This is a genomic window from Knoellia locipacati (assembly GCF_007992835.1).
In the GTDB taxonomy this organism is placed as follows: Bacteria; Actinomycetota; Actinomycetes; order Actinomycetales; family Dermatophilaceae; genus Knoellia; species Knoellia locipacati.
Genome location: NZ_BKBA01000008.1, coordinates 168,090 through 281,306 on the forward strand (window position 1 = coordinate 168,090; position 113,217 = coordinate 281,306).

Annotated in this window: 118 protein-coding genes and 1 tRNA gene (2 of these 119 running past the window's edge); 77 read left to right on the forward strand and 42 right to left on the reverse strand. The window is 71.7% G+C overall.

The features are described from left to right. Together KLO01_RS08935 and KLO01_RS08940 are read left to right on the forward strand one after the other, a co-directional pair. Positions 1-277, forward strand: the final stretch of a protein-coding gene (locus tag KLO01_RS08935; protein WP_147064276.1) for a helix-turn-helix domain-containing protein. The gene continues 791 nt to the left of window position 1, outside the view; only the last 277 of its 1,068 coding nucleotides appear in the window; the start codon falls outside the window, past its left edge; it ends in the stop codon at positions 275-277. Positions 278-404: 127 nt separating this feature from the next. Then, positions 405-1,010, forward strand: coding sequence for a peptidoglycan DD-metalloendopeptidase family protein (locus tag KLO01_RS08940; RefSeq protein WP_147064278.1), 606 nt, complete (start codon positions 405-407; stop codon positions 1,008-1,010). Positions 1,011-1,122: 112 nt separating this feature from the next. Here KLO01_RS08940 and KLO01_RS08945 read toward each other — a convergent pair whose 3' ends face one another. After that, the gene (locus tag KLO01_RS08945; RefSeq protein ID WP_147064279.1) at positions 1,123-1,899 is read right to left on the reverse strand and encodes a hypothetical protein; all 777 of its coding nucleotides are present in this window, start codon (positions 1,897-1,899) and stop codon (positions 1,123-1,125) included. Between the two features lie 83 nt (positions 1,900-1,982). Next, positions 1,983-2,594, reverse strand: coding sequence for a DUF6318 family protein (locus KLO01_RS08950; protein WP_147064281.1), 612 nt, complete (start codon positions 2,592-2,594; stop codon positions 1,983-1,985). 256 nt (positions 2,595-2,850) lie between these two features. Between KLO01_RS08950 and KLO01_RS08955 the strand changes: the two genes are divergently transcribed. Beyond that, entirely contained in the window at positions 2,851-3,768 is a 918-nt protein-coding gene (locus KLO01_RS08955) for a phenylalanine 4-monooxygenase (protein ID WP_147064283.1), read from the forward strand. A gap of 99 nt (positions 3,769-3,867) precedes the next feature. Here KLO01_RS08955 and KLO01_RS08960 read toward each other — a convergent pair whose 3' ends face one another. From KLO01_RS08960 to KLO01_RS08970, 3 genes are all read right to left on the reverse strand, one after another. Beyond that, positions 3,868-4,404, reverse strand: coding sequence for an AMIN-like domain-containing (lipo)protein (locus tag KLO01_RS08960; RefSeq protein WP_186827980.1), 537 nt, complete (start codon positions 4,402-4,404; stop codon positions 3,868-3,870). 201 nt (positions 4,405-4,605) lie between these two features. Further along, entirely contained in the window at positions 4,606-6,267 is a 1,662-nt protein-coding gene (locus KLO01_RS08965; RefSeq protein ID WP_147064285.1) for a monocarboxylic acid transporter, read from the reverse strand. Positions 6,268-6,270: 3 nt separating this feature from the next. Next, positions 6,271-6,612, reverse strand: a complete 342-nt coding sequence (locus KLO01_RS08970; protein WP_246136127.1) for a DUF485 domain-containing protein — start codon at positions 6,610-6,612, stop codon at positions 6,271-6,273. Positions 6,613-6,876: 264 nt separating this feature from the next. On the opposite strand from KLO01_RS08970, the gene KLO01_RS08975 reads away from it, so the two are divergent. Then, positions 6,877-7,443, forward strand: coding sequence for a GNAT family N-acetyltransferase (locus KLO01_RS08975; RefSeq protein ID WP_222611959.1), 567 nt, complete (start codon positions 6,877-6,879; stop codon positions 7,441-7,443). Here KLO01_RS08975 and KLO01_RS08980 read toward each other — a convergent pair. Together KLO01_RS08980 and KLO01_RS08985 are read right to left on the reverse strand one after the other, a co-directional pair. After that, positions 7,427-7,951 carry a TetR/AcrR family transcriptional regulator gene (locus tag KLO01_RS08980; protein ID WP_147064287.1) on the reverse strand — a complete coding sequence of 175 codons (525 nt, stop codon included), beginning with the start codon at positions 7,949-7,951 and terminating at the stop codon, positions 7,427-7,429. The genes KLO01_RS08975 and KLO01_RS08980 overlap by 17 nt on opposite strands. Then, positions 7,948-8,394: an SRPBCC domain-containing protein gene (locus KLO01_RS08985; protein ID WP_147064289.1), complete on the reverse strand. Its 447-nt coding sequence runs from the start codon at positions 8,392-8,394 to the stop codon at positions 7,948-7,950. The genes KLO01_RS08980 and KLO01_RS08985 overlap by 4 nt, the downstream gene beginning before the upstream one ends. A 112-nt stretch (positions 8,395-8,506) precedes the next feature. Here KLO01_RS08985 and tdh point away from each other — a divergent pair, with 112 nt between their 5' ends. Both tdh and KLO01_RS08995 read left to right on the forward strand, forming a co-directional pair. Next, the gene (gene tdh / locus KLO01_RS08990; protein WP_147064290.1) at positions 8,507-9,547 is read left to right on the forward strand and encodes an L-threonine 3-dehydrogenase; all 1,041 of its coding nucleotides are present in this window, start codon (positions 8,507-8,509) and stop codon (positions 9,545-9,547) included. Between the two features lie 307 nt (positions 9,548-9,854). Continuing rightward, positions 9,855-10,697: a peptidoglycan-binding domain-containing protein gene (locus tag KLO01_RS08995; RefSeq protein ID WP_222611960.1), complete on the forward strand. Its 843-nt coding sequence runs from the start codon at positions 9,855-9,857 to the stop codon at positions 10,695-10,697. Here KLO01_RS08995 and KLO01_RS09000 read toward each other — a convergent pair. Beyond that, positions 10,675-12,270: an ABC-F family ATP-binding cassette domain-containing protein gene (locus KLO01_RS09000; RefSeq protein WP_147064294.1), complete on the reverse strand. Its 1,596-nt coding sequence runs from the start codon at positions 12,268-12,270 to the stop codon at positions 10,675-10,677. The two genes, KLO01_RS08995 and KLO01_RS09000, sit on opposite strands and share 23 nt — an antisense overlap. 147 nt (positions 12,271-12,417) lie before the next feature. Next, on the reverse strand, positions 12,418-12,855 hold the full coding sequence (locus KLO01_RS09005; protein ID WP_147064296.1) for a DUF732 domain-containing protein: 438 nt from the start codon (positions 12,853-12,855) through the stop codon (positions 12,418-12,420). A gap of 101 nt (positions 12,856-12,956) precedes the next feature. Here KLO01_RS09005 and KLO01_RS09010 point away from each other — a divergent pair, with 101 nt between their 5' ends. Beyond that, the gene (locus tag KLO01_RS09010) at positions 12,957-14,150 is read left to right on the forward strand and encodes a glycine C-acetyltransferase (RefSeq protein WP_147064298.1); all 1,194 of its coding nucleotides are present in this window, start codon (positions 12,957-12,959) and stop codon (positions 14,148-14,150) included. 813 nt (positions 14,151-14,963) lie between these two features. Here the strand turns inward: KLO01_RS09010 and KLO01_RS09015 are convergent. The 3 genes from KLO01_RS09015 to KLO01_RS17500 form a co-directional block, all read right to left on the reverse strand. Beyond that, positions 14,964-15,320 carry a cupin domain-containing protein gene (locus KLO01_RS09015; protein ID WP_147064300.1) on the reverse strand — a complete coding sequence of 119 codons (357 nt, stop codon included), beginning with the start codon at positions 15,318-15,320 and terminating at the stop codon, positions 14,964-14,966. A 373-nt stretch (positions 15,321-15,693) separates the two neighbouring features. After that, positions 15,694-15,849 carry a PGPGW domain-containing protein gene (locus KLO01_RS09020; protein ID WP_246136128.1) on the reverse strand — a complete coding sequence of 52 codons (156 nt, stop codon included), beginning with the start codon at positions 15,847-15,849 and terminating at the stop codon, positions 15,694-15,696. Between the two features lie 263 nt (positions 15,850-16,112). Further along, entirely contained in the window at positions 16,113-17,057 is a 945-nt protein-coding gene (locus KLO01_RS17500) for a cold-shock protein (RefSeq protein WP_147064302.1), read from the reverse strand. A 205-nt stretch (positions 17,058-17,262) separates the two neighbouring features. On the opposite strand from KLO01_RS17500, the gene KLO01_RS09035 reads away from it, so the two are divergent. Next, positions 17,263-17,676 (forward strand): hypothetical protein, encoded by a 414-nt coding sequence (locus tag KLO01_RS09035; RefSeq protein WP_147064304.1) that lies wholly within the window; start codon positions 17,263-17,265, stop codon positions 17,674-17,676. 636 nt (positions 17,677-18,312) lie between these two features. Here the strand turns inward: KLO01_RS09035 and KLO01_RS09040 are convergent. From KLO01_RS09040 to KLO01_RS09065, 6 genes are all read right to left on the reverse strand, one after another. After that, complete coding sequence (locus KLO01_RS09040; protein WP_147064306.1) at positions 18,313-19,095, reverse strand: alpha/beta fold hydrolase; 783 nt, start codon at positions 19,093-19,095, stop codon at positions 18,313-18,315. Between the two features lie 268 nt (positions 19,096-19,363). Then, positions 19,364-20,896, reverse strand: a complete 1,533-nt coding sequence (locus tag KLO01_RS09045; protein ID WP_147064308.1) for a sodium/solute symporter — start codon at positions 20,894-20,896, stop codon at positions 19,364-19,366. Continuing rightward, entirely contained in the window at positions 20,889-21,281 is a 393-nt protein-coding gene (locus KLO01_RS09050) for a DUF485 domain-containing protein (protein WP_147064310.1), read from the reverse strand. The genes KLO01_RS09045 and KLO01_RS09050 overlap by 8 nt, the downstream gene beginning before the upstream one ends. Next, positions 21,281-22,108, reverse strand: coding sequence for a LytR/AlgR family response regulator transcription factor (locus KLO01_RS09055; protein WP_147064313.1), 828 nt, complete (start codon positions 22,106-22,108; stop codon positions 21,281-21,283). The genes KLO01_RS09050 and KLO01_RS09055 overlap by 1 nt, the downstream gene beginning before the upstream one ends. A gap of 37 nt (positions 22,109-22,145) precedes the next feature. Beyond that, entirely contained in the window at positions 22,146-23,339 is a 1,194-nt protein-coding gene (locus KLO01_RS09060) for a sensor histidine kinase (RefSeq protein WP_147064315.1), read from the reverse strand. 99 nt (positions 23,340-23,438) lie between these two features. Then, on the reverse strand, positions 23,439-23,855 hold the full coding sequence (locus KLO01_RS09065) for a hypothetical protein (protein ID WP_147064317.1): 417 nt from the start codon (positions 23,853-23,855) through the stop codon (positions 23,439-23,441). Positions 23,856-24,003: 148 nt separating this feature from the next. On the opposite strand from KLO01_RS09065, the gene KLO01_RS17165 reads away from it, so the two are divergent. The 11 genes from KLO01_RS17165 (at position 24,004) to KLO01_RS09120 (ending at position 31,749) form a co-directional block, all read left to right on the forward strand. Next, positions 24,004-24,294, forward strand: a complete 291-nt coding sequence (locus tag KLO01_RS17165) for a hypothetical protein (RefSeq protein WP_186827981.1) — start codon at positions 24,004-24,006, stop codon at positions 24,292-24,294. Positions 24,295-24,332: 38 nt separating this feature from the next. Beyond that, on the forward strand, positions 24,333-24,851 hold the full coding sequence (locus KLO01_RS09075; RefSeq protein ID WP_147064321.1) for a hypothetical protein: 519 nt from the start codon (positions 24,333-24,335) through the stop codon (positions 24,849-24,851). A gap of 82 nt (positions 24,852-24,933) precedes the next feature. Further along, complete coding sequence (locus KLO01_RS09080; RefSeq protein WP_147064323.1) at positions 24,934-25,809, forward strand: thioesterase family protein; 876 nt, start codon at positions 24,934-24,936, stop codon at positions 25,807-25,809. A 10-nt stretch (positions 25,810-25,819) separates the two neighbouring features. After that, complete coding sequence (locus KLO01_RS09085) at positions 25,820-26,704, forward strand: Fic family protein (RefSeq protein WP_246136129.1); 885 nt, start codon at positions 25,820-25,822, stop codon at positions 26,702-26,704. 533 nt (positions 26,705-27,237) lie between these two features. Next, positions 27,238-27,960, forward strand: a complete 723-nt coding sequence (locus KLO01_RS09090; RefSeq protein ID WP_147064325.1) for a CpaE-like family protein — start codon at positions 27,238-27,240, stop codon at positions 27,958-27,960. 5 nt (positions 27,961-27,965) lie between these two features. Continuing rightward, entirely contained in the window at positions 27,966-29,288 is a 1,323-nt protein-coding gene (locus KLO01_RS09095; RefSeq protein ID WP_246136130.1) for a TadA family conjugal transfer-associated ATPase, read from the forward strand. Next, on the forward strand, positions 29,285-30,025 hold the full coding sequence (locus KLO01_RS09100) for a type II secretion system F family protein (protein ID WP_147064327.1): 741 nt from the start codon (positions 29,285-29,287) through the stop codon (positions 30,023-30,025). The genes KLO01_RS09095 and KLO01_RS09100 overlap by 4 nt, the downstream gene beginning before the upstream one ends. Then, entirely contained in the window at positions 30,025-30,663 is a 639-nt protein-coding gene (locus KLO01_RS09105) for a type II secretion system F family protein (protein WP_147064329.1), read from the forward strand. The genes KLO01_RS09100 and KLO01_RS09105 overlap by 1 nt, the downstream gene beginning before the upstream one ends. A gap of 164 nt (positions 30,664-30,827) precedes the next feature. Then, entirely contained in the window at positions 30,828-31,022 is a 195-nt protein-coding gene (locus tag KLO01_RS09110; RefSeq protein WP_147064331.1) for a DUF4244 domain-containing protein, read from the forward strand. Next, complete coding sequence (locus tag KLO01_RS09115) at positions 31,019-31,378, forward strand: TadE family type IV pilus minor pilin (protein ID WP_222611961.1); 360 nt, start codon at positions 31,019-31,021, stop codon at positions 31,376-31,378. The genes KLO01_RS09110 and KLO01_RS09115 overlap by 4 nt, the downstream gene beginning before the upstream one ends. Then, positions 31,375-31,749 (forward strand): Rv3654c family TadE-like protein, encoded by a 375-nt coding sequence (locus KLO01_RS09120; protein WP_147064333.1) that lies wholly within the window; start codon positions 31,375-31,377, stop codon positions 31,747-31,749. Before KLO01_RS09115 ends, KLO01_RS09120 begins: the two co-directional genes overlap by 4 nt. A gap of 192 nt (positions 31,750-31,941) precedes the next feature. Here KLO01_RS09120 and KLO01_RS09125 read toward each other — a convergent pair whose 3' ends face one another. Together KLO01_RS09125 and KLO01_RS09130 are read right to left on the reverse strand one after the other, a co-directional pair. Beyond that, the gene (locus tag KLO01_RS09125) at positions 31,942-32,493 is read right to left on the reverse strand and encodes a caldesmon family protein (RefSeq protein WP_186827982.1); all 552 of its coding nucleotides are present in this window, start codon (positions 32,491-32,493) and stop codon (positions 31,942-31,944) included. A 122-nt stretch (positions 32,494-32,615) separates the two neighbouring features. Beyond that, positions 32,616-34,907, reverse strand: coding sequence for a DEAD/DEAH box helicase (locus tag KLO01_RS09130; protein WP_147064334.1), 2,292 nt, complete (start codon positions 34,905-34,907; stop codon positions 32,616-32,618). 111 nt (positions 34,908-35,018) lie between these two features. Between KLO01_RS09130 and KLO01_RS09135 the strand changes: the two genes are divergently transcribed. From KLO01_RS09135 to KLO01_RS09170, 8 genes are all read left to right on the forward strand, one after another. Beyond that, positions 35,019-35,387 carry an STAS domain-containing protein gene (locus KLO01_RS09135; protein WP_147064336.1) on the forward strand — a complete coding sequence of 123 codons (369 nt, stop codon included), beginning with the start codon at positions 35,019-35,021 and terminating at the stop codon, positions 35,385-35,387. A 159-nt stretch (positions 35,388-35,546) separates the two neighbouring features. After that, positions 35,547-38,000 carry a sodium-translocating pyrophosphatase gene (locus KLO01_RS09140; RefSeq protein ID WP_147064338.1) on the forward strand — a complete coding sequence of 818 codons (2,454 nt, stop codon included), beginning with the start codon at positions 35,547-35,549 and terminating at the stop codon, positions 37,998-38,000. 219 nt (positions 38,001-38,219) lie between these two features. After that, positions 38,220-39,185 carry a type IV toxin-antitoxin system AbiEi family antitoxin gene (locus KLO01_RS09145; RefSeq protein WP_147064340.1) on the forward strand — a complete coding sequence of 322 codons (966 nt, stop codon included), beginning with the start codon at positions 38,220-38,222 and terminating at the stop codon, positions 39,183-39,185. A 124-nt stretch (positions 39,186-39,309) separates the two neighbouring features. Then, positions 39,310-40,821, forward strand: a complete 1,512-nt coding sequence (locus KLO01_RS09150) for a DUF7059 domain-containing protein (RefSeq protein WP_147064342.1) — start codon at positions 39,310-39,312, stop codon at positions 40,819-40,821. Between the two features lie 57 nt (positions 40,822-40,878). Further along, positions 40,879-41,073, forward strand: coding sequence for a hypothetical protein (locus KLO01_RS09155; protein WP_147064344.1), 195 nt, complete (start codon positions 40,879-40,881; stop codon positions 41,071-41,073). Between the two features lie 111 nt (positions 41,074-41,184). Continuing rightward, the gene (locus KLO01_RS09160) at positions 41,185-41,889 is read left to right on the forward strand and encodes a TetR/AcrR family transcriptional regulator (RefSeq protein ID WP_147064346.1); all 705 of its coding nucleotides are present in this window, start codon (positions 41,185-41,187) and stop codon (positions 41,887-41,889) included. Next, complete coding sequence (locus KLO01_RS09165; protein ID WP_147064349.1) at positions 41,889-43,625, forward strand: ABC transporter ATP-binding protein; 1,737 nt, start codon at positions 41,889-41,891, stop codon at positions 43,623-43,625. Before KLO01_RS09160 ends, KLO01_RS09165 begins: the two co-directional genes overlap by 1 nt. Further along, the gene (locus KLO01_RS09170; RefSeq protein WP_147064351.1) at positions 43,622-45,619 is read left to right on the forward strand and encodes an ABC transporter ATP-binding protein; all 1,998 of its coding nucleotides are present in this window, start codon (positions 43,622-43,624) and stop codon (positions 45,617-45,619) included. The genes KLO01_RS09165 and KLO01_RS09170 overlap by 4 nt, the downstream gene beginning before the upstream one ends. Positions 45,620-45,764: 145 nt before the next feature. Here KLO01_RS09170 and KLO01_RS09175 read toward each other — a convergent pair whose 3' ends face one another. Beyond that, entirely contained in the window at positions 45,765-46,340 is a 576-nt protein-coding gene (locus KLO01_RS09175; RefSeq protein WP_147064353.1) for an NADPH-dependent F420 reductase, read from the reverse strand. A gap of 141 nt (positions 46,341-46,481) precedes the next feature. Here KLO01_RS09175 and KLO01_RS09180 point away from each other — a divergent pair, with 141 nt between their 5' ends. From KLO01_RS09180 to KLO01_RS09200, 5 genes are all read left to right on the forward strand, one after another. After that, positions 46,482-46,940, forward strand: coding sequence for a MarR family winged helix-turn-helix transcriptional regulator (locus KLO01_RS09180; protein WP_147065208.1), 459 nt, complete (start codon positions 46,482-46,484; stop codon positions 46,938-46,940). A gap of 126 nt (positions 46,941-47,066) precedes the next feature. Continuing rightward, positions 47,067-47,576 (forward strand): VOC family protein, encoded by a 510-nt coding sequence (locus KLO01_RS09185; RefSeq protein ID WP_147064355.1) that lies wholly within the window; start codon positions 47,067-47,069, stop codon positions 47,574-47,576. Further along, positions 47,573-48,223, forward strand: coding sequence for an alpha/beta hydrolase (locus KLO01_RS09190; RefSeq protein ID WP_246136132.1), 651 nt, complete (start codon positions 47,573-47,575; stop codon positions 48,221-48,223). The genes KLO01_RS09185 and KLO01_RS09190 overlap by 4 nt, the downstream gene beginning before the upstream one ends. Positions 48,224-48,338: 115 nt before the next feature. Further along, a complete protein-coding gene (locus KLO01_RS09195; protein ID WP_147064357.1) occupies positions 48,339-50,102 on the forward strand; it encodes a sodium:solute symporter family protein in 1,764 nt (587 codons plus the stop codon). 12 nt (positions 50,103-50,114) lie between these two features. Continuing rightward, positions 50,115-50,414, forward strand: coding sequence for a hypothetical protein (locus tag KLO01_RS09200; protein WP_147064360.1), 300 nt, complete (start codon positions 50,115-50,117; stop codon positions 50,412-50,414). Between the two features lie 73 nt (positions 50,415-50,487). Here the strand turns inward: KLO01_RS09200 and KLO01_RS09205 are convergent, their stop codons facing one another. From KLO01_RS09205 to KLO01_RS09230, 6 genes are all read right to left on the reverse strand, one after another. Next, positions 50,488-51,276 (reverse strand): dioxygenase family protein, encoded by a 789-nt coding sequence (locus KLO01_RS09205; protein WP_147064362.1) that lies wholly within the window; start codon positions 51,274-51,276, stop codon positions 50,488-50,490. A 50-nt stretch (positions 51,277-51,326) separates the two neighbouring features. Next, positions 51,327-52,316 carry an NHL repeat-containing protein gene (locus KLO01_RS09210; RefSeq protein WP_147064364.1) on the reverse strand — a complete coding sequence of 330 codons (990 nt, stop codon included), beginning with the start codon at positions 52,314-52,316 and terminating at the stop codon, positions 51,327-51,329. Positions 52,317-52,371: 55 nt separating this feature from the next. Further along, entirely contained in the window at positions 52,372-52,821 is a 450-nt protein-coding gene (locus tag KLO01_RS09215; protein WP_147064366.1) for a hypothetical protein, read from the reverse strand. A gap of 75 nt (positions 52,822-52,896) precedes the next feature. Continuing rightward, positions 52,897-54,912: a diacylglycerol kinase family protein gene (locus KLO01_RS09220; RefSeq protein WP_186827983.1), complete on the reverse strand. Its 2,016-nt coding sequence runs from the start codon at positions 54,910-54,912 to the stop codon at positions 52,897-52,899. Positions 54,913-54,982: 70 nt separating this feature from the next. Further along, the gene (locus tag KLO01_RS09225) at positions 54,983-55,651 is read right to left on the reverse strand and encodes a response regulator transcription factor (RefSeq protein ID WP_147064370.1); all 669 of its coding nucleotides are present in this window, start codon (positions 55,649-55,651) and stop codon (positions 54,983-54,985) included. Continuing rightward, positions 55,648-56,829 carry a sensor histidine kinase gene (locus KLO01_RS09230; RefSeq protein WP_147064371.1) on the reverse strand — a complete coding sequence of 394 codons (1,182 nt, stop codon included), beginning with the start codon at positions 56,827-56,829 and terminating at the stop codon, positions 55,648-55,650. The genes KLO01_RS09225 and KLO01_RS09230 overlap by 4 nt, the downstream gene beginning before the upstream one ends. Positions 56,830-56,971: 142 nt before the next feature. Between KLO01_RS09230 and KLO01_RS09235 the strand changes: the two genes are divergently transcribed. Beyond that, a complete protein-coding gene (locus KLO01_RS09235; protein ID WP_186827984.1) occupies positions 56,972-57,868 on the forward strand; it encodes an ABC transporter ATP-binding protein in 897 nt (298 codons plus the stop codon). Beyond that, positions 57,865-58,695 (forward strand): ABC transporter permease, encoded by an 831-nt coding sequence (locus KLO01_RS09240; protein ID WP_147064375.1) that lies wholly within the window; start codon positions 57,865-57,867, stop codon positions 58,693-58,695. The genes KLO01_RS09235 and KLO01_RS09240 overlap by 4 nt, the downstream gene beginning before the upstream one ends. A 141-nt stretch (positions 58,696-58,836) precedes the next feature. Here the strand turns inward: KLO01_RS09240 and KLO01_RS09245 are convergent, their stop codons facing one another. The 4 genes from KLO01_RS09245 to aroE all read right to left on the reverse strand — a co-directional run bounded on the left by KLO01_RS09245 (position 58,837) and on the right by aroE (position 64,836). Beyond that, on the reverse strand, positions 58,837-60,414 hold the full coding sequence (locus KLO01_RS09245) for an AMP-binding protein (RefSeq protein WP_222611962.1): 1,578 nt from the start codon (positions 60,412-60,414) through the stop codon (positions 58,837-58,839). Positions 60,415-60,417: 3 nt separating this feature from the next. After that, positions 60,418-60,870, reverse strand: a complete 453-nt coding sequence (locus KLO01_RS09250; RefSeq protein ID WP_147064377.1) for an SCP2 sterol-binding domain-containing protein — start codon at positions 60,868-60,870, stop codon at positions 60,418-60,420. 190 nt (positions 60,871-61,060) lie between these two features. Further along, entirely contained in the window at positions 61,061-63,895 is a 2,835-nt protein-coding gene (gene topA, locus KLO01_RS09255) for a type I DNA topoisomerase (RefSeq protein ID WP_147064379.1), read from the reverse strand. An 86-nt stretch (positions 63,896-63,981) separates the two neighbouring features. Next, complete coding sequence (gene aroE, locus KLO01_RS09260) at positions 63,982-64,836, reverse strand: shikimate dehydrogenase (RefSeq protein ID WP_147064380.1); 855 nt, start codon at positions 64,834-64,836, stop codon at positions 63,982-63,984. Positions 64,837-64,955: 119 nt separating this feature from the next. Between aroE and KLO01_RS09265 the strand changes: the two genes are divergently transcribed. The 5 genes from KLO01_RS09265 to KLO01_RS09285 all read left to right on the forward strand — a co-directional run bounded on the left by KLO01_RS09265 (position 64,956) and on the right by KLO01_RS09285 (position 69,348). Further along, on the forward strand, positions 64,956-65,744 hold the full coding sequence (locus tag KLO01_RS09265) for a MerR family transcriptional regulator (RefSeq protein WP_147064382.1): 789 nt from the start codon (positions 64,956-64,958) through the stop codon (positions 65,742-65,744). 66 nt (positions 65,745-65,810) lie between these two features. After that, entirely contained in the window at positions 65,811-66,443 is a 633-nt protein-coding gene (gene tmk / locus KLO01_RS09270) for a dTMP kinase (protein WP_147064384.1), read from the forward strand. Further along, the gene (locus KLO01_RS09275) at positions 66,440-67,579 is read left to right on the forward strand and encodes a DNA polymerase III subunit delta' (protein ID WP_147064386.1); all 1,140 of its coding nucleotides are present in this window, start codon (positions 66,440-66,442) and stop codon (positions 67,577-67,579) included. Before tmk ends, KLO01_RS09275 begins: the two co-directional genes overlap by 4 nt. Before the next feature lie 59 nt (positions 67,580-67,638). Continuing rightward, positions 67,639-69,183 (forward strand): alpha/beta hydrolase, encoded by a 1,545-nt coding sequence (locus KLO01_RS09280; RefSeq protein ID WP_147064387.1) that lies wholly within the window; start codon positions 67,639-67,641, stop codon positions 69,181-69,183. Positions 69,184-69,274: 91 nt separating this feature from the next. Next, positions 69,275-69,348 (forward strand) — tRNA-Thr (locus KLO01_RS09285). 257 nt (positions 69,349-69,605) lie between these two features. Here the strand turns inward: KLO01_RS09285 and KLO01_RS09290 are convergent. From KLO01_RS09290 to KLO01_RS09300, 3 genes are all read right to left on the reverse strand, one after another. Further along, positions 69,606-70,268 (reverse strand): lysophospholipid acyltransferase family protein, encoded by a 663-nt coding sequence (locus KLO01_RS09290; RefSeq protein ID WP_147064389.1) that lies wholly within the window; start codon positions 70,266-70,268, stop codon positions 69,606-69,608. Then, positions 70,268-70,645, reverse strand: coding sequence for a thioesterase family protein (locus KLO01_RS09295; RefSeq protein ID WP_147064391.1), 378 nt, complete (start codon positions 70,643-70,645; stop codon positions 70,268-70,270). The genes KLO01_RS09290 and KLO01_RS09295 overlap by 1 nt, the downstream gene beginning before the upstream one ends. A gap of 64 nt (positions 70,646-70,709) precedes the next feature. After that, positions 70,710-71,921 carry a glycoside hydrolase family 15 protein gene (locus KLO01_RS09300; RefSeq protein ID WP_147064393.1) on the reverse strand — a complete coding sequence of 404 codons (1,212 nt, stop codon included), beginning with the start codon at positions 71,919-71,921 and terminating at the stop codon, positions 70,710-70,712. 146 nt (positions 71,922-72,067) lie between these two features. Between KLO01_RS09300 and KLO01_RS09305 the strand changes: the two genes are divergently transcribed. Then, positions 72,068-72,814: a GNAT family N-acetyltransferase gene (locus tag KLO01_RS09305; RefSeq protein ID WP_147064395.1), complete on the forward strand. Its 747-nt coding sequence runs from the start codon at positions 72,068-72,070 to the stop codon at positions 72,812-72,814. Here the strand turns inward: KLO01_RS09305 and KLO01_RS09310 are convergent. Next, positions 72,792-73,433, reverse strand: coding sequence for an inorganic diphosphatase (locus tag KLO01_RS09310; protein ID WP_147064397.1), 642 nt, complete (start codon positions 73,431-73,433; stop codon positions 72,792-72,794). The two genes, KLO01_RS09305 and KLO01_RS09310, sit on opposite strands and share 23 nt — an antisense overlap. Positions 73,434-73,524: 91 nt before the next feature. Between KLO01_RS09310 and KLO01_RS09315 the strand changes: the two genes are divergently transcribed. The 3 genes from KLO01_RS09315 to tilS are packed head-to-tail and all read left to right on the forward strand — an operon-like array spanning position 73,525 to position 77,013. After that, positions 73,525-74,973 carry a D-alanyl-D-alanine carboxypeptidase/D-alanyl-D-alanine-endopeptidase gene (locus KLO01_RS09315; RefSeq protein WP_186827985.1) on the forward strand — a complete coding sequence of 483 codons (1,449 nt, stop codon included), beginning with the start codon at positions 73,525-73,527 and terminating at the stop codon, positions 74,971-74,973. Between the two features lie 8 nt (positions 74,974-74,981). Beyond that, entirely contained in the window at positions 74,982-76,034 is a 1,053-nt protein-coding gene (locus KLO01_RS09320; RefSeq protein ID WP_147064401.1) for an Rv3626c family coenzyme F420 biosynthesis-associated protein, read from the forward strand. 13 nt (positions 76,035-76,047) lie between these two features. Next, a complete protein-coding gene (tilS, locus tag KLO01_RS09325; RefSeq protein WP_147064403.1) occupies positions 76,048-77,013 on the forward strand; it encodes a tRNA lysidine(34) synthetase TilS in 966 nt (321 codons plus the stop codon). Positions 77,014-77,016: 3 nt separating this feature from the next. On the opposite strand, the gene KLO01_RS09330 is transcribed toward tilS, so the two are convergent. Further along, positions 77,017-77,427 carry a hypothetical protein gene (locus KLO01_RS09330; RefSeq protein WP_147064404.1) on the reverse strand — a complete coding sequence of 137 codons (411 nt, stop codon included), beginning with the start codon at positions 77,425-77,427 and terminating at the stop codon, positions 77,017-77,019. Further along, positions 77,424-78,128, reverse strand: coding sequence for an SDR family NAD(P)-dependent oxidoreductase (locus tag KLO01_RS09335; protein WP_186827986.1), 705 nt, complete (start codon positions 78,126-78,128; stop codon positions 77,424-77,426). The genes KLO01_RS09330 and KLO01_RS09335 overlap by 4 nt, the downstream gene beginning before the upstream one ends. Before the next feature lie 113 nt (positions 78,129-78,241). On the opposite strand from KLO01_RS09335, the gene hpt reads away from it, so the two are divergent. The 6 genes from hpt (at position 78,242) to KLO01_RS09365 (ending at position 83,947) form a co-directional block, all read left to right on the forward strand. Beyond that, on the forward strand, positions 78,242-78,793 hold the full coding sequence (gene hpt, locus KLO01_RS09340) for a hypoxanthine phosphoribosyltransferase (protein ID WP_147064406.1): 552 nt from the start codon (positions 78,242-78,244) through the stop codon (positions 78,791-78,793). Between the two features lie 192 nt (positions 78,794-78,985). Beyond that, on the forward strand, positions 78,986-81,109 hold the full coding sequence (gene ftsH / locus KLO01_RS09345; RefSeq protein ID WP_147064408.1) for an ATP-dependent zinc metalloprotease FtsH: 2,124 nt from the start codon (positions 78,986-78,988) through the stop codon (positions 81,107-81,109). A 13-nt stretch (positions 81,110-81,122) separates the two neighbouring features. Next, positions 81,123-81,734 carry a GTP cyclohydrolase I FolE gene (folE, locus tag KLO01_RS09350; protein ID WP_147064410.1) on the forward strand — a complete coding sequence of 204 codons (612 nt, stop codon included), beginning with the start codon at positions 81,123-81,125 and terminating at the stop codon, positions 81,732-81,734. Between the two features lie 10 nt (positions 81,735-81,744). Further along, the gene (gene folP / locus KLO01_RS09355) at positions 81,745-82,611 is read left to right on the forward strand and encodes a dihydropteroate synthase (protein ID WP_246136133.1); all 867 of its coding nucleotides are present in this window, start codon (positions 81,745-81,747) and stop codon (positions 82,609-82,611) included. Next, positions 82,608-83,492: a 2-amino-4-hydroxy-6-hydroxymethyldihydropteridine diphosphokinase gene (gene folK / locus KLO01_RS09360; protein ID WP_147064412.1), complete on the forward strand. Its 885-nt coding sequence runs from the start codon at positions 82,608-82,610 to the stop codon at positions 83,490-83,492. The genes folP and folK overlap by 4 nt, the downstream gene beginning before the upstream one ends. Continuing rightward, complete coding sequence (locus KLO01_RS09365; protein ID WP_186827987.1) at positions 83,489-83,947, forward strand: DUF3180 domain-containing protein; 459 nt, start codon at positions 83,489-83,491, stop codon at positions 83,945-83,947. The genes folK and KLO01_RS09365 overlap by 4 nt, the downstream gene beginning before the upstream one ends. Positions 83,948-84,091: 144 nt before the next feature. Here KLO01_RS09365 and KLO01_RS09370 read toward each other — a convergent pair whose 3' ends face one another. Both KLO01_RS09370 and KLO01_RS09375 read right to left on the reverse strand, forming a co-directional pair. Further along, on the reverse strand, positions 84,092-85,270 hold the full coding sequence (locus tag KLO01_RS09370) for an NADH-quinone oxidoreductase subunit D (RefSeq protein WP_147064416.1): 1,179 nt from the start codon (positions 85,268-85,270) through the stop codon (positions 84,092-84,094). Further along, positions 85,263-86,213 carry an SAM-dependent methyltransferase gene (locus tag KLO01_RS09375; RefSeq protein ID WP_147064418.1) on the reverse strand — a complete coding sequence of 317 codons (951 nt, stop codon included), beginning with the start codon at positions 86,211-86,213 and terminating at the stop codon, positions 85,263-85,265. Before KLO01_RS09375 ends, KLO01_RS09370 begins: the two co-directional genes overlap by 8 nt. 63 nt (positions 86,214-86,276) lie before the next feature. On the opposite strand from KLO01_RS09375, the gene KLO01_RS09380 reads away from it, so the two are divergent. The 6 genes from KLO01_RS09380 to nadC are packed head-to-tail and all read left to right on the forward strand — an operon-like array spanning position 86,277 to position 91,689. Next, positions 86,277-86,777 carry an FBP domain-containing protein gene (locus KLO01_RS09380; protein WP_147064420.1) on the forward strand — a complete coding sequence of 167 codons (501 nt, stop codon included), beginning with the start codon at positions 86,277-86,279 and terminating at the stop codon, positions 86,775-86,777. A 17-nt stretch (positions 86,778-86,794) separates the two neighbouring features. Next, positions 86,795-87,691, forward strand: a complete 897-nt coding sequence (locus KLO01_RS09385) for a Rossmann-like and DUF2520 domain-containing protein (RefSeq protein ID WP_147064423.1) — start codon at positions 86,795-86,797, stop codon at positions 87,689-87,691. Next, entirely contained in the window at positions 87,688-88,647 is a 960-nt protein-coding gene (gene panC, locus KLO01_RS09390; RefSeq protein WP_147064425.1) for a pantoate--beta-alanine ligase, read from the forward strand. Before KLO01_RS09385 ends, panC begins: the two co-directional genes overlap by 4 nt. 29 nt (positions 88,648-88,676) lie before the next feature. Next, entirely contained in the window at positions 88,677-89,102 is a 426-nt protein-coding gene (gene panD, locus KLO01_RS09395) for an aspartate 1-decarboxylase (protein WP_147064427.1), read from the forward strand. After that, complete coding sequence (locus KLO01_RS09400; protein WP_147064429.1) at positions 89,099-90,799, forward strand: L-aspartate oxidase; 1,701 nt, start codon at positions 89,099-89,101, stop codon at positions 90,797-90,799. Before panD ends, KLO01_RS09400 begins: the two co-directional genes overlap by 4 nt. Beyond that, entirely contained in the window at positions 90,796-91,689 is an 894-nt protein-coding gene (nadC, locus tag KLO01_RS09405; protein WP_147064431.1) for a carboxylating nicotinate-nucleotide diphosphorylase, read from the forward strand. The genes KLO01_RS09400 and nadC overlap by 4 nt, the downstream gene beginning before the upstream one ends. Before the next feature lie 92 nt (positions 91,690-91,781). Here the strand turns inward: nadC and KLO01_RS09410 are convergent, their stop codons facing one another. Next, positions 91,782-92,597: a DUF3109 family protein gene (locus KLO01_RS09410; RefSeq protein ID WP_147064432.1), complete on the reverse strand. Its 816-nt coding sequence runs from the start codon at positions 92,595-92,597 to the stop codon at positions 91,782-91,784. Positions 92,598-92,638: 41 nt separating this feature from the next. Here KLO01_RS09410 and KLO01_RS09415 point away from each other — a divergent pair, with 41 nt between their 5' ends. From KLO01_RS09415 to KLO01_RS09455, 9 genes are all read left to right on the forward strand, one after another. Continuing rightward, positions 92,639-93,565, forward strand: a complete 927-nt coding sequence (locus tag KLO01_RS09415) for a Ppx/GppA family phosphatase (RefSeq protein WP_147064433.1) — start codon at positions 92,639-92,641, stop codon at positions 93,563-93,565. Then, entirely contained in the window at positions 93,565-94,392 is an 828-nt protein-coding gene (locus tag KLO01_RS09420) for a sugar phosphate isomerase/epimerase family protein (protein ID WP_147064434.1), read from the forward strand. Before KLO01_RS09415 ends, KLO01_RS09420 begins: the two co-directional genes overlap by 1 nt. Further along, positions 94,389-95,006, forward strand: a complete 618-nt coding sequence (locus KLO01_RS09425) for a TetR/AcrR family transcriptional regulator (protein ID WP_147064435.1) — start codon at positions 94,389-94,391, stop codon at positions 95,004-95,006. The genes KLO01_RS09420 and KLO01_RS09425 overlap by 4 nt, the downstream gene beginning before the upstream one ends. 184 nt (positions 95,007-95,190) lie before the next feature. Then, positions 95,191-95,994 carry an ABC transporter ATP-binding protein gene (locus KLO01_RS09430; protein WP_371860266.1) on the forward strand — a complete coding sequence of 268 codons (804 nt, stop codon included), beginning with the start codon at positions 95,191-95,193 and terminating at the stop codon, positions 95,992-95,994. After that, entirely contained in the window at positions 95,991-96,725 is a 735-nt protein-coding gene (locus KLO01_RS09435) for an ABC transporter permease (RefSeq protein ID WP_147064438.1), read from the forward strand. Before KLO01_RS09430 ends, KLO01_RS09435 begins: the two co-directional genes overlap by 4 nt. A 92-nt stretch (positions 96,726-96,817) precedes the next feature. Then, positions 96,818-97,768 carry a proline dehydrogenase family protein gene (locus tag KLO01_RS09440; RefSeq protein ID WP_222611963.1) on the forward strand — a complete coding sequence of 317 codons (951 nt, stop codon included), beginning with the start codon at positions 96,818-96,820 and terminating at the stop codon, positions 97,766-97,768. 187 nt (positions 97,769-97,955) lie between these two features. Then, positions 97,956-98,756, forward strand: a complete 801-nt coding sequence (gene proC, locus KLO01_RS09445; RefSeq protein WP_147064440.1) for a pyrroline-5-carboxylate reductase — start codon at positions 97,956-97,958, stop codon at positions 98,754-98,756. Beyond that, a complete protein-coding gene (locus KLO01_RS09450) occupies positions 98,749-99,291 on the forward strand; it encodes a GNAT family N-acetyltransferase (protein WP_147064442.1) in 543 nt (180 codons plus the stop codon). The genes proC and KLO01_RS09450 overlap by 8 nt, the downstream gene beginning before the upstream one ends. Then, a complete protein-coding gene (locus KLO01_RS09455) occupies positions 99,288-99,809 on the forward strand; it encodes a GNAT family N-acetyltransferase (RefSeq protein WP_147064443.1) in 522 nt (173 codons plus the stop codon). Before KLO01_RS09450 ends, KLO01_RS09455 begins: the two co-directional genes overlap by 4 nt. A 30-nt stretch (positions 99,810-99,839) precedes the next feature. Here the strand turns inward: KLO01_RS09455 and KLO01_RS09460 are convergent, their stop codons facing one another. Further along, positions 99,840-100,505, reverse strand: coding sequence for a potassium channel family protein (locus tag KLO01_RS09460; protein WP_147064445.1), 666 nt, complete (start codon positions 100,503-100,505; stop codon positions 99,840-99,842). A 105-nt stretch (positions 100,506-100,610) separates the two neighbouring features. Between KLO01_RS09460 and KLO01_RS09465 the strand changes: the two genes are divergently transcribed. The 11 genes from KLO01_RS09465 (at position 100,611) to hemB (ending at position 111,311) form a co-directional block, all read left to right on the forward strand. After that, positions 100,611-101,801, forward strand: a complete 1,191-nt coding sequence (locus tag KLO01_RS09465; protein ID WP_147064448.1) for an acetoin utilization protein AcuC — start codon at positions 100,611-100,613, stop codon at positions 101,799-101,801. Between the two features lie 167 nt (positions 101,802-101,968). Then, complete coding sequence (locus KLO01_RS09470; RefSeq protein WP_035913729.1) at positions 101,969-102,166, forward strand: helix-turn-helix domain-containing protein; 198 nt, start codon at positions 101,969-101,971, stop codon at positions 102,164-102,166. A 188-nt stretch (positions 102,167-102,354) separates the two neighbouring features. Continuing rightward, positions 102,355-102,453: a 30S ribosomal protein bS22 gene (locus tag KLO01_RS09475; RefSeq protein WP_003792170.1), complete on the forward strand. Its 99-nt coding sequence runs from the start codon at positions 102,355-102,357 to the stop codon at positions 102,451-102,453. Positions 102,454-102,684: 231 nt separating this feature from the next. Continuing rightward, positions 102,685-103,710, forward strand: coding sequence for an NAD-dependent epimerase/dehydratase family protein (locus KLO01_RS09480; protein ID WP_246136134.1), 1,026 nt, complete (start codon positions 102,685-102,687; stop codon positions 103,708-103,710). Further along, positions 103,710-105,248, forward strand: a complete 1,539-nt coding sequence (locus tag KLO01_RS09485) for a lysophospholipid acyltransferase family protein (protein WP_246136135.1) — start codon at positions 103,710-103,712, stop codon at positions 105,246-105,248. Before KLO01_RS09480 ends, KLO01_RS09485 begins: the two co-directional genes overlap by 1 nt. 14 nt (positions 105,249-105,262) lie before the next feature. Next, a complete protein-coding gene (locus KLO01_RS09490; RefSeq protein ID WP_147064450.1) occupies positions 105,263-105,541 on the forward strand; it encodes a glutaredoxin family protein in 279 nt (92 codons plus the stop codon). Positions 105,542-105,716: 175 nt separating this feature from the next. Further along, complete coding sequence (locus tag KLO01_RS09495; protein ID WP_147064452.1) at positions 105,717-106,418, forward strand: redox-sensing transcriptional repressor Rex; 702 nt, start codon at positions 105,717-105,719, stop codon at positions 106,416-106,418. Beyond that, positions 106,415-107,740, forward strand: a complete 1,326-nt coding sequence (locus KLO01_RS09500) for a glutamyl-tRNA reductase (protein WP_147064454.1) — start codon at positions 106,415-106,417, stop codon at positions 107,738-107,740. Before KLO01_RS09495 ends, KLO01_RS09500 begins: the two co-directional genes overlap by 4 nt. After that, complete coding sequence (gene hemC, locus KLO01_RS09505; RefSeq protein ID WP_147064456.1) at positions 107,737-108,690, forward strand: hydroxymethylbilane synthase; 954 nt, start codon at positions 107,737-107,739, stop codon at positions 108,688-108,690. Before KLO01_RS09500 ends, hemC begins: the two co-directional genes overlap by 4 nt. 3 nt (positions 108,691-108,693) lie before the next feature. Beyond that, positions 108,694-110,319, forward strand: coding sequence for a bifunctional uroporphyrinogen-III C-methyltransferase/uroporphyrinogen-III synthase (locus KLO01_RS09510; protein WP_147064458.1), 1,626 nt, complete (start codon positions 108,694-108,696; stop codon positions 110,317-110,319). Beyond that, a complete protein-coding gene (gene hemB, locus KLO01_RS09515) occupies positions 110,316-111,311 on the forward strand; it encodes a porphobilinogen synthase (protein ID WP_246136136.1) in 996 nt (331 codons plus the stop codon). The genes KLO01_RS09510 and hemB overlap by 4 nt, the downstream gene beginning before the upstream one ends. 82 nt (positions 111,312-111,393) lie before the next feature. On the opposite strand, the gene KLO01_RS09520 is transcribed toward hemB, so the two are convergent. After that, the gene (locus KLO01_RS09520; RefSeq protein WP_147064460.1) at positions 111,394-111,936 is read right to left on the reverse strand and encodes a YceI family protein; all 543 of its coding nucleotides are present in this window, start codon (positions 111,934-111,936) and stop codon (positions 111,394-111,396) included. 166 nt (positions 111,937-112,102) lie between these two features. On the opposite strand from KLO01_RS09520, the gene KLO01_RS09525 reads away from it, so the two are divergent. Further along, a complete protein-coding gene (locus KLO01_RS09525) occupies positions 112,103-112,597 on the forward strand; it encodes a MarR family winged helix-turn-helix transcriptional regulator (RefSeq protein WP_147064462.1) in 495 nt (164 codons plus the stop codon). Positions 112,598-112,612: 15 nt separating this feature from the next. Beyond that, positions 112,613-113,217, forward strand: the start of a protein-coding gene (hemL, locus tag KLO01_RS09530; protein ID WP_147064464.1) for a glutamate-1-semialdehyde 2,1-aminomutase. 730 nt of this gene lie beyond the right edge of the window; 605 of the gene's 1,335 nt are visible here — the first part of the coding sequence; its start codon is at positions 112,613-112,615; its stop codon lies beyond the right edge, outside the window.

Below are 113,217 nucleotides of genomic sequence, written 5' to 3' on the forward strand. Positions count from 1 at the left end.
GGCCGAGGACGAGGACCGGGTGGCGGGGCAGTTCAGCGAGGCCAAGCTCCGGCAGGTGGCCGTCCTCCTCTTCAAGGGGCACAAGGACGAGGCCATCGCTCGTCGGCTCGGCGTGTCGATCCGGACCATGCGCCGGCTCATCTCCGCGACGTTCGACGAGCTCCAGGCGAACGGCAGGTTCCAGGCGGGGGCGCGTGCGGTCGAGCGTGGATGGGTCGGGTCGGACTCCGAGGTCGAGCCTCCGGGCAGTGGTTCGGTGACGGCACCGACGAGCTGACGATCGGGGCACATCGCGGCCATGGCATGTCCGCGCCCCACGAATCCCTTCCACCGCAACGGTTTCCGAGTCGACAGTTGCGTCAGGCCACACACCGTGGATCTGACCGCAACGGAGGAGACCCCCAATGAGCACTGCACAGACGAAGTCCCGCAGGAACATCCGCACGGCCCTCGGCTCGGCCGCCGCCGTGGCCGCCCTCGCCGCCGGCGTCGTCCTGTCGGCGGGTGGCGCGCAGGCGCACGTCATCAACGAGCTCGCCCCGTCGGGCGCCTCGCCCTGGCTCTACAGCGAGTCGTGGAAGCTCACCGGCTACGGCTACAACACCGCCCCCACCCACGTCGACGTCTACCAGGGCAACCACATCTCCGACCAGTACGCCCTCGACATGACGCCGTACGGCCTCAGCGCGGAGGGGCGCAACGTCTACCCGATGTGGGACGGCATGACCGTCTACGCGATCTCCTCGGGCACCGGCGGCATGTACCTGCGCAAGACGATCAACGGCGCCGTCTACGAGCAGAAGGTCCTGCACATGAAGAACCTGCGCTACGGCGTCGGTGCCACGGTCGGGACCATGAACGTCATCGGCTCGACGTCCAGCACCGGCACGAGCTCACCGCACCTGCACTTGGCGATCCACAAGATCGTCAACGGCACCCGGTATGCCGTGCGGCCGGTGGTCTGCGGGAAGGAGATCACCTCCCGCACCCTGACCTACAAGGGCTGCTGACGCGGTCGGCGCCGCGTCGCCACCTTGTGGAGGGGCGTGCCGGGTCACTCGTCCGACAGGACAGGTGGCCCGGCACGTCCGTGTGCTCGCGGGGTCGGGCCAAGCCGGGCGTTCACTCGTAGAGACGGGCCTTGGCCTCGCGGACGGTGAGGGTGACGGGCGTGCCCTGGACGGTCACCGTGTCGGGGATCGTCATCCACGCACCTCCCTGGAGGCGGAACCTCGCGCCGTAGGTCGTGTCGAGGCGGGTCGCCATGGCGCCGGCCCGGGTGTAGGTCCAGCGGATGGCGCCGTCGGGATGGGGGCCGCCGAGCGACTCGGTGGGTCCACTGCTGTTGCCGTCGCCGTAGACGTAGGTGAGGGAACGCACGATCGGCTGGATCTCGAGCCGGTAGCCGAGCAGCGCGCTCGCATCGATCTCGTCCGGCCCCACCCCGGCCTCGGGCCAGCTGGCCTGGAAGAAGGTCGGGAGGTTGACCAGGGTGACGTTGCCGACCGGCTGGATGCTCAGCCCGCCCTTGGCGAAGTCGATCTCGCGGAAGGCCTGCTGGACCATGGCCAGCGTCGGCAGGTTGCTGCCGGGCAGCTCGTTCGGGAAGCAGGTCACGCCCCATGTGGTCCAGATGCCCTGCGGGCCCGCGACGACCGAGCCGTCCGCGTTGACGAGCCGGCGCAGGACGACGGCCTGGAACTGACCGTTGGTGCAGGCCGCGGCTGCGGTCGCGCAGCCCGAGCCGGTCGTGTCGCCGGCGGAGCAGTTGAGGCGGGTCCGGTACTGCCAGCGCGGCCCGGGCTTGCCCACAGCCGCGGCCGCGTCCGCCTTGGCCTTCCGGATGTCGTCCAGCGTGAGGATGACGCGTGTTCCACCGCCCGAGTTCTGTCCCAACACCCCCGGTTTTGGATCGGCATGGGCCTGCGGGACATTCGCTAGCGCTAAGACGAGCAGTACGACCGCAGCTTTCGCCATGGAGGTCACAGTTCCTCCAAGTCATACATCTGCCACCCACCGCTAATCCAACGCAGCGCTGCAGCGTTCTTGGTCGTACCGGCTTGGAGCTTTCCTTGCGACGCCCCACTCTTGTAGTAGTCCACCGGTCGCTGCACGAAGGTGAAGTTGATGATGACGCGTTCTTCGGTGGCAGCGTTGGCCAGGGCGGCGCCACTGATCTCGACGGGGCCTTGCTTCACGGACCACCCATTGTCGACGAACTCCTGAAGGCTGGTTTGCAGCTTCTTGCACGCAATGCAGTCCTTGTCGCTCAGCGTGAAGAGATCGACGCTGCCAGGCGCCGTTTGGCCACGGTTCACCTCGTCATAGAAGAAGGTCAGGAAGGCGATCGCGCCAACTTCGGTGCGGGCTCGTGCGGCGGCGGGGACGTCAGCCGCCGCCGTCGACGACGGCGTGGCCGTCGCACTCGGGCTCGTCGAGCCCGAACCCGAGCTCGACGGCGACGCAGGTGCCGAGGACGAAGCCGAACCCGACGGTGTCGGAGTCGCGGTGGGCTCGTCGTCGCCACCACAGCCGGACAGCATCAACGCGCCGACGGTGAGCACGGCCGCAGCGCGGCCCCAGGTCTTGTTCACGGAAGTTCCCCACCCCGTTCGTGTGTCAAGGACTGGATTCGAGTCTAGGGACATTGGCCGGAAGCGCGACTCGAGTTGTCCACAGGGGTGGGCGGACGGCATACCCCGACGCCCAGCGAACTGGGCAAAGTGTCAGGTATCCCGGTCCGCACACTGGTCGGAACGTGCACTCTGTGCCCAGCGTCTTCGACAACGGTTCCGCTCTGCCCAGCAGTCTGCTTCCCTGTGGTCAACACGAACCACAAGGAGGTGGGCCATGTTCGAGGAGGGCCAGCTGTACTCGCCGGTCACCCAGCACGACGACGGAACCGTCGAGGTGCACCTGAGCGACAACCACCCCGGGCGCAACGACCCGGCCTACGTCGCACGCCGCAGCGAGATTGCCGGCGCCGCCATGGCCTGGACCCGTGGCGAGCCGATCCCGCACATCGACTACACCGACGCCGAGCACGAGATCTGGCGCACCGTGAGCCACGAGCTCACGCCGAAGCACGAGAAGTACGCGCACAGCGAGTACCTCGCCGCCAAGCACGCGCTGCGCCTGCCGACCGAGCACGTGCCGCAGCTGCACGAGGTGAGCGAGCTGCTCGAGCCGATCACCGGCTGGACCTACGTCGCCGCACCCGGTCTCGTGCCGTTGCGCGACTTCTACGGCGACCTCGGTGCGCGGACGTTCAACTCGACCCAGTACCTCCGGCACGGCAGCCAGCCGCTCTACACGCCCGAGCCGGACATCATCCACGAGGTCATCGGCCACGGGAACCAGCTCGCCTCACCGCGGTTCGCCCGGATCACCGAGGCCGCGGGCCAGGCATCGCTGCGTCTCGAGACCGAGGAGGCGATGAAGTTCGTCGCCGACGTGTTCTGGTTCTCGATGGAGTTCGGCATCATGCGCGAGCACGGTGAGGTCAAGGCCTACGGCGCCGGCATCCTAAGCAGCTACGGCGAGATGGACGAGTACGCGCACATGGAGCACCGCGACCTCGACCTCGTCGACATGGGCACGCTCAACTACGACATCACGGCCTACCAGCCCGTGCTGTTCTGTGCCGACAGCCTCGACCAGCTCGAGGGCGTCGTCGGCGAGTTCTTCGAGACGGTCGACGACGACCTGGCGGCACGGCTGCGCGCCGAGGCCGTCGAGCGTGGTCTCGTGAGCGCACCCGACGCCTGAGACCAGCTTCACCCGACAACGTCGCGCTCGACCCGAGGTGCCAACTCGGGTCGAGCGCAGCATTATCGGGTCACCCGATAATGCTGGCCGCGCTGGGCGTCACCACCGGTGGGCGACGTCGATGACGAGCCGGTTCGTGCCGGTCGCGGTGTCGTTGATCGTGAAGACGCGGAACGGCAGTCGTGCCCGCACGCCCAGCCCGATCTGGCTCTGACCCTCGAACGAGCCGGCCCACTTGACCTGGCGGAACGTCGTGAAGCCGGTGACGTTCGGCATGGCCGGGGGAGCGGTGTCACGCCGTCCGAGGGTGATGATCTGGAGCTTCGCGCCGCCGGCCAGCGGGATGAGGTAGCCCACCGGGTCGTGGTAGATCTGCGGGACGTAGCGCACGTAGTAGCCGGAGGCGCGACCCCGCTGGTCGATGACGAGGCGGTCATAGCAGGCGTGGCGACCGGCGCGCACTCCCGTGACGGAGGGGTCGGTGCTCACCGTCGACGACTTGGCGAGCGATCCCCAGGTGATGCCGCAGTAGGGAGCGGCGGTGGCACTCGAGGCGCCGACGGCGGCGGGTGCGGTGGCGGCGACGAGGCCCAGGGTGAGGGCGGCGGCGCTGCGGCGGAACAGTCTGCGGTGCATGGTGTCCTCCTCGATGTGTGGTGCTACCGGGAAGACGCGTATGCCGTCCTGTCCGGTTGACCTGTCAGGAGGGCGACCTGCCCCGGCAGATACACGTGGAGGCGCTCGGACGGCATACACGCGGCTGCGTCCGCAACCCTGGCCGGGAAGCCGACCGGGGTTGCGGACGCAGCGGGGACCGCGGGGTGGGGTGTCAGGTGCTCAGTGGTCGAGCGCCTTCGCGACCCCGTGGCCGGTGAGGGAGCGGACCTCCATCTCGGCGTACTTCTGCGCGTTGTGCTCCGCACTCGTCACCGTGCCCAGCCAGCCGAGGAAGAACGCCAGCGGGATGGTGACCAGGCCCGGGTTGTCGAGCGGGAACCACGAGAAGTCGATGTCCGGGTTGGTGATCATCGACGGGCTCACCGTCGTGCCGGGCAGCGGCGCCTTGCCGGAGACGACCGGGCTGAAGATGATCAGGACGATCGTCGAGACGAGACCGCCGTAGATCGACCACAGCGCACCGCGGGTGTTGAACCGCTTCCAGAACAGCGAGTAGAGGATCGTCGGCAGGTTCGCCGAGGCCGCCACCGCGAAGGCCAGGGCCACGAGGAACGCGATGTTCTGGCTCTTGGCGAACATGCCACCGAGGATGGCGATGACGCCGATCGCGACCGCCGACATGCGGGCGACGCGCACCTCGTTGTCGGAGGTGGTCTGGCCCTTCTTGATGACCTCCTTGTAGATGTCGTGCGCGAACGTCGCGCTCGCCGTGATCGTCAGTCCGGCGACGACCGCGAGGATCGTCGCGAAGGCGATGCCCGAGACGATGCCGAGGAACGGGCTGCCACCGAGGTGGAACGCGAGCAGCGGTGCGGCCGAGTTGGCCTTGCCCGGTGCGGCGTTGATCTCGGCGGGGCCGACGAGGGCGCCCGCGCCGTAGCCGACGACGAGGGTGAGCAGGTAGAAGCCGCCGATGAGCCAGATGGCCCACTCGACCGACTTGCGCGCCTGCTTGCTCGTCGGGACGGTGTAGAAGCGCTGGAGGACGTGCGGCAGACCGGCGGTGCCGAGGACGAGCGCGAGCGACAGCGAGATGAAGTCGATCTTGGTCGTCGTGTTGACGCCGTACTTCACGCCCGGCTCGAGCAGCTTCTCGCCGACCTTGGGGTTGTTGTCGACCGCGGCCTGGAACAGCCCCGAGAGGTTGAAGCCGTACTTGCCGAGGACCCAGACGGTCATGATCGCCGTGGCCGCGATGAGGAGGACGGCCTTGATGATCTGGACCCAGGTCGTGCCACGCATGCCCCCGATGAGGACGTAGGCGATCATGACGATCCCGACGACGGCGATGACGATGTTCTGCGCGCCCTCACCCTTGACGCCGAGCAGCAGCGACACGAGGCCACCGGCGCCGGCCATCTGGGCGAGCAGGTAGAAGAACGACACGGCGAGCACCGAGGTCGCCGTCGCGATGCGGACCGGCCGCTGCTTGAGGCGGTAGGACAGCACGTCGGCCATGGTCATCCGGCCGGTGTTGCGCATGAGCTCGGCGACGAGCAGCAGCGCGACGAGCCAGGCGACGAGGAACCCGATCGAGTAGAGGAAGCCGTCGTAGCCCTGGAGCGCGATGGCTCCGGCGATGCCGAGGAAGCTCGCGGCGGAGAGGTAGTCGCCGGCGATGGCGACGCCGTTCTGCCGACCGGAGAAGCCGCCGCTGGCGGTGTAGAACTCGCCGGCGCTCTTCTTGCCGCTCGCGAGCTTGACGATGACGACGAGCGTGACGATGACGAAGCCCGCGAAGATCGCGATGTTGAGCGTCGGGGAGCCGACACTGGTCGCGGCCTCGGTGGGCAGGGCCGGGAGTGAGGTCAGGTGGGCCATCGGTCAGTGCTCCTTCACGCCGTCGAGCCGCGCGCCGATGGCGTCCGCCAGCGGGTCGAGCTCACGGTTGGCCCAGCGGGCATAGATGAACGTGATCGCGAACGTCGTGACGAACTGGCCCAGTCCGAACAGGAGGCCGATGTTGATGTTGCCGAAGACCTTGGTCCCCATGAAGCCGGGGGCGAAGGTCGACAGCAGGACGTAGACGAAGTACCAGACGAGGAAGAAGGCCGTCATCGGGAAGACGAAGCCGCGGAACTTCTTGCGCAGCGCCTGGAACTCGTCGGTGGTCTGCATGGCGACGTAGGGGTCCTCGTCACCACGGATGCGAGCGTCGTTGCTCACGTGCACCTCCAGTGGTCGGTCCCGGGCAGCTCAAGGATCCGCCGGGTTCGCCTCACACTGTCGGGGAGCCGGTATGCCGTCCGCGAGCCTGCCGCGCCCGCCTCTCGGCAGGCGGGTGCCGGGCCTCGTTCGGTGGCGCAGGTCACGTTGCGCGGCTGCGCCGAGCGGCAGGTGAGGTGCGGCGAACGGTCAGGGTGCGGGTCCGACCACGTCGGCGGGACGGCATACGTGCAGGTCGTCCCGCGGGTGGGGTTGGATGTGCGGGTGGAGACGCAGGGGCCGGGGCCGGAGCAGGAGATGGTGCACGAGCACGAGCACGGGCCGGAGCTGGTGCTCGTCGAGGTGCCCTTCGCGGACGAGCGGGTGCAGCGGCTCGTCGACGAGGTCCAGGCGCACTACGTCGCGATCTACGGCGGGCCGGACGAGTCGCCGGTGGACCCGCTGCAGTTCAGCGCGCCGCGGGGGCTGTTCGTCCTCGGGCTGGCCGGGGACGCGCCCGTGGCCATGGGCGGCTGGCGCTGGCGGCCCGAGCTCGACGACCGTTTCGACGGGGACCGGGTCGCCGAGGTGAAGCGGATGTACGTGTCGACGACCGTGCGCGGGCGCGGCTTCGCACGTCGGCTCCTGGCCCACCTCGAGTCGACGGGCGCCGCGGCGGGGGTGCAGCGGCTGGTCCTCGAGACGGGGACCATGCAGCCGGACGCGATCGCGCTCTACGAGTCGTCCGGCTACGAGCCGGTGGAGCCGTTCGGGCACTACGCGAGCTCCCCCTACGTGAAGTGCTTCGGCAAGCACCTCGGGAGCGTCGGCGACCTCAGCCGAAGTGGGTGACGAGCTCGTCCCACGTCGCCTCGGGTGCGCTCCCGGTCGGGAAGCGACCGTCGAGCTCGAGGATGACCATGCCGTGGGCGGCGGCCCAGAGCGCCTGGGCCCGGTGGGGGTCGCCCGTCGCCTCGAGGAACGGGCTGCCCGACCAGTCCTCGAGCCCCGGCGGCAGGGCATCGCGGTCCAGCGAGCCGCTCGTCGCGAGCCGGTAGAGCTGCGGGTGGGCGGCGGCGACGTCGCGGTAGGCCCGGACGAGCGCGGCGACGCCTGACACCGGGCGAACTCCCTCGCCGAACTCCTTGAGGGCGAGGGCGATGAGTTGGGTCCGCAGCGCGTCCTTGCTCGCGAAGTGCTTGTAGAGCGAGGGGGCCGCGATGCCGAGCTCGTCGGCGAGGCTGCGCATCGTCAGCGTGTCCCACCCGTCGCGCTCGAGGACGACGCGGGCGGCGGCGAGGACCTCGCGGGCCCGCGGGGTGAGGAGGCGCACAGGGTCGAGCTCCTCGGGGCAGGTCATCGGGTGATGCTATCCGCGGCCTCGGCCCGCGCCCCGAGGGCGTCGTTCATCGCGGCGAAGTCGTCGCCGACGTCGAGTGCCCGGCCCACGAACGGCACGAGCACGCCGGTGAAGCGCTCGGCCTGGGTGAGGCGGGTGCCGCCGGCGAAAGGCTCGAGGGTGAACGAGTGCTCGCCGTCGAGCAGCCCCGGCACGAGCACCCGCCCGAGCCAGCGCAGCTCGCGCCCGGGCTCGGCGACGAGCACCCGCGGCCGGAAGGACATCGGCTTGCCTGCGGCCGGCGAGATCGTCACGGCGAGCCGCCGTCCGGTCTCGAGCGTCCCGCTCGCCTCGCGGATGAAGGGGTTCCAGTCGCCGTATGCCGTGAGGTCGGCGAGGACGGCCCAGACCTGGTCGGGGGTGGCGGCGATGTCGAGCGATCGGCGGATCTCGTGGGTGAACACGTGCGGTCTCCTTCGGTGGTGGTGCCGCTGTGTGGCGGCTCCCGGGGGCTAATGTTGTTAGCCACCGTAGGCTAACAACGTTAGCCGCGCAAGGGGCGGCATGATGGGCGCCGTGCGCGCACTCGTGAAGACCACCGCCGGTCCCGGACTCGAGCTCATCGACGTCCCCGAGCCCGAGTGCGGTGACGCCGACGTCAAGATCCGCGTCCTGCGGGCCGGGCTGTGCGGGACCGACCTCCACCTCGAGCAGTGGGACGACTGGGCGGCGTCGGTCGTCAACGCGCCGATGACCATCGGGCACGAGTTCTACGGCGAGGTCGTCGAGGTCGGTTCGCTCGTCGACCACGTCTCGGTCGGTGACCGGGTGTCCGGCGAGGGCCACCTCATCTGTGGCAACTGCCGCAACTGCCGGGCCGGTCGCCGCCACCTCTGCATCAAGACCGTCGGAGTCGGCGTCAACCGCGACGGGGCCTTCGCGGACTACGTCGTCATCCCCGCGATGAACGCGTGGGTCCAGCCCGCCGACCTCGACCCCGACCTCGGTGCGATCTTCGACCCGCTCGGCAACGCGACCCACACGACCCTGCAGTGGCCGGTCGTGGGCGAGGACGTCGTCGTCACGGGCGCCGGGCCGATCGGTGTCATGGCGGTGGCCATCGCCCGCCATGCAGGGGCGCGCCGGATCGCCGTGACCGACATGAGCTCCTCCCGCCTCGACCTCGCGCGCGGTGCGGGCGCGGACCTCTGCGTCAACGTGTCCGAGGGGCAGGACCTCGCGTGGGCGCAGCAGCAGCTCGGGATGCTCGAGGGCTTCGACATCGGGCTCGAGATGTCCGGTGCGCCGCGCGCCGTCGAGGACATGCTCGCCAACCTCAACCACGGCGCCCGCGTCGCGATGCTCGGCCTGCCCAAGGACCCGTACCCGATCGACTGGGGCCGGGTCATCACGCACATGATCACGATCCGCGGCATCTACGGCCGCGAGATGTTCGAGACCTGGTACCTCATGGGCTCGATGCTCGCCACGAGCCCGGAGCTGCGACAGGCCGTGCAGTCCGTCATCACCCACCGGTTCCCAGCCGAGGAGTGGGCGAAGGGGTTCGAGATCGCGCGCTCGGGCGAGTGCGGCAAGGTCGTCCTCGACTGGAGCTGAACCAGCGCTGTCTGCCGCTGGGCAGGAGGTGCTCATCCGGCGCTGTGCACTGCTGCGCTGGTCCGCAGCAATGCACAGCACCGGACGGCCCGGTTGTGGGCACTGTGCACTGCTGCGCCAGGGAGCAGCAGTGCACAGCGGTCGCCGGCACGTCAGCCGCGCCGCAGTCCTGACACCTCAGGTGCCGCGCCGTCCTGCGTCCAGGGCAGTAGTCCAGTGCCGAACGCGATGTATCTGGGAGCCGCCGGTGGGACTCTTGAGATGCGGAGACCTCCAGCCGTGGAGGTCGGCGACGCAGGAGGCTCGCATGAACACCAAGCCCTGGAGAACGGCCGCGTCGGGCGCGGCATCGCCGGCCGTGAAGGGGATCCAGCTCCTCCTTCGCGCCCACGGCCGCACGGTCACCCCGGACGGCTCGTTCGGTCCCGCGACGAGGGCCGCCGTCATGGCCTTCCAGTCCGGCTCCGGCCTCACCGCCGACGGCGTCGTCGGACCCGCCACGTGGGCGCGGCTCGTCATCACGACCCGGTCCGGGTCCTCGGGCGACGCGGTCCGGGCCGTGCAACAGTTCGGGCTCGTGTCCTCACCCGGGCTGGACCCGCTCGTCGTCGACGGGACCTACGGGCCTGCGACGACGGAGCGGGTCACCGAGTTCCAGCGCCAGTGGGGACTCGACACGGACGGCATCGCCGGCCCGGAGACGTGGTCGTTCCTCAGCACGATGAGTCCCGGTGCCAGCCCGTGGCCGCTCGTCAAGCGCGGCGCGACCCAGGACTCGAACTGGCGGGTGCTCGCCGCCCAGCACCTGCTGCGCGCCCGCGGTGCCACCATCGCCGCGGACGGCAGCTTCGGACCGGCCAGTGGCGCGGCGGTGCGCACCTTCGAGGAGACCCTGCGCAGCACCGACCTCGGCACGACGCTCGGACAGCTCGACTGGCCCTCGCTCGTCGCCACGGTGCGTCGTGGCGACAGCGGTGAGGCGGTCAAGGCCGCGCAGACGCTCGTGCCCGGTGGCCTCACCGTCGACGGGTCGTTCGGTGCGCTGACCGAGGCCGCGGTGCGTGACTTCCAAGCGATGTTCGCCCCGCCGTCCGACGGTGTGGTCGGCCCGGCGACGTGGCACGCCCTCACCCAGCCGCTCTTCGACTGAGGTCGACCGTCCGGGTGATGCCGATCCGATCCAGGAACGCCTCGTCGTGACTGGCGACGACGAGCGCGCCGCGGTGGTTCTCGAGCGCGCTCACGAGCTGGTCGACGCTCGCGACGTCGAGGTTGTTCGTCGGCTCGTCGAGCAGGAGGAGCTGCGGCGCGGGCTCGGCGAGCAGCAGTGCGGCCAGCGCTGCCCGGAACCTCTCCCCGCCCGACAGCGTCGCCACCGGCTGGTCGGCAGCGCGCCCGCGGAACAAGAAGCGGGCCAGACGCGCCCGTCGCGCGTTGTTGTCGGCGTCCGGAGAGAACCGGGCGACGTTGTCCACCACTGAGAGGTCGTCGTCGAGGACGTCGATCCGCTGGGGGAGGAGCCGGGCGGGTACCCGCAGGTCCGCTCGGCCCGACGCCGGCTCGACCTGTCCGGTGATCGTCCGGAGCAGCGTCGTCTTGCCCGCTCCGTTGCGACCGACGAGGGCGATGCGCTCGGGTCCGCGCACCTCGAGGTCGAGAGGCTCGTTCTCGCCGTGCCGCAGGACGAGGTCGACGAGGGAGAGGACGACCCGGCCGCTCGGCACCTCGGTGCCGGGCAGGTCGACGTGGATCACGGCGTCGTCCCGGACCAGCTCCTCGGCTGCGGCGAGCTCACCCTGCGCGGTGGCCAGCCGGTCCTCGTGCAGACCGCGGTGCTTGCCCGCGGCCACCTGGGCCTTGCGCTTCCACGCGCCCATGACGATCCTCGGTTGGCTGCCGGAGGCCGACACCTTGTTGCCGACGCGCTCGCGGCGGGCCAGTCTGGTCTGGGCCTCGGCGAGCTCGCGCCGCTGCCGTCGCACGTCGGCCTCGGCGTTGCGCACGCTCCTCTCGGCGCGCTCCTGCTCACCTGCCAGAGCCTCCTCGTATGCCGTGAACGTGCCTCCGTACCAACGGATCCCGCCGTCGTGGAGGTCGCCGATCCGGTCGACGTGCTCGAGGAGCTCGCGGTCGTGGCTGACGACGAGCAGGACGCCCGAGAACGCCTCCACCGCCTCGTGGAGCCGGGTGTGGGCGGTCTGGTCGAGGTTGTTGGTCGGCTCGTCGAGCAGCAGCACGTCCGGCTCGCGGAGCAGCTCGGCGGCGAGCCCGAGGAGCACGGCCTCACCACCGGACATCTCGCCGACCGGCTGGTCGAGCCCGAGACGCAGACCGAGCCGGTCGAGCAGCGCGGTGGCCCGCTCCTCGACGTCCCAGTCGTCGCCGACCGTCTCGAAGACGGCCTTGCTGACGTCGCCCGACTCGACGGCCCGCAACGCGGCGCGGGTCGCACCGATGCCGAGGACGTCGTCGACACGTGAGCCGACGCGCAGCGTGAGGTCCTGGGGCAGGTAGCCGAGCGAGCCGGCATACCGGATCGTCCCGGACCGGGGGGTGAGGTGACCCGCGAGCAGGCGCAGGAGGGTGGACTTGCCGGAGCCGTTGCGGCCGACGAGGCCGGCACGGCCGGGACCGAGGGCGAGGCTCAGCCCGTCAAGGACGGGGGTGCCGTCGGGCCAGGAGAAGGTGAGGTCCGTGACGGACAGGGACGAGCGCGAAGACATGGGGGCTCCAGGGGGAGGGTTGCGGGAGTCACCGAGGTGACGGGTCGGCAAGCCTCAGAGGAGCAACGTCGTTCCGTTCGTGGGGGACAGGGCCGCGTCGACGTTCTCACGTCGGGCGCGAGGGGGACAACGGGTTTTTGTGCGGGGTCAGCCCAGCGACGCCTTGGTCCACTCGTCGGTCTGGCCGGTGCAGAAGTGGGTGACCGCACCGGAGGCGAAGATCTGCTGCTGCGTGGCGTCGAGCGCCAGGGTGGTGCCGAGGTCGGCGAGGATCGCCTTGGCCGTCGTCTTGTCGGGGGTGGCCTCGAAGGTCGTGCACACGTTCTTGGCGGCGGTGGCGACCTCCTCGTCGCTCTTGTCGGCGAGCGGCGGGAGCGCCTTCTTGAAGACCGAGGCCCACGTGTTCTCGGGGACGATCCCGCTGTTGCTCGGCGCGGGTGAGGCACTGGGTGCGGTGGTGTCGCTGCCCGACGTGCCCGAGCCGGGTGCGCTGCCGCCGTCGGAGGACTCGGAGCCGCAGGCGGTGAGGGTGAGCGCGAGCAGGCCCCCGAGGAGCAGGGTCGCGGGCGTGCGGAGTGTGAGCATGCGACGACGCTAGCCACAGCGCACCCGGCGCGCGACTCGGGTGTGGGCCGACGGCATACCCTCGGGGTTGACCGCCACAAGCGCTGAAGAAGAGGTATGCCGTGTACGGATCCGTCAAGGACGAGCTCGCCGCCACGCTGGTCGAGATCAAGGACGCAGGGCTGTGGAAGCGCGAGCGCGAGCTCACCACGCCGCAGTCCTCGCACGTCGGCACGAGCAGCGGTGAGGCGCTGAACTTCTGCGCCAACAACTACCTCGGGTTCGCCGACCACCCGGACGTCGTGGCGGCGTCGAAGGACGCGCTCGACGAGTGGGGCTTCGGGATGGCGTCGGTGCGGTTCATCTGCGGGACGCAGACGCAGCACTCGCGGCTCGAGGGCGCGTTGTCGGAGTTCCTCGGGACGGAGGCGACGATCCTCTACTCCTCGTGCTTCGACGCCAACGGTGGGGTGTTCGAGGTGCTGTTCGGCGCCGAGGACGCGATCATCAGCGACGAGCTCAACCACGCGTCGATCATCGACGGGATCCGGCTGTCGAAGGCGGCTCGGTACCGCTACAAGAACGCCGACATGGCGGACCTGAGGACCCAGCTCGAGGCGGCCGTGGCGGCCGGGGTACGTCGGAAGGTCATCGTCACGGACGGCGTGTTCTCGATGGACGGGTTCTTCGCGCCGCTCGACGAGATCTGCGACCTGGCGGACGAGTTCGAGGCGATGGTGCTGGTGGACGACTCGCACGCGGTGGGGTTCGTCGGTGAGGGTGGTCGCGGGACGCCGGAGAAGTTCGGGGTCATGGACCGGGTCGACATCATCACGGGGACGCTGGGCAAGGCCCTGGGTGGGGCGTCGGGAGGCTACGTCGCCGCGCACCAGGAGATCGTCGACCTGCTGCGTCAGCGCTCGCGGCCCTATCTCTTCTCGAACTCGGTGGCTCCCGGTGTGGTGGCCGGCTCCTTGAAGGCTCTGGAGCTCGTCGAGTCGTCGGCGTCGGCGCGGGATGCGCTGTCGGAGAACACGGTGCTGTTCCGTGGGCTGATGGAGGAGGCCGGGTTCGAGCTGCTGCCCGGGACGCACCCGATCATTCCGGTGATGTTCCCCGGTGACGACGGGGCGCGGTTGGCGGGCGAGATCGCCGACCGGATGCTCGCGGACGGGGTCTATGTCATCCCGTTCTCGTTCCCGGTGGTGCCGCGGGGCAAGGCGCGGATCCGGGTGCAGCTGTCGGCAGCCCACTCGGAGGAGGACGTGCGGCGCTGTGTCGACGCGTTCAAGGCGGCGCGCGACGCGGTGGGCTGACCCCGGGACCAGCCGGGCATGCCAGGCAGTCCCTGCTTCCGCGAGGCAAAGCCGGGATGATGCCCCGATTTCTCTCCGGTGGATCGGCGATCTCGGCATACTCGGCTCGGTGGCTACCGGCGTGACCCGCTGTGTCGCCCTCATCTGATCTCGCGACGTGAGTCTGGGGCGAATATGGCGGATTGGCGGACGGCGTTCCGCGGTGAGCTAGACCGAAAGTTCTGGGCTGACGTCATCTCGGGGACGCTCTCGAGCCTTGTGGCCGCATGGGTCGTATTCCTCATCGGATCGACCGTCGCCATTGCAGCGCTGGGTTCCGCCGGATGTGAACTTCGGTGGGGGCCAGCGCTGGCCGGTGTCGTTCTGAATGTTCTCTTGGGTCTCAACGTGGTGCTCGCGGCGGCCGCAGCCATCAGGCTGCTGGGTGGCTCCAGAACGTTGGCGCGGCCTCAACGGTGGGCGGCCGCCACCACTGTGCTCGGAGTCTCCGGTGCGTTCGGCTACTTGGCTGTCTTGCGCGTATTCGGCGCCGTGCTGGTCGCGATTGCACTCACCCTGACGATTGTGTCCTCTGCGTCCTTCTGGACGGTCAAGCCAGCTGTTCCCAGTCGCTGGGTGACGTTTGCGCTGTCGACCTGCCTCGTCCTCAACATCTCTGCCGCCCTGTTCTCCGGTGTCTCTGTGGGCGCTACCGTCGCTCGATCTCTGGCATCTGCGGCACCTGTTCCGGGATCAACCGATTCTCCGAGAGGAACACAGTGCTCGCCCGGTTCGGAGGTGAGTGGTGCGCAAGGCAAGTGACCAAGAGAAGGGTCAGCTGGGCTTGGCGTACGCTGCGACGCCGGTGTCGATGAGGACGCACGGCTCGTCGCCGACGGTCCACGCGTCGTGACCGGGGTCGATGTCGAGGACGTCGCCGGGTTCGATGCTGAACTCCTCGCCATCGTCGGGCTTGACCGTCATCCGCCCGGACAGGCAGAAGCCCGTGTGGTGGACCTGGCACGAATCGGTGCCGGCGATCGGCTTGACGTCATTCGACCAGCGCCAGCCGGCCTCGAAGACGCCTCGGCCCATGGTGAAGCCGCCGTCGAGCGTGATGACGTCCATGTGGCCGTTGGCCTGGAACGGCCGGCGTTCGTGCGGGGCGTCGATGTTCTGCTTGTCCGACATGGCACTCTCCTGCCTGTTGAGCTGCCCCCACGACTCGCATCCTCCTCCGCTCACGGAGCGTCGTCAGTGGCTCGGTCGGGGCATGGCAGCGCACCCGGAAGGCGTGGCCTCGGCTGATGCGCCACCAGTTGTGGCACGGGCGGCCTCGCAGCATCGTGGCTCTCTGGCCGAAGTGCCTATCTCGGTCGCGTTGTCGGGCTGCGGCGCGCCACTCGCGCACGCACATATCCCAAGACCATTGCTCCGATGATCAGCAGCAAGGAAGCAATGACGCGTAGGTCGCCGGTGGTGAGTGCCCACACGAGCCCCGCCGCCGCGATCGCGGTCGGGATGAGGAGGATCAACCAGGCGCTCTTGTCCACTCGTGTGGCCATCACGTTCCCTGCTTCGGCCTCGTGCGCAGGACCACGCCAGTCGCCAGGGCGATGACGCCGACGACCACCAAGGGGTAGCCGGGACCGGGCAGCGGTATCAGCACCGCGCCGACAAGCGCCATCACGGCGCCGCCGACCACCAGCAGTCTGATCACAGGTGGAGTCTAGGTTCGGGCGTGCGCCGGGGCAGGGTCGTCGTGCTCATCTCGTGGTTGTGGCGCAGCGTGGTCCTGCCCAGGTGGTTCGTGACGTCTGGCAGAGGCCCCGGTTGCGGGCGGGTGTTCGGCGACACAGAGGAGGTTGCCCTCCGGACAGCCAAGGTCGTCCACCGGACGTGGGGGTGCTCGTCGAGGACGTCCCACTTCTTCGTCGCGCCGAGCGCGACCAACCGGCGGGCTGCGCGTGGCCGAGGTCCGGGTCACACACGTTCGACACGGTTGGCCTGCGGTCCGCGGTCGCTCTGTCGCACCTGGAACCTCACGCGATCGCCCTCGTGCAGCGCGTCGGTGCCCATGAGGACCGACACGTGCACGAAGAGGTCCGCGCCTCCGGCGTCCGGAACGATGAAGCCGAACCCGCGCTCCGCGTCATAGCGGGCGACCACTCCCTCGCCGCCGCGCGCCGGGACGCGGGATGCCTCGTGGTGACTGGACCGGGTGCGGGTCGATGAGGTCGACGCACCCCGCGGTGTCGCGCTGCGTGCCAGGCGCACGTTGCGAGCCTGCGGGCCCTTCTCGCTCTCGACGATCTCGTACGTCACCCGGTCCCCGTCGCCGAGCTCGGCGAGCCCATCGGCCAGCTCCCGCACGTGGACGAAGACGTCGGGGCCGCCCGAGTCGGGGGCGATGAATCCGAAGCCCTTGCCCCCGTCGTACCAGGAGACGGTGCCGTCCGCCCCGTCATGCGCCACGGCCTGCTGCGCGGCTTGGCCTCCCAGGGGGAGCAGATGGTCTGCCTGCGGCCCCTTCTCCCCGTCGACGACGAGGAACGCCACCCGCTGCCCCTCCGAGACCACGCCACCTCCCACGATGGCTGAGCTGTGCAAGAAGATCTGGGTCTCACCCTCGTCGGGGGTGATGAAGCCGTACCCCTTGGCGGGCTCGTACCAGGCGACGGTGCCCAGCACGCCCAGTGGTGTATCGGCGGCATGGTCGGCCGTGACCCGGACGCGGCGTGCCTGCGGACCGCGGTCGCCCTCGCCGATCTCGAACTCGACCACCTGGCCCTCGCGGAGCAGCTTCACCGCGTCATCGCTGACGATCTCGGACGCATGCACGTACAGGTCCTTTGCGTCATCCGGCCCGAGGGCGATGAAGCCGAACCCTCGCTCGGTATCGAACCAACGGACGGTTCCCTCGGTCATGGGTGACTCCTTGTCGGAACTACGGTCGGTGTACCCCCAGTGTCCCCGACGGGCGCCCGCGACTGCAGCCACCAAGGCGCTCCGACCGTGTGGCCTGTACGGGACGGCGCGAGGCTGGGCATCCGCAACCAAACCGACAGCGGCGCGTCCGGACGTATCCGGGCTCAGGCCAGCCACAAGGTGGCATTGCTGCGATCATCGCGTCATGCCGTCACAGATCGTGAGGACCGCGGCGATGAGCCTGTTCGGGTGCGCCTTCATCGCAGGATGCACGTCAGGTCAGCGCGTTGAGGCGGATGGCCTTATCGTTCTGATCGCCGAGCCGGCAAACAGCGGCGACGCCGCGCTGTTGTCGGGGAAGCTGACCGATGTTGGCGGTTGCGTCGGAATCGAGAACTACGCAGTGGTGTGGCCCCATGGAACTCGCGTGAGTGGCGAGGGCGCCCTTTCGCTCACGGTTCCCGGCCAACCGAAAGTGGCGCTGGGTGACCAGGTGCACGTCGGCGGAGGCGTCCTGTTCGAAGCCGAAGAACGCAGGGCGGTCTACTCAATCGCTGGCGTCAGTATCCCAGCGTCGTGCGTTTCGGCCGGGGTCTGGATGTCCAGTCCGTCCGATTGAGAGGGTCGCGCGAATCGCGGCATGTGCGCGCGTTGCGTGATCGCCTCTGGAGACGACCTAGATAGGGTCAAACCGTGACGGGTGACCCGCGCGAGTCACGCGCCCATAGGCAAGCGGAGATCCGCCAGTTGCCGTCGGTGCGGCGCCCTCGACGGTCGCTTCGCGAAGTTGGTAGGGCCTGACTGGCGCATCCTGCTCTTGTCGCTCATCTTCGCTCCGCTGAAGATCGCCCAGCTCGCATCGTTGCTATGGGGTGGTTCAAGTGCCTTATCAGTCGATTGGCTTGTCCTGATCCTCACCTTTGTTCCATGGGTGGTTCTCGCCGCATGGCTATGCCGACCGACGTCCTACGAAAGTCGAGACATCTGAGCTTCAGAGGGACCGCGTGGCCCCGAGCCGACGCAAGGCCTGACTGATTCCGCACGGCGGCATGAGGGGACCTTGGGGATGCGCGGAAGGGACGTGGCCACTGCGGCAGATCCGGTCGAGCCGCGGCAGAACTCAGTTGGCACGCGACGCGGCGGTGAGCCACGCCCCCATTCATCCTCGGCTCGCGAGCCCGATCAGCACGTCGCATCGGTGGATGTGAGGCGTGGGCACCCTGTGCTGTGGTCGGCTGGGGGAGAGCGGCCGGGCTCAACCAGTTCTATCCAGGATCAGCCGGGTCGCTTCGTGCGGTGTGTCCCATTGTGGGAAGTGGCCGCACCGCTCGAACCAGTGCAGCACCGCGTCGGGGAACAGCTCCGCCGCACGTGCGGCCTGTCTCGGCACGGTCACCAGGTCACGACGCCCCCACCCGATCGTGACCCGGCCAGGCGCTGTGCCTGCCGGGGCGCCCTGTTGCTTGGGGCCTTTGGTCAGGGCATCCAAGGCGGCGCCGGTCGATGGGGAGTCGGCCAGCCCGGTTACGTCCGGCAGCACGGTCTCGGACGAGAGCGCCCAAGGTCGCGCTGACAGCTGCGCGAGAAGCAGCGTCCGGCCCACCGGGGTGGCGAGCAGTGACGGCAGCCTGCTTCGGACGGCGCGGACCAGAGCAATCGACGGCCGCAGTGTGGCGCCGAAGACGGCGAGTTCGCGGTCGCTCCAAAAGCCGCCTGGATCCAGAGCCACGGTGTCGCCGCCGACTCCTCGTCGTGCGAGCTCGAGCACCATTCGGCCGCCCATCGACTGGCCAGCGGTGGCGACCCCGTCCAGCCCCTCTTCGCGGATGAAGTTCGCGACGGAGTCGGTCAGGGTGGCGATCGAGACCTCGCCGGTCAAGGGTGGCGTTTCTCCAAACCCAGGCAGGTCGACGGCGATGACCTCACGGTGCTCGGCCAGTTCGTTGATGATCGGGGTCCAAGATCGCCACCCTCCACCTAGACCGTGCACGAGCAACAGCGGACTGCCACTTCCGCGTCTCACGTGGTTCAACGTCATGCCGCGACGCTAGTTCACGCGCCCGCGCGTCGGCGCCTTGACGAGGCCCCGTTCCACGCTGAGCCCGCCGCGAACAGCATCACCGACGGCTGACCTCACGATCACCGACACCCAGTCACGATCGGGGCTTCCCTGACATCGGCACGAATCCACGGACCGGGGCGCCGTGGCCAGCGCGTCCATGCGGGCGGTGTGACGCCGCCTCGAGGACCAGCGCTCATCGCAATGAGCGGATGTCCGGCATACCCGATCAGACGTGTTTCTGGACTCAGTCGGGGACGCGGCTGCGGGCGAGATGGACCTGCTCGGGCGTGTGGAGCCGGACCATGACCCGGGCCGTGTCGCGGGGTACCGAAGCCGGGGTCGCCAACGACACGACGACCGCCGTCGCGAACGCCAACGGCGTGCACCACGCCGCCGGGTTCGCCAGCAGTGCGCCCGGCCACCCGTCCAGCGGCCCGGCGACGAAGGTCGTCAGCGCAGCGGAGGTCGCCGCCACCGCACCGACCACTAGCCCGGCCACCGCCCCGACGCGCGACAGCCGGCGCCACCACACCCCGAGCATCAGCAGGGGAGCGAACGTCGCCGCCGCCAACGAGAACGCGAACCCGACCGTCGTCGCGATCCCGATCTGTTCCACATAGCGCGCCACGACGAAGGGCACGACCACCGCCCCCACCGCCGCCAGCCGGAACCCGCCGAACCCGAACGCGTCCCCACCGGTCAGTCGCGACAGCTGCGGCCGCAGCAGCTCCTGGTGCAGCACCCCCGTCACCGACATGGCCAGCCCCGATGCCGTCGACAGCAACGCAGCGAAGGCGCCACCTGCCAGCATCGCCGTCAGGACGTCACCACCCAGGCCCGACACCACCCGCTCCGGCAGCTGGAGCACGATCGTGTCGGACCGGACCCCCGCGGGCAGCGACGGCAGGTGCACTCGGCCGAGGACGGCATACACCGGGGGCAGGAGGTAGAAGACGCCCAGGAGGGCCACGACCGACACCGTGGTGCGCCGCGCCGCGACCCCGTCAGGGTTCGTGTAGTAGCGCACCAGCACGTGCGGCAGCCCCATCGTCCCCAGGCACAGCGCGAGCATCATCGACGCCGTCCGGTAGTGCGGGTGGTCGTCGGGGGACTTCGGCGAGAACGGCAGCGACCACGCATCCGACACGCTCGGAAGCCCTGCGCCAGAACGCAACCAGAGCGCCAGCAGCACGAACGCCGGCACCGCCAGGCAGGTCAGCTTGATCCAGTACTGCATCGCCTGGACGAAGGTGATCGACCGCATCCCACCGGCCCCGACCGCCGCTGCCACGACCACGGCCACGAGCAGCGCCCCGACCCACTGCGGGGCGCCCGTCACCAGCGCCAGCGCCAGCCCAGCCCCCTGGAACTGCGGCACGAGATACATCCAGCCGATCGCCACCACCAGGAGAGCCGCGAGCCGCCGCACGAACACCGACCCCAGCCGCGCCTCGGCGAAGTCGGGCAGCGTGTACGCCCCCGATCTCCGCATCGGTGCCGCCACCATGACGAGCAGCACGAGGTAGCCCAGCGTGTAGCCCACAGGCAGCCACAGCAGGTCGACGCCCTGGTCGTAGATCAGCCCGGCAACCCCCAGGAAGGAAGCGGCAGAGAGGTATTCGCCCGAGATCGCACTCGCGTTGAGCCTCGGCGACACCGTCCGCCCCGCGACGTAGAAGTCCGAGGTGCGCCGCGACAGCCGCAGTCCCAACCCGCCGACGACCACCGTCGTCACGCACACGATCGCGACCGCGACGACCGACAACGTGTCAGACATCGCGCCCCGCCCCGATGATGTCCGCGAACTCCGCCTCGATCCGCTCCGCCTGCCGGACGTAGCCGCGCGCGAGCAGCCACGCCGCCGGATAGACGAGCACCCCGAGCACGAGCCACGGCAGCGGCACCCCCGCCAGCGTCATCGTCCGCGTCGACGGGATGAGCGACAGCAGCACCGGGAACCCACCCAGTGCCAGCACCATGAGCCCGAGCACGGTGAGCCCGAGCCGCAGCTGCGCCCGCCGCAGCCCGTCGAGGTAGACGTCACCGAGCTCGGTCTGCTCGTCGAGGTCGGTCGACAGCGGTCGTGTCCGGGCCGGCCGCGCGCCTCGCCGCGAGCTCGTCACCCGCACCCGCGCGGGGACGTCGCCGCGTTCCGGCGCCATCAGCTGCCCGAGCCGGGTCGCCTCAGCAGCACGTCACGCAGACCCTTCGTATGCCGTCGGCTCACCTGGAGCTCCACGTCGCCGACCATGACCGCGCACCGACCGTGGTCCATCCGGACCTCCGTGACGTGCGCGAGCGCGACGAGCGTGGACCGGTGGATGCGGACGAATCCGGCTGGGCCCCAACGCTCCTCGAGCACGGCGAGCGGGATCCGGACGAGGTGGCTGCCGTCGGCGGTGTGCAGCCGGGCGTAGTCGCCGGAGGCCTCGACCCATCGGATCTGCGACCGCGTGATGAACCGGGTCACGCCGCCGAGCTCGACCGGGATCGTCTCGTCCTCCGCCGGGGCGCCGTCCGTGGGCGACGGGGAGGAGGCCACGCCGGGCGTACCGGACTCGGCAAGAGAGGTGCGCGGCCCACGCTCGGCGTGGGCCGGCATACCGGCCTCGTCCTGCTTCACCACGACGCGACGCACGGCCTCGCGCAGTCGTTCGCTGCGCACGGGCTTCATGACGTAGTCGGTCGCGGCGAGCGCGAAGGCGTCGACCGCGTGCTGGTCGTGCGCAGTGACGAAGACGAGCTGCGGGGGAGAGGCGAATCGCGCCAGCACCCTGCCGAGCGCGATGCCGTCCAGCCCCGGCATCGAGATGTCGCTGAAGATCACGTCGACGTCGTGCTCCTCGAGCATGGTCAGCGCCTCGGTGCCGCTCGTGGCCGTGAGGACCTCGCCGATCCGGTCGTCGGAGTCGAGGAGGAACCGCACCTCCGAGAGGGCGGGGAGCTCGTCGTCGACGACGAGGGCCCGAAGGCTGCCGGCACTGGCCATGGCGTCGAGGATATCCACGGAGGGCAAGGGGTGCGCGTCACTCGGCGTGAACGCCGGGGGCGTACTTCGGCACGCGGAAGCTCACCCGGGTCCCAGCGCCCTCCGCGGTCTCCACGACGAGCCCGAAGTCGTCGCCGTAGATCTGGCGCAGCCGGGCGTCGACGTTGCCCAGCCCGATCGAGTCCGCTCGCGACACCCCGTCGAGGATGCGCTGCACCGACTCGGGCGAGGTGCCGACGCCGTCGTCGTCGACCGAGATCTCCGCCTCACCGCCCTGGTCGGAGGCGGAGATCGTCACGTGCCCGACCCCCTCCTTGGAGGCCAGACCGTGACGGACGGCGTTCTCGACGAGCGGCTGCACGGCGAGGTAGGGGATCCGCACGGGCAGCACCTCGGGCGCGATGAGCAGCGAGACCTGGAGCCGCTCGCCGAAGCGGGCCTGCTCGAGCACGAGGTAGCGCTCGACGTTGCGCAGCTCCTCGGCGAGCGTCGTGAACGGCCCTCCCTGGCGCAGCGAGTAGCGCGTGAAGTCGGCGAACTCGAGGAGCAGCTCACGCGCCCGCTCGGGGTCGGTCCGGACGAACGAGGCGATCGCGCCGAGCGAGTTGTAGATGAAGTGAGGGCTGATCTGGGCCCGCAGCGCCCGCAGCTCGGCCTCCATCGCGCGGGTCCGGGCGCGGCCCAGCTCGGCGACGTCGAGCTCGGCCGAGACCCAGCGGGCCAGCTCACCGGTCGCCCGTGCCAGTCCCGCGGAGGCAGCCGGGGCGTATGCCGTGAGCGTCCCGACCACGCGCTCGTCGGCGATGAGCGGGGCCGTGACGGCAGCGCGCACCGGGCAGTCGGGGTCGCTGCACGTGATCGCATCGGACCCGAGCACCGAGGGTGCCCCCGACGTGCGGCTCTCGGAGGCGTGGCCGTGGGCGTCGGGTGCGTGGTGGTCGCCGGGGCCGGTCCACGACAGCAGGCCCGACGCGTCGCAGATCGCCACCGAGCTCGCGCCGAGGATGGCGAGCAGGTGCCGGCCGGCGCGCTCGGCCGCCTCCGGGGTGAGCCCGTCGGCGAGGTGGCGCGAGGCGAGGGAGGCGGTGTGGAGCGTCGAGTAGGTCACGCGGTCGACGGTCGACAGGAACCCGCGCCGCCGGCCGCGCCCGGCAGCCCACACCCCGAGCCCGAGAAGCAGCATCGCCCCGGCCACGACCACGGCGGTGGGTACATGGAACGACGCTGTCATGGGCGCAAGGCTAGGCCCGCCGCACCGGTGGGCTCGTCAGGCGACCGCGCCGGCGCGCGCGTCAGGCGACCGCGTCAGGCGACCGCGCCGGCGCGCGCGTCAGGCGACCGCGCACAGGCCGAGGGCGAACTCCGGGACGCCGAGGCTCCACTCGGTGACGCGACCCTCGGCGTTGAGCCGGAAGAACATCACCCGTCGATCGCTCTGAGTCGAGAGCGACTCCCGAGCGGCCTCGGGCCGGCTCACCGCCACAAAGCCGTCCGCCGAGCGCTCCACGGTGAGCCCCTCGACCGCCGACCGCAGCTCGTCCAACGTGTTGCCGACACCGAGGTCGTCGGAGGTCCGCACGACCGGGTTCCCGATGAGGATCGCCTGGACTGCCTCGACCTCACCTCGCGGTCCGGGTGTGCGGACGGCCACCACGCCGACCTGCGCGGTCGGGTCGACGACGGCGCTGCACGCGCCGGTGGTGTCGAGAACCTGCGACAGCGTCAGGGGGATCTGGACCAGCAGCATGTCGACGGTGGTGCCGACCGGGACCAAGGTCAGTCCCTGCGCCGTCGCGGTCGTCTCCCGGACCCCACCCCACTCCTCGACGCCGTCGAGGAAGTCGTCCAGCGCCCGAAGGTTGTTGCCGTAGGTGCTGCTGTGGCACCGAGGGTCGTTGCCGACGGCTCGTTCGCAGTATGCGTACTCGTCGTCGCTGCTCGAGGGCGAGGGCGAGCGCGAGGGCGAGGTGGCTGGCGACGTGGGTGAGGTGGCTGGCGACGAGGGCGCCGTCGTCGGCGAGGGTCCCGGCGTCGACGGCATCGGATCTGCCGAGGTGGGTGACGTGCTCGAGGAGGTCCGGTCCCGCGCGTCCGGGTCCTCGGCGCCACCACAGGCCGTGGCGCTCATCGCCACGAGCAGCGCGATGGCGGTCGCGGTTCCCCCCGAGCCGATGCCCATGTTCTAGATTGGCACCGATGTGACCCGCATCACAAGGAGGGTGTCGTGGCGCGCAAGGGGTCGGTCCGCTCGCGGGCGACGGCTGGGAGCTACCAGGCGCGGTGGCTCGTCGCCTACTGGGTCACCGTCGCGCTCACCGTCGTGTTCCTCCTGCTCGCGATCACGGGCGAGGGGGTGGCCGGCGTGGCCCGCATCGCCATCACCCTCGGAGTGGTGGCGGCCCTCGCGGGCACCCTCATGGCCGTCGCGGTGTCGCGGATGGGCGTGAGCGACGTCGAGTTCGACGAGGCGACGTCGGCCATGCGGGTGATCACGGTCGCGTGGGTGGTCCTGGTGACCGTCCTCGTCGTGGGGACGGTCCTCGGGACCGGTGCCGGCGACCGCCGCGTGGCGGACGCCGGCACGACGGCGTCCGTCGTGGGCGTGTCCGAGGGTGCCACCGGGGCGCTCTTCGGCCTGGCGGCGCTCTTCGTCGTCGTCGGGGACGGCTACACGAGGTACCGCGTGCTGACCCGGGACGTGCGTCGCGCGCAACGGCCGCAACCACCGGGGTCGCCGGGCTGATCCCGAGCCGTCGATGGCGCCAGGTGCGGGGCTGCCCACACCGCGTTCCGAGGAGGCGACCACGCGGCATACGCTCGGCAGCATGAGCGACCCGAGCAGTTCCGCCGCCGACGACCAGACCAGGGCGACCACGGAGTTCGACGACGCCCTGACCCTCACCGACGGACGCGCCGAGCTCAGCGAGGACTGGGTCATCGGCGAGGCCGTCAACGGCGGGCTCCTCATGTCGCTCGCGACCAAGGCCGCGGCCGAGGCCCTCCACGCCGTCGACAGCCACCAGGACCCGGTCGCGTTCAGCACGACCTTCCTCGCCGCCGCCCAGCCCGGCCCCGCGACCGTGGAGACCCAGGTCCTGCGCACCGGCCGCTCGTTCTCGACGGCCGAGGTGACGCTGACCCAGGGTGGGACGACCTGCCTGCGCCACACCGCGACCTTCGCCGACCTCGACGCCAACAGCGAGCCGGTCCACCTCCAGGAGGCTCCGCCCGAGCTCCCCGACCCGGAGATGTGCGCGCCGGCCGCCCGTGGGGGGTTCGCCGAGAAGATCCGGATCCTCGACCGCCTCGACATGCGCATCGACCCCGCGACCGTCGGCTGGGCGCTCGGCCAGCCCGCCCGCGACGGTGAGATGCGCGCCTGGATCCGGTTCGCCGACGGCCGCGAGCCCGACGCCCTGTCGCTCCCGTTCTTCCTCGACGCGATGCCGCCCGTGACGTTCACGTTCGGCGCGCTCGGCTGGGCGCCGACGATCGCCTTCTCCGGCCACGTCCGCTCACGTCCCGAGCCCGGCTGGCTCCGCATGCGCATCACGACCCGCAACGTCATCGGCGGCCTCTTCGAGGAGGACGCGGTCATCTGGGACTCGCGCGACCGCGTCGTCGCCCAGTCGCGTCAGCTCGCCGGCGTCCGCATGCCGTCCCCCGATGCCGGTATGCCGGCCGCCCCCGAGAGCGTCTGAGGCCTCTCACGTGGCCCCGACCCCCCTGCGCCCGACCCCGGTGCCGAACGTTCCCTCCGAGGTCGCGTCCGCGGTCACCGCCCTCGCGTCCCTGCCCGGCATCGCCGAGAAGGTCGACGCCGCACGCGAGGCCTGCACCCAGCTCCGCTGGCACAACGCCCTTCGCCGTCGCATCCCCGAGGCGGCCGCCGAGTCGAGGGTCCGTGGTGCCCGCGCCAGCGGTGAGCTCGACGGCGCCCGGCTCTCCGTCGAGATCGTCCGCGACCTCATGCGCGGGGCCGTGACCTGGCACGACGAGATGGACCCGGTCGAGCAGGTCATGCGCGGCGTCATCGCCGCCACCGCCGAGACCGAGCGCCTCGGCCCCGTCGTCCTCACCGCCCCGATGCAGGCCCTGGCCCGGCTCCACACCGCCGCCGCGGCCGGTCTCGTGCCCGACTCCGAGCTCGGCAGGCCGCGCCTCGACGGCGAGGACAGCCGCGAGTTCGTCGAGATCGGCGAGGCTCCTCCCGCTGCCGAGGCGCGAGAGCGCCTCGCTCGGGTCGTCGAGGTGCTCGCGAGCGCCGCGACCCTGCCCGTGCCGATCGTCGCTGCCCTCGCCCATGCCGAGATCGTCACCGCCCGCCCGTTCACCCGCGGCAACGGCGTCGTCGCCCGCGCCGTCGAGCGCGCCGTCATCCAGGCCGGTGGGCTCGACCCGACCGGCGTCGCGGTGCCCGAGGTGGGGCACGGCACGGGAGGTGGGCCGGCCTACCTGGGTGGGCTCACGGCATACACGCGCGGTGACGCCGCAGGCGTCGGGCTCTGGCTGACGCACTGCTGCGACGCCATCGTCGCGGGCGCGCAGGAGGGCGAGCGGATCGCCGACGCGGTCCTCGCCGGCCGCCTGACCTGAGCCGTTGTCAAGTCTTGTCGTCCCCGCCCAAGGGGAGTAGACAGGAGCCATCGGACAGGCCCTTGGCGGGGAACCACCCGATCTCGACAACCGCGAGACGCAACGGGTACCCACGCGCGGGCAGTCCACTGATGGACCGGTCCGTCCGGGCTCGACCCGGTACGACGGCGATGAGATGCACGCTTGGTCGCCCCGAGCACTCGCGGCGGATGACGCCCCTCCGGTAGGGGCGTCATCGTCGTGGTGACTACGGACTGACCAGATTTGGTTGAGTTTTCGTCCTTGCCTTGCACAGGGGGACCGGATCGGCGACGATGATCACATCGCTCCCCCTCGGGGTTGTAGCGAAGGGTGGTCCGGCTCCTCCCCCCCCGGAGCCTGGCCCACCCGACGGCCCCGGTCCTCCCCCCGACCGGGGCCGTCGCCTTTCCCCGTGCACCCGGTTGTCCACAGCCCGCGTATGCCGTCCGCCCCCGTCCACAGATCGCCGTCCGCGGGTGGTGGGCGGGGTCGCCGGCGGTGAGGGTCGCTCCATGACACCTCTCTCAGCTCCTCTCGTCGTGGTCCTCGGGGCCAGTGGTGGCCTCGGCGCCTCGACCTGGGCGGCGACGCTCGCGTGGCGGCTGTCGCTGCACCTCGGCGAGTGCGTGCTCGTGGACGGTGACGTGCGCGGGGGTGGGCTCGACATGACGTGCGGGACCGAGCACGTGCCCGGGCTGCGGTGGGCCGACCTCGCCCGGTTGCGGGGAGCGGCATCGTGCGCGCGGCTGCTGGCGGCGTTGCCGTGCGGCGAGGTTCCGCTGCTCTCGGCCGGTGGCAGTGGTGCGCCGGTGCCCGACAGTGCCGTGCTCGACGTCGTGGGGTCGCTGCGCGGTGAGGTGCCGGTGGTGGTCGACGCGCGCGTGGGGGCGGCGGTGACGTCACGGCTGCTCGAGGGAGCGGACGCGGTGCACGTGGTGACCGGGTTGCGGGCCCGGCAGCTGGCCGATGCCGAGGCGCTGCTGGCGGGTCTGGCGACGGGGTCCGGGGGCTCGGCTGTCGGGCTGGTGACTCGTGGCGAGCGGGCGGTGACGCCGGAGCTGGCCGAGGTGATCGAGCACCTCGCCCGGCCCCACCTCGCGCACCTGCGCGACGACGCCCGCGTGCGACGCGACGGCGAGCGCGGTGACTGGCCGGGTCTGCGAGGAGCACTGCGCGACAGGGCCGACAGCGTGGCGCTCGACCTCGTGGAGCGGCGTGGTCAGGGGGCGGCGTGAGCGGCGTGAGCGACGTGATCGGCGGCGGTGGGAGCGGTGTCGCGGCGGGCCGGTGGCCGGGCGTCGAGACGGCGATCCGCGGAGGTCGGGCTCCGGATGCCGGAGTCATCGCCGAGCTGACCGGCGAGGTGGTCGAGCTCGGTGCGCAGGGTGCCGCGGCTGAGGGCGCGCTGCTGCGCGAGAGGGTGCTCGGCTTCGGACCGCTCGAGCGGTGGGTCGGTGCACCCGACGTCACCGATGTCCTCGTCAACGGCGACGGATCGGTCTGGGTCGACCGCGGCCGCGGGACGGAGGCGACGGGGCAGGTCCTCGAGCCCGCCGCCGCCCGGGCGCTCGCGACCCGCCTGGCCGGGCTGGCCCGCCGGCGACTCGACGAGGCGCAGCCGTGGGTCGACGGGGTGCTGCCCGGTGGGGTGCGCCTGCACGCGGTCCTGCCGCCGCTGGCCGAGTCGGGGACGCACCTCAGCCTGAGGGTGCCGCAGCGCCAGCCCGTCGGTGTCGAGGGCCTGCGCCGGCTGGGTGCGGTGGGGTCCGAGTTGGGTGCGGTGCTGGGGCGCGTCATCGCGGCCCGGCTGTCGTTCCTCGTCGTCGGCGGCACCGGCGCCGGCAAGACCACGGTGCTCGGTGCGCTGCTCGCCGACTGCCCGTCGGACCAGCGGATCGTCGTCGTCGAGGACGTCCGCGAGCTCGACCCGTCGCATCCCCACGTCGTCCGTCTCCAGGGGCGGTCACCCAACGTCGAGGGCGTCGGCGCCGTGACCCTCGTCGACCTCGTCCGGCAGGGTCTGCGGATGCGGCCCGACCGGCTCGTCGTCGGTGAGGTGCGAGGGGCCGAGGTCCGCGAGCTGCTGTCGGCGCTCAACACCGGTCACGACGGGGGAGCGGGGACCCTGCACGCCAACGGTCTTGCCGAGACACCCGCCCGGGTCGAGGCGCTCGGGGCCCTGGCCGGGCTCGGGCGCGACGCCGTCCATGCCCAGCTGCGCGGGGCGGTGCAGGTCGTCGTCGACGTCGCCCGGACCGGCGGGGCGCGTCACATCCGGGCGGTCGGGGTGACCAGGTGGACCGGGGCGGAGGTCGTCGTCGACGAGGCATTCGTCGTGCGCCCGGGTGGCGGTGACGGCTCTCGCGGGGTGGTCACTGGTTCGCCGGACCTCGACGACGTGGTGCGCGGACCCGGCGCCGCCCGGCTCGAGGCTCTGCTCGTCGAACGGCTCGGCGCCTCTGCCGCACCGAGGCCGGACGCCGCGAGGTCGCCGGACGCCGCGAACTCGCAGCGCAACCTTGGCTCGTCCGGCGCCGGCATCCGGGACGGGAGAGTGGCATGACGGTCATCGCGGCAGGGCTCGTCGCGCTGGCGGTCGTGCTGTGGCCCCGAGGACGTCCTGGGTCGAGGCCGGGTCGTGCCGGGCTCGAGGGCGTTGGATCCCCGGCGGGAGGCGGTGAGCCTTCGGGTTCGGGCCTTGCCCGGCTCCGTGGGCTGCTGCGGCGAGAGGTGCGGTTCGGCCGGGCCCGCCGCGGGTGGGTGGCCGACTTCGCCGAGCTCGCGGCCGTGGGGCTCGACGCCGGGTTGCCGTCGGCCGAGGCCGCCCGCTTGGCCTGCACGGTCGGCGCCACCTCCTCGGACCCGGGCCCGCGGCTGCTCGCCGCCCGGCTGGCCGAGGTCGACGCCCTTGGAGGGGGTGTGGGCGGCTGCCTCGCCGACGAGGCTCCGGGGGACCCGGACCTCACCTTCCTCGCTGCGGCATGGCAGCTCACCGACGAGTTCGGGGTGGCTGCGGCGCCTGCGGCTCGTACCGCCGCCGAGGTCTTGCGCGAGCGTGCTGCGGCCGAGGACCGCCGGACCGTGCTCGCCGCCGGGCCTCGCGCCTCGATGTGGCTGCTCACGCTCCTGCCCCTGTCGGGACCGCTCGTGGCGGTGCTCCTGGGCCTGCCCGTCACCGAGGTCTACGGCGGTGTCGCGGCACTCGGGGCGACCGCCGTCGGCTGCGTCCTCACCGGCGTGGGCTGGCTCTGGTCGCGAGCGCTCGTCCGCCGGGCGCTGCGACCGGCGGAGGTCGGCTGATGCTGGCTGCCGCACTCGCCCTCGTCGTGGGTGCCGTGCTCCTGTGGCCGACACGGGATGGACCGTGGCAGAGCAGCTCCGAGCCCGTCAGTGACGAGGCCGGTTCGAGCCAGGGGTCCGGGCCCACCGGCACCAGCACCAGCACCGGCGCCGGTGCAGGAACTGATGCGGGCGCGGGCGACAGACCGGCCAGGGCGCCCACCGTCGACGAGGCCGCGGACGCCCTCGTCCTCTGTGCCCTGGCACTGCGCTCCGGTCTGGGCCCCGTCGAGTCGCTCGAGGCCGTGGCCGACCGGGTCCCGCCATCCGTGGCACGCCACCTGAGGATCGTGGCGAGTGCTCACCGCTGGGGGCAGGATGCCGCCACCTCGTGGGGTCACGTCGGTGCGGGCTGGCAGTCCGCCTCCTTGGCGTGGCAGGCAGCCGAACGGTCCGGAGCGGCGCCCGCCGGTGTCGTGCTCGCCGCCGCCCAGCGGATGCGTCGCGAGGAGGCCTCACGGGTCGAGACGGCGGTCCAGCGCGCCGGGGTGCTGCTCGTGCTGCCGCTGGGGGCCTGCTTCCTCCCGGGGTTCGTCGGGACGACGGTCGTTCCCGTCGTCCTCCACCTGGCCGGCGTCAGCCTCGGGACCAGCGGCTGACGACCCCGCGGGGCGCCACCGCCAGCCGCGCCGGCTGTCCACAGCACGGCAACACCGGACCACCCGTCCACAGGCCGGCTCACCGGGGCTGGTCACCCCACGAACCCTCGGCTGGACTCGAGTCGACGCGGGGACACGCCCCGCACCGATCGAGGAGCACCTCTGTGACACACCGTCTTTCGCGCCGTCTGGCGCACCTCAAGCAGTCCGCCGAGGCGGGCATGACGACCGCGGAGTATGCCGTGGGCACCCTGGCAGCCTGCGCGTTCGCCGCGGTCCTCATGGTCGTCGTGAAGTCGGGTCCGGTGAAGTCGGCGCTGGCCAAGGTCATCACCGCCGCCCTCGGCACAGGCACATGACCCGAGCCGCCCGGCGCGAGTCCGGCATGGTCACGGCGGAGATCGCCGTGGCCCTGCCGGCCCTCGTGCTCGTCCTCACCCTGGGTCTGGGTGCGGTGACGGCGATGACCGACCAGCTGCGGTGCGTCGACGCCGCACGGACCGGTGCCCGCCTCCTCGCCCGGGGTGAGGACGTCGGCCAGGTGCGCCGACAGGTCGCCGAGCAGGCGCCGGCCGATGCCCGCATCGCGCTGGACGTCGGGGCCGAGAGCGTCCGGGTCGAGGTGAGCGCCGACCTGCCGCGGGTCCTTGCGGGCCTGGGGGTCGGCGCACGCCCACGCGGTGTCGCCCATGCCGTGCCGGAGGAGCCTTCGTGAGACGCCGCGACGAGCGAGGCTCCGGGACGGTCTTCGTCACCGGGGCGCTGGGTGTGCTCCTCATCCTCACGGCGGCGGCCATTCAGCTCGGGGCGGCCGCCGGCGCCGCCCACCGGGCCCGGGCCGCAGCCGACCTCGCCGCCCTGGCAGGCGCGTCAGCCCTCCAGCAGGGCGGCGGCGACCCGTGCACCCGGGCCTCGGAGATCGTCACCCGCAACGGTGCACACCTCCAGTCCTGCACGCTGGGTGCGGCCGAGTCGGTGCGGGTGCGCGTGGGCATCGACGTGCCCGGCCGGTGGCCCGGGGTCCCGCGGGTGGCCGCCGCGGCAGCGCGTGCCGGGCCCTCCGACATCGACACGCCAAGCCCATGACGGTGCCAGCCAGCAGTCTGACGTCATCGCGTCATCGCGTCATCGCGTCATCGCGCCGCGACACCGTGGACACCTGAGACACCATGCGCCACGAATGCCGGACGCCCGGCACGGCATCAGGTGATGCGGTGCCGGGCGTCTCGTTGGCTCAGGCGCGGTCCGCCCCGAGCCGCTGCGGGCGGGGTCAGAGGGTCAGGCGCGCGGTTCGCGAGGGAGCTCGCGGGTCGAGTCGACGGTCCCGTCGGCGCCGCGCGGGTCGACGTCGCGTCGGTCGGTGACATGCGAGCCCTCGGCGTTCTGGGCCTCGGCGATCTCGGCGCGGCGGCGGGCCTCCTCGGTCGAGAGGTGCTGCTCCTCGACCCGCTCGTCCGCGTCGCGGCGCAGGTCGGCCGTCTCCTGCTCGCGGCGCTGACGCTCCTCGGCCAGCTTGCGCTCGTGCTGGGCGAACTCCTCCTGCATGCGCCGCTCGTCGTCGACACGACGCTGCTCGGCGAGCGCGGCCTGCTCCTTGGCCTCACGGCGACGACGCGAGCCACGGCGGATGCCGGCGCGCATGAGCGCCCACCCGAGCCAGAAGATCGTGATGACCGCGGCGCCCGTGATGAGCAGCGCGAGCGGGGGGAGGCTGACGGTGCCGTTGAGCACGTCGATGTCGACGCCGTCGGTGAGCGCGCGGGTCCCCTCGAAGAGGAGGATTCCGGCAGCGACGGCCAGCAGCACGAGGATGAGTCCAAGGATGATCACGCCTGCGAGGCTAGCGCGATCCTGAGGCGTTCTGCCTGATCAGCGCGGCCGAGTCCCGAACGTCCGTTCGTCGACCCGACCGCACGCAACGCGCCGTCGGGACGAACCGGCATACGCCCTGATCAGCCCGGTCGCGACATGAGGACGACGTCGAGCAGCCGCACGGCGCGGTCCTTGTCGAGCGGCTCGTTGCCGTTGCCGCACTTGGGCGACTGCACGCACGAGGGGCAGCCCCGCTCGCAGCGGCACCGGGCGATCGCGTCGCGGGTCGCCTCCACCCACTCGCCGAACGCCGTGTGGGCCCGCTCGGCGAAGCCGGCCCCGCCCGGGTAGCCGTCGTAGACGAGGATCGTCGGGAGCCCGGTGTCCGGGTGCTGGTCGGTCGAGACGCCGCCGATGTCCCAGCGGTCGGAGGTCGCCACGAGCGGCATCATGCCGATGGCCGCGTGCTCGGCCGCATGGGCCGCGCCGGGGATGTGCGCCTCCTCGATGCCCGCGGCCTCGAGCAGGTCCAGCGGCATCGTCCACCACACCCCCCGCGTGACGAGGGAGCGCTCGGGCAGGTCGAGCGGGTGCGTCCCGAGCACCTCCCCGGACGGGAGCCGCCGGAGGAACGACGTGACCTGGTTCGTGACCCGCACCGTGCCGAAGCAGACCTCGACCTCGCCCCACTGGTGCGTGCGCTGGGCGCCGAGGATCTCGAACGAGCTGCGCGACTGCGAGTGCGTACTCCATCCCGGGTCGCCCCGCACCACGGTCGCCGTCGCCGACTCCAGGTCGAGGTCGGTGACGACGAACGGGTCGCCCTGGTGCACGTGGACGGCGCCGGTGTGGACCTGCGAGTGGGCCGAGGCCTCGTCGATGGTCCCGAGGACCCGTCCACTGCGGCGCTCGACGATCGAGACGACCTCGGTGGTCCCGCGCAGGTTGACGTGGTCGCCCGGCCGGTCGTCACGGGCCCAGAACCAGCCGGTCGGGCGTCGTCGCACGATCCCGCGCTCGACGAGCAGGTCGAGAACCCCACGGGCGCCGGTGCCGAACATCGGCAGGTCGGCCTCGGTCAGCCGCAGCTCGTGCGCCGCCGCGGCGAGGTGCGGCGCGAGGACGTGCGGGTTGGCCGGGTCCATGACGGTCGACTCGATCGGAGCCCCGAAGATCGCCTCGGGGTGGTCGAGCAGATAGGTGTCGAGCGGGTCGTCGGCGGCGATGAACATCGCGAGCGACGCGCGACCCGACCTCCCGGCGCGCCCGGCCTGCTGCCAGAGGTTGGCGCGCCGCCCCGGCCACCCCGCCATGAGCACCGCGTCGAGCCCGCTGATGTCGACCCCGAGCTCGAGGGCGTTGGTGGCCGCGAGCCCGCGGAGCTCACCGTCGCGCAGGGCGCGCTCGAGCTCGCGACGCTCCTGGGGGAGATAACCGCCCCGGTATGCCGCGACCGTCGCCTCGGGCGTCCCGCCCACCTGCCCGAGCCGTCGACGCGCGGACGAGGCCAGACCCTCGACCCCGGCCCGGCTCCGGGCGAACGCCAGGGTCTGCACGTCACGCTCGACGAGCTCGGCGAGCAGCTCGGCGGCCTCCGTCGTCGCCGATCGGCGGCTGTCGTCGACCATGGGTGGCTCCCACAGGGCGAAGGTGAGCGCCTCGCGAGGTGAGCCGTCGACCTCGACGGCGCTCACCGGCATACCGATGAGACGGGAGGCGTGGGACGCAGGGTGGCTCACGGTCGCGGAGGCGAGCACGAAGGTGGGCTGGGCGCGATAGCGGGTCGTCACCCGGCGCAGCCGGCGCAGCACCGAGGAGACGTGTGAGCCGAAGACGCCGCGGTAGATGTGGCACTCGTCGATGACGACGTAGCGCAGCGCCCGCAGGAACGGCGACCAGTGCTGGTGGCCCGGCAGCAGCGAGTGGTGGAGCAGGTCGGGGTTGGTGAGGATGACGTTGGCGTGCTCACGGATCCAGCGGCGCTCGTCGGTGGGGGTGTCGCCGTCATAGGTCGCCGCGCGCACGCCCGGGATCGCCAGCGCCTCGATGCGCGCCAGCTGGTCGGCGGCGAGGGCCTTGGTGGGCGCGACGTAGAGGACGGTGGCTCCCCGCCCGGTCGGGGCGTCGAGCCCGTCGATGACCGCGGAGAGCGCCGGCACGAGGTAGCCCAGGCTCTTGCCCGAGGCGGTGCCGGTCGAGAGGACGACGTGCGAGCCGGCGTGGGCCAGGTCCATGGCCTCACGCTGGTGTGACCACGGCTGCGCGATGCCGCTGCCCGTGAGGCTCGACAGGACGGGGGTCGCGACCCACTCGGGCCACTGCGCGAGCTGCGCCGCGCGGGCCGGCAGGTGCTCGACGTGGCGCAGCCGGGTGCTGCGGTCCCCGGCCGCGAGGGCGGCAAGGAGCGCAGTCGGCTCGGCGGATGACGACATGGGGTTACCGTATGCGCGTGCACCGACACCGTTGACGGCTCCACGGCCCGCGGCGGTGCGCACGAGAAGAGATCCGAGATGCGGATGCACGAGAGCTAGGAGCCGGCCCCAGTGAAGCTGAGCCTGTCGAGGACCGAACGCGACGACGTCGCCATCATGACCGTGTCCGGTGAGGTCGACGTCTACACCGCACCGCAGCTGCGGTCCGCGCTCGAGGAGCGCGTCGCCGCCGACCAGACCAAGGTCGTCGTCGACCTCTCGGGGGTCAGCTTCATCGACTCGACCGGGCTCGGCGTGCTCGTCGGCCGGCTCAAGGTCCTGCGCAAGGTCGGCGGCTCGCTGCGCGTTGTCTGCACGGACGAGCGGATCCTGCGCCTCTTCGCCATCACCGGGCTCGACCGCGTCCTGCCGATCCACGACTCCGTGGACTCCGCGCTCGCGTCCGTCGACGAGACGGCTGACCCCGAGGTCACCGCCTGACCTCCGGCACCTCCGCCACCACCTCTGCCCCGGGGTGACAGCAGTCACACCGAGGTCCCGCCCCTGTTTGTGACCTGAGTCACCGGGTAAGGTCCACCCCGCGCCTGCCTGCGGCATACGGTCCGGGCCCCGAGGCGCGCACCCGTCAAGGAGGATGGAATGGCTGCACTCGCGCTCGCACCGGCCGAGGCGAGTTCCACGCTGGACCTCACCGGATCGAACGTCACGCTCGTCGTGGGGGTCGCGGTCATCGCCGTGATCGCCCTCGCCATGGGCTTCGTCTTCCGGCAGCAGGTCCTTCGTGCGGACACCGGAACAGACAAGATGCGCGAGATCGGCGCCGCCGTCGAGGAGGGGGCGCAGGCCTACCTCACACGGCAGTTCAAGACGCTCAGCGTCTTCGTCGTGCTCGTCTTCGGGCTCCTGCTCCTCCTGCCGGCACCCGACCTGGGCGTCAAGCTGGGTCGCTCCGGCTTCTTCATCGTCGGTGCGGTCTTCTCGGCCGCGATCGGTTACCTCGGCATGAAGCTCGCCACGAAGGCCAACGTCCGCGTCGCCGCCGCCTCGCGCGGTGAGAACGGCCGCGACGAGGGCATGCGCATCGCCTTCCGCACCGGCGGCACCGTCGGCATGGCGACCGTCGGCCTGGGCCTGCTCGGCGCCTCGATCGTCGTCCTCATCTACAAGGCCGACGCCCCCAAGGTGCTCGAGGGCTTCGGCTTCGGCGCCGCCCTGCTCGCCATGTTCATGCGCGTCGGCGGTGGCATCTTCACCAAGGCCGCCGACGTCGGCGCCGACCTCGTCGGCAAGGTCGAGGCCGGTATCCCCGAGGACGACCCGCGCAACGCCGCGACGATCGCCGACAACGTCGGTGACAACGTGGGTGACTGCGCCGGCATGGCGGCAGACCTCTTCGAGTCGTATGCCGTGATGCTCGTTGCCGCTCTCATCCTCGGCTCCGTGGCCTTCGGCTCCTACGGCCTCGTCTTCCCGCTGCTCGTCCCGGCGATCGGTGCGGTCACCGCGCTCATCGGTGTCTTCATCACCAAGGCACGCGCCGGTGAGAGCGCGCTCGACGCGATCAACCGCGGCTTCTACATCTCCGCAGCCATCGCCGCCGTGCTCTCGGGCATCGCCGCCTGGCTCTACCTTCCCTCGACGTTCGCCGACCTCGGCGCCCGCGACGAGGCGATCAGCGCGCTCGAGGGCAACCCGCGCATCACCGCGATCCTCGCCGTCGTCATCGGCATCGTCCTCGCGGCGATCATCCTCTGGCTCACCGGTCACTTCACCGGCACCGACAAGCGCCCGACCAAGGACGTCGCCCGCACCTCGCTCACCGGCGCGGCGACCGTCGTCCTCTCGGGCATCGGCGTCGGCCTCGAGTCCGCCGTCTACACCGCGGCGATCATCGGTGGCGCGGTCTACCTCGCCTTCCTCCTCGGTGGCGGGTCGGTCGCGCTCTCGCTGTTCCTCATCGCGCTCGCCGGCTGTGGTCTGCTCACGACCGTCGGCGTCATCGTCGCCATGGACACGTTCGGGCCGGTCTCGGACAACGCCCAGGGCATCGCCGAGATGTCGGGCGACGTCGACGCGGAGGCCGCGCAGATCCTCACCGAGCTCGACGCGGTCGGCAACACGACCAAGGCCATCACCAAGGGCATCGCCATCGCGACGGCCGTGCTCGCCGCGACCGCGCTGTTCGGCTCCTACACCGACGCCTGGCAGTCGGCGATCAACGAGATCGACGCCACCAAGCTCGACCCGAGCCAGATCGAGGCCGGCAACAAGGTCATCCAGAACGCCCAGGCGCTCGTGACCAACCCGTCCACGCTCGTCGGGCTCCTGCTCGGCTCGGCCGTGGTGTTCCTCTTCTCGGGTCTGGCCATCAACGCGGTGACGCGTGCGGCCGGCGCCATCGTGTTCGAGGTGCGTCGGCAGTTCCGCGAGATCCCCGGGATCATGGAGGGCACGACCAAGCCGGAGTACGGCAAGGTCGTCGACATCTGCACCAAGGACTCGCTGCGCGAGCTCACGACCCCCGGTCTGCTCGCCGCGCTGAGCCCGGTCGTCATCGGCTTCGGCCTCGGCATCGGGGCCCTCGCGGGCTTCCTCGCCGGCGCGATCGGCACCGGCTGCCTCATGGCCGTCTTCCTCGCGAACTCCGGCGGGTCCTGGGACAACGCCAAGAAGATCGTCGAGGACGGCAACCACGGCGGCAAGGGCAGTGCGGCCCACGAGGCGACCGTCATCGGTGACACCGTCGGTGACCCGTTCAAGGACACCGCCGGTCCGGCCATCAACCCGCTCATCAAGGTCATGAACCTCGTCGCGGTGCTCATCGCGCCGGCGATCGTCATCCTCTCCGTCGGCGAGAGCGAGTCGGCCCCGATCCGCTACGGCATCGCTGCCGTCGGCCTCATCATCGTCGTCGCGGCGGTTGCGATCTCGAAGCGTCGCGACCTCGCCATCGGCGGCGACGACGACGACGTCGAGGGTGTCGAGGAGTACGACGCCTCCGCGCCCGACTCCGGTGCCGTCACCGAGCCCGGCGAGCGGGTCGACGACTCGCTCGAGAACGACGACTCGCTCGAGGTGCCCGCGCAGCGCTGAGGCGAGCACACGGCATACGCCACGCAGTGACACGGCGGCCGGCCCACCCGAGAGGGTGAGCCGGCCGCCGTGCTGTGCGCCCCCCGACTGGGGCGCCCAGACCACCACGTCATGGCGAGACGAGCACCTCTGCCTGGCCGGTTCGTGAACCAGTGGTCGTCTCGTCCTGGGCTGTGGATGACGCCGCGGCCGGATGCGCCCCAGATGCCACGATCGACCATGCCCGCATCACGTCCTGAGCCGTTCCCGCCGGGTCTGCTGCGCCCGACCGCGGACCTGCGCCGGCTGGGCGAGACCCCCGAGGACCGCGACCCTGCCGGCGGGCCGAAGTGGACCAAGGTGCGACGGGGCGTGGTGGTTCGCGCCCACGTGTGGTCGACGCTCACTCCCGGTCAGCGCCACTCGGCGCTCGTTCAGGCGACAGCCCTGCAGATGACCGGTGGCGACCCTCCGCCGTTCTCTCACAGCGCGGCTGCGGCGCTCTGGCGGCTGCCGCGCGTCACCGCGTGGCCGGCGCGGGTCGACGTCACCGTCAGCGGTGCGCACTCCTCCGGTGCCGTCCGCCGCCACAGCGCCCAGGTGCCCGTCTCGGAGGTGGAGCGGGTCGCCGGCCTTCCGGTGACACCGCTGGTCAGGACGCTGATCGACGTGGCGCGGACGGAGGAGCTGACCGACTCCGTGGCGGCCGTGGACCATGCGCTGCACCACGGGCTGTGCACCCGCGAGGACCTGGAGGCCGAGCTCGACCTGGTCCCCGGTGGTGCGCGTGGCCGAGCCAGGGCCGCCCTCGTGGTGGCGTTCGCAGAGGCCGGCGCCATGTCGGTGGGCGAGTCGCTCTCGCGGGTCCAGATGTTCCGGCTCAACATCCCCCGACCGAGGCTGCAGGTCGTGATCGAGGATGCCGACGGTCTCGCGGGCATCGGTGACTTCGGCTGGGAGCGCGAGAGGGTGGTCGGCGAGTTCGACGGCCGCACGAAGTACGCCGTGCCAGCTGGGGCGACGTCCGAGGAGGCGGCCGAGGTGCTGTGGCGCGAGAAGCGTCGCGAGGACAGGATCCGGGCCACGCAGCGCCGAATGGCGCGATGGGTCTGGGCGGATGCGGCCCGGCCGACCCAGATGGCCGCCAAGCTCGCGGCGCAGGGCGTGGAGAGGCAGCCGCGGAACACGTGGTTCGACGCAGCGTGAGGTCGAGACGACCAGTTCTTGCGCAGACGCCCAGTCAGAGGTGGGTCGCTCGTGAACACGTGGTCGTCTCGCGGCATCGAGTCGCGGCGCTGGGCGGGTGAGGGCTGCGCCCTAGGCTGGCGCCATGTCTGCTCCCGTCCCGCACGTCGACGAGGACCTCGTCGCCCGCCTGCGCACCGACCTTGCCGCCGCGGAGTTCACCGTCACCGGTGTGCTCGACGTCCTCGGTCCGCTCGCCAGCTCCGCGCTCGGGCGTGAGCAGCCCCTGCCCGCCCGCCGGGTGGCGAGTGCGTCGTCGTCGCCGGCGGCCACCCTGATCCGGCTCTTCACCCTCGGCGACCCGGTCGACGCCAGCGAGGTCGAGCGCGCCCTGCCGAGGCTGCGCGTGCACGGCGCCGTCGCCCTCGGGCTCGTCACCGAGGAGGGTGACGGCGTCGTCGCGCGCTTCGACATCCGTCCCTACGCGTCCGACGAGAGTCACTGGTGGGTCGCCTCCGACCTCGCCGAGGTGGCCACCGGCTCGCCGGTGCGCGAGGACCACGTGCTCGGCATCGGCGGAGCCTCGACGACCCTCGCGCAGTGGACCATCCGCCGACCGGTGAGCAGCGCCCTCGACCTCGGCACGGGCTGCGGCGTCCAGGCGCTCCACCTCGGCAGCCACGCCGACCACATCGTCGTCACCGACCTCTCGGAGCGGGCCCTGGCCTTCGCCCGCTTCAACGCCGCCCTCAACGGGTGCACGTGGGACGTGCGGTCCGGCTCGATGCTCGAACCCGTCGCGGGACAGCGCTTCGACCTCGTCGTGAGCAACCCGCCGTTCGTCATCACGCCGCGCTCGGGCGAGGTGCCGCTCTTCGAGTACCGCGACGGCGGCGCCGCCGGTGACGCCGTGGTCGCCGGGCTCGTGCGCTCGGTCGGCGAGCACCTCGAGCCGGGGGGAGTGGCCCAGTTCCTCGGCAACTGGGAGGTGCCGCGCGGCTCGACGTGGACCGAGCGCGTCGGCTCGTGGCTGGACGGCGCCGGTGTCGACGCGTGGGTGGTCCAGCGCGAGGTCCAGGACCCCGCAGAGTACGCCGAGACCTGGTCGCGCGACGGTGGTCACCACGCGGGGACCGCGGACTTCGACGCGATGTATGCCGCGTGGCTCGACGACTTCGCGTCTCGCGACATCGAGTCGATCGGCTTCGGGGTGATCACGCTGCACCGCCCCACCGGCGACCGCGAGCCGTTCGTCGACCTCATGGACGAGCGGGGGCCGGTGCCGCCGGCGATGGGTGACACGGTCCGGGTCGGGCTCGAGGCCCGGGTCTGGCTCGCCGAGCACTCGGACGACGACGTGCTCGACCAGGCGTGGAAGGCCACTCCCGACGTCACCGAGGAGCGGCACACGCTCCCCGGCGCCTCCGACCCGTCGGTCATCGTCGCCCGGCAGGGGAGCGGGCTGGGACGCGTCATCCAGCTCACGACGGTCACCGCGGCATACCTCTCGGTCGCGGACGGCGAGCTCACGCCGAGGCAGGCCGTCGGCGCGATCGCGGGGATCCTCGAGCTCGACGCCGACGAGACCGAGCGTGAGGTCGTGGCGTTCGTCCGGGACGCCGCCAAGGACGGCCTGCTCGTCCGCCCGACGGACTGAACGACTGAGTCCGCGGCTGCCCCGCGCCCGACGGCCGCGCGCGCCTATGTTGGGGACATGAGCCAGCACCCGGACAGCGACCAGCAGGGCGACCAGGACGGCACCGTGTCCGAAGCGGGGTCCAGCACCCTCAACCCCGAGACCGCGCTCGGGGGAGCCGACAGCGTGCCCGACACCCCCGACGTCAACGACCCCGACGAGGGCGGCTCGACCGACGCCAATGTGGCGCGCGAGGAGTCCGACCCGGCCTGACGAGCCTGCCTGCGAGTGAGTGAAGCAGCCCTCGCAGGCCGGATGCCCCGTGATCTGAGCACGCGGGAAAGACAGTTGTGAGTGAGTGCTCACTCACTCATACTTGGAGGCGTGACTCCTCCTCGCGCCCCGGCCATGAGCGCCGACGACCGTCGGGCCTCGATCATCGCCGTGACGATGCCGCTGCTCCGTGAGAAGGGGCGGGTCGTCAGCACCAAGGAGATCGCCCGCGCGGCAGGCATCGCCGAGGGCACGATCTTCCGGGTCTTCGACAGCAAGGAAGACCTCATCGACGCGACGGTCCACGACGCGTTCGACAACTCGACGCTGCTCGTTGAGCTGGCCGAGGTCGAGCGGGCGCTCTGCCTGCGCGACCGGCTCGCCGCCGCGGTCGCGATCATGCAGAGCCACCTCGAGGGCGTCTTCGCCCTCATGACGGTGCTCCACGCGTCGGGCCAGCCGATGCGGCCGCCGAAGCACGACGGCGACGCCCACAAGCGCCGCGAGGAGGCGACCGCCGAGCTCGACGCGGCGTTCGTCGAGCTCATCGGCACCGATGCGGAGCTGCTGCGGGTCAGCCCCAGGCAGTTCATCGGCTACCTGCGGATGCTCACCCTCTCGAGCGTCCATCCCATGCTCGGCGGCGAGTCGTCCACCCCGGAGGAGCTCGTCGACGTGCTGCTCGAGGGTGCCCTCGACCGCACCGCCCTCCCGCCGGCCACCACCCCGGCCACCATCTCGGCCCCCACCCCGGCCACCATCTCGGCCCCCACCCCGGCCACCCCCTCTCCCACCACCTCGAGGAAGAAGACGTAGTGCTGCTCCGACTCATGCGCGACTACCTGCGGCCCTACCGCGGGTCGCTCGTCGTGCTCGTCCTGCTCCAGCTGGCGGGCACCATCGCCTCGCTCTACCTGCCGAGCCTCAACGGCAAGATCATCGACGAGGGCGTCGCCAAGGGCGACACCGGCTACATCGTCACGACCGGCGGCTGGATGCTCGCCGTGTCGCTCGTCCAGATCGCGGCCACGGTCGCCGCGACCTACCTCGGCGCGAAGGCCGCTGCCGGTCTCGGGCGCGACCTGCGCGCGGGCATCTTCGCCAAGGTCGGGGACTTCTCGGCCCAGGAGGTGTCCCGCTTCGGTGCGCCGACCCTCATCTCGCGCAACACCAACGACGTGACCCAGGTCCAGACGGTCGTCTTCATGGGGGCCGCGATGATGGTGTCGGCGCCGATCATGATGGTCGGCGGCATCGTCATGGCCCTGCGCGAGGACGTCGGGCTGTCGTGGCTCGTGGCCGTCGCCGTGCCGTTGCTCGCGCTCTGCGTCGCGCTCGTCATCCGCCGGATGATCCCGAACTTCCGCCTCATGCAGGAGTCGGTCGACTGGGTCAACCGCGTGCTGCGCGAGCAGATCACCGGCATCCGGGTCGTGCGTGCCTTCGTCCGCGAGGACCACGAGCGCGCCCGCTTCGCCGAGGCCAACACCCAGTACACCGGCACGGCCCTGGCCGTCGGCCGCCTCATGGCGCTCGTCTTCCCGATCGTCATGGTCATCTTCAACGCCTCGACCGTCGCGGTGCTCTGGTTCGGGGCCCAGCGCGTCGACAGCGGCCAGATGCAGATCGGCGCCCTCACGGCGTTCATGGCCTACCTCATGCAGATCCTCATGTCGGTGATGATGGCGACCTTCATGTCGATGATGATCCCGCGTGCGACGGTCTCGGCCGGGCGCATCGCCGAGGTGCTCGACACGGCCTCCACCGTCGTCCAGCCGATCCAGCCGACGACGCTGCCCGCGGGCGGCACGTCGGTCGAGCTGCGCAACGTCGAGTTCGCCTACCCGGGCGCCGATGTGCCTGTGCTGCAGGGCGTCTCGCTCACCGCCGAGCCCGGTCGCACGACTGCGATCATCGGCAGCACCGGGTCGGGCAAGTCGACGCTGCTCTCGCTCATCCCGCGCCTCTACGACGTCACCGACGGCGAGGTCCTCCTCGCCGGGGTCGACGTGCGTGACGCCACCCTCGAGGACGTGTGGGGGCGGATCGGTCTCGTGCCCCAGAAGCCGTACCTCTTCACCGGCACCGTCGCCTCCAACCTGCGCTACGGCGACGCCGACGCGACCGACGACGACCTCTGGGAGGCGCTGCGGATCGCGCAGGCCGAGGACTTCGTGCGCGCCATGCCCGAGGGGCTCGACAGTGCCATCGCCCAGGGCGGCACCAACGTCTCGGGTGGCCAGCGCCAGCGCCTCGCCATCGCGCGCGCCCTCGTCGCCAAGCCCGACGTCTACCTCTTCGACGACAGCTTCTCGGCCCTCGACCTCTCCACGGACGCGAGGCTCCGGGCGGCACTCAAGCCGGTCACCCGGCATACGACGGTTGTCGTTGTCGCACAACGGGTCTCGACGATCATCGACGCCGACCACATCATCGTCCTCGAGGACGGCGCGGTGGTCGGCTCGGGCACCCACGACGAGCTCCTCGAGACCTGCCCGACCTACCTCGAGATCGTCGAGAGCCAGCGCAGCGCAGAGGAGGCGGCAGCATGAGCACCGACCGGATCCTCACCGAGGAGGAGAAGGCCGCCGAGCAGCGCCGCGGCCCCGGCGCCACCCAGCGCGGCGGCCCGCCGCACATGCGGATCGGGCAGCCGGGCGAGAAGTCGACGAACTTCCGGTCGTCGGCCAGGCGGTTGCTCGGCCTCCTGCGACCCGAACGCCTCTCCCTGTATGCCGTCCTGGCCTTTGCGCTCGCGAGCGTCGGTCTCAACGCCATCGGGCCGAAGATCCTCGGGCGTGCCACCGACCTCATCTTCGCCGGGGTCGTCGGCAAGCAGCTGCCGTCCGAGGGCACGGTCGCGCAGATCGTCGCCGGTCTGCGGGCACGCGGCCAGGACACCTTCGCCGACATGGTCGAGGGCATGCCGCACCTCGTCCCCGGGGTCGGCATCGACTTCGGCGCCGTCGGCCGGGTGCTGCTCCTCGTGCTCGGCATCTATGTCGTCGCCAGCCTGCTCCAGTGGGCCATGGGCTGGATCCTCACCGGGGCGGTCAACCGGACGATCTTCAACCTGCGGCGCGACGTCGAGGACAAGCTCAACCGGCTGCCGCTGCCGTACTTCGACAACCAGCCGCGGGGCGAGCTGCTCAGCCGGGTCACCAACGACATCGACAACGTCTCGCAGAGCCTGCAGCAGACCCTGAGCCAGCTGCTCACCTCGCTGCTCACCGTCGTCGCGATGGTCGGCATGATGCTGTGGATCTCGCCGCTGCTGGCGCTCATCGCGCTCGTGACGATCCCGGTGACGATGGTCGTCACGGCCGTCATCGGCAAGCGCTCGCAGAAGCACTTCGTGCAGCAGTGGAAGTCGACCGGCGAGCTCAACGGCATCGTCGAGGAGACGTTCACCGGTCACCAGCTCGTCAAGGTCTTCGGGCGGCAGGAGGAGGCACGGGCGGCGTTCCGGGCCAAGAACGACGACCTCTTCGACGCCGGGTTCGGCGCGCAGTTCGTCAGCGGCATCATCATGCCGACGATGATGTTCATCGGGAACCTCAACTACGTCATCATCGCCGTCGTCGGCGGGCTGCGCGTGGCGAGCGGGTCGATGACCCTCGGTGACGTCCAGGCGTTCATCCAGTACTCGCGCCAGTTCACCCAGCCGCTCACCCAGGTCGCGTCCATGGCGAACCTCATGCAGTCCGGGGTCGCCTCTGCCGAGCGGGTGTTCGAGGTGCTCGACGCTCCCGAGCAGCGGGCCGAGGCCGGTGCGCCGACCGTGCTCGACGACCCGCACGGGCGTGTCGAGTTCGAGGGCGTGTCGTTCTCGTACACCCCCGACAAGCCGCTCATCGAGGGTCTGGACCTCACCGTCGAGCCCGGCCAGATGGTCGCCATCGTCGGCCCCACCGGCGCCGGCAAGACGACGCTCGTCAACCTCATCATGCGGTTCTACGAGCTCGACGCCGGTCGGATCACCCTCGACGGCGTCGACATCACCGACCTGTCACGGCACAACCTGCGCAGCGAGATCGGCATGGTGCTCCAGGACACGTGGCTGTTCGGCGGGACCATCCGCGACAACATCGCCTACGGCCGGCCCGACGCCACCGACGACGAGGTCGTCGCGGCGGCCCAGGCGACCTATGTCGACCGCTTCGTGCACTCGCTGCCCGACGGCTACGACACGGTGCTCGACGCCGAGGGTGGCAACATCAGCGCCGGCGAGAAGCAGCTTGTGACCATCGCCCGCGCGTTCCTCTCGGACCCGGCGCTGCTCATCCTCGACGAGGCGACGTCGTCGGTGGACACACGCACCGAGCAGCTCGTCCAGCGGGCGATGTCGGCACTGCGCCAGGACCGGACGAGCTTCGTCATCGCGCACCGGCTCTCGACGATCCGCGACGCCGACCTCATCCTCGTCATGGAGAACGGCCGGATCGTCGAGCAGGGCTCGCACGCGGACCTGCTCGCCGCCGGTGGTGCCTTCGCGGACCTGTATGCCGCACAGTTCCGTTCCGCCGTCGCCGAACCCGTCGAGTAGGCCGGCCCTCCGTGGCTTGCGTCCGCAACCCTGGTCGAGACGGTGACCAGAGTTGCGGACGCAAGGGGACGGCATACGACAGCGTCCGTAACCCTGGTCGAGAAGGTGACCAGAGTTGCGGACGCTGTTGCGTTGGGGGCGGGGGTCAGCGGATGACGCCGAAACCGCCGTTCCAGGAGACCTTCTCGGCGGCGGCGAGGGTGATCTGGAGGAAGCCGAGGGCCTCGAGCTCACGGGCCCGCTTGAGGGCACCCGCGTCGATGACCGTGAGGCCACCGGCCTCCACGACCTCGGTCACGAGGGCCTTGGCGTCGGCGTCGTCGCCCGCGATGAGGACGGTCGTGGGAATGGGGCCGACCTCCTTGGCGACGAGGGTGCCACCGAAGGTGGTGTTGAACGCCTTGACGACCTTGGCCTCGGGCAGGGCCTCGGCGATGACCGCGGCGGCGGAGGAGTCGGCGGGCACGGTGAGCGAGTCGAACGTCTCGAAGTCCACCGGGTTGGTGATGTCGATGACGACCTTGCCGGCGAGCTGGTCGCGACGGGCCTCGACGATGCCGGCGACCTCGCCGTAGGGGACCGCGAGGACGACGACGTCGCCGGTGACGGCGGTGGCCGCGTCGGCCTTGCCGAGGACCTGGACGTCGTTGTCGCCGTTGCCGGCGATGCCCGCGATGGCGGTGCCCATGGTGCCGCTGCCGAAGATGGTGATGCTGGTCATGTCGAGACTGCCTTCCGAGGTGGGGACTTCTGCGGTTACTTCAATCTACAACTAACCACGACGCCCGTCCATTCCCGAGTCCGCGGATAAGGTCGACGGGTGAACGACACCAGTGAGCCGCGGTGGCTCGACCAGGCGGAGATGACGGCGTGGCTGCGGCTCGTCGCCGTGAACGAGCGGCTGCCCGGCGTCCTGGACCAGCAGCTGCGGCGCGAGAGCGGGTTCACGCACTTCGAGTACCAGGTGCTCGCGATGCTCTCCGACGCCCCCGAGCGCACCCTGCGGATGACGCAGCTGGGCCTGCAGACCAACGCGACGCTGCCCCGCCTGTCGCACGTCGTCAAGCGCCTCGAGGACCGCGGGCTCGTCGAGCGGTCGGTCGCGCCCGAGGACAAGCGGGCCATCAACGCAGCCCTCACCGACGACGGGTTCGCAGCACTCGCGGAGGCCGCGCCGGGTCACCTCGCGAGCGTGCGCGCCCACGTCTTCGACCCGCTGTCCCGGGAGCAGGTGCTCGCCCTGTCCGAGGCGCTCGCGGCCATCCTCACGAAGGTCGACCCCATGGGTGACGCGCCGCAGGACCGTCGCGCCACCTCCTGACCGCCCCGCCCGACCCGCCCGACCCGCCTGGCCCGCGCTGCCCGCCCCCGAGGACCCGTGGAACAACGCTGCCCGGATCTCCGTTAGGATAGTTGTCATAACAACTAATCACCCAGGAGAGCAGCCGTGAGCATCAACCCCGTCCGTCTCAACCACGCCGTCTTCTACGTCGCCGACCTCGACCGGTCCGTCGCGTTCTACACCCAGGTCTTCGGCATGGAGATCGCCGCGAGCGAGCCGCGGATGGGTGCGGCCTTCCTCCGCCTGCCGCGCTCGGGCAACCACCACGACCTCGGCCTCTTCGGTGTGGGCCAGAACGCCGCCCCCAAGACCCGCGGCCTCGGCCTGTACCACCTCGCCTGGCAGGTCGACGCGATCGAGGACCTCCAGACCGCCCGCGACCTCCTCCAGCAGGTCGGCGGCTACACCGGCGAGTCCGACCACGGCGCCACCAAGAGCGTCTACGGCATGGACCCCGACGGCAACGAGTTCGAGATCATGTGGATGCTCCCCACCGAGAAGTGGGGCGAGTTCGACGACCTCGCACCGGTGCTCCCGCTCGACCTCCCCGGCGCGATCCGCGAGTGGAGCGGTGTCCACACCGCCGGTCGCATCGTCACCGAGGCCTCCGCGTGACGGACTTCGCTGCGCCGGTCGTGGCAACGGCCGGCGGCGACGCAGCCCGAACCGCCGACCCCGCGACGCCCCTCGTCGTCCTCCTCCACGGCCGCGGCTCGGACGAGCGCCAGATCCTCACGCTCGCCGGGCACCTGCCGGAGGGGCCGGCATACGCCGCGGTCCGGGCGCCCATCGCGGAGGGAGGCGGCTACGCCTGGTTCGCCAACCGGGGCATCGGCCGTCCCGTCGCCGAGTCGCTCGCCGAGACGACGGCGTGGTTCACGACGTGGCTCGACGAGGTGGCCCCGGTGGGTCGCCCCGGCGTCCTCGTCGGCTTCAGCGGCGGCGCGGCGTTCGCCGGTGGCCTGCTCCTGCAGGACCCCACGAGGTATGCCGGCGTCGCGGTCCTCCACGGCACGCTTCCGTTCGACGCGGGGCTGGCGGTGACGCCGGGCGGCCTCGAGGGGGCGCACACCTTCGTCGCGCAGGGCGACCAGGACCACGTCATCCCGCGCGAGCTGCTCGACCGCACGTGGGAGCACCTCACCGCCGGTTCCGGTGCCACGACCCGCTCGCACCGGGACCCGGGCGGCCACGGCGTCACCCTCGAGCTGCTCGTCGAGCTCGGCGGCTGGATCACGGAGCGCCTAGACCCGAGCCGCTGACCAGCAGCGACCGCCGAAGACTGCCGGGCCTCCACCCGGCACGGCGACCGGCGCGAGAGTAGGTTGAACGGCGTTCGGGCTCACGGAGCCGACGTCGACCCGGAGGATGCCGCTGATGCCATCGACCCTCGCACCGGTAGCCCTGGCGGCTGCTGAACCGCTCATCGACGCGAACGTCGTCGACTACCTCATCGTCGCGCTGTACTTCGCGTTCGTCATGGGCATCGGGCTCGCCGCCCGACGCGCCGTCTCCGACTCCATCGACTTCTTCCTGTCCGGCCGGTCGCTGCCGGCATGGGTGACGGGCCTGGCGTTCATCTCGGCCAACCTCGGCGCCGTCGAGATCATGGGCATGTCGGCCAACGGCGCGCAGTACGGCCTGCCGACGGTCCACTACTTCTGGGTGGGCGCCATCCCGGCGATGCTCTTCCTCGGCATCGTCATGATGCCCTTCTACTACGGCTCGAAGGTGCGGTCGGTCCCCGAGTTCATGTTCCGGCGCTTCGGCACCGGGGCCCACCTCGTCAACGCCATCAGCTTCGCCATCGCGCAGCTCCTCATCGCCGGCGTCAACCTCTTCCTCCTGGGGTCGATCGTCCAGGCGCTGCTCGGCTGGCCCCTGTGGGTCGCCCTCATCGTCGCCGCGGCGATCGTGCTCTCCTACATCACGCTCGGTGGCCTCTCGGCGGCGATCTACAACGAGGTGCTCCAGTTCTTCGTCATCGTCGCCTCGCTGCTGCCGCTCACCCTCATCGGCCTGCACCGCGTCGGCGGCTACGGCGGCCTCAAGGACAAGATCACGGCCTTCGCCGAGGCCGCACCGGCCAAGGCCGAGGTGGCGCCGGCTGCCCAGCAGCTCGAGTCCTGGCCCGGTCAGGCCCTCACCGGCTTCGACTCCGGCTTCCTCTCGGTCATCGGCATCGTCTTCGGTCTCGGCTTCGTCCTGTCCTTCGGCTACTGGACGACGAACTTCGTCGAGGTCCAGCGCGCCATGGCCTCGAACTCGATCTCGTCGGCGCGCAAGACCCCGATCATCGGCGCCTTCCCCAAGATGTTCGTGCCGTTCATCGTCATCCTCCCCGGCATGGTCGCGGCGGTGCTGGTGAAGGAGATCATGGATCTCAAGAACGGCGGCACACCGACCGGTGGCGCGAGCGGGGACGTCAAGTACAACGACGCGCTCCTCCTGCTCATGCGCGACGTCCTGCCCAACGGCCTCCTCGGACTGGCCATCGCCGGTCTCCTCGCGGCGTTCATGGCGGGCATGGCGGCCAACATCTCCGCGTTCAACACGGTCTTCAGCTACGACCTGTGGGAGCGCTACATCCGCAAGGACCGCAGCGACGACTACTACCTGCGGATCGGGCGTCTGGCGACGGTGGCCGCGACGATCATCGCGATCTTCACGGCGTCGATCGCCGGCGGGTTCTCGAACATCATGGACTACCTCCAGACGCTGTTCGGGTTCTTCAACGCCCCGCTCTTCGCGACGTTCATCCTCGGCATGTTCTGGAAGCGGATGACGCCGACAGCGGGTTGGACCGGCCTCGTCGCCGGAACCCTCTCCGCCGTCCTCGTGGCCTTCCTGTCCAAGGACGCGTTCGGCACGGCGAGCCTCGGGGTCATCCCGCTCGAGGGTCAGGGCGCGAGCTTCGTCGCCGCCTCGACCGCCTTCGTCGTCGACATCATCGTGTCGGTCGCGGTGTCACTGGTCACCACGCCCAAGCCGGCCTCCGAGCTGAAGGGTCTCGTCTACTCCGAGACGCCCAAGGAGGACCTCGTCGACCCGGACGAGGCGGCCCGCCCGTGGTTCCAGCGCACGATCCCGCTCGCGGTCATCGCGGGTGTCCTCGTCCTCATCCTCAACGTCGCCTTCTAGGAGGTTCTCGACATGGCTGACACCAAGAAGACCGCCGGAGCCTTCGACATCCGCAACTTCATCGGGATGCTGCTCGGTCTCTACGGCATCATCCTCACCCTCATGGGTCTGTTCGGGGACAAGGAGCTCGAGAAGACCGGCGGGGTCAACGCGAACCTCTGGACCGGTCTGGTCCTGCTGGTGGTCTCCGCCGGGTTCATGACCTGGGCGCGCCTGCGTCCCACGGTCGTCCCCGACCACGTCGAGCCGGTCCCGGACGACGCGACCCGGCCCGCGCCGCGCAAGAAGCCCAAGCCCAGGCACGGCGGCTGACCCCAGAACGCGAGATGCCCTGTATGCCGTGACGCCGGCATACAGGGCATCTCGCGTTTGCGTGCCCCGTGGGTCAGGCGAACTGCCAGGAGCGCTTGGACAGGCCGAACCAGAAGCCGTCGATGACGCTCCGGCCGTCGATGCCGCCACCGGCGTGAGCGGCGCCGAGGCTGACGAAGAGCGGTGCCCAGTGCTCGGTGCGCGGGTGGGCCTCCCGGGCCGCAGGGGCCTTGTCCATGAAGTCGAGGATCGCGTCGACGTCGCCCGCGTCCACGGCCTCGGCGGCCCAGTGGTCGAACTCCGCGGAGGCGCTCGGAGGCGCGCTGTCGGCACCTGCTCGCGGGTTGAACCAACGCAGGTTGTGGGTCGTGAACCCCGAGCCGATGATGAGCGTGCCCTCGTCGCGCAGCGGTGCGAGCCGGGTGCCGATCTCGAAGAGCGCCTTGGGGTCCAGGGTCGGCATCGACAGCTGGAGCACGGGCAGGTCGGCGTGGGGGAACATCTCGACGAGCGGCACGTAGGCCCCGTGGTCGAGCCCGCGGGACGGGTCCTGGTGCAGCCCACCGCCCACGTCGCCGAGGTGGCCGGCGACCGACTGGGCCAGCTGCGTGGCGGGCGGGGCGTCGTAGGTGACCTCGTAGTACTTCTGCGGGAAGCCCCAGAAGTCGTAGAGGAGTGGGGTGCCGGCGGTCGTCGAGCTCACCGAGATCGGGGCCTGCTCCCAGTGCGCGGAGACGACGAGGATGCTCGTGGGCCTGGGCAGGTCGGTCGACCAGCTCGCGAGCTCGCCCGTCCAGCGCTCGTCGTCGGCGAGCGGCGGAGCGCCGTGGCTGAGGTAGATGACCGGCGTCTGGGTGTCCACGACCCGACTCTAGGCCGACCCGGGGCCGCGGCGCCGGGGTCCGTGGAAGGTCAGCGCGCCGGCAGCCTCGTCACCCAGTACGACGCGGTCTCGGGGGAGGCCACGCCGAAGCGGGCGTTGACCGCCCACAGCCACCCACCGGCCAGCGTTGCCGTCGACGGGACGTCAAGCGTGTCGTCGGAGCGGGCGCCACGCCACCGCGCGGCCCACGCGCTGCCGACGGGGACGAGCTGAAGCACCGAGACCTCGCGCTGACCCGAGCCGCGCACGTTGTAGAGGGTGTGGCCGTCGAGGACGAGGCCGTCGCCCCCGGTGACGCCGGGGCCACCGCTGACGGGGATCGCGGCGGTCTCGCCACTCGTCGGGTCGACCTGCCACAGACCGCCGACCCTGGAGTTGTTGAGGATGAGGCTGCCGTCGGGCAGGGCGCGGATCCCGTTGGCGTTGACCGCGCTGCCGTCGCCCTGCGGCCAGGCACCGACGAGCGGGACGAAGGTCGGCGCCGCGCCCGTGGGTGCTCCGCCGGCCGTCAGGGCGATCCTCGTGAGCCGGTCGGGGACGACCCGCGAGTCGGTGACCCAGACGGCGTTGCCGACGACGACGAGGTCGTTGAGGAAGACCGCGCCGGGCACGACGGTGTCCTGGACGACGGCGCCGGTGGTGCCGTCGACCGCCCACACGTGGCCCACGGCCCCGACGTTGCCCGCGGCCCAGACGAGGTTGGTGCGTGAGTCCCAGAACAGGCCACGCAGGGCGCGACCGGCCGCGCCGGCGAGCAGGGTCGACGACGTGCCGGCGAGCAGGTCGCCGGCGACGATCCGCCCGTCGGCGAGCGACCCGACGTAGAAGCGGGTGCCCGGGCCCGAGGTGATGCCTTCGGGACGCAGGCCGTCGGGGAGGGGCACGGTCTCGGGCGCGGGGCCGGCGCGACGCCGTTCACCGGCGGTGGCGGGGCCTGCAAGGGTCGAGGTGGACGCAACGACGGAGGCTGCTGCGCCGGTCAGGATCTGTCGGCGGGACGGGCTCGCTGGAGTGACCATCAGCCATTCTGCGCACGTCGGCGGCCCGAAGTCACGGGTAGGTCGTCATGGGTCGTCAGGCGGTCAGGAGGCCGGCCCCCAGCGAGAGCAGGCTGGCGGCGAGCAGGGCTGCGCCCGCGAAGACGAGGGCGATGAGCCTGGTGGGCTCGGTCCGCCCCGGGCCCATCGACGAGAAGAAGAACCCGCCGGGCATGAGCAGGGCCGCCACGGCGACACCCGAACGCGACAGCCAGCTGAGCGGCCCGGTCTGACGCGTCGAGTCGGCGAGGACCTGGCAGATGAGGGCGAGGAGCAGCAGCACGGCGGCGTGGGCGTGCCCGGCCCGCGCGAACTTCTCCTGGAACTCGGTCGCCGGCGCGGCGCCCCGGACGATCTTCACGAGGTAGAGCCCCCCGGTCTCGACGGTGACCAGCGCGATGAGCAGGATCCCTGCCGTCGTGCGCGACGCGTCGGAGAGGACCGCGGTCGTCGTGGCGAGGGTGGGTGGGTCGGTGAGCAGCGACATCGAGGACTCCCTTGGATAGTGCGACTCCCCAATCTTGGAGAGTCCCACTATCCGGTGTCAAGGGTGTCAAAGGTGTCAAGGGTGTCGGCGGTGTCGGGGTGCCCCGTCGTGTGCCGGCCCAGGAGGAGCGTGGGACTCGCGGGCCGCCGCGATGTCGCGCTCCAGGAGCGCCGTGGTGGCGGACGCCTGCTCGGGCGACTCCCACTGGATCCGGGCGAGGTCGCGTTCGGCGGCGTCGGCCACGGAGGCGAGCCCGGCCGCGGAGACGAGGTTGACGGCATACGCCTCGAGGGCGGCGCCCACGGGAGTGTCGACGACGACGATCCCCTCCGACCGCAGAGCCGCTCGCTCCCGTGCCGGAGTGTCGACGACGTCGTGGATGAGGACGAGCCGGACGGCGTCGGGGTCCTCGGCGAGCATCCGGCGGCCGACCTCGACGTCGCCCTGACCGCTGTCGCCGACGAACACGACCTGGGTCTCGGGCATCAGCGCCCTGAAGTGGCGGAAGTTCTCGATCTTGGCGCCCGCCATCGAGTCGTGGTTGCGCAGCCCGGCGAACGTCCCCGACAGGACCGAGTGCGGTGGCAGCCCAAGCTCGCGCAACCCTCGCCGGGTGTGCTGTTCGATGAGACCGGCGGGGTCCATGGGGCGCGCCGTGACGAAGGTGAGGTCGCCGGGCGACTCGGGGTCGGCGGCGTGCCCGGCGTCGAGGGCGCGGTAGAGCGCGACGACGCCGGGATAGACCGTGCCGCGCGGGTAGCGGTCGTCGTGCAACGCGCAGCGCAGGGTGTCGTCGATGTCGCTGAGCACGTGGAGGTCGGGCACCTTGACGAGAGCGGCCTGGGCCGCGACGTGGTCGAGGATGTCGGCCCGCACACCCTCGTCCTGGACGACGTCGAAGACGAGGTGCTCGAGGTCGCGGTGGTCCGGGCCGGCACTGAGCAGGCTCTTGAACCGGGTGAGGTCGCCACCCGTGAGGCCGAGGAACGCGTCGCGGACGAGCAACTCGCGGGCGTGGTCGGAGGACCAGCTGTGGCCGTGGTGGAGCGCGTCGGCGAGGGCCGCGAGGTCGCGCTCGGGCCCGTCGAGGAGCCGCCGCACCTCGGACTCGGTGTCGCGGGGCTCGGCGCGGCTGCGGACGAGCACCGCGCCGGGCCGCACACCGAGCTCGAGGCGTACGGCGTCGCCGACCGGGTCACCGTCGACGTGGACGGCCGTCGGTTCGTCGACGTCGATGACGACGTGTCGACTGCGGTGGGTGCGCATCCCGGTCCAGCGGTCGCGACGTCGGGTGAGCACCCCGGCGGCGACACCGAGCCAGCCGACGATCGTCCGGGGAGCGACGACGAGGACGTCGAGGCGGCCGTCGGTCATCGACGCCGAGGGCATGAGGGGCAGCCCGAGCGGCAGGACCCGGCAGTTGCCGACGAGCACCGTGCGCACGGGCTCGGGGCCGCCGGGGCGCGAGTCCAGGCCGAGTCGCACCGTCACCGGGTCGCCGACCGCCCGGCGTGCGAGCGCCGCGAAGTAGGCCGCCCAGCCGACCCTCTCCTTCGCCCGCTCACCGGTGGTGGCGAAGGCCTCCGCGTCCATCCCGACCCCGGCGACGACCGCGACGTCGAAGGACCGGGTCGACCCGTCGGCTCGCGTCAGCGTCAGCCAGGCGAGGTCGCTGTCGCGGACGGGCCCGTCGACCGCGAGCTCGACCACCGCGTCGAGCGCCTCGCCGTGGAGCCCGATCGTGCGCGACCAGAGGTTGGCGGTCCCGGTCGGCACGACGCCGAGCGCCACCCGGTCGACCGCGGCACCCGAGTGCGACAGGGCCGCAGCGACCTCGCGCACCGTCCCGTCGCCGCCGACCGCCACGACCCGGTCGACGCCCCGGGCGAGGAGCTCGGCGACCTGGTCGGTGCCGGGGGAGTCGCGCGTGGTCTCGAGGACGACCGGCTCGGGCCAGCCACGGCGCCGCGTCGCGCGGCGTACGGCGGCGAGGGCGTCCGCACTGCGCGCCTTGAGCGGGTGGACGACGACGCCGCACAGGTGCTCGGTCGGTGACCAAGAGGTCAGTTCCTGCGCGTCGCCCGCGTCCACATTCGACCTATTGGTCAGTTCCTGCGCGCCGCTCGCGTCCACATTCGACCCATTGGTCATGTTCTGTCGCTCAGTCCGCGGCGTCGTGGACGAGGATCGCGACCTGGACCCGGTTGTCGACGCCGAGCTTGGTGAAGAGGCGGCCGACGTGGGTCTTGACGGTGGGGACGCTCATGAACAGCTCGGCCGAGATCTCGGCGTTGCTCAGCCCGCGACCGACCGCATGGGCGACCTCGCGCTCGCGCTCGGTGAGCGTGTCGAGGCGGGTCCGGGCGTCGTCGGCGCGGTCGTCGGAGGCCGTGCCCGGGCCGGCGACGGCGGCGATGAGCCGGGCGGTGACGCTCGGGGAGAGCATCGGCTGGCCCGAGGCGACCGTGCGCACCGCCTCGACGAGGCGGGCCGGCGGGGTGTCCTTGAGCATGAAGCCGGCGGCCCCGAGGCGCAGTGCCCTGAGCACCATGTCGTCGGCGTCGAAGGTCGTCAGCACGATGACCTTGAGCGACGGGTCGCGACCCAGCAGGACCTCGGTCGCGCTCAGCCCGTCGCGAAGCGGCATCCGGATGTCCATGAGGACGACCTCGGCCCCCGACGCCGGCACGAGGGTGAGCGCCTCCTCGCCGTTGGTCGCCTCGCCGACGACCGTGATCCCGGAGTTGCCCCCGAGCATCATCCCGAGCGCGGCCCGCACCATCGGGTCGTCGTCGACGATGGCCAGCCGGATCGGTGCGGGGTCGCTCACGGGGCCCACGGTATCCACGCCTCGACGACGTAGCCGCCGGTGGAGTCCGGACCGTGCCGCAGGCGTCCACCGGTGAGGGCGACCCGCTCGTCGAGGCCGAGCAGCCCGAGCCCCGACTCGGGCAGGCGGGTCCCGCGCGCACCGACCCGTGCAGCGTTGCGGACCGTGACGGTGAGACCGTCGTCCGGCGAGCCGGTGAGGCTCACCGTCACCGAGGTGCCGGTGGCGTGCTTGCGTGCGTTGGTCAGGGCCTCCTGGACGATCCGGTATGCCGTCCGCCCCAGTCCGTCGGGCACGTCACCCGTGCAGGACTCGTCGAGGCTCACCCGCATCCCGCCGGCGCGCTCCTCGGCGACCAGCGCGGCGATGTCGGCGAGCACCGGCTGCGGACGCTCGGGTGCCGCTGCGTCGGGGAGGGTGGGGTCGCGCAGGACGCCGAGGACGTCGCGCAGGTCCCGCAGCGCTTGGTGGGCGTTCTCCTCGATGGTCCTGGCCGCCGTGGCCTGCTCCTCGGGCGCGAGGTCGGTGCGATAGCTCAGTGCACCGGCGTGCATCGCGACGAGCGAGATGCGGTGTGCGAGAACGTCATGCATCTCGCGGGCGATGCGGGTGCGCTCGGCGGCCTGGGCCCGCGCGACGCGGGCCTGCTGCTCGCGTTCGGCGGTGACGGCGCGCTCGCGCAGCGATGCCATGAGGTCGCGCTGCGCACCCATCGCGTAGCCGACGGCGACGACGATGCCCGCGATGAGGGCGCCGAAGAGGAGCACCGCCCACACCGGGAGCTCGTCGTCGCCCGGATAGAAGCGCTCCTGGATGATCTCCGAGACCACGACCAGTGGGGCGACGATCGCGACGTCGCGCCACCGGTGACGCGCAGCGACCGATCCCACGGCCCAGGTCGCCGGCCCGGCGGAGCTCGCGGACACGCACGCGGCGAGGTTGGTGGCTGCGGCGACCCCCAGGGGCCACCGGTGACGGACGCGCACGAGCAGCACGGACACGAGCCCGAGTGCGAGGTCGCCGACGAAGAACCAGGCGATGATCGGCTCGTCGTCGATGTTGGCGTCGGCCATGGCGACGCCGGTGAACCCCCACGCGACGAGGCTGATGAGGCCCGCCAGCGACCAGCGCCACACGGAGCCGAGGCGGCCGTACTCGGGGGCGGAGGTGTCGGGCATGGCACGAGCCTAGGCAGGCGGCCCGCACGAGCGCGTCAGACTCCGGGCTGCGGCAGGTGGGCGCACGGCATACCAAAGTCGTATGCCGGTCGGGACCGGCGACCGATGTGCGCGACCCGGCCACACCGGCAGGGTGGACACCATGATCACAGTCGAGAACCTCACGAAGCGCTACGGCAGTTTCACCGCGGTGGACGGCATCTCCTTCGAGGTGCGCCCCGGGAGCGTCGTCGGATTCCTCGGTCCGAACGGTGCGGGCAAGTCCACGGCCATGCGGATGATGACCGGGCTCACACCGCCGACGAGTGGTGGGTCCACCGTGCTCGGCAAGCCCTACCGCGACCTGCACAACCCCGGTCGCCAGGTCGGTGTCATGCTCGACGCCTCCGCGCAGCACCCCGGCCGCACCGGTCGTGAGGTCCTGCGTCTCGCCGCGATCCAGATCGGGGTGTCCCGGCAGCGCGTCGACGAGGCGCTGGCCCTCGTCGGGCTCACCGACGAGGAAGCCGGACGGCGCGTCCGCAACTACTCGCTCGGCATGCGTCAGCGGCTCGGTCTGGCGTCGGCGCTGCTCGGCCAGCCCGAGGTGCTCATCCTCGACGAGCCGGCCAACGGCCTCGACCCGCAGGGCATCCACTGGATGCGCGGGCTGCTGCGCGGCTTCGCCGACGGTGGCGGCACGGTGCTCCTGTCGAGCCACCTGCTCCACGAGGTCCAGGTCATCGCCGACGACCTCGTCATGATCGGCCGCGGCCAGATCGTCGCGCAGGGGACCAAGGACGAGCTCCTCAGCCGCGGCGGCACCACGGTCCGCTCGACCGACGACAAGGCCCTGCACGCCGCCCTCCGGCGCGCGGAGGTCCCCGTCACCGACATCGCGTCGGGACTCGTCGTCGACGCCGAGCCCGGTGTCGTCGGCCAGATCGCCCTGGACGAGCGCATCGTCCTCCTCGAGCTCCGCTCCGGCGGGTCCGAGGGCCTCGAGGAGATGTTCCTCAGCCTCACCGCAGCCACGTCACGCGAAGGGACCGCAGCATGACCACCACCGACACCGGCACCGAGGCCCGCACCCCGGCGCTCGACCCGAGCCTCGTCCAGCCGACCTCGACGCCGGGCGCCGACGGCCGGCCGGGCGTGCCGATGCAGCGCCTCGTGCACGTCGAGCTCCGCAAGATGGTCGACACCAAGGCCGGCCGCTGGATGCTCATCGTCATGTCGTCGATCTCGCTCGTCGTCGTCGCGGCGCTCCTCATCTGGGGCGAGTCCGACGAGATGACCTACGGGAACTTCCTGGGCTTCACGGCCCTCCCGCTCGCCCTGCTCCTGCCGATCCTCGGCATCATGGCGGCCACCGCCGAGTGGAGCCAGCGCACCGGTCTCGTGACGTTCACGCTCGAGCCGCGACGCGGTCGGGTCGTCGTCGCCAAGGTCGTCGCAGCGCTCGTCCTCGGCCTCGTCGTCACGGCAGCGGCGTTCGTCTTCGCGGCGTTGGCCAACGTCATCGGTGCGGCCGTCGGTGACGGCAGCGGCGCGTGGGACGTCACCTGGAAGGTCGGGCTCGGCGTCGTCCTCGGCTTCGCGATCTACGTCCTGCAGGGGCTCGCGTTCGGGTTCGTCTTCCTCAACACCCCGTTCGCGATCGTCGCCTCGCTCCTCCTGCCGACGGTCTGGACCATCGCGGTCAGCCTCGTGTCGTCCCTGGCGGAGCCGAGCAAGTGGCTCGACCTCAACCAGGTCACTGAGCCGCTGTTCAGCGGGTCGATGACCGGCGAGAACTGGGGCCAGCTGTCGACGTCGTTCGGTGTGTGGGTCCTCGTGCCCCTGCTGCTCGGCGCGTGGCGGGTCATGCACCGCGAGGTGAAGTAGCCCGTATGCCGGCCGCCCGAGTGGGCGCGGGTCCCACGCTCCCGCGTGGGCCGGCATACGGCAGGCGCCCCCGGCGGAGGGTGCTCGGTGGGGGTTCAGGGGCCCACCGAGCATCCCCTCCCGGGGGCGCCTGCCGTTGCGTCAGGTGATGCGGGAGCGGAGCTCGCGGAGGAGGACCTTGCCGGTGGCGTTGCGGGGCAGCTCGTCGAGGAAGTGCACCTCGCGCGGGACGCAGTGCCGGGCACGGTTGGCCTTGACGTGGTCCTTGACCTCGTCCTCGGTGAGCTCGTGCCCGTCGTGCAGCGTGATGAACGCGGCGAGCCGCTGGCCGAACTCGGGGTCGGGGACACCGACCACCGAGACCTCGCGGACGGCGGGGTGCTCGACGAGGAGCGACTCGACCTCGATCGGGTAGACGTTCTCGCCGCCGCTGACGATCATGTCGTCGTCGCGGCCGTCGACATAGAACAGCCCGTCGGCCTCGTGGCCCATGTCGCCGGTCGAGACGAGGCCGTCGACGAAGTCCTTGGTGGCGCCGGAGGTGTAGCCCTCGAAGACGAGGTCGTTGCCGCAGAAGATCCGGCCGGTCTCGCCGGGCGCGACCTCGCCGTCGTCGGCGTCGAGGATCTTGACGACCGTGCCCAGCGGCGGCGTGCCGGCGGTGTCGGGGTCGCGGCGCAGGTTCTCCGGGGTGGCGATGCAGACCCACGACGCCTCGGTCGAGCCGTAGAGGTTGTAGAGGACGTCGCCGTATTCGTCCATGAACCGTGTCGTGAAGCCGTGCGGGTAGGCCGAGCCGGAGGTCGCGACGACACGCAGGTCGGGGCGGCGGCGTCGGCCCTGCGGGTCCGCCGGCAGCTCCATCATCCGCTGGAGCATCACCGGGATCGCGAACATCGCGTGGCAGTGGTGGGCCTCGAGGGCGTCCTTGGCCCGCTGCGGGTCGAAGCGCCGCTGGAGGACGATCGTCGCCCGCATCGCGAAGCTCAGCTGCATCGCCGCGTAGCCCCAGGTGTGGAAGATCGGGGCGCTGATGAGGGTGCGGTCCTCGGCGTGCAGGGGGATCCGCTCGATGATGGAGATGAGCGGGCCGAAGCCGCCGGGCGTCTTGCGGGCAGCGCCCTTGGGGGTGCCGGTCGTCCCGGACGTGAGGATGATCGTGCGACCGCCCCTGGCAGGGGGGTTGAGGGGCTGGGGCGCGGTCGTGGCGTCGAGGTCGCGCGCCCAGTCGCTCTCGCGGATGACCGTGAGGCCGTCGGGCAGGCCGGAGGCGACGGTGTCGAACTCGTCGTCGTGGATGAGTCCGACGACCTCCTGCTGCTGCGCGACCTGCGCCAGCTGGCCGGACGAGAGCCCGGTGTTCATGAGGACGAGGTCGATGCCGACGGCGGATGCGCCGGTCATGATCTCGATGGCGCCGACGTGGTTGCGGGCGAGGAGGCCGAGGCGCTGGCCGGGCTCGAAACCCTTGGCCTGCAACAGGGCTGAGGCCTTCTCCGAGCTCGCGAGGAGCTCCGAGTAGGTCACCGGACCGCGGTCCTCGTCGATGACCGCGACCTGCTTGGGGCTGCGGTTCGCCGCTTGGCGGAGCTCGCCGGCGAGACCGAACCCCCACTTGCGGAGGGCGACGAGCTGGTTGACCTGTCGGTGCGGAGGAGCGGGCGCGAGCATGCCGCGCTTGGCCATCACGGCACCGACGGTGAGCAGGCTGATCGCCACGGCTCAGCCCTTCGGCGTGTCGAACCAGTTCTGGAAGGCCATCGCCGCGCTGAGGTCGCCGCGGGCCTTGATCTTGCCCATCATCACCATCATCGTCGGGTTGCCCGAGCCGGTGATGAGCTTCGCGAACTCGGCCGGGCCGAGCATGATCGACGTCTTCGGCTCCTGGGTCGGGCTCTTCTCGATCGTGCAGGTGCCGTCCTTGACGACGACGGCGTAGGTGTCGTCGCTGCCGCCCGGCCCGCCCGTGATGCGCCAGTTGACGCGGGCGTCGGCGCCCTTGGCCTTCTCGGGGTTGAAGAGGGTGGGGAAGCGCTCGAAGATCGCGTCGAGGATGGCGGTGCGGTGCTCGCCACCCATGACCTCGTTGATCTCCTTGTCGGAGGCGTTCTTGACGGTCGCCGCGAACTCCGCGGCACTCATGGTGCCGAAGGTGGTGGGATCGATGCTGGTCATCGCGAGGCTCCTCCTCGTTGAGGTCTGGTGATCAGCCTCGACCCTACTTGCGGGTAGGTGGAGCGACAACGGCTCACGTCCCGTGCCACCGGTCACACCGGGTGGGTGTGGCGCTCACCGGAAGCCGCAAGGTCCCACGGATCGCGGCATAGGCGCCGCGTTCCGTGGGACCTTGTCGACCACCCGGGGGTCAGGCCTTCTTGGTGGCCTTCTTCGCCGTCGCCTTCTTGGCCGTCTTCTTCGCGGCCGACTTCTTCGTCGTCTTCTTGGCAGCACGCTTGCGGGTCGTCGGTCCCTTGGCGCGCTTCTCGGCGAGCATCTCGAACGCACGCTCGGCGGTGAGCGTCTCGAGGTCGTCGTCGCGGCGGAGCGTCGTGTTGGTCTCGCCGTCGGTGACGTACTCGCCGAAGCGACCGTCCTTGACGACGACCGGCTTGCCGGACACGGGGTCGGGGCCGAACTCCTTGAGCGGCGGCTTGGCGGCGGCACGGCCACGCTGCTTGGGCTGGGCGTAGATCGCCTCGGCCTGCTCGAGCGTGATGTCGAACAGCTGCTGTTCGGTCTCGAGCGAGCGCGAGTCGGTGCCCTTCTTGAGGTAGGGACCGTAGCGGCCGTTCTGCGCCGTGATCTCGACCTTCTTGGTCGACTCCTTGCCGTCCTCGCCGGTGACGGTCTCGTCGACCACACCCACGACGCGCGGCAGCGACAGCAGCTTGAGCGCGGTCTCGAGCTCGATGGTCGCGATGTCCATGTCGGCGAAGAGCGATGCCGTGCGGGGCTTGACCTTGGCCTTGCCCTTGAGCGCCGCGACGTCCTCGGGGAGCACCTCGGTGACGTAGGGCCCGTAGCGCCCGGCCTTGGCGACGATGTCGCGCCCGCTCTCCGGGTCCTGGCCGAGGACGCGGCCGTCGTCGGCGGCGGTGGCGAGCAGCTCGCGCGCCTTCTCCGGTGTCATCTCGTCGGGGGCGATGTCGTCGTTGATCGTGGCGCGCCGAGGGGTCGGACCGCCCTCTCCCGAACCGAAACCCGACTCGGAAGCCGAGTCACCGGCATACGACTCGAAGACCTCGCCGGTGAGCGGGTCGACACCGGCCGGGGCGACCTCCTCGACGTAGGGGCCGTAGCGACCGACGCGCACGACGATGCCGTCACCGATCTCGATCGTCGAGATGCCGCGGGCGTCGATGTCACCGAGGTCGGCGACGAGGTCGCGCAGCCCCTCGTTCGACGACGCCTCGTCACCGAAGTAGAACCGCTTGAGCCACGTGGCGCGCTGCGCGTTGCCGCCCGCGATCTCGTCGAGGTCCTCCTCCATCGACGCCGTGAAGTCGTAGTCCACGAGCCGGGTGAAGTGCACCTCCATGAGGCGGGTCACCGCGAACGCCAGCCACGACGGCACGAGTGCGTTGCCACGGTTCGAGACGTAGCCGCGGTCCTGGATGGTGCCGATGGTGGAGGCGTAGGTCGACGGGCGACCGATGCCCTTCTCCTCCATGGCCTTGACGAGCGTGGCCTCGGTGTAGCGGGCGGGCGGCGAGGTGTCGTGACCGCCGGCCTCGGCGCGGATGACCTTGAGCGCGGTGCCCTCGCCGAGGCGGGGGAGGCGTCGCTCCTCGTCGGCGGTCGCGTTGCGCTGCTCGTCACGACCTTCCTCGTATGCCGCGAGGAAGCCTCGGAACGTGATGACGGTGCCGCTCGCGGTGAACTCGACCCGCTCGGCCGGTGCGCCGCCGTCGAGGTCGGCGCCGAGCTTGACGGTGGCGGTCGACCCGCGGGCGTCGGCCATCTGCGAGGCGATGGTGCGCTTCCAGATGAGCTCGTAGAGCGCGAACTCGTCACCGCGCAGCTCACCGGCGACCTGGGCCGGGGTGCGGAAGCGGTCACCGGCGGGGCGGATGGCCTCGTGGGCCTCCTGCGCGTTCTTGACCTTCTTGGCGTAGTTGCGCGGTGCGTCGGGGACGTAGTCGCCGCCGTAGAGGTCGCGCGCCTGCTGGCGGGCGGCGGTGAGCGCCGACTGCGACAGGGCCGTCGAGTCGGTACGCATGTAGGTGATGTAGCCGTTCTCGTAGAGCCGCTGTGCCACGCGCATCGCGTTCTTCGAGGACAGGCGCAGCTTGCGCGACGCCTCCTGCTGGAGGGTCGAGGTCGTGAACGGCGCGCTGGGGCGTCGGGTGTAGGGCTTCTCGGCGACCGAGACGACCGACACGTCGGCGGTGAGGACGGCGGTGGCGATGCCGGTGGCGGCGGTCTCGTCGAGGTGCGCGACGTCGCCCTTGATGCGGCCGTCGTCACCGAAGTCGCGACCGGTGGCGACGCGGCGGCCGTCGACCGACGACAGGCGCGCGGTGAACGCGGAGGACTCGGCGTCGGGCGTGAACTCGCCCTCGACGTCCCAGTAGTTCGCCGACCGGAACGCCATCCGCTCGCGCTCGCGCTCGACGACCATGCGGGTGGCGACGGACTGGACGCGTCCGGCGGAGAGCCCCGCCTTGACCTTGCGCCAGAGCACCGGCGAGATCTCGTAGCCGTAGAGGCGGTCGAGGATACGGCGGGTCTCCTGCGCGTCGACGAGGGCCGTGTCGAGGTCGCGGGTGTTGGAGGCCGCGCGCTGGATGGCCTCCTTGGTGATCTCGTGGAACACCATGCGCTTCACGGGGACCTTGGGCTGGAGGGTCTCGAGGAGGTGCCAGGCGATCGCCTCGCCCTCGCGGTCCTCATCCGTGGCGAGGTAGAGCTCGTCGGCGCCCTTGAGCAGCCGCTTGAGCTCGGCGACCTTCTTCTTCTTGTCGCTGTCGACGACGTAGTAGGGCTCGAAGTCGTTGTCGACGTCGACGCCGAACTTGCCGAACGGGCCCTTCTTGATGTCGGCGGGCATCTCCGACGGGGTCGGGATGTCGCGGATGTGGCCGACCGACGCCTCGACGTCCCAGTCCGGGCCGAGGTAGCCGGCGATGGTCTTGGCCTTCGCGGGCGACTCGACGATGACGAGCTTGCGGCCGGTCGGGGCCTTCGTGGTGGGGCTCATGGCGCACCTGTCCTTTGCTGATCACCCCGTGCAGCGGATTCGTCGCTGCTCCGACGAGGGAACGGCCCTGACGGTACAGGCTCTCGTCAGTTCCCCGAATCCAGACCCAGCACCTCGGACAGCCGGGCCCGCATGACGTCGCGGTCCGGGGTGACGCCGTGCCACAGCTCGATCGCGACCGCTCCCTGGGCCACGAGCATGCCCAACCCGTCGAGCGTCTCGGCGCCCTTGCGCTCCGCTGCGCGCAGGTATGCCGTCCTCGGCGGGTTGGGGATGACGTCGGCCACGAGGAGCTCGGGTCGCAGGCTCTCGACGTCCACCGCGACGAGCTCGTCGGCCTCGCCGAGCCCCACCGAGGTGGCGTTGACGACGACATCGGCGCTGGTGGGGACGGCATACGCCTGCGTCCACGGCTCGAAGTCCGCCTCGGCCGCGGTGTGCTGGTCGACGAGGGCGGCGAGGGCCTCTCCGCGCGACGCGTTGCGGTTGACGATGGTGATCCGGGACGCGCCGGCGAGAGCTGACTCGACGGCGATCGCGCGACCTGCGCCACCGGCGCCGAGGACGACGACGTGGGTGCCGGCGGGGTGTCGCAGCTCGCGCATCGCCTCGACGAAGCCGCGGCCGTCGGTGTTCTCGCCGATGAGACCACCGTCACGTGCGACGACGCAGTTGACGGCGCCGATGAGCTCGGCCGACTCGCCCAGCCCGTCGAGGTGGTCGATGACGGCGACCTTGTGGGGCATTGAGCAGTTGAACCCCACCCACCCCATGGCCTTGGCGCCGGTGACCGCGTCGGCGAGGTCGGCCGAGGAGACGTCGACGTTGACGTAGCGGGCGTCGATCCCCGCCGCCGCGTAGGCCGCCTCCATCATCGCCACCGTCGGGTTGTCGTCGGCCGGGGTGGAGAAGGAGCCGGTCAGCGTGCTGAGGAAGCCCATGGCTCACCTTCCCACCGCGGGAGGTGCGCCCGCCATGGGTGGGGAGCGCACGGCATACGACGGGGTGGGTCCGAGAAACGACTTGACCCTCACGCGACGTGAGCCGTCACGGTGGTCCCATGACCACGACACGAGAGACTGTGACGGTGGACGAGCTGCTCACCGTGGGTCAGGTGGCCCAGACCTTCGGCGTCACGGTGCGCACCCTGCACCACTACGACGAGGTCGGGCTGCTCCGCCCCTCGGAGCGCTCGCACGCCGGCTACCGCCTCTACACGGCGCAGGACCTCGAGCGGCTCGCGACGATCGTCACCTACCGGCGGCTCGACCTCCCCCTCGACGAGGTGGCGGCCCTGCTGCGCGGCGACGGCTCGACGATCGAGCACCTCCGGCGCCAGCGTGCCGCGGTCATGGACAAGGTCGACGAGCTCAGGGGGCTCGTCGACGCGATCGACGCAGCGATGGAGCGAGAGATGGACGAACAGCCGGCCACCCACGAGGACCTCAAGCAGATCTTCGGCGACGGGTTCAAGGACGAGTACCAGGCCGAGGCGCAGGAGCGCTGGGGCGAGACCGACGCGTGGAAGCAGTCGGCCCGCCGGACGAAGGGCTACACCAAGGCCGACTGGGAGCGGATCAAGACCGAGGGCGACGCCGTGAACGCACAGTTCGTCACGGCGCTCGAGGCCGGGCTGCCCGCGACCTCGCCCGAGGCGATGGACGCCGCCGAGGCGGCCCGCATGCAGATCCACACGTGGTTCTACGACTGCTCGCACGACTTCCACCGCAACCTCGGCGACATGTACGTCGCCGACCCACGGTTCACGAAGACGTTCGAGGACATCGCCCCGGGGCTCGCGCAGTACGTCCGCGACGCCATCCACGCGAACGCCGACCGTCACGCCTGAGCCGCCGGATCCCTGCCGCGTATGCCGTCCCGCTCACGTGTCGTCGCGCTCGCCTAGGCTCGGCACGTGAGCGGACAGGGACTCTTCATCGCCTTCGAGGGCGGCGACGGCGCGGGCAAGTCGACGCAGGTGCGTCTGCTCGCCGCGGCGCTGGAGTCGCTGGGGCGCGAGGTCGTCGTCACCCGCCAGCCCGGGGGCACCCCGCTCGGCGCCGAGATCCGCGACCTCGTGCTGCACGGCAACCACGTGTCGCCGAGGGCCGAGGCGCTGCTCTTCGCCGCCGACAAGGCGCACCACGTCGACCAGCTCATCCGGCCCGCCATGGACCGGGGCGCCGTCGTCGTCACCGACCGCTACACCGACTCCTCCGTCGCCTACCAGGGCGCCGGGCGCGACCTCGGCGCCGTCGAGGTGCACGACCTGCAGATGTGGGCCGTCGACTCGCTCGTGCCCGACCTCACCGTCATCGTCGACATCTCGGCGGAGGAGGGCCGCAGCCGGCGGGGCGAGGTCCACGACCGGCTCGAGTCCGAGGCCGACACCTTCCACGAGGCGATCCGACACCACTTCCTCGCGATGGCCCAGGGCTCGCCCGAGCGCTACCTCGTCGTCGACGGCACGCTGCCGTCCGACGAGATCCACGCCGCCGTCATGGGCCGGCTCACCTCGTCCGGACTCCTCGACGGGGGCGCCGCGTGAGCGTCTGGCGTGACGTCATCGGCCAGGAGCCGGCGGTCACGACCCTGTCCCGGGCCGTCGAGGACCCCGCCTCGATGACCCACGCGTGGCTGCTCACCGGCCCTCCGGGCTCGGGGCGCTCCGTCGCGGCGCGGGCCTTCGCCGCCGCCCTGCAGTGCCCCGTCAACGGCTGTGGGCAGTGCCGCGAGTGCCGCACCGCCGCCGACGGCACCCACGCCGACGTCGACGTCATCGCCACCGAGGGGCTCTCGATCAAGGTCGAGCAGGCCCGCGACCTCGTCGCGCTCGCAGCCCACCGCCCGTCCGTGGGCACGTGGCGCGTCATCATCGTCGAGGACGCCGACCGCCTCACCGAGCGTGCCGCCGACGCCCTGCTCAAGGCCCTCGAGGAGCCGGTGCCGCGCACCGTGTGGATGCTCTGCGCACCCTCGGTCGAGGACGTCATCATCACGATCCGCTCGCGCTCGCGGCACGTGCGCCTGCGCACCCCGTCGGTCGAGTCGGTGGCCGACCTGCTCGTGCGCCGCGACGGTGTGGACCCGCCGATGGCGATGTATGCCGCCCGCGCCGCCCAGTCCCACGTCGGTCTCGCCCGCCGCCTCGCCCGTGACGAGAACGCCCGCATCCGGCGGCACGACGTCATCACGCTGGCGTCCAAGATCCGCACCGTCGGCGACGCCATCGACGCCGCGGCCGACCTCTCGACGATCGCCACCGAGGAGTCGCAGGCCTCCTCGGCCGAGCGGGACGCCGCCGAGAAGGCCAGGCTCATGGAGGTGCTCGGCGCCGACCCGTCGGCCCGCACCCAGCCGCCGCACATCCGCTCGCAGCTCTCCTCGCTCGAGAAGGAGCAGAAGGCCCGCGCCACCCGCTTCTCGCGCGACATGGTCGACCGGGCCCTCGTCGACCTGCTCTCGGTCTATCGCGACGCCCTCGTCCTGCGCACCGGCGCACCCACGGCGCTGGTCAACGAGGACTCGCGCAACGTCGTGCAGCAGGTCGCCCAGGTGCTGTCGTCGGAGCGGGTCCTCGTCGCCATGGACGCGATCGGCACGGCCCGCGAGCGGATCGCCGCCAACGTCCAGCCCCTCCTCGCGCTCGAGGCGATGGCGCTGGACCTCCGACTGCCGCGCTGAGGGTTCGCGCCCGCTGGGGCGAACGGCATACCCAAGGTTCGACCCGTAGGGTCGACGCCATGCGTCGCCTGCCCTTCACCGCAGCCCTCGTCTCGGTCGCCCTCGTCGCGTCCGGTTGCACGGCCGTCGGGGACCTCTTCGACCGGGCCGCGCCGGCCCCCTCGTGGTCGGCCCAGAAGCCCCCCGCCGGGATGGAGGGCATGGACCGGTTCTACGACCAGCAGCTCGGGTGGCAGGACTGCGGCGGCGCCCAGTGCGCCAAGCTCGAGGTGCCCCAGAGCTATGCCGAGCCGGACGGGGACACCATCGAGATCTCGGTGCTCAAGGTCCCGGCCCGGCGCGGCTCCCAGCGGATCGGCTCGCTCGTCGTCAACCCGGGTGGGCCCGGCGGCTCCGGCGTCGACTACGCGCGGGCGGCCGACTTCATCGTGGGCTCCCCGGTGCGCCAGCGCTTCGACATCGTCGGGTTCGACCCGCGCGGCGTCGGACGCTCGGCACCGATCGACTGCGTCGACGACTCCCAGCTCGACGACCTGCTCGGCGCCGACCCGACCCCGGACGACGCGGGGGAGGACCAGGAGTTCGCCGACCGCTGGAGGGGCTTCGCGCAGGCGTGCGGCGCCAACGCCGGACCGCTCCTGGGGCACGTGTCGACCGTCGATGCCGCCAAGGACATGGACGTCCTGCGGGCGGCGCTCGGCGAGCAGAAGCTGCACTACCTCGGCAAGTCCTACGGGACCTACCTCGGGGCAACGTATGCCGGCCTGTTCCCCCAGCTCGTCGGCCGCTTCGTCCTCGACGGCGTCGTCGCCCCCGACCTCACCGCGCAGGAGGTCAACCTCGGGCAGGCCAAGGGCTTCGAGACCGCGACCCGCGCCTGGGCCAAGTTCTGCATCGAGAAGGGCAGCTGCCCGCTCGGAGGGTCGGTCGACGAGGTGATGCAGGGGCTGCGTGACTTCCTGGCGAGGGTCGACGAGCAGCCGCTCAAGGAGACCGGCGACCCCGCGGTCACCGAGCTCACCGAGGGCTGGGCCTCGACCGGCATCGCCGCCGCGATGTACGACGAGGGCATGTGGGACGGCCTCGTCGAGGCCATGCGCGACGCGCTCAAGGGCGACGGCTCCGAGCTCATGGGCCTGGCCAACAGCTATGCCGACCGCAAGCCCGGCGGTGGCTACTCCGGCAACATCATGGAGGTCATCTACGCCGTCAACTGCCTCGACAAGCCCGAGTCGGACTCGGTCGAGGAGCACGCGCGGGCCGCCGAGGCCTCCCGTGCGGAGGCGCCGACGTGGGGCCCGTTCCTCATGTGGTCCTCGCTGGCGTGCGGGTCGTGGCCCGTCAAGACCGAGCGGTCGTCGCAGCCGCCGGCCAAGATCACCGCCGAGGGCGCGCCCCCGATCGTCGTCGTCGGCACGACCCGCGACCCGGCGACGCCCTACGAGTGGTCGGTGCGCCTGCGCGACCAGCTGGCCAAGGCCTCGCTCATCACCTACGACGGTGACGGGCACACGGCATACACGCGGTCCAACGACTGCGTCGACGAGCCGATCGACACGTTCTACACGAAGGGGACCGTGCCGCAGGACGGCCTCAAGTGCTGACGACCGGCAGACACGGCCGGCTCGGTTTCGCGATGGGCCCGGGTTGTTCGTATACTCGTGCGGCGTGCTCGACCCGCGGGTCAGGCACCACGCCGCTTTAGCTCAGTCGGCCAGAGCGATTCACTCGTAATGAATAGGTCGTCGGTTCGATTCCGACAAGCGGCTCAGCGAACGCCCCCGACTCCGGTCGGGGGCGTTTCTGGTCCCACGGGTCATCCACCTCGCAGGCACGGGGCCGCGGTGCAGGGAGGTCGTCACCACTGCCATCCATCGCACATCTGGACACCTCCCGGGAGTTCGCGCCGCCGCCTGGTGGGGTCGTTCCACGCTAAAACCCGCGGCCGCGTGCATACCGATGCGCGATGACCATTTGTGTCCTGGTCAATCAGCGGCAGGGCCACACACTGCTGGACCTCCTCGGCTCAGCGGGTGTGCCACATCTCCTGGGCGACGGCGATCTGGTCGCGGATCGCGGCCATGACGGCGGCGGTGACCTCGCGCGCGGCGGCCTCGTCGGTGCGCCCGGCCCACGGCGAGAGGTCGACCGCCGGGCCGACCGAGAGACACGCCGTGTGGCGGTGCCAGATGTGCTCGGTGCCCTGCTGGGGCCCCCAGGTGCCCACGGGGATGACCGGCGCCTCGGGGTGCCTCAGCGCGAGCCGCGCCGCGCCCGTGCGGGCCGGGCCGGGCATGAGGTCGGGCTCGGTGGTAAGCCGACCCTCGGGATAGAGCGCCACGAGGTGCCCCTTGGACAGGTGCTCCGAGGCGAGGTCGAGCGCAGCCGCGGCCGAGGCCGACCCGCGCGCGACGGGGATCTGGCCGGTCGCCCGGGCCAGCGACCCGACGCCGGGCCAGCCGAAGACCTCCTGCATCGCGAGGAAGTGCGGGAAGCGTCGGTGCCCGATCGCCACCCGCGCGACGGCGAGCGGGTCCGTCATCGTCAGGTGGTTGGCGACGACGATGACGGGGCCGGTGCGCGGCACCGATCCCATCGTCCGGAACCGCACGCGGTGCGCGACACCGGCGGCGGCCCACACCAGGGCGAACCCTGCCGCGTTCCGGAGGTGCTGGCGCGGTGTCGGCATCAGAGCCGGCCGAGGAAGCGGTCGACGTCGACGACGACCCGGGTGACCTCGCCGGTGGCGACGACCTTGCCGTCCGTATGCCGTGCGCTCACCCTGAGCCGGTGCAGCCGCCCGTCCGCGTGGGAAGGGTCCGCCGTGATGACGACCTCGGCACCGACGGGGGACGCGGCGGAGTGCTGGAGGTCCACCCGTGTCCCGACGGTCGTGCGGCCGTCGCCGACCGCGGGCTCGAGGGCCGCGCACGTGGCCGCCTCCATCCACGCGAGCAGCCGTGGGGTGGCGAGCACGGGCAGGCTGCCGGAGCCCAGGGCGGCGGCGGTGTCGTCCTCGGTGACGACGAAGGTCTGCTCGACAGGGGTCGGGCCCGGTGCGTTCATGCGGTCAGTCAAGCAAGGCCGTCAAGGACGCGGCGTGAGTACGCGACGTCATCTGGGCCGCGGGTCACTCATGCGAGGGCGCCGGCTCGAGCTCGTCGAGGGTGAGCAGCACGAGCGCTGCCGTCCAGAGCAGGGGAGCCGGTCCGGCCGGGCTGCCCGACCGGTTGACCTTCTCGGGGAGCGAGCCCCAGGGCGTCCGGTGGTCGTCCAGCCAGGTGAGCCAGTGCTCGGCCGTCTTGTCGCGCCCGGACGCCGCGGCGGTGTAGGCCACGAGCGCGGTCTCCGGCGTCCACGAGGTGCCGTCCTGCCTCCACCCCGAGCCCGGGGCGAGCCCACCGGAGGAGCGCGCCGCGTCACGCTGGTAGGCGAGCCACCGCTTCGTCGTCCGCTTGTCGTCGGGTCCGAAGGGCGGCATGAGCATCGCCACGGCGGCGTCCATCCCGCCGGTGTCGCCGAACCGCTCGAGCGCGGGCCCCATCGAGTCGTGGACCCGGGCCTCGAGTCGCTTCGCCGCCTGGCCCGCCACCCAGCGCTCGGAACCCGGACCGTGGTCGGCGGTCGCACGCAGTCCGGCGATCATCGGCGCCACCGTGCCGAGCGAGGTCTGCCCGACCGGGAGCTCCCAGTAGTCCGGCGAGGGCGGCGGCAGGAGCCACCCGCTCGACGTGAGGCGCAGCAGGTTCATGAGGCACTTGGTCCGCAGGCCGTCCGCCGACCGGGGGAGGGCGGCGTCGGTCATGGAGCCGATCGCCCAGAGCACCCAGCCGCACCCGTCGGACTGGGGGCCGCGTGGCTCGGCGACGACCCTGCTGCCGTCGAGCAGGTAGCGGGCGTCGAACCCCTGCGCCGGGTCGAAGGGCAGGCGCGCGATGACGTCGATGATGGCGCGAGCCTCGGCGGAGTGGCCGGTGCGGTCGAGCGCGAGGGCGATGAACGCGCCGTCACGCGGCCAGAAGTAGTCCCAGCTCCCCGCGGCGCCGGCCGCCGGGGCGCGCCCCGAGCTCAGCCCGCTCGTGGCCTGGTGCAGGTCGATGAGCGCCCACCGGCTCATCGACTCCCACCGGGTGCCCTGACCGGGCACGGAGCCGAGCTCGACCCACTCGCGGGCGGCCCGCACGATCGAGGCGCCACGCGGGTCGCCGTCCCCGATGCGGTACTGCGGTGGCGTCGCCAGCTGCGGCTCGGCCCACACGTCCTGCGTCGGGGTCCGGCTCCCGCAGGCCGCGAGGAGGGCGCAGCAGACGAGCGCCGCTACGGCACTCACTGCTCGTCGCACGACTCCACACCTCCCGCCGGACCGGTCCCGGCGAACCTACGCCGCACGCCGGTGCGTTGTCCTGCGAACGGGGGCGTGCGGCATACCCACTGCAGGGCGTATGCCGCACGCCCACCGGCTCCCGCACCTCACCTAGGCTCCCGCGCATGACCTCCCTCAACGAGTTCGGGCAGCAGGTCGGGCGTGAGGTCCCCGGGTGGGAGCCGCGGCCCGCGCCGGTGCCGGTGACGCTCGAGGGCCGCTACGTGCGGGTCGTCCCGCTGGACTCGGTGCACTACTCCGACCTCTTCGAGGCCGTGTGCGGGCCGGACGACGGGCCCTTGTGGACCTACAGGCAGATCGCGCGGCCCACGTCGCTGGCCGGTCTGTGGATGCACCTCGCTGCGGCGGTCGACGCCCCCGACCAGGTGCCGTTCACGCTCGTCCCCCTCGAGGGAGAGCGGGCCGGCCGGGCGAGCGGGATCGCGTCCTTCACCCGGATCGACCCACGCACCGGACAGGTCGAGGTCGCGGGCGTCCTGTACTCGCAGAGCCTCCAGCGCACCCGCGCGGCGACCGAGGCGATCTCGCTGCTCATGCGGCACGCCTTCGAGGACCTGGGCTACCGGCGGTTCGAGTGGAAGTGCGACAGCCTCAACGAGCCGTCACGCCGTGCCGCCACCCGCCTCGGCTTCACCCACGAGGGCCGGTTCCGCAACCACATGGTCACGCAGGGCCGCAACCGCGACACCGACTGGTTCTCGGTGACGGACGAGGAGTGGCCACAGGTGCGGGCCGCCCACGACGCCTGGCTGGACCCCGCCAACTTCGACGACGAGGGCCGCCAGCGAACGTCGCTGGCGGCCCCCAGAAGTCAGGGTGTGGGCGGTCTCAGGCCTCCGGGGAGTCGCTGAGCGGGCGCTCCTTGGTGGCGAGCTCCTCCTTGGCCTTGGCCGCCGCGTGGGCGTGCTCTGCCTCGGTGCGGGCCGCGGAGGCCGCCTTGGCGTCGGACTCCTGGGCGGCCGGCATACGCCAGCGGGCCGTGGTCATGCCGGCCTCCTTGGCGCGCTCGATCGCCTCGGTGACACAGCGCTCGGCGTCCTCGCGGCCGGCCCAGTGGGCGCCCTCGACGGACTTGCCGGGCTCGAGGTCCTTGTAGGTCTCGAAGAAGTGCTGGATCTCGAGGCGGTCGAACTCGCTGATGTGCTCGAGCTCGGTGATGTGCGCCTTGCGCGGGTCGCCGGCCGGGATGCAGAGGATCTTGTCGTCGCCGCCGGCCTCGTCGCGCATGTGGAACATGCCGATGGGACGGGCGCGCACGAGGCAGCCGGGCCAGGTCGGCTCGTCGAGGAGGACGAGGGCGTCGAGCGGGTCGCTGTCCTCGCCCAGGGTGTCCTCGACGTAGCCATAGTCGGACGGGTACGCCATCGACGTGAACAGCATGCGGTCCAGGCGGATGCGGCCGGTCTCGTGGTCGACCTCGTACTTGTTGCGGTGACCCTTGGGGATCTCGATGGTGACGTCGAACTCCACGGTGGTGGCCTTCTTTCGGATGGGTATGGATGACCTACGCTCGGGGACCAGTGTCCCGTATGAGTTCGGGGGCACCAAAGAAAGGGGTCCGATGCGGCGGGCGGTTGTGGCCGGGGTCACGCTCCTCCTCGTCGGCGGGGTGGGTTATGCCGCTGCCGACGTCGTCGACCTCGCCCCCGGGATCCTCACCTACGACGGTGCGCCGGTGGCCCCGCCGACGCCCACCGGCTCGGCCTCGGCGTCCCCGGCCTGGGCCGCGCTGCCGAGTGCCGCGCCCGCCACCGCGACCCCCTCGCCGACCGCCACGGCAGCCGGAGCGGCACCCACCACCGCCGGTCTGACCAAGGCGCTCGCGGCCATCGCGAAGGACCCCTGGCTGGGTCCCAGCGTCGGCATCAGCGTGCGCGACGGAGTGACCGGCGCGGAGCTGTATGCCGTGTCCCCCGGTGTCGCTCGCGCCCCCGCCTCCACCCTCAAGGTCCTCAGCGCCTTCGCGGTGACCAAGCACGTCGACCTCGACGCCCACATGACGACGAGGGTCGTCACGGGGGACACCCCGACCGAGATCGTCCTCGTCGCCGGCGGCGACACCCTGCTCGGCAGCGGAGCCTCGGACCCGCACGCCGTCGAGGGCCACGCGGGCCTCGCGACCCTCGCCGACGAGGTCGCGCAGTCGCTCACCGACCGCGGCGCCGGAGCGGTGACCCTGCGGGTCGACGCGACCTACGCCGCCGGCCCTCGCTATCCCGCGACCTGGAAGAAGGAGGACATCGCCGCCGGGTTCACCCAGTCGGTGTCGATGCTCGACATGGTCTCCCAGCGCGCCGGCGGTGGCCGGGCCGCACCTGCCGTGCCCGAGACCGGTGTCGCCGCTGTCCTCGCCAAGGCCCTCACGGCGCGCGGCCACGCGACGACCGTCCTGCCGCTCTCCGGCCACGGCACCCCCGCACCGGCCGGCGCCACCGAGCTCGGCGCCGTGGAGTCCGCGACCTATGCCGACCACCTCGGCTTCGCCCTCCAGCACAGTGACAACGCCCTCACCGAGAACCTCGTCCGCCAGGCCATGGTCGCCGCCGGAGCCTCGCCCGCCGCACCGCTCGGCCCGCCGCAGTTCGTCGTCAGGACGCTCGCCGACGCCGGAGTGCCGACCGCGGGCCTTCGCCTGCTCGACGTGAGCGGGCTCTCGCCGGGCCAGACGGCGACCGCCACCGCCCTCGCCGACGTCGTCGCGCTCGGTGCGACGGGCAAGGACCCCGCGTTCCTGCGGGCGGTCGCGAGCTTCCCCGTCGCCGGGCTGACCGGGAGCCTCTCCGACCGCTACCGAGGCAAGGAGACCGGGTCCGTGGCCGGCATACCGAGGGCCAAGACCGGCACGCTCCGGGGGATCTCGAGCCTCGCGGGCACGACCGTCGACGCCGACGGGCACCTGCTCGTCTTCGCCGTCCTCACCGATCGTGTGCCAGCCTCGTCGGGAACGCTGGGCGCACGCGCGGCGTTGGATCGCTTCGTCACCGCACTCACGATGTGCGGCTGCCACTAGGAGGGCACGTGAGCAACAGCTACGTCGACTGGGAGTTCGCCAAGACCACGGGACGCACCCTCGTCGCCGCCGGTCCGAGCGTCTCCGCGGACGAGGCGGCCGCCGAGGTCGGTGCGATCCGCGAGTCCGCGCGCAAGGCCCACGGCCCCGTCGCCGAGACCTCGCGGCTGCAGACGCCCGACGACGCCCCCGAGGCCCTCGTCATCGACCGTCCGACCTGGATCGCGATGAACGCCGACTCGATGGGCGCGATGCTCAACCCTGCGTTCGAGCAGATCCTGTCCAGGCGTGGCGAGGCCGCGGCCCCCAGCGGCCTGGCCGCCTCGATCGGCGGCAAGGTCACGGGAGCCGAGGCCGGGGCGCTGCTCGCGTTCATGTCGAGCAAGGTGCTCGGCCAGTACGACCTGGCGCCCGGCGGCACGCCCTCCCTCCTGCTCGTCGCACCCAACCTCGTCCAGGTCCAGCGCGAGCTCGGCGTCGACGCCGAGGACTTCCGGGCGTGGGTCTGCATGCACGAGGAGACCCACCGGGTGCAGTTCACCGCCGTCCCGTGGCTGCGCGACCACATGGTCGCCGAGGCGCGCACGCTCGCGACCGAGATGGCCCCCGACCAGGACCGTCTCCAGGAGCTCGCCAAGGCCCTGCGCGAGAAGCTGCCCGAGGTCTTCAGCAGCGGCTCGGGCGGCATCACCGAGCTCGTCATGACGCCGGAGCAGCGCGAGAAGCTCGCCGAGCTCACCGCCGTGATGTCGCTGCTCGAGGGACACGCCGACGTCGTCATGGACGACGTGGGCCCCGCGCACATCCCGACCGTCGCCGAGATCCGCTCGAAGTTCACCGAGCGTCGCAAGGGCGCCGGAGCTGTCGACAAGATCCTGCGCCGCCTCCTCGGCCTCGAGGCCAAGATGCGCCAGTACCGCGACGGCGCCGCGTTCGTGCGCGGCGTGCAGGAGCGCGTCGGCGTCGACGGCTTCAACGCCGTCTGGACCTCGCCCGAGACGCTGCCCAGGCCCCTCGAGATCACCGACCCCGCCGCCTGGGTCACCCGCGTCCACGGCTGAGCCCGGTCCTCCCGTGAGCGGTCCGCACCCGTCGACGGCCCAGATCCGGTATGCCGTCCGCTCGGCCCTCGCGGACCTCTCGCCGGGGGCGGTCGTGCTCGTCGCCTGCAGCGGTGGAGGCGACTCGATGGCGCTCGCGGAGGCGGTGGCGCACGAGCAGCGGCACGACGACTGGTCCAGTGGCGCCGTCGTCGTCGACCACGGTCTCCAGCCGGACTCGGCCGAGGTCGCCGGGATGGTCGGGGAGCGGGTGCGCGCCCTCGGGCTCGACCCGGTCGCGGTCGAGCGGGTCGTGGTGGCCGACCGCGGATCCGGCCTCGAGGCGGCTGCGCGTGATGCCCGCTACGCCGCCCTCGACGCCGTCGCCGACCGCGTCGGCGCCACCGTCGTCCTCCTCGGTCACACCCTCGACGACCAGGCCGAGCAGGTGCTCCTCGGTCTCGTCCGCGGTTCGGGCGCACGCTCCCTCTCCGGTATGCCGTCCACCCGGGGCCGCTTCCGCCGTCCCCTTCTCGGGGTGACCCGGCACCAGTGCCGCGAGTCGCTCGAGGCCGAGGGCGTCGCCTGGTGGGACGACCCGATGAACGACGACCCGGCGTTCACCCGGGTGCGGGCCCGGCGGGCCGTCGCCGACCTCGAGGCCGACCTCGGCCCCGGGGTCGCCGCCGCGCTGGCCCGCTCCGCCGACCTCCTGCGTGAGGACGCCGACCACCTCGACTCGCTCGCCGACTCCGCCGTGCAGGCGCTCGGCGCCGGGCCGTGGGAGGTCGACGACCTCGCGGCGCTGCCCCGGGCCGTCCGCACCCGGGTCTGGCGACGGCTCCTCGTCGCGGCCGGCGCACCGGCCGGGCAGGTGGGCACACGGCATACGGACGCGTGTGAACGGCTCGTTACGAGCTGGCGCGGACAGGGGCCGGCGCACCTCCCCGGGGACCTGCGGGCCACCCGCTCGGGTGGCCGCATCGCCCTCTCGCGCTGACCCTCAGAGTGCGACGACCGCTCCGGCTGCGCAGGCGAGCGCGCCGACGAGACGCAGCCGGTCGACGAGCAGGAGGCGGTGGAGGACGCGCGGGTCGTGACCGCGCCCGAGCCGACCGTGGAGGGGAGCTGCCCCGGCTGCGGTGAGCGCCATCGACACCGCCGCCGCGACCGCGGCGACGACGGTGCCGGTGGTGAGCGGCTCCCGGAGCAGCGCCGCGGCGACAGCGGCGAGCAGGCCGACGTAGACGACGCCGACGACCGGGGTGATCCTGCGCGAATGGGCCTCGTGCGCCGCCGTCCAGCGGTCCGGCGGGACGTCGGCGAGCGCCGGGTAGACGACGAGGGTGACCGTGAGCTGGAAGCCGAGGTGGGCCCCGGCCGCCAGGACCAGCCAGCCGGAGGCGTCGGTCATCGGGGAGGGTCGCCGAAGGCGCTCGCGGGCACGTCGTCCTCACCCGCGGCGATCGCGTCGACGATCCGCCGGGCGACGTCCTCGGGGCGGTGCCCCGCAGGAAGCCTCGGCGCCGTGCCGGACAGGGGGCGGGTGGCCAGCCCCGTCTCCGTGTGGGGTGGACGCAGGTCGAGGACGTCGACGCGCGAGCGCCTCAGCTCGGTGCGCAGCGCGGTCGCCACCGCGCTGAGCGCCGCCTTGCTGGCGGAGTACGCGACCATCCCCGGGAGGGGGCGCTCCGCCACGACGGCGCTGATCTGCGCGACGAAGCCTTGCGACTCCACGAGCAGCGGCAGCAGGCGTCGGAGCAGGACGAGGGGACCGACGACGTTGGTGAGGAACAGCTCCTCCACGACCTCGTCCGGCGTCTCGAGGAGGGGGCCGAAGGCGACGGCGCCCGCGGCGTTGACGACTCCGTCGAGCCCTCCCAGGTGCTCACGTGCCCGTTGCTCGACGAGGTCGCCGGTCGCGGCATCGGCCAGGTGGCCGACGACGACCGTCGCGGCGCCGTCGAGCCCGACCTCGGCGAGCCGGTCCGCGTCGCGTCCCACGAGCAGGAGGCGGGCGCCGCGCGCGTCCAGCTCGCGGGCGACGAGCGACCCCAGCGCCCCGCTGGCCCCGACCACCGCCACCCGTGCTCCTGCCAGATCGCGCGCCGTCATGGCCCGACGATAGACGGCTGGGCGCAGTCGGAGGGGTGCCCGGCTGTCCATCGACCCGGTCCGTCCGGTTGACTGACCCTGACGGACCGTCGACACAACAGGGAGAGTGCACCGTGGACGCTGCCCACATGGGAGCAGACCTCGAGCGGGTCCTCGTGACCGAGGACGAGATCCAGGCCAAGCTGGCCGAGCTGTCTCAGGAGATCGCGGACGAGTACGCCGGCAAGGACGTGCTCCTCGTGGGCGTCCTCAAGGGCGCGGTCATGGTCATGGCCGACCTCATGCGTGCGCTGCCCATCACGGCGCCGGTCGACTGGATGGCCGTCTCGTCCTACGGCTCGGGCACCAAGAGCTCGGGCGTCGTGCGGATCCTCAAGGACCTCGACACCGACATCTCGGGCAAGCACGTGCTCATCGTCGAGGACATCGTCGACTCCGGCCTCACGCTGTCGTGGATCCGCTCCAACCTCGAGTCGCGCAACCCCGCGTCGGTCGAGATCTGCACCCTGCTGCGCAAGCCCGAGGCCGCCAAGGTCGAGGTCGACGTCAAGTGGGTCGGGTTCGACATCCCCAACGAGTTCGTCGTCGGCTACGGCCTCGACTACGCCGAGCAGTACCGCGGCCTGCGCCAGGTCGGCACGCTCGCCCCGCACGTCTACAGCTGAGTCGGGCGCAGGGGCGGCCGCGCCGTCCCGGAGCGAGGAACACGCGGCATACGCCGGTCGTTGTCCGTTCGGACGCACCCGGTGCAGGACGCACTGTCGCGGGTAGCGTGTACACCAGCCTGTGGCGCGCGAGCGTGCACGGATGAGCTCGTTGATCAGGAGGACGTGGGGCCCTGCGCCCCATTCACATTCATGGATGCCAAGCGCGTGTTCAAGACCCCGTTGTTCTGGGTCCTTGCGGTCATCGCCATCACCGTCGTGATGTTCTCGTTGGGAGGGGACGGCGGCTACGCGACGATCGACACGGCCAAGGCCGAGAAGCTCATCACGGACAAGAAGGTCGACAAGGCCGAGTTCACGAGCGACAACGTGCTCAACCTCGACCTCAAGTCGGACTCGCCCTACACCGACGAGAAGGCCAACATCTCCGGCGCCGACAAGGTCCGCGCCGAGTTCGTCGACGCCCGCGCCGAGTCCCTCGTCGAGCTCGTCAAGGCCAACCCGCCGACCGACGGCTACAACGACAAGCGCGAGACCCAGAACCCGTTCTGGAGCCTGTTCATCAGCATCTTCCCGATCCTGCTGCTCGTCGGCCTCTTCTGGTTCATGATGAGCCAGGCCCAGGGGGGTGGCTCGCGGGTCATGCAGTTCGGCAAGTCCAAGGCCAAGCTCGCGACCAAGGACACCCCCAAGGTCACCTTCGACGACGTCGCCGGTGCCGACGAGGCCGTCCAGGAGCTCCACGAGATCAAGGAGTTCCTCGCCGACCCGGCCAAGTTCCTCGCCGTCGGCGCCAAGATCCCCAAGGGCGTCCTGCTCTACGGCCCTCCCGGCACGGGCAAGACCCTCCTCGCGCGCGCCGTCGCCGGCGAGGCCGGGGTGCCGTTCTACTCGATCTCCGGCTCGGACTTCGTCGAGATGTTCGTCGGTGTCGGTGCCTCGCGTGTGCGTGACCTCTTCGAGCAGGCCAAGGCCAACGCGCCCGCCATCGTCTTCGTCGACGAGATCGACGCTGTCGGCCGCCACCGCGGCGCCGGCCTCGGCGGTGGCCACGACGAGCGCGAGCAGACGCTCAACCAGCTGCTCGTCGAGATGGACGGCTTCGACGTCAAGACCAACGTCATCCTCATCGCGGCGACCAACCGCCCCGACATCCTCGACCCGGCGCTGCTGCGCCCCGGCCGCTTCGACCGCCAGATCGCCGTCGAGGCCCCCGACATGCTCGGCCGCCACCGCATCCTCGAGGTCCACTCGCAGGGCAAGCCGATGGCTCCCGGTGTCGACCTGCTCGCCGTCGCCCGACGCACCCCCGGCTTCACCGGTGCCGACCTCGCCAACGTCCTCAACGAGGCCGCGCTGCTCACGGCCCGCACCGACAAGACGCTCATCGACGACGCCACGCTCGACGAGGCCATCGACCGCGTCATCGCCGGCCCGCAGAAGAAGACGCGGATCATGTCGGCCAAGGAGCGCAAGATCACGGCCTACCACGAGGGTGGTCACGCCCTCGTCGCCGCGGCGATGAACCACACCGACCCGGTCACCAAGGTGACGATCCTGCCCCGCGGTCGCGCACTCGGCTACACGATGGTCATGCCGATCGACGACAAGTACTCGACGACCCGCAACGAGATCCTCGACCAGCTCGCCTACGCGCTCGGTGGCCGCGTCGCGGAGGAGATCATCTTCCACGACCCGACGACCGGCGCCGCCAACGACATCGAGAAGGCCACCGCGATGGCCCGCAAGATGGTCACCGAGTACGGCATGAGCGAGCGCGTCGGCGCGATCAAGCTGGGCCAGAGCCAGGGCGAGGTCTTCCTCGGCCGCGACATGGGCCACCAGCGCGACTACTCCGAGAAGATCGCCGGCATCGTCGACGAGGAGGTGCGCTCGCTCATCGAGGCCGCCCACGACGAGGCGTGGCACGTCATCAACGACAACCGCCACATCCTCGACCGCATGGTCCTCGAGCTGCTCGAGCGCGAGACGCTCAACCAGAAGGAGATCGCCGAGGTCTTCCAGGGCATCGTCAAGCGCCCGCTGCGCCCGACGTGGCTCTCGAGCGAGCACCGTGGCATCTCCGACCAGCCGCCCGTCCTCACCCCCGCCGAGCAGGTGGCCCTCAACGGCCACGGCCCGTCGGGCGAGCCCACCGGCGCACGCGTCAACGAGGGTGACCCGTCGACGTCGGCGGCGATCGACCGGGCCGCGACCGAGGGTGCCCACCCGGAGGCCGAGGCCGCCGGCGAGCACCCGCCCACCCAGGTGATCGAGGTCCCCGAGGGCCAGCGTGTCGACCCCGACGCCCACTGAGGGAGGCCGGCCGGTGCCGGACACGAGCGACGAGACCGACACGCTGCCCCCGCGGCAGGTCGACCACGAGCGTGCCCGCGCGGCCGTGCGCGAGTTCCTCATCGCCATCGGCGAGGACCCCGACCGCGAGGGCCTGCTCGACACTCCCGACCGCGTCGCGCGTGCCGCCACGCAGCTGTATGCCGGGCTGTCCCAGGACCCGGCGCAGGTCCTGTCCGCGCGGTTCTCGATCGACCACGAAGAGCTCATCATCGTGCGCGACATCGAGATCTTCTCGACCTGCGAGCACCACCTGCTGCCCTTCCACGGGGTCGCCCACGTCGGCTACATCCCGGCGACCGACGGCACCGTGACCGGGCTGTCCAAGCTCGCCCGTCTCGTCGACGTCTTCGCCCGCCGCCCCCAGGTGCAGGAGCGGATCACGACCCAGGTCGCGGACGCACTCGTCGAGAACCTCGGCGTCCAGGGCGTCATCGTCGTCATCGAGGCCGAGCACCTCTGCATGTCGATGCGGGGCGTTCACAAGCCCGGCTCCCGCACGATCACCTCGGCCGTGCGCGGCCAACTGCGCGACCCCGCCACCCGGGCCGAGGCGATGTCGCTGCTGCTCGGCGGCAAGCGGTGAGCAGCGCCACGTGATCCCGCTCGTCGCTGGTCCGCGACCCCTCGTCATGGGGGTCGTCAACGTCACTCCCGACTCGTTCAGCGACGGCGGCGAGTGGTTCGAGCCGGAGGCCGCGATCGCCCACGGGCGAGACCTGCTGGCCGCCGGGGCCGACCTCATCGACGTCGGTGGCGAGTCCACCCGCCCGGGTGCGACCCGGCCCTCGGTCGACGAGGAGCTGCGTCGCGTGGTCCCCGTCGTGCGCGCCCTGGCCGCCGAGGGCGCCGTGATCTCGATCGACACGATGCGTGCGGCTGTCGCCGCTGCCGCGGTCGAGGCCGGCGCCGAGATCATCAACGACGTGAGCGCAGGCCTCGCGGACGGCGAGATGGCATCGCTCGCCGCGCAGGCCGGCATACCCTTCATCGCCATGCACTGGCGCGGCCACAGCACCGAGATGCAGTCGCGCGCCGTCTACGACGATGTCGTGGCCGACGTCTGCCGAGAGCTGCGCGAGCGGGTGGCGGCGTTGCAGGAGAGCGGGATCGACTCCGCCAACATCATCCTCGACCCCGGGTTCGGGTTCGCCAAGACGGCCGAGCACAACTGGGCCCTGCTGCGCAGCCTCGACGAGGTCGTCGCCCTGGGGCACCCCGTCCTCGTCGGCACCTCGCGCAAGACCTTCCTCGGGCGTCTGGGGCGGGCCGCGGGCGAGGACCCGCGACCGCCGACCGAGCGCGACCTCTCGACCGCCGTCACGTCGTTCCACGCCGCGCGCCGGGGTGCGTGGGCGGTGCGCGTGCACGACGTCGGCTCGACGATCCAGGCCCTCGATGTGGCCGACGCGCTCAAGGACCCCGATGCGCTCAAGGACCCCGATGCGAAGGAGCGCTCGTGAGCGACCGGATCACCCTCAAGGGCATCTCGGCCAAGGGCTTCCACGGGGTCCTCGACTTCGAGAAGCGCGACGGACAGACCTTCGTCGTCGACGTCGAGATGGACGTCGACCTCAGCCAGGCCGGCACGAGCGACGACCTCGCCGACACGGTGAACTACGCCGAGGTCGCCGGTGACGTCGTGGCGCTCGTCGAGGGGGAGTCGCTCGACCTCATCGAGGCGCTGGCCGACAGGATCGCCGCCAAGGTGCTGACCCGCCCCCTTGTCGAGTCCGTCGTCGTCTCCGTCCACAAGCCGCAGGCGCCGGTCGGGCACCCGTTCACCGACGTCGCCGTGACCGTCGAGCGGCTGCGCGAGACGCCCGTCGTCGTCGCCATCGGCTCCAACATGGGCGACCCGCTCGAGACCATCCAGAACGCCGTGAGCGCCCTCTGGCTCGCCCTCGACCTCAAGTCGGCCTCGCGCGTCTACGAGACGGCACCCGTCGGTGGGCCGGCCCAGTCGGCCTACCTCAACGCCGTGGTCGTGGGGACGACCTCGCTCTCGCCCCAGCGCCTGCTGCGCACCCTGCAGGACATCGAGCTCGACCACGGTCGCGTCCGTAAGGAGCGGTGGGGCCCTCGCACGCTCGACCTCGACCTCATCCAGTACGGCGACCCCGTCTTCGACACCGACGTCCGCCTGTCCACCGAGGCGCTGACCCTGCCGCACCCGCGGGCGCACGAGCGGGCGTTCGTGCTCGTGCCGTGGGTGGATGCGGACGCCGAGGCGGCACTGCGGGTCGACGGCCAGGTGCGACGCGTCGCCGAGCTCGTCTCCGAGGTCGGCAGCGCCGGCGTCTCGCTCGGCCCCGACGTCGACCTCATGGAGGACGGGTGGTGAGCAGCTCCGGCGTGCGCGCCCGCGTGGCCGTGCTCGTGACGCTCGTGGTGGGCCTCGCCTCGTGGCTGCTCTGGAAGCTCCTCACCGGTGGGGGCACGCTCGTGCCGCGCCCGTCGTGGCTCGCGGCGGTGCTGCTCGTCGGCATGGCGGCGTTCGTCGCCGGCTGGGCGTGGCCGGTCCGCTCCTACCTCGCCGGGCGCTCGACCCGTCGCCTCGACCCGTTGCGCGCGGCGCGCGTCGTCGTGCTCGCGCAGGCGGCGACCCTCACCGGCGCTGCTGCCGCCGGCTGGTATGCCGGCCAGCTGGCCGTCGTCGCCAGCGACCTCTCGCTCGTGGCCAACCAGGACCGCGTGTGGCGGCTCGCCGTGCTCGTCGGCGCCGGGTTCGTGCTCGCCGCCGCGGGGCTTCTCGCCCAGTCGTGGTGCCGGGTCGACCCCCGAGACGACGACGACTGACGTCACCCCCCTCGCAACTGATTGCCCCACGCCGCGGCCCCACCCCGCAACTGATTGCCCCACGCCGAGGCGACCCGCCCTCACCGTGGGGCAATCAGTTGCAGCCGGGGCGGGGCGGGGCGGGGCGGGCCGAGGGGTGGGGGCCTACTTGTCGACGTCGCCGACGACGAAGAACGTCGACCCGAGGATCGCCACCATGTCGGACACGAGGGTCCCGGGCAGCAGCTCGGTGAGCACCTGCACGTTGTTGAACGACGCCGAGCGCAGCTTGAGCCGCCACGGCGTCTTGTCGCCGCGTGAGACGAGGTAGTAGCCGTTGAACCCGAGCGGGTTCTCGGTCGCGACGTAGGTCTCGCCCTCGGGGACCTTGAGCACCTTGGGCAGCCGCTGGTTCACGGGTCCGGAGGCCATCGACCCGAGCACGGACAGGCAGTGCTCGACGAGGTCGAGGCTCACGTGGACCTGCTCGAGCAGCACCTCGAGCCGGGCGAGGCAGTCGCCGGCCGTGCGGGTGACGACCCGACCGGGCCCGTCCTCGCCGAACAGCTCGGCATACGCGAGGTAGGGCGCGTCGCGGCGCAGGTCGACGTCGAGACCGGAGGCGCGCGCGATCGGACCGGAGACGCCGTACTGCTGCACGGTTGCCACGTCGAGGACCCCGACCCCGCGGGTGCGCGCCGTGAGGATCTCGTTGCCGACGAGCATCGACTCGAGGTCCGGCAGCCTGCGCCGCACCGCCTGCACGGCGTCGTCGACCCGGCCCAGCCAGCCGGCCGGCACGTCCTCCTTGAGGCCGCCGACGCGGTTGAACATGTAGTGCATCCGCCCGCCCGACGCCTCCTCCATCACCGCCTGGAGCTCCTCGCGCTCCCTGAAGGCGTAGAAGACGGGCGTGATCGCCCCGAGCTCGAGCGGGTAGGACCCGAGGAACATGAGGTGCGACAGGACGCGGTTGAGCTCGGCGAGCATCGTCCGCAGCCACACGGCACGCTCGGGCACCTCCATGCCGAGCATCTCCTCGACCGCGAGGACGACCCCGAGCTCGTTGCCGAACGCGCTGAGCCAGTCGTGGCGGTTGGCGAGGACGATGATCTGCCGGTAGTCGCGGACCTCGAAGAGCTTCTCCGCCCCGCGGTGCATGTAGCCGATGATCGGCTCGGCCCGCACGATCCGCTCGCCGTCGAGGGTGAGGCGAAGCCGGAGCACGCCGTGCGTCGCCGGGTGCTGGGGGCCGATGTTGAGCACCATGTCGGCCGTCGCCAGGCCGCCTGCGCCGACGGCGACCGTGGTCGTCTGCGCTGCGTCGGGCGTGGGCTCAGGCATGGCCCCGAGTATGCCGGGTCATCGCCCAGGAGAACCCGCCGAGCCCGTTCGGGTCGGTGAGCGCGGCGACCGTCGACGAGCGGCCGAGCGCCCGGACGTAGCCGAGCGGGTCGCTGCCGGCCAGCGCGTGCTCGGGCGTGGCGGCCCTGGTGCCGAGCCGGTGGAGCAGCTCGCGCTGCGTGAGGACCTCGTCGGCGCCGAGCGAGTCGGTGGCGACGTGCGCGGTGAGGTCACGCCGCCCGTCCGGGACCGTCTCGGTCACCTGTCCCTCTTGGTATGCCGTGAGCGTCCCGAAACTCGGCCGTCCCGTCCGCACGTGGCCGTAGTCCACCGCGACGGTGAGCCCGGAACGGTTGCGGGACAGCAGGTCCCGCCATGCCAGGTCACGGCTCAGGCCGACCTCGACGCGCTCCCCGGGGGTGGCGCTCGTCCACCACGCGTCGGCCCAGGCGCGGTCGTCGCCGGTGAGCGTGCCACCCAACGTCTCGGTCCCGGAGTCATCGACGAGCACCTCGCGCAGCTCGCCCTCGTCGTCGACCTCGGCCACCGTGCACGGCACGACGTCGAGCCACTCGTGCGCGAGGACGAGGGCGTCGAGGTCACGCAGCTCGTCGGGCAGCAGTGCGCCGCCGGGGGAGCGAAGCCACTCGACGGCGCCCGGCAGGTCGCCGGGGCGCTCGACGACGTCGACCCCGACGAGGTCGAGGTCGGGCCGCTGGTCGTGCAGGTGGTGCAGCAGCTCGCCGCGCCCGCACGCGAGGTCGACCACACGGCATACGCCCGCCTCGTCCGCGAGCCGGCCGACCGCCTCGGCGAGGACGGCACCCAGCCCGCCGTGCGCCGAGGTCGTGAAGTGCCCTGCCGGTCCCTCGTCGCGGCGGTAGAACCCGTCCGGGCCGTAGAGCGCGTCCCACCACGCGTCACGCCAGGGTCGAGGGTCCACCCCGGCAACCTACGACAGGGAATCCGTTCGCGTCACGGCCGGCACGAGGGCACACTCGATGCGGTGAAACCCCTCACCGAGAACGAGATCCGCTCCAGCTTCGTCAACGCCTCCAAGCGCGAGGTCGCGCAGGCGAGCCTGCCGGACCTGGGGAGCCTGGACTGGGACAGCCTCGAGTACCTCGGGTGGCAGGACGCCAAGCGGCCGCTGGGCTACGCCGTCGTCGACGTCGACGGCGAGCCGCGCGGCATCATCCTGCGTGCCGCACCGCCGCCCACGGCACTCGGTGGTCGTCGCCGCAGCGCGATCTGCGCGTGGTGCGAGGACCCGCTCGAGACGCAGGACGTGAGCCTGTGGGTCGCGAAGCGCGCCGGCGCGGCAGGCCGCAAGGGCGACACCGTCGGCACGCTCATCTGCACACAGTTCCGCTGCTCGGCCAACGTGCGACGCAAGCCCACCTTCGCCGAGCTCGGCTCGAACGACCCGTCGGCGCGCGAGCAGTTCGTCGAGCGTCGCATCGCCGGGCTGCAGGACCGGGCGGCCAGGTTCGTCGCGCAGGTCTGAGGGTCTAGGTTGGCTGCGTGAGTTCAGGCGAGCACCCCGCGCGGTTGTCCATCGGGGTCATCGGGGCCGGCCGTGTCGGTGCCGTCCTGGGGGCCGCTCTCGCGCGTGCCGGCCACCGGATCCAGGCCGCGTATGCCGTGAGCGCGGAGAGCCGTGAGCGTGCGGCCGCGCTCCTGCCGGGAGTGCCCCTCAAGGAGATCCCGGAGGTCATCGACGGCGCCGACCTCGTGCTCCTCGCCGTCCCCGACGACGCCCTCCCCGAACTCGTCGCCGGCCTGGCCGCCACCGACACGTGGCAGGCGGGGCAGATCGTCGTCCACACGAGCGGGCGCTACGGCGCCGAGGTCCTGCGCCCTGCGATGGCGGCGCACATCCTTCCGGTGGCGATCCACCCGGCGATGACCTTCACCGGCACGGCCCTCGACCTCGGACGTCTCGAGGAGTGTGCGTTCGGCGTCACCGGGCCCGACGCGCTGCGGCCCATGGCCGAGGCCCTCGTCGTCGAGATGGGCGGCGAGCCCGTGTGGGTCCCCGAGTCGCAGCGGGCGGCCTACCACGCAGCCCTCGCCCACGGGTCGAACCACCTCGTCACCCTCGTCGCCGAGGCGATGGAGGTGCTCGCGGCCGCCGGTGTCGAGCAGCCCCGCAGCGTGCTCGGGCCGCTCGCCAGGGCGGCGCTCGACAACGCCCTGCGGCTGGGTGACGCAGCGCTCACCGGGCCGGTGGCTCGTGGTGATGTGAGTACCGTGGGTGCGCACCTGCGCGAGCTGGGCCGGATCTCGCCCGAGATCAGGACGACGTACGTCGCCCTGGCCCGCGCCACCGCGGTGCGCGCGCTCGAGAGCGGGCGGCTCCAGCCGTCGGCCGCCGAGCCCTTGCTCGACACCCTCGCCGACCAGGAGCCCACACCGTGACCGACAGCGCCACCTCCACCGCGACGCCGGACTCCTCGACGGCGCCGGTCGTCGCGAGGACCCGCGACGAGATGCGGGCCGCCCGGGCGGCCCTCGCGGGCGCCGACGTGGCCGTCGTCATGACGATGGGTGCCCTCCACGAGGGCCACGCTCAGCTGCTCCGCGAGGCCCGGCGCGCCGCCGAGCACGTCATCCTCACGATCTTCCTCAACCCCCTGCAGTTCGGGCCCAAGGAGGACCTCTCCCGCTACCCGCGCACCTTCGACGACGACATGCGGATCGCCACCGACGCCGGCGTCGACATCGTCTTCGCGCCGACCCCCGACGTCGTCTACCCCGACGGCGACCCCGGGGTGCGGGTGTCCGCCGGACCCCTCGGTGACGTCCTCGAGGGTGCGTCGCGACCGGGTCACTTCGACGGCATGCTCACCGTCGTCGGCAAGCTGCTCCACCTCACCGGGGCACGACGCGCCTTCTTCGGCCAGAAGGACGCCCAGCAGCTGCTCCTCATCCGCCGGATGGTGCGCGACCTCGACTTCCCCGTCGACGTCGTCTCGGTCCCGACGGTGCGCGAGCCCGACGGCCTCGCCCTGAGCAGCCGCAACACCTACCTCACCGACTCCGACCGCGAGGTCGCGCTGTGCCTGAGCCGCGCGCTCACCGCGGGAGCCGACCAGACGGCATACGGGCCCTCGGCCATCCGCCGTGCCGCCCGCGAGGTCCTCGTCGAGGAGCCGCTGGCCCTCGTCGACTACCTCGTGCTCGTGCACCCGAGCACCCTCCAGGACGTGCCCGAGTGGTACCGCGGGGAGGCGCTGCTCGCGGTCGCCGCCCGGGTCGGGACGACGCGGCTCATCGACAACACCCCGATCCTCGTCGGCCCGGGCGGTGGGAGACTCGACGTCTTCTCGCAGCCCGAGTCCGGCAGCATCCCCGCCCGCCCGGCCGCCGGCTGACCGGCATCTCGACCAGGAGCCCCCGCCCCATGTACCGCTACATGCTGCACAGCAAGATCCACCGCGCCACCGTCACGCAGGCCGACCTGCACTACGTCGGTTCGCTGACGATCGACATGGACCTCATGGAGGCCGCCGACCTCCTCCCCGGCCAGCAGGTCGACGTCGTCGACGTGGACAACGGCAACCGCCTGACGACCTACGCGATCGAGGGCGAGCGCGGCTCCGGCATCCTCTGCATCAACGGTGCGGCGGCGCGGCTCATCAGCCCCGGCGACACCGTCATCATCATCGCGTACGCGTCGATGTCCGACGAGGACGCGCGGGCCCACGACCCGCACGTCGTCTTCGTCGACAAGGACAACCGGATCGTCGAGGTCGGTGACGACGGTGGCGACGTGCCCGAGGGCTTCGGGCTCAAGACCTCCGCCGTCACGAAGCGTTCGCACGAGTGACCGCTCCCGACGCGCGGATCCCTCGGGCGCTGGCCGCGCCCGCACCGGGCTGGACGACCTCGGCCGACGTCATCGTCGTCGGCTCGGGGATCGCCGGGCTCACCTGCGCCCTGCGGCTGCGCGAGCAGGTCGACCGCGTCCTGCTCGTCACCAAGACGGTGCTCGACGAGGGTTCCACGGCCTGGGCGCAGGGCGGGATCGCCGCGGCGCTCCACCCCGAGGACTCACCCGAGGAGCACCTCGAGGACACCCTCGTCGCCGGTGTCGGGCTCTGTGACCGCGACGCCGTCGAGGCCCTCGTCACCGAGGGCCCGAAGCGGGTGCGCGAGCTCGTCGCCCTGGGCGCGGAGTTCGACCGCGACGCCGAGGGCGAGATCAAGCTGACCCGCGAGGGTGGTCACCACCGCGACCGCATCGCCCACGCCGGTGGCGACGCGACGGGACGCGAGATCTCACGGGCCCTCATCGCAGCCCTCCACCGCGTCATCGACGACCCGGGCATCGAGGTGGTCGAGCACGCCCTCGTCGTCGACCTCCTCCAGGCGGGATCCGACGACGGCGAGGTCGTCGGGGTGACGCTGCACGTCATCGGCGAGGGCCAGCTCGACGGCGTGGGGGCGGCCTACGCGCGGGCGGTGGTGCTCGCGACCGGCGGGCTCGGCCAGATCTACACGTCGACGACGAACCCCCCGGTGGCGACCGGCGACGGCATGGCCGCGGCGCTGCGTGCCGGCGCCCGGATCACCGACCTCGAGTTCATCCAGTTCCACCCGACGGTGCTCTTCCTCGGGGAGGGGTCGACGGGCCAGCAGCCGCTCATCTCGGAGGCCGTGCGCGGCGAGGGCGCGTTCCTCGTCGACGGCGCCGGGCGCCGCATCATGGAGGGGCGGCACGAGCTCGCCGACCTCGCGCCGCGCGACGTCGTGGCCCGGGCGATCCTCGAGACGATGCGCGAGCAGGGCACCGACCACGTGTTCCTCGACGCCCGCCACCTCGGCGGTGCCTTCCTCGAGGAGCGATTCCCCTCGATCGTCGCGTCCTGCCGCTCGCTGGGCTTCGACCCGGCGACCGACCTGCTGCCCGTGGCGCCAGCCCAGCACTACGCCTCGGGTGGCATCGAGACCGACCTGCGCGGGCGCACCTCGCTGCCCGGGCTCTATGCCTGTGGTGAGTGCTCGTGCACCGGCGTCCACGGCGCCAACCGGCTCGCCTCCAACAGCCTGCTCGAAGGGCTCGTCTTCGCCAGCCGGATCGCCGCCGACATCCCCGAGCGGATCGCGGCGGGGGAGCTGCCCGAGGTCGTGGTGCCCGCGACGCCGGCGCACGCCGGTGGCGAGGGCTCCGGCCCGGGTGCCCTCCTCGACAGCACGCAGCGGCTCACGGTGCAGCGGGCGATGACGGCGGGGTCGGGTCCGGTCCGCTCGGCGAACTCCACGGCGGCGACCGCCGGGACGCTCGCGGACCTCGCCGCGCTCCCGCCCTCGACGGCCGCCCCGGGGCCGCGCACCTGGGAGACGACCAACCTCCTCCACCTCGGGCAGGTGCTCACCGAGCTGGCCCACCGACGCGCCGAGACCCGTGGTGGGCACGTGCGTCGCGACTTCCCCGAGCGTGACGACGCCCGCTGGCTCGTGCGCCAGAGCGTCGTCGTCTCACCCGACCGCACCCTCACCGTGACCGAACGGAGTATGCCGTGAGCGCCCCCTCGCGCCCCGACCTCGCCTTCCCCGTGGCGGACGCCCGGCGCGTCGTCACCGTGGCGCTCGACGAGGACCTCGGTGGACCCGACGGCGTCGACGTCACGACGACCGCGACGATCCCGGCCGCCCAGCAGACGCGCGCCGCGGTGGTGGCGCGCGAGGCGGGCACCGTCGCCGGTGTCGACGTCATCGCCCTCACCCTCGACGAGGTCGCCCGACGGCTCGGCGCCGAACCGGTGTCGGTCTCGCTCGTGGCGGCCGACGGTGACCGCGTGGAGCGCGGTGACGTCGTGGCCGAGCTCAGCGGGTCGACCCGGGTGACCCTCGTCGCCGAGCGGACCCTGCTCAACGTTCTCAGCCGGTTGTCCGGCATCGCCACGCACACCCGTCGCTGGGCCGACGAGCTCGAGGGGTCCGGCGCCACCGTCCTCGACACCCGCAAGACGACGCCGGGGCTGCGGGCGCTCGAGAAGTTCGCGGTGCGCGCGGGCGGCGGGACCAACAAGCGCATGGGCCTGCACGACGTCGCGATGATCAAGGACAACCACAAGCTGGCCGCCGGAAGTCTCGCCGCGGCATACGCCGCCGTGCGTGAGCAGTTCCCGCAGGTGCCGGTCCAGGTCGAGGTGACCACGACGGAGGAGGCCCTCGAGTCGGTCGCAGCCGGTGCGCGGTTCCTCTTGTGCGACAACATGTCCACGGACCTGCTGCGCGCGACGGTCGAGGCGGTGCGCGGCACCGGTGAGGACGTCGAGATCGAGGCCACGGGCGGTCTGACGCTCGAGGTGGCGGCGGACTACGCCGCGACGGGTGTGGACTACCTCAGCGTCGGTGGGCTGACCCACTCGAGCCCGATCCTCGACCTCGCCCTCGACCTGCGTGACTAACTCACCAATTCCTCCCCTCCGTCACGTGCCGAGCCGGTGACGGAGGGGAGGAATTGGTGAGTTGATCACGGACGGGGCGCGTAGGACGGAGCTCAGTGACCCTTGCGGAGCGTCGGGTGGTCGGCCTCGATGGTCGCCGGGTGGACGAAGAGGGGCAGCAGCCGGCGCGACGCCGGGGTGCGCAGCGCCTTGACGGCCGCGAGGTGGGCCTCGCAGCGCAGCACCAGCTCGTCGTAGGCCTCCTGGCCCATGAGCTCGACCAGCTCGGCGCGGTTGCTCCGGTAGACCGGTTCGGCGCCGACGTGGGCGTCGGGGTTGCCCGAGCAGTACCAGTCGAGGTCGTGCCCACCCGGACCCCAGCCACGTCGGTCGTACTCGCCGATCGACACCTCGAGGTGGCTCGTGTCGTCGGGGTGCTCGACGGTGCGGAAGGTGCGGCGGATCGGCAGCTGCCAGCAGACGTCGGGCTTCTGCGTGTGCGGCGGCTGGCCGGTGAGGACCGCGTGCTGGTGCAGCGCGCACCCGGCGCCGGCGGGGAATCCGGGCCGGTTGAGGAAGATGCAGGCGCCGTCGACGACCTTGGTCTTGCGGGCGTCGTCCTCGAGCTCGGTCCAGTGGGACACCTTGGCCGGGTTCTTCTTCTCCGGGCGCAGCTGCCACTCGTCCTCACCGAGCTGCTCGACGACGGCGGCCACGCGAGCCAGGTCGTCGTCGTCGGAGAAGTGCGCGCCGAGGGTGCAGCACCCGTCGTCGGGGCGCCCGGCATAGATCCCCTCGCACCCCGACCCGAAGATGCAGGTCCAGCGCGAGGTCAGCCACGTGAGGTCGCACCGGAAGCGCTGCCCGGCGTCGGCGGGGTCGGGGAACTCGACCCACGTGCGGGGGATGTCCAACGGGGTCTCGGCCACCGGTTCACCCTATGTCGCCACCCGCCGACTACCGTGGACCCATGCGGCTCGGGGTCATCGACGTGGGATCCAACACCGTGCACCTCCTCGTCGTCGACGCCCACGTCGGCGCCCAGCCGATCCCGGCCAGCTCCCACAAGCGCGAGCTCCGGCTGTCCGAGCACGTCACCGACGACGGCGCGATCGACGACGCGGGCTGCGAGCAGCTCGCCGAGTTCGTGGCCGAGTGCCTCACCGTCGCCGAGGACCAGGGCGTCGAGGACCTCATGGGCTTCGTCACCAGCGCGATCCGCGAGGCCCCCAACGGCGACGACGTCCTCGCTGCCGTCAAGGAGCGCACCGGTGTCGTGCTCGAGGTGCTCTCGGGCGAGGACGAGGCGCGGCTGACCTTCCTCGCCGCCCGTCGTTGGTTCGGCTGGTCGGCCGGCACCCTCCTCGTCGCGGACATCGGCGGCGGCTCGCTCGAGATCGCCCAGGGCATGGACGAGGACCCCGACATCTCGATCTCGCTGCCGCTCGGCGCCGGCCGGGTCACGCGCGACCACCTCGCCGGCGACCCGCCGGGTGAGGCCGCGGTCCGGGCTGCGCGCAAGCACGTGCGGGCGACGATCGCGCGAGAGCTCCGCCCGCTCGCCAAGGCCGGTGCGCCGGACCGGGTCGTCGGCACCTCCAAGACGATGCGGTCCCTCGCCCGGATCACGGGGGCCGCCCCCAGCAGCGAAGGCATGTATGCCGTACGCCACCTCGAGCGCGACGCTCTCGACGCGATCCTGCCCCGGATCGCGAGCATGACTGCGGCGCAGCGCAGCTCGCTGCCCGGTGTCTCGTCGTCACGTGCCCAGCAGCTGCTCGCCGGCGGCCTCGTCGCCTCAGCCACGATGGACCTGCTCGGCGTCGACCGGCTCGAGCTCTGCCCCTGGGCCCTGCGCGAGGGCATCATCCTGCGCAGGCTCGACGGAATGCACTGATGGCCGCCGGTGACGCCGTCCTGATCCCGGACATCCCCGTGGCGCTCTCCACGGCGTCGGTCTACCCGGAGAACTGCGCCGCGGCCTTCCAGTACGCCGCACGGCTCGGCTACGACGCCGTCGAGGTCATGGTGTGGACCGACCCGGTGACCCAGGAGGCCGGTGCGCTGCAAGCGCTGGCCGAGCTGCACGGCATACGGATCGTCTCGGTCCACGCACCGACCCTGCTCATCAGCCAGCGGATCTACGGCGTCGAGCCGTGGGGCAAGATCGACCGCTCGCTCGAGCTGGCGCACGACCTGGGCGCCGAGACGGTCGTGCTGCACCCGCCCTTCCGCTGGCAGAAGGACTATGCGCGCGACTTCGCCGACGGCATCGCCACCCGCGAGCACGAGTGGGGCATCACGCTCGCCGTCGAGAACATGTACCCGTGGCGGGTGCGTGGCCGCGAGATCGAGGCCTACCTGCCGCACTGGGACCCGGTGCCCCAGCCCTACGACCACGTGACGCTAGACCTGTCGCACACGGCGACCGCGGGCTCGGACGCGATGGCGATGGTGGCGGCGCTCGGCCCGCGCCTCACGCACCTCCACCTCGCGGACGGGCTCGGGTCGATGCGCGACGAGCACCTCGTCCCCGGGCACGGTTCGCAGCCGTGCGCCGAGGTGCTGGACACGTTGGTGCACAACGGATATGCGGGCTCGGTCGTCGTCGAGATCTCGACGCGGCGCCTCACCGCCGAGCAGCGCGAGATGGCGCTCACCGAGTCGCTCGCGTTCTGCCGGCTGCACCTCGCCGGCGCGCTCGAGACGGGGGAGGGCACGTGAGCCCTCGGGGGCGCCGGCCCGGTGGCGAGGACACCCGCGCGGCGATCGTCACCGCGGCCCGGACCGAGTTCGCGCAGCGCGGCTACGACGGCACCTCGCTGCGCGGCGTCGCCCGCGAGGCCGGGGTCGACCCCAAGCTCGTGCACCACTACTTCGACGGCAAGTCCGAGCTCTTCGTCGAGGTCATGGCCTTCCCCGCCAACCCTGCGGTCCTCGTCGAGCAGATCGCGGCGGCGCCACGAGACGCCTTGGGCGAGACGCTCGCCCGCGTGTTCCTCGCGGTCTGGGACGGACCCGAGGGTCGTGAGCGCTTCGCGGCGATGTTCGCGGCCGCCGCGGCCCACGAGGAGCACGCCCGGATGGTGCGTGAGTTCGTCGGGCGCGAGGTCCTGCACCGGGTCGTCGAGTCGATGCACGCCGACCCCGACGTCGGTCCGCGGCAGAAGGAGGCGCTCGAGGTGCGGGTCGCGCTCGGGGCGGCCCAGCTCATCGGGATGGGCCTGCTCCGCTACGTCGTCAAGGTCCCCGCGGTGGCCGACGCCAGCGTCGATGAGCTCGTCGCGATCCTCGGGCCGACCCTCCAGCACCACCTCGTCCCGCCATCACCCCACTGATTGCCCCTGGGCGCGCACGGTGGGGCAATCAGTCGCGTCGCATCCGCAACTGATTGCCCCTCGCCGCGCACTTTGGGGCAATCAGTCGCGTCGCATCCGCAACTGATTGCCCCTCGCCGCGCACTGTGGGGCAATCAGTGGGGCCTTGCGCGCGACCCGTCGTCGGGTCTAAATTCATCATATGATGAAAAGCCAGCAGGAGGGGGCCGCGACGGACGCGATCGTCGTCGAGCACCTCGTCGTGCGGCGTGGGGGTCGGGACGTCCTGCCCGACCTCAGAGTCACGGTCCCCGCCGGGCAGGTCGTCGGGCTGCTCGGGCCGAGCGGTGGCGGCAAGTCCACGCTGATGCGCGCGATCGTCGGCGTCCAGCAGGTCGAGAGCGGCACGGTGACCGTGCTGGACCTGCCAGCGGGACACCCGGACCTGCGCCACCGCGTCGGCTACGTCACCCAGTCGCCGAGCATCTACGCCGACCTGTCGGTGCGTCACAATCTCACCTACTTCGCCCAGGTCCTCGGCGCACCCAGGGACGCGGTCGACAGGGCCATCGACGCCGTCGACCTCGCCAGCCACGCCGATGCCACGGTCGCCACCCTCTCCGGCGGCCAGCGCTCGCGCGCCTCGCTCGCGGCGGCCCTCGTGGGGGACCCCGAGGTCCTCGTCCTCGACGAGCCCACCGTCGGCCTCGACCCCGTGCTGCGCCGCGACCTGTGGAGCCTCTTCCGCCGGCTCGCGCACGACGAGGGCCGCACGCTCCTCGTCTCGAGCCACGTCATGGACGAGGCCACCCGCTGCGACCGCCTGCTCCTGCTGCGCGAGGGCGAGATCCTCAGCGACTCCACTCTCCCCGAACTCCTCGAGCGCACCGGGGCTCCCGATGCCGAGCAGGCCTTCCTGCACCTCGTCGACCGCGCCGCGGCCGGCGCACCGACGAGCGCACCGACGAGCCCATCGACGAGCGCACCGACGACGGGGGACCGGTCGTGAACCCGCGCATCACCCTGGCCACCGCCGCGCGCATCCTGCGCCAGCTGCGGGCCGACCACCGGACGATCGCGATGATGCTCGTCGTGCCCTGCGTCCTGCTCGGGCTGCTCGCGTGGATCTTCGACGGGACACCGGTCTTCGACCGCATCGGCGCCGCCCTGCTCGGCGTCTTCCCGTTCGTCGTGATGTTCATCGTCACGAGCGTGGCGACGCTGCGCGAACGCACCTCGGGCACGCTCGAGCGACTCCTCACCACACCGCTCGGCAAGGGCGACTTCATGCTCGGCTACGCCCTGGCCTTCGGGCTCATGGCGGTCATCCAGGCGCTCGTGGCCACGGGGTTCGCCGTGTGGGTCTGCGACCTCGACGTCGCCGGACCGACCTGGCTGCTCGTCGTCATCGCCGTCTGCGACGCCCTGCTCGGCACCGCCCTCGGCCTGCTCGTGAGCGGCTTCGCGTCGACCGAGTTCCAGGCGGTCCAGTTCATGCCGGCGCTCGTCCTCCCGCAGTTCCTCCTCTGCGGCCTCCTCGTACCCCGCGACGCCCTGCCGTCGATCCTCTCGACGGTCTCGGACTACCTCCCCCTCTCGTATGCCGTGGACGCGATGCGCACGATCGCCTCGGTCCCGGAGCCGCTGGGTGACGTCACCTCGGACATCGGCGTCATCGTCGGGGCCATCGCCCTCGCTCTGGCGCTCGGCAGCCTCACGCTGCGCCGGCGCACTCCCTGAGCGGGCAGGTCGGGTGCGGGTCCCACGCTGCCTGCGGGCCGGCATACCGGCTGGGTTCTGGACCGGCCACGGGAGCAGTTAGCCTGACGACCGTGGATGCCTCCGACCTGCTCCGCAGCAGCCTGCTGCACCTGTCCGACTCCTCGCTCGTGCGCACCACGATCGAGAAGGCCCCCGTGAGCCGGGCGGTCGTCCAGCGCTACGTGCCCGGCACCGACGTGCCCCACGCCGTGTCGGCCGCCGCCGAGCTGCGCGCGACCAACCGGCAGGTGACGATCGACTACCTCGGCGAGGACACCCTCGACGCCGGGCAGGCCGCGCACACCGTCGACACCTACGTCGGGCTGCTCCGCGCGCTCAGGGTCAAGGACCTGTCGCAGTTCGGCGCGGCCGAGGTCAGCGTCAAGCTCAGCGCCGTCGGTCAGGCGCTGCCGCAGGACGGCGAGAAGATCGCCCTCGACAACGCCCGCACCATCTGCGAGGCCGCCAAGGACGCCGACACGACGGTCACCCTCGACATGGAGGACCACACGACGACGGACTCGACGCTGTCGATCCTCGCCGAGCTGCGCAAGGACTTCCCCGAGACCGGTGCCGTGCTTCAGTCGTACCTGCACCGCACCGAGGCCGACTGCCGCGACCTCGCCACGGCGGGCAGCCGGGTCCGGCTCTGCAAGGGCGCCTACAAGGAGCCCGCCTCGGTCGCCTACCAGGACGCCGAGGACGTCGACCTGTCCTACGTGCGCTGCCTCAAGGTGCTCATGGCCGGCGAGGGCTATCCCATGGTCGCGAGCCACGACCCCCGCCTCATCGACATCGCCCGGGCGCTCGCGAGCCGCCACGGACGCGAGCCCGACTCCTACGAGTTCCAGATGCTCTACGGCATCCGCCCCGACGAGCAGACCCGGATCGCCGACCGCGGCCACCAGATGCGCGTCTACGTGCCGTTCGGCGAGGAGTGGTACGGCTACCTCATGCGTCGCATGGCCGAGCGCCCCGCCAACCTGCAGTTCTTTCTGCGCTCCTTGGTCTCGAAGGGCTGACGCAGCCCAACGGTCCGCTCCACACGACGCTCCTCCCGCGCAGTCTCGTCACCAAGGGCTGAGGTCGGCGCTCGACCCGACTTCGTCGCGCTCGACCCCGACTGGCAACTCGGGTCGAGTCCAGCATTATCGGGTGACCCGATAATGCTGAGGCGGGGCGCAGGGGCATGCGGCATAGTCTCGCGCCATGGGAACGGTTGCGATCTTCGGTGCGGGTGTCATGGGCGAGACGTTGCTCTCGGGGCTGTTGCGAGCGGGCCGACCGGCCGGTGAGCTCCTCATCACCGAGCGCCGGGCCGAGCGTGCCGCCGAGCTGACCGAGAAGTACGGCGTGCGCGCCGTGAGCAACGTCGAGGCGGCCACGGAGGCCGACACCCTCGTGCTCGTCGTCAAGCCCCAGGACATGGCCGCCCTGCTCGACGAGATCAGCCCGCACGTCGCCGACGGCAACCTCGTCGTCAGCCTCGCGGCCGGCATCACGACCGAGTTCCTCGAGAGTCGCCTCGCGGAGGGCCGCTCCGTCGTCCGCGTCATGCCCAACACCCCTGCCCTGGTCGACGAGGGCATGGCGGCCGTGAGCGCCGGCCGGCACTGCCTGCCCGAGCAGCTCCAGCACGCCATCGAGCTCCTCGCCGCGACCGGCAAGGTCACCGAGGTCCCCGAGAAGCAGCTCGACGCGGTCACCGCGATCTCCGGCAGCGGGCCGGCATACATCTTCTACGTCGTCGAGGCGATGATCGAGGCGGGCGTCGTCCTCGGCATGCCCCGAGCGACGGCGACCGAGCTCGTCACCCAGACCCTCTACGGCGCGGCCACCATGCTCCGCGACACCGGCCAGCACCCCACCGTCCTGCGCGAGCAGGTCACCTCGCCGGGCGGCACGACCGCCGCCGCCCTGCGTGAGCTCGACGACCACAAGGTCCGCGCCGCCTTCATCAGCGCGATGGAGGCCGCGGCCGTGCGCTCCAAGGAGCTCTCGGGTGGCTGAGGGCCCGGCGCCCAGGATCGTCCCGGTCACCTCCGACAACTGGCGCACCTACCGCGACGTCCGCCTTGCCGCCCTGCTCGACACCCCGCGTGCCTTTGCCAACACGTATGCCGTGAGCGCGGCCTACCCGGACGAGTCCTGGCTCGCGCGCCTCACCACGATGCGCATCTGGCTCGCCGAGGTCGACGACCGTCCGGTCGGCACCGTCTCGCTCTGGCACTCGCAGGACCAGCCGGACGACGCGGTCTACCTCATCGGCATGTGGGTCTCCGCCTCCGCACGCGGCACGGGAGCGAGCGACCTCCTCGTGAGGACCGCCGTGGACGCCGCCGCCGAGGCGGGATTCGCCCACGTCGACCTCGAGGTGGCGGAGGAGAACCTGCCCGCGCAGCGTCTCTACGAGCGGCACGGCTTCGTCCGCACGGGCACGACGTGGGACAACCCGCTCTACGGCGGGATCCGCGAGATCGGGTACTCGGTCAGGGTGGACCCGGGTTGCCGCCCTCGCGTGGCGTCGGGGACAGTGGACGCATGAGCGAGATCACCGTGCGCCCGCTGGGCGAAGAGGACTGGCAGCAGTACCGCGACACCCGGCTGACCGCGCTCCGCGAGTCACCCGAGGCCTTCGCGGCGACGGTGGACGAGGAACAGGCCTTCGACGAGGACTTCTGGCGGCTGCGGATGACCCGCTCGACCCGGCTCCTCGCCGAACGTGACGGCAGCCCGCTCGGCATCGTGAGCCTGGGTCGCTCCGACGAGCGTCCGCAGACCTCGGAGCTCTTCGGGCTGTGGGTCTCGCCCGACGCCCGCGGCAGCGGGGTGGCCACCGAGCTCGTCCGCGCCGGCGCCAACCTGGCCCGGCAGCAGGGACAGACGCAGCTCGCCTACTGGGTCGGCAGCGACAACGGCCGCGCCGTCGCGTTCGCCAGCGGCTTCGGGTTCCGGCCCACCGCCGACCGTCGCCCGATGCGCGTCCAGGGTGACGACGAGGACGAGGTGGCCATGGTCCTCGCCCTCGGCGGCGACCGCGGGTCGGCTCCCGTCGAGTTCTGAGCCCGTCGCCTCCGAGAGCTCCCGCCCGGCCTACGGGCGGGAGCTGAGGCGTTCGAGGAGCTCGGTGGGGCCGCTGACGATGATCGTGTCGTGCGCGGAGACCTTGGTGGAGGGGACGGCGTAGGTGAAGTCGGCGCCGGGCGACTTCACGCCGACGACGGTGACGCCGTACTTGCTGCGGATGGCGCTCTGCTCGAGCGTGAAGCCGATGGCCTCGGTCGGCGGACGCATCTTGACGATCGCGAAGCCGTCGTCGAACTCGATGTAGTCCTGGAGCTTGCCGCCGACGAGGTGCGCGACGCGGCGGCCCGTGTCGGCCTCGGGCCGGACGATGTGCTGGACGCCGATCCGGTCGAGGATGCGGGCGTGCTCGGGCGACATCGCCTTGGCCCAGATGTCGGGGATGCCCGCGTCGACGAGGTTGGCCGACGAGAGGACCGACGCCTCGATCGAGGAGCCGACCCCCACGACGGCGATCTGGTAGCGCGACGCCTTCGCGTCGCGGATGACCTCGGCGTCGCTGGCGTCGCCGTGGATCACCGAGCTGAGCCGTCCGAGGAACTTCTCCGCGAGGAAGCCGTCCTTCTCGATGGCGACGACGCGGTGGCCGAGGCGGCGCAGCTCCAAGGCGGCCGCCCCACCGAAGCGACCGAGCCCGACGACGAGGACGTCGAGATCGCTGTTCTTGCCTCCCACGGCTTCCTCCTGGTGACGGGCCGGCCGTGACGGCAGGTCCACGATGACGGGCGCAACGGGACGAGGCTAACGCCAGCGGGCCCCCCTGCGGGTAGCGTGCCCGACATGGCTCACCGCACGCGCCTGGTCTGGGACGACGGCTTCACGGCATACAACTTCGGTCCGAGCCACCCGATGGCTCCCGTGCGCCTCGACCTCACGACGCGTCTCGCGCGCTCGCTGGGAGTCCTCGACAAGGTCGAGGTCGTCTGTCCGGGCGTCGCGAGCGACGAGCTGCTGTCCTCGGTCCACGACCCCGGCTACGTCGCCGCCGTCCGGGCCGCGTCCGCCGACCCGGCCGCGGCCGAGCCCCGGCGCGGGCTCGGCACCGAGGACGACCCGGCGTTCCTCGGGATGCACGAGGCGAGCGCCCGCATCGTCCAGGGCACGGTCGACCTCTGCGACGCCGTGTGGCGCGGCGAGATCGACCACGGCGTCAACTACTGCGGCGGGATGCACCACGCCATGGCCACCCACGCCGCCGGCTTCTGCATCTACAACGACGCCGCGGTCGGCATCCAGCACCTGCTCGACAGTGGCGCCGAGCGCGTCGCCTACGTCGACATCGACGTGCACCACGGTGATGGCGTCGAGCGCATCTTCTGGAACGACCCCCGCGTGCTCACCGTGTCGGTGCACGAGTCGGGTCGCGCGCTCTTCCCCGGCACGGGCTACCCCGGCGACATCGGCGGACCGGACGCGCGGGGGAGCGCTGCCAACGTCGCCCTGCCGCCGGGCACGGGCGACTCCGAGTGGCTGCGCGCGATCGAGTCGGTCGTGCCCCACCTCGTCGAGGCCTTCGACCCCGACGTCCTCGTGACCCAGCACGGCTGCGACACCCACAGCCAGGACCCCCTCGCGCACCTCACCGTGTCGGTGGACGCGCAGCGCCGGGCCCACGAGTGCCTCCACCGGCTCGCCCACGACGTCGCGGACGGTCGGTGGGTGGCTCTCGGCGGCGGGGGCTACGAGCTCGTCGACGTCGTGCCGCGCTCGTGGACCCACCTCGCCGCGATCGCCGCCCACGCACCCGTCCCCGCCGAGACCGAGGTCCCGCAGGACTGGCGCGACCACGTCCTCGAGATCAGCGGCCGCGAGGGCCCCGCGACCATGGGCGACCTCAGGCCCGAGGACCTGCCCATCTGGGTGCGGTCGTGGGGGATGGGGCACAACCCCGACCGCCCCGTCGACGCCGCGATCCTCGCCACGCGTCAAGCCGTGTTCCCGCTCCACGGGCTCGACCCGTGGTTTGACTAGTGGAGGAAATCTCCCCACTGCGCCGCGTGTCGGCTGGACTTGTCAAAGATTCCGCTCCAACCGCTTCCCCAATGGTCACATCAGCCCCTATGGTTGCTTCTTGCACGCCCGTAGATGACCGCCGGTGGGGAAGCCGGCGATGCGGGTGTGCAGAAGTTGAGGTGGCCATGTCCCAGGAACGTCTTGCCGAGGTGCGGTTTCTCACCGTCGCCGAGGTCGCCTCGATCATGCGCGTGTCGAAGATGACCGTCTACCGCATGGTCCACGGAGGTGAGCTCCCCGCCGTTCGTGTCGGTCGGTCCTTCCGGGTTCCCGAGGACGAGGTGCAGAAGTACCTCCGGGAGTCCTACATGGGCACCGCCTGAGCGCGTCGAGCTCCATGCCGAAGGCCGGACCGACATGGTCCGGCCTTCGGCGTTCCCGCCCCCGTTTGGGCGCGCGGCCACGCGCCGGTAGGGTTGCCCCCTGACACACGCGCGCCGGTCGGCCGCGCAGGCCGACCAGCAGCTGCTGGTCCACCGTCGTTCGAATTCCTCAAAAGCAAGGACTGCTCATGGGTTCAGTGATCAAGAAGCGTCGCAAGCGCATGGCGAAGAAGAAGCACCGCAAGCTGCTTCGCAAGACTCGCCACCAGCGTCGCAACAAGAAGTGACGCGTCCCTGACGCGACCGGACGACCCCCGCCCCTTCGGCGGGGGTCGTCCTGCGTTCGGACCCGGTATGCCGTCCGCCCGCCGACCGCCGTCGGCGCGCCTTCGCCGCCGGTGGCCACGGTGACCGGACTCTCGCGAACAACAGTGCCGTCGTGCGGTGACGACGAAGTAGGGTCGGGACCGACGGTGTCGACACGAGGAGAGGCGGGACCCGTGGGCCAGGTTGTACTCGTGACGGGGGTGTCCCGCTACATCGGCGGCGTCCTCGCCCGGCGGCTGGCAGCGGACCCGTCCGTCGACAAGGTCATCGGCGTCGACGTCATCCCGCCGCCGCGTGACCTCGGTGCCGCGGAGTTCGTCCGCGCCGACATCCGCAACCCGATGATCGGCAAGGTCATCGCGCAGGGCGACGTCGACACGGTCGTCCACGCCAACGTCATCGCGACACCCACCTTCGCCGGGGGACGGACCCCGCAGAAGGAGATCAACGTCATCGGCACCATGCAGCTGCTCGCTGCGTGCCAGAAGGCGTCCACCGTCAAGCGGCTCGTCGTGAAGTCCACCGCTGCGGTCTACGGCTCGACGCCGCGCGACCCGGCGATGTTCACCGAGGAGATGACGGCCAAGCGGCTGCCGTCCTCGGGCTTCGGCAAGGACTCGATCGAGGTCGAGGGCTACGTGCGCGGCTTCGCCCGCCGCCGCCCCGACGCCGAGATCCTCACACTGCGCTTCGCCAACATCATCGGCCCGCGCATCCGCACCTCGATCACCGACTACTTCAACCTGCCGGTCATCCCGATCCCCTTCGGCTACGACGCCCGCCTGCAGTTCTTCCACGAGGACGACGCCATCGCGGCCCTCGCCCGTGGCGTCACCGGCACGAGCACCGGCGTGGTCAACCTCGCCGGTGACGGCGTGCTCACCGTCATGCAGGCCGCGGCGATCGCCCGCCGGCCGTTCGTCGTCGTCCCGATGGCTGCCGCCGGCCCGCTCGGCAGCCTCGGCAAGCGGTTCGGCCTCGTCGACTTCAGCCCCGACCAGATGTCGTTCCTCGCCTACGGCCGGGGGATGGACACGACGGTGATGCGCGAGCGCTTCGGCTTCAACCCGTCGTTCTCGACCCGGGCGGCGTTCGAGGACTTCGCCCGCACGCTCTCCCCGATCGTCCCGTCGTTCGACGCGATGAGCGGCGCCGTCGGCGGCGTGGCCGGCGTCGCCCAGCAGGTACTCGGACGCGCGACCGGAGGACGGCTCTGATGGCGACCACGAAGAAGGCCGCGACCCCGAAGAAGGCTGCGGCGACGAAGACTGCGGTGACCAAGGCTGCCGCCCCGAAGAAGGCCGTCGCGAAGAAGGCGATCACGAAGAAGGCGGTCGCCACGAAGGCTGCCACGAAGACCACGACGCCCATGTCGTCGGCTCCGGGGAGAGCCGCCCGCCGCTCACCCTCGGTCGCCGCTGGTGCCGCTCGCGCCTCCGGCGAGCGCGCCCGCCGACGCTCCACGCCCCTGCTGTCGGCCTCCGCCAGCGAGGGCGTCGCCGAGCAGGCGCCGGCCCCGAAGGCCGTGTCGCAGCCGACGCCGGAACCCCAGCCCACGCCTGCTCCCGCGCCGGCAGCCTCGACTCCCGCCACCCGGCGTGCGGCTCACCGTCCCCAGCCCACGGTCCGCGCGAAGGCGTCGCCCAAGGCGACCCGGCAGGCCGGCATACGCCCGCAGAGTCCTCGTGCCAAGCGCGCGGCGGACGAGGCGGCGCGACGGCACCTGCGCGTGGCCACGGTCGCGGAGCCGCCGCCCAGGCCCACGTCGTCCAGGCCCTCGTCGGCACGTCCCGCGTCCCCGGACCCCACGGCGACCCAGACCGACATGTCGCTGCCCGTGCCCGGGATCGAGGAGCTGCTCAGCGCGTCGATCGCCGCGATGCGGATGGCGGCACAGGGTGCCGGGATCTCGCCCGAGGAGATCGAGCGCCGGATCGCCGCGACCCTGGCGTTCCTGCGCCGCCGCCTCGAGGGCGACTACTCGGTCGACGAGTTCGGCTACGACGAGCACTTCGCCGAGCACGTGATCTTCCCGATGCTCCGCCCGATCTACCGCAACTGGTTCCGGGTCGAGGTGCGTGGGCTCGAGAACATCCCCGACGAGGGTGGCGCGCTCATCGTGAGCAACCACTCGGGGACCATCGCCATCGACTCGCTCATGGTCGCCCAGGCCATCCACGACGAGCACCCGAAGCACCGCGTCATGCGCGCCCTCGGCGCCGACCTCGTCTTCCAGACCCCCGTGCTCGGGTCGTTCGCCCGTCGCGGCGGCTCGACCCTCGCGACCGGTGACGACGTCGACCGCCTCTTCGCCAAGGGCGAGCTCGTCGGTGTCTTCCCCGAGGGCTTCAAGGGTGTCGGCAAGCCGTTCAAGGAGCGCTACAAGCTCCAGCGCTTCGGCCGCGGCGGGTTCGTGTCCGCGGCGCTCAAGGCCGGCGCGCCGATCATCCCGACGTCGGTCGTCGGCGCCGAGGAGATCGCGCCGATCCTCGGCAACATGAAGACCGTCGCCCGGCTCCTCGGTCTGCCCTACGCCCCGGTGACGCCGACGTTCCCGCTGCTCGGACCGCTCGGGCTCATCCCGCTGCCGAGCAAGTGGATCATCGAGTTCGGTGCGCCGATCGAGACCGCGCCCCACGGCGCCGCGGCCGCCGACGACCCGATGCTCGTCTTCGACCTCACCGACCAGGTGCGCGAGACGATCCAGCAGACCCTCTACTCGCTGCTCATGCAGCGTCGCTCCGTCTTCTTCTGAGCAAGGACCCTCGTATGCCGTCCGCCCCCGACCCGGACCGCGCGCCGGACCCGCGCGTCACCCTCATCGGCAAGCCGGGCTGCCACCTGTGCGACGACGCGCGTGCGGTCATCACGGCGGTGACGGCCGAGCTGGGGGAGACGTTCGTCGAGCGGTCGGTGCTCGACGAGCCCGACCTCATGGCGCGCTACGCCGAGGAGATCCCGGTGACGCTCGTCGACGGCCGGCAGCACGACTTCTGGCGGGTCGACGCCGACCGTCTGCGCGCCGCCCTCGGCCGCCCCCGCGCCTGAGCCGGGAGCCCGGTCGGGTGGGCCGGGAGGACGTGCAAGCGGTTACGCAGCCCGCTTGTACCAGAGGGTCACGAGCACTCTGTCTCGGGGTCCGCTCGTGACTTTGTGCATCCCTTCACAAATGCGTACGCTGACAGGGCACCACCATCCGTGAAGAACAGGAGTCGAAGGCCTCGTGTCCGCCGACGTCGCAGCCCGCCGGGGTATCCCCGATGCATCCGTGGCGCGACTCCCGGGATACCTCCAGGCCCTCACCAACCTCGCCGAGCGGGGCATCAGCTCGGTGAGCTCCGAGGAGCTGGCGGCAGCGGCAGGGGTGAGCTCGGCCAAGCTCCGCAAGGACCTCTCCCACCTCGGCTCCTACGGCGTGCGTGGCGTCGGCTACGAGGTCGACCGCCTCGCCTACGAGATCTCCACGGCGCTGGGCCTCACCCAGGACTGGCCCGTCGCGATCGTCGGCATGGGCAACCTCGGCCGCGCGCTCGCGGCATACAGCGGGTTCTCCACGCGCGGCTTCAACGTCATCGCGCTGCTCGACCGCGACGACAGCATCGTCGGGACCGCGGTGGGCGAGCGGCGGATCCGCCCGATGGGTGACCTCGGCGCGCTCGTGCGCGACGACCGGCTCGCCATCGGTGTCATCGCGACCCCCGCCGAGTCCGCGCAGGACGTCGCCGACCGCCTCGTCGAGGCCGGCGTCCGCTCGATCCTCAACTTCGCTCCCTGCGTCCTCGACGTGCCGTCGGACGTCATGGTCCGCAAGGTCGACATGTCGACCGAGCTGCAGATCCTCGCCTTCCACGAGCAGCGCCGCACCGGCGAGCTCGACCTCACCCGGTCCGCCGCCGACGCCGACGTCGAGGAGCTGGCCCTGTGAGCCTCATCGTCCTCGGACTCTCGCACCACGGGGCGCCGATCGGCCTCCTCGAGGCCGCCGCGCTCGACCCGTCCTCGCGTGGCCGGCTCGAGTCGACCATCGTCGGCTCCGAGCACGTCGTCGAGGCCGTCGTCGTCTCCACCTGCAACCGCACCGAGGTCTATGCCGAGGGGCTGACCTTCCACGGCGCGCTCACCGACGTCTCCGAGGCGCTGGCCGCGGCGACCGGTGTGCCGCTGCCGGACCTCCAGCCCCACCTCTACGTCCACTACGAGGACCGCGGCATCGCCCACGCGTTCTCGGTCGCCGCCGGGCTCGACTCGATGGCCGTCGGCGAGGCCCAGATCCTCGGCCAGCTCCGTGAGGCGCTGACCCGCGCACAGCGTCGCGGCCACGTGGGTCCAGCGCTCAACACCCTTCTGCAGCAGGCACTTCGGGTCGGCAAGCGCGTGCACTCCGAGACCGGCATCGACGACGTGAGCCGCTCGCTCGTCGGGGTCGGGCTGGGCGTCGCCGACGACGTCATCGGACCGATCGCCGGAGCCCGCGTGCTCGTCATCGGCGCCGGCGGCATGGGTGCCCTCGCCGCGACGACCGCCAGCCAGGCCGGCGCCGCGTCGGTGACGGTGGTCAACCGTGGCCTCGCCCGCGCCGAGCGGCTCGCCGCCCGCGTCGACGGCTCGGCCCGCGCGTGGGACGAGCGCACGGCGGCTCTCGTCGACGCCGACATCGTCATCTCCAGCACGGGCGCCACAGGGGTCGTCGTGACGTCCGACGACGTCGCCGCCGCCCTCGCGGCCCGTGACGGCCGACCGCAGCTCTACGTCGACCTCGCCCTGCCGCACGACGTCGACCTCTCCGTCGCCGACCTCGAGGGTGCGACCCGCATCGGTCTGGCCGAGCTCGGTGACGCGCTCAGCCACGCCGGGGACGTCCCGCAGGTCCGCGAGGCCCGCGACATCGTCACCGGCGAGGTCGCGGCGTTCCTCACCGAGCGGTCCGGCGAGGCCGTCGCCCCGACCGTCGCCGCACTGCGCTCGCGCGCCCAGTCCGTCGTCGACGACGAGATGGCGCGCCTCGAGCGGCGCACACCCGACCTCGGTGACGCGCACCGGGCCGAGGTCCAGCGCACCGTGCACCGCATCGTCGAGAAGCTCCTCCACGCGCCGACCGTGCGCGTCAAGGAGATGGCGCAGGCCGGTCAGGGTGGCAGCTACGCCAAGGCCCTGAGCGAGCTGTTCGACCTCGACCCCCGCGAGGTGTCGGTCGTGTCGACGCCGCCGGTCATCCCCGTGACCGACGACGAGGAGGTCGGCCGATGACGCTGCGCCTCGGCACCCGCCGCTCGACGCTGGCGACCACGCAGTCCACGTGGGTCGCCGACCGCCTGCGCGACCTCGGGCACGAGGTCGAGCTCGTCGAGATCACGACCGAGGGCGACCGCGACCGCACCACCCCGCTCGCGTCGATGGGTGGCACCGGCGTCTTCGTCTCCGCGCTGCGCGAGGCGCTGCGCGAGGGGACTGTCGACCTCGCCGTGCACTCCCTCAAGGACCTGCCGACCACTCCCGAGGCCGACCTCGTCGTCGCCGCGATCCCGACGCGCGAGGACCCGCGCGACGCCCTCGTGGCGCGTGACGGCCTCACCCTCGGTGAGCTCCCCGCGGGCTCCACCGTCGGCACGGGCTCGCCCCGGCGACGGGCCCAGCTCGAGGCCCTGGGGCTCGGGCTCGAGCTCCGCGAGCTGCGCGGCAACGTCGGCACCCGCCTCGGCAAGGTGGCCGACGGCGAGCTCGACGCCGTCGTCCTGGCGCACGCGGGCCTGCGCCGCATCGGCCGCGCCGACGTCGTCACCGAGGTCCTCGACCCCATCCAGATGCTGCCGGCCCCGGGCCAGGGTGCCCTCGCCGTCGAGGTCCGGGCCGACGACACCGCCACCCGCGACGCCGTGGCCGCCCTCGACGACGCCGACACCCGCGCCTGCGTCGTCGCCGAGCGCGCCGTCCTCGCCGAGCTCGAGGCCGGCTGCTCCGCACCCATCGGCGCCCTGGCCGAGATCGTCCTCGGCGACGAGGGTGACGAGCTCTCGCTGCGCGCCGTCGTCGCCAACATCGACGGTGAGGGCGACGTGCGCCGCTCCGCCGCCGGCTCCCCGGCCGACGCCGACGCCGTCGGGCGCCGCCTCGCCCGGCTCCTGCTCGAGGACGGCGCTGCCGACCTCGCCCCCCTGACCTCCAGCCCCACCGTCCACACCGAACGTTCCGGAGCGTGACCAGTGAGCACCACCCGCTCGAATCGACCCACCACCCCTCCCCGCACCCCCGCGCGCGTCGCCTTCGTCGGCGCCGGGCCGGGTGACGCCGGGCTGATGACGGTGCGCGCCCTCGAGTACCTCGCGGAGGCGGACGCCGTCGTCATCGACCAGGTCGCGCGGGAGCAGGTCGTCGAACGTCACGCCCGCGCCGAGGTCGAGATCGTCGACGCCGGTCACGGTGAGCACGGCCAGCCGCTGACCCACGCCTCCCGCGCCAAGCTCGTCGTCAAGGCGGCCAAGGCCCACCCGCGTGGCCTCGTCGTCCGGCTCATGGACGGCGACCCGGCGACGTTCAACGGCCTCGCCGAGGAGGCCGCCGCCTGCGTCAAGGCCGGCGTCCCGTTCGAGGTCGTCCCCGGCGTGAGCTCGGTGACCGCCGTCCCGACCTACGCCGGTGTGCCGCTGACGACGTCGAGCTCGCGCGGCATCCACGTCATCACCGCGGGACAGAAGATCAAGGACGTCGCGCTCGCGACCGACCCGTCGGTCACCGTCGTCGTCCTCGGCCAGCCCGACACCCTCGTCCCCACCCTCGAGGCACTGCGTGACGCCGGCCGCTCGGCGCAGACGCCCGTGGCCGTCACCGAGCGCGGCACCACCGTGCAGCAGGCGACCGTGACGACCACGTTGGGCGAGGTCGCCAAGGCCGCGAAGTCGATGCAGTTCCCGGCCCTCGCCGTCGTCGGCGACACCGTCGCGCTGCGCGAGACCCTGTCGTGGTTCGAGACCAAGCCGCTCTTCGGCTGGAACGTCCTCGTGCCCCGGACCAAGGACCAGGCCGGCACGATGATGCGCCGCCTCGAGCGCTACGGCGCCGAGGCCACGAGCGTCCCGACGATCTCCGTCGAGCCGCCCCGGACCCCGCAGCAGATCGAGCGCGCCGTCAAGGGCCTCGTCACCGGTCGCTACGAGTGGGTCGGCTTCACCTCGGTCAACGCCGTCAAGGCGATCCGCGAGAAGTTCGAGGAGTTCGGTCTCGACGCCCGCTCGTTCGCCGGGCTCAAGGTCGCCGCCGTCGGTGGCGTCACCGCCGAGGCGCTGCGCGACTGGGGCATCAACCCCGACCTCGTCCCCGAGGGCGAGCAGTCGGCCAAGGGCCTGCTCGACGAGTGGCCGCCCTTCGACGAGCTTCTCGACCCGATCAACCGCGTCTTCCTGCCCCGGGCCGACATCGCCACCGAGACCCTCGTCGCCGGGCTCCAGGACATGGGCTGGGAGGTGGACGACGTCACGGCATACCGGACGGTCCGTGCCGCCCCGCCGGCCGCCGAGATCCGCGACGCGATCAAGAGCGGCAGCTTCGACGCGGTCGTCTTCACGTCGAGCTCGACGGTGCGCAACCTCGTCGGCATCGCCGGCAAGCCGCACCCGTCGACGGTCATCGCCTGCATCGGTCCGGCGACCGCCAAGACGGCCGAGGAGTGTGGCCTGCGGGTCGACGTCCTCGCGCCGGAGCCGTCCGCCGACGAGCTCGTCGACGCCCTCGCCGACCACGGTCGGTCGCTGGCGCTGACGGCCGCCGAGGCCGGCGAGAGCGCGGTCCGCCCGAGCCAGAAGCGGCCCACCGCACGTCGTCGCGCCAAGTGACCGGCTCCGTGGCCGGCCGCTCGCCGTTCCTGCCCGTCCGCCCGCGCCGGCTGCGTCAGACGCCGGCCGTGCGGCGGCTCGTCGCCCAGACGCGGCTGCACCCGGCCGAGCTCGTCCTGCCCGTCTTCGTGCGTGAGGGCATCGACGAGCCGCAGCCCATCGAGGCCATGCCGGGCGTCGTCCAGCACACCGTCGACTCGCTCGTGGCCGAGGCCAGGCGCTGTGTCGAGGCCGGGATCGGCGGGATCATGCTCTTCGGCGTGCCCTCCGAGAAGGACGCCGTCGGCTCCGGGGCCGATGCCGAGGACGGCATCCTCAACGTCGGACTGCGCGCGGTCCGCGACGCGGTCGGCGACGACCTCGTCGTCATGGCCGACCTCTGCCTCGACGAGTTCACCGACCACGGCCACTGCGGCGTGCTTGACGAGCAGGGCCGGGTCGACAACGACGCCACCCTCGAGCGCTACGCCGCGATGGGGCTGGCCCAGGCCCGCGCCGGGGCCCACGTGCTCGGGCTGAGCGGGATGATGGACGGCCAGGTCGCCCACGTCCGCGAGGCGCTCGACGAGGCGGGCCTCACCGACACGATCATCCTCGCGTATGCCGCGAAGTACACCTCCGCGCTCTACGGCCCCTTCCGCGAGGCGGTCCAGTCCTCGCTCGTGGGGGACCGTGCGACCTACCAGCAGGACCCCGCCAACGCGACCGAGTCGCTGCGCGAGATCGAGCTCGACGTCGCCGAGGGCGCCGACATCATCATGGTCAAGCCGGCCCAGACCCACCTCGACATCATCGCGATGGCGGCCGAGGTCTCACCGGTGCCGGTCGCGGCCTATCAGATCTCCGGCGAGTACGCCCAGATCAGGGCGGCCGCCGAGCGCGGCTGGATCGACGGCGACCGGGCCGTCCTGGAGTCGCTTCTGCACATCCGCCGGGCCGGCGCGCAGATCATCCTCACCTACAGCGCCCTCGACGTCGCGGCTTCCCTCTGAACGACTGATTGCCCGTTCGGGCCACTCCCACGCACCGGTGACCCGGCGTCGGAAGGGCCCGAACGGGCAATCAGTCGTTGGCTCAGGCCTGCTTGGCGAGCTGCACGTCGATGTTGATCGTGATCTTGTCGGAGACGAGCACGCCGCCACCCTCGACGGCCGCGTTCCAGGTGAGGCCCCAGTCCTTGCGGTTGACGGTCGTGGTGGCCTCGAAGCCGGCCTTGGTGTTGCCCCACGGGTCCTGGCCGACGCCGCCGAAGTCGACGTCGAAGGTCACGGGCTTGGTGACGTCCTTGATGGTGAGGTCGCCGGTGAGGGTCTCGCCGTCGAAGGAGGTCGAGACGAAGTGCATGGTGGGGAAGGTCTCGGCGTCGAAGAAGTCGGCGCTCTTGAGGTGACCGTCACGGTCGGCGCTGCCGGTCTCGACGGAGGCGATCTGGGCGACGACGTCGACCTTGGACTGCGTGATGTCCTCGGCGACCTCGACGGTGCCCGAAACGTCGCGGAAGGTGCCGCGGACCTTGCTCACCATGAGGTGGCGGGCGACGAAGCCGACCTCGGTGTGCGAGGCGTCGATGGTCCAGGTGCCGGCGGGGATCTGCTGCGTGGTGACGGTGGTGCTCATGATCGAGAACTCCTTGGGAAGGGTGTGGGTGCTGCCTCTTTCAGGTGGTTCAACTCCACCCTATTAGTAGATATTTCAACCTTCCTCGCGACAGCCTGTGATCTGGGTCACATCGGGTCTCGCCAGTCTGCGCAGGTCAGGGCCCCGACTTCGCTAGCATTCGGGCATGTCCGCGGATGAGAGCTCCAGCACCCGCTGGCTGACCCATGAGGAGCAGCAGGCGTGGCGCGCCTACCTGCGCGCCCACCGCGAGCTCCAGGTGGCCCTCGAACGGGACCTCACGGCACACGACATCAGCCTCCCCGAGTACGAGCTCCTCTCGATGCTCTCCGAGCAGGACGGTGACCGGGCCCGCATGTCGGTGCTCGCCGACCTCGTCGTCCAGAGCCGGAGCCGTGTGACCCACACCGCCAAGCGCCTCGAGACGCGCGGCTGGGTCCGTCGCGAGCCCACCCCGGAGGACGGTCGCGGCGTCGCCCTCGCCCTCACCCCCGCCGGTCGGGAGCTCGTCGAGAGCGCGGCGCCGACACACGTGCAGTCGGTCCGCGACCACTTCATCGACCACCTCACGCACGAGCAGCTCTGCGTGCTGCGCGACGCCTTCTCGGAGGTGCGCTCCCACCTCGTGCCGGGCGCCCGGCCGGAGGACGAGATCGTCTAGGACGACAATGGGGGCATGACGTCCACCCCCGTCCCCGCCGCCACCTCCGACGCCCCCGCCTCCGCCGCGCTCCTCGAGCGCGCGACCCGCGTCATCCCCGGCGGGGTGAACTCGCCGGTGCGCGCCTTCCGCGCCGTGGGCGGCACCCCACGCTTCATCGCGTCCGCGCAGGGCCCCTGGCTCACCGACGCCGACGGCCGCCGCTACGTCGACCTGCTCTGCTCGTGGGGCCCGATGATCCTCGGGCACGCCCACCCTGACGTCCTCGACGCCGTGCGCACCGCCGCCGCCAAGGGCTTCTCGTTCGGCACCCCGAGCGAGAACGAGGTCCTCCTCGCCGAGGAGATCGTCGCCCGCATCGAGCCGCTCGAGCAGGTCCGCCTCGTCTCCTCCGGCACCGAGGCCACGATGAGCGCCGTCCGCCTGGCCCGCGGCGCCACCGGTCGCGCCGTCATCGTGAAGTTCGCCGGCTGCTACCACGGCCACGTCGACGCCCTGCTCGCCGCCGCAGGCTCCGGCGTCGCCACCCTCGCGCTGCCCGACTCCGCCGGCGTCCCCGCGGAGATGACGGCCGACACGGTCGTCCTGCCCTACAACGACGTCGCCGCGCTCGAGGCCAC

Coding starts and splice junctions, on each gene's coding strand:
- KLO01_RS09465 (WP_147064448.1), top strand. CDS start 100,611: ATGGCTCACCGCACGCGCCTGGTCTGGGACGACGGCTTCACGGCATAC.
- KLO01_RS09230 (WP_147064371.1), bottom strand. CDS start 56,829: ATGCCCGACACCTCCGCCCCCGAGTACGGCCGCCTCGGCTCCGTGTGG.
- KLO01_RS09080 (WP_147064323.1), top strand. CDS start 24,934: ATGAGCGACCCGAGCAGTTCCGCCGCCGACGACCAGACCAGGGCGACC.
- KLO01_RS09195 (WP_147064357.1), top strand. CDS start 48,339: ATGCCATCGACCCTCGCACCGGTAGCCCTGGCGGCTGCTGAACCGCTC.
- KLO01_RS09290 (WP_147064389.1), bottom strand. CDS start 70,268: ATGCCGACACCGCGCCAGCACCTCCGGAACGCGGCAGGGTTCGCCCTG.
- hemC (WP_147064456.1), top strand. CDS start 107,737: ATGACGCTGCGCCTCGGCACCCGCCGCTCGACGCTGGCGACCACGCAG.
- KLO01_RS09485 (WP_246136135.1), top strand. CDS start 103,710: ATGGCGACCACGAAGAAGGCCGCGACCCCGAAGAAGGCTGCGGCGACG.
- KLO01_RS09430 (WP_371860266.1), top strand. CDS start 95,191: ATGAAAAGCCAGCAGGAGGGGGCCGCGACGGACGCGATCGTCGTCGAG.
- KLO01_RS09060 (WP_147064315.1), bottom strand. CDS start 23,339: ATGACAGCGTCGTTCCATGTACCCACCGCCGTGGTCGTGGCCGGGGCG.
- KLO01_RS09265 (WP_147064382.1), top strand. CDS start 64,956: ATGACCACGACACGAGAGACTGTGACGGTGGACGAGCTGCTCACCGTG.
- KLO01_RS09470 (WP_035913729.1), top strand. CDS start 101,969: ATGTCCCAGGAACGTCTTGCCGAGGTGCGGTTTCTCACCGTCGCCGAG.
- KLO01_RS09525 (WP_147064462.1), top strand. CDS start 112,103: ATGTCCGCGGATGAGAGCTCCAGCACCCGCTGGCTGACCCATGAGGAG.
- KLO01_RS09475 (WP_003792170.1), top strand. CDS start 102,355: ATGGGTTCAGTGATCAAGAAGCGTCGCAAGCGCATGGCGAAGAAGAAG.
- KLO01_RS08940 (WP_147064278.1), top strand. CDS start 405: ATGAGCACTGCACAGACGAAGTCCCGCAGGAACATCCGCACGGCCCTC.
- KLO01_RS09335 (WP_186827986.1), bottom strand. CDS start 78,128: ATGACGGCGCGCGATCTGGCAGGAGCACGGGTGGCGGTGGTCGGGGCC.
- panD (WP_147064427.1), top strand. CDS start 88,677: ATGTACCGCTACATGCTGCACAGCAAGATCCACCGCGCCACCGTCACG.
- KLO01_RS09005 (WP_147064296.1), bottom strand. CDS start 12,855: ATGCTCACACTCCGCACGCCCGCGACCCTGCTCCTCGGGGGCCTGCTC.
- KLO01_RS09065 (WP_147064317.1), bottom strand. CDS start 23,855: ATGCTGCTGGTCCAGATCCCCCTGACGCTGTCGCAGGTTCTCGACACC.
- KLO01_RS09330 (WP_147064404.1), bottom strand. CDS start 77,427: ATGACCGACGCCTCCGGCTGGCTGGTCCTGGCGGCCGGGGCCCACCTC.
- KLO01_RS09090 (WP_147064325.1), top strand. CDS start 27,238: ATGACACCTCTCTCAGCTCCTCTCGTCGTGGTCCTCGGGGCCAGTGGT.
- KLO01_RS08960 (WP_186827980.1), bottom strand. CDS start 4,404: ATGCACCGCAGACTGTTCCGCCGCAGCGCCGCCGCCCTCACCCTGGGC.
- KLO01_RS09175 (WP_147064353.1), bottom strand. CDS start 46,340: ATGACCAGCATCACCATCTTCGGCAGCGGCACCATGGGCACCGCCATC.
- ftsH (WP_147064408.1), top strand. CDS start 78,986: ATGGATGCCAAGCGCGTGTTCAAGACCCCGTTGTTCTGGGTCCTTGCG.
- KLO01_RS08980 (WP_147064287.1), bottom strand. CDS start 7,951: ATGACCTGCCCCGAGGAGCTCGACCCTGTGCGCCTCCTCACCCCGCGG.
- KLO01_RS09315 (WP_186827985.1), top strand. CDS start 73,525: ATGCGGCGGGCGGTTGTGGCCGGGGTCACGCTCCTCCTCGTCGGCGGG.
- KLO01_RS09040 (WP_147064306.1), bottom strand. CDS start 19,095: ATGACGTTGAACCACGTGAGACGCGGAAGTGGCAGTCCGCTGTTGCTC.
- KLO01_RS09145 (WP_147064340.1), top strand. CDS start 38,220: ATGCCCGCATCACGTCCTGAGCCGTTCCCGCCGGGTCTGCTGCGCCCG.
- KLO01_RS09100 (WP_147064327.1), top strand. CDS start 29,285: ATGACGGTCATCGCGGCAGGGCTCGTCGCGCTGGCGGTCGTGCTGTGG.
- KLO01_RS09240 (WP_147064375.1), top strand. CDS start 57,865: ATGACCACCACCGACACCGGCACCGAGGCCCGCACCCCGGCGCTCGAC.
- KLO01_RS09055 (WP_147064313.1), bottom strand. CDS start 22,108: ATGGCCAGTGCCGGCAGCCTTCGGGCCCTCGTCGTCGACGACGAGCTC.
- KLO01_RS09250 (WP_147064377.1), bottom strand. CDS start 60,870: ATGACCAGCATCGATCCCACCACCTTCGGCACCATGAGTGCCGCGGAG.
- KLO01_RS09280 (WP_147064387.1), top strand. CDS start 67,639: ATGCGTCGCCTGCCCTTCACCGCAGCCCTCGTCTCGGTCGCCCTCGTC.
- KLO01_RS09520 (WP_147064460.1), bottom strand. CDS start 111,936: ATGAGCACCACCGTCACCACGCAGCAGATCCCCGCCGGCACCTGGACC.
- aroE (WP_147064380.1), bottom strand. CDS start 64,836: ATGGGCTTCCTCAGCACGCTGACCGGCTCCTTCTCCACCCCGGCCGAC.
- KLO01_RS09130 (WP_147064334.1), bottom strand. CDS start 34,907: ATGTCGTCATCCGCCGAGCCGACTGCGCTCCTTGCCGCCCTCGCGGCC.
- KLO01_RS08965 (WP_147064285.1), bottom strand. CDS start 6,267: ATGGCCCACCTGACCTCACTCCCGGCCCTGCCCACCGAGGCCGCGACC.
- KLO01_RS09050 (WP_147064310.1), bottom strand. CDS start 21,281: ATGGCGCCGGAACGCGGCGACGTCCCCGCGCGGGTGCGGGTGACGAGC.
- KLO01_RS09035 (WP_147064304.1), top strand. CDS start 17,263: ATGCCGTCACAGATCGTGAGGACCGCGGCGATGAGCCTGTTCGGGTGC.
- KLO01_RS09235 (WP_186827984.1), top strand. CDS start 56,972: ATGATCACAGTCGAGAACCTCACGAAGCGCTACGGCAGTTTCACCGCG.
- KLO01_RS09155 (WP_147064344.1), top strand. CDS start 40,879: ATGAGCCAGCACCCGGACAGCGACCAGCAGGGCGACCAGGACGGCACC.
- KLO01_RS09150 (WP_147064342.1), top strand. CDS start 39,310: ATGTCTGCTCCCGTCCCGCACGTCGACGAGGACCTCGTCGCCCGCCTG.
- KLO01_RS17500 (WP_147064302.1), bottom strand. CDS start 17,057: ATGACCGAGGGAACCGTCCGTTGGTTCGATACCGAGCGAGGGTTCGGC.
- KLO01_RS09490 (WP_147064450.1), top strand. CDS start 105,263: ATGCCGTCCGCCCCCGACCCGGACCGCGCGCCGGACCCGCGCGTCACC.
- KLO01_RS09170 (WP_147064351.1), top strand. CDS start 43,622: ATGAGCACCGACCGGATCCTCACCGAGGAGGAGAAGGCCGCCGAGCAG.
- KLO01_RS09295 (WP_147064391.1), bottom strand. CDS start 70,645: ATGAACGCACCGGGCCCGACCCCTGTCGAGCAGACCTTCGTCGTCACC.
- KLO01_RS09420 (WP_147064434.1), top strand. CDS start 93,565: ATGGCCGCCGGTGACGCCGTCCTGATCCCGGACATCCCCGTGGCGCTC.
- KLO01_RS09415 (WP_147064433.1), top strand. CDS start 92,639: ATGCGGCTCGGGGTCATCGACGTGGGATCCAACACCGTGCACCTCCTC.
- KLO01_RS09115 (WP_222611961.1), top strand. CDS start 31,019: ATGACCCGAGCCGCCCGGCGCGAGTCCGGCATGGTCACGGCGGAGATC.
- topA (WP_147064379.1), bottom strand. CDS start 63,895: ATGAGCCCCACCACGAAGGCCCCGACCGGCCGCAAGCTCGTCATCGTC.
- KLO01_RS09210 (WP_147064364.1), bottom strand. CDS start 52,316: ATGGTCACTCCAGCGAGCCCGTCCCGCCGACAGATCCTGACCGGCGCA.
- KLO01_RS09200 (WP_147064360.1), top strand. CDS start 50,115: ATGGCTGACACCAAGAAGACCGCCGGAGCCTTCGACATCCGCAACTTC.
- KLO01_RS09455 (WP_147064443.1), top strand. CDS start 99,288: ATGAGCGAGATCACCGTGCGCCCGCTGGGCGAAGAGGACTGGCAGCAG.
- KLO01_RS09180 (WP_147065208.1), top strand. CDS start 46,482: ATGACGGCGTGGCTGCGGCTCGTCGCCGTGAACGAGCGGCTGCCCGGC.
- KLO01_RS09215 (WP_147064366.1), bottom strand. CDS start 52,821: ATGTCGCTGCTCACCGACCCACCCACCCTCGCCACGACGACCGCGGTC.
- KLO01_RS08955 (WP_147064283.1), top strand. CDS start 2,851: ATGTTCGAGGAGGGCCAGCTGTACTCGCCGGTCACCCAGCACGACGAC.
- KLO01_RS09000 (WP_147064294.1), bottom strand. CDS start 12,270: ATGTCTTCGCGCTCGTCCCTGTCCGTCACGGACCTCACCTTCTCCTGG.
- KLO01_RS09105 (WP_147064329.1), top strand. CDS start 30,025: ATGCTGGCTGCCGCACTCGCCCTCGTCGTGGGTGCCGTGCTCCTGTGG.
- KLO01_RS09045 (WP_147064308.1), bottom strand. CDS start 20,896: ATGTCTGACACGTTGTCGGTCGTCGCGGTCGCGATCGTGTGCGTGACG.
- KLO01_RS09015 (WP_147064300.1), bottom strand. CDS start 15,320: ATGTCGGACAAGCAGAACATCGACGCCCCGCACGAACGCCGGCCGTTC.
- KLO01_RS09305 (WP_147064395.1), top strand. CDS start 72,068: ATGACCTCCCTCAACGAGTTCGGGCAGCAGGTCGGGCGTGAGGTCCCC.
- KLO01_RS08995 (WP_222611960.1), top strand. CDS start 9,855: ATGAACACCAAGCCCTGGAGAACGGCCGCGTCGGGCGCGGCATCGCCG.
- KLO01_RS09370 (WP_147064416.1), bottom strand. CDS start 85,270: ATGCCTGAGCCCACGCCCGACGCAGCGCAGACGACCACGGTCGCCGTC.
- KLO01_RS09140 (WP_147064338.1), top strand. CDS start 35,547: ATGGCTGCACTCGCGCTCGCACCGGCCGAGGCGAGTTCCACGCTGGAC.
- proC (WP_147064440.1), top strand. CDS start 97,956: ATGGGAACGGTTGCGATCTTCGGTGCGGGTGTCATGGGCGAGACGTTG.